Annotated in this window: 101 protein-coding genes and 2 pseudogenes (1 of these 103 running past the window's edge); 43 read left to right on the top strand and 60 right to left on the bottom strand. The window is 71.3% G+C overall.

The genetic code is table 11. From position 1 onward, the window contains the following. The 4 genes from ACZ4S3_RS33110 to ACZ4S3_RS33095 all read right to left on the bottom strand — a co-directional run. Nucleotides 1–1,180 carry the 5' portion of an N-acyl-D-amino-acid deacylase family protein gene (locus tag ACZ4S3_RS33110; protein WP_467940971.1) on the bottom strand. 560 nt of this gene lie to the left of the window's left edge, so only the first 1,180 of its 1,740 coding nucleotides appear in the window; it begins with the start codon at nt 1,178–1,180; its stop codon lies off the left edge, out of view. A 218-nt stretch (nt 1,181–1,398) separates the two neighbouring features. Further along, nucleotides 1,399–2,526 carry an LLM class flavin-dependent oxidoreductase gene (locus ACZ4S3_RS33105; protein ID WP_467940969.1) on the bottom strand — a complete coding sequence of 376 codons (1,128 nt, stop codon included), beginning with the start codon at nt 2,524–2,526 and terminating at the stop codon, nt 1,399–1,401. Between the two features lie 414 nt (nt 2,527–2,940). Then, complete coding sequence (locus ACZ4S3_RS33100; RefSeq protein WP_467940967.1) at nt 2,941–3,738, bottom strand: SDR family NAD(P)-dependent oxidoreductase; 798 nt, start codon at nt 3,736–3,738, stop codon at nt 2,941–2,943. 64 nt (nt 3,739–3,802) lie between these two features. Then, a complete protein-coding gene (locus tag ACZ4S3_RS33095) occupies nt 3,803–4,753 on the bottom strand; it encodes a TIGR03619 family F420-dependent LLM class oxidoreductase (RefSeq protein ID WP_467940965.1) in 951 nt (316 codons plus the stop codon). Between the two features lie 242 nt (nt 4,754–4,995). Here ACZ4S3_RS33095 and ACZ4S3_RS33090 point away from each other — a divergent pair, with 242 nt between their 5' ends. From ACZ4S3_RS33090 to ACZ4S3_RS33080, 3 genes are all read left to right on the top strand, one after another. After that, nucleotides 4,996–5,163, top strand: a complete 168-nt coding sequence (locus ACZ4S3_RS33090) for a hypothetical protein (RefSeq protein ID WP_467940963.1) — start codon at nt 4,996–4,998, stop codon at nt 5,161–5,163. Continuing rightward, a complete protein-coding gene (locus ACZ4S3_RS33085; RefSeq protein ID WP_467940962.1) occupies nt 5,160–5,690 on the top strand; it encodes a TetR/AcrR family transcriptional regulator in 531 nt (176 codons plus the stop codon). The genes ACZ4S3_RS33090 and ACZ4S3_RS33085 overlap by 4 nt, the downstream gene beginning before the upstream one ends. Before the next feature lie 106 nt (nt 5,691–5,796). After that, nucleotides 5,797–6,420 (top strand): hypothetical protein, encoded by a 624-nt coding sequence (locus tag ACZ4S3_RS33080; RefSeq protein ID WP_467940960.1) that lies wholly within the window; start codon nt 5,797–5,799, stop codon nt 6,418–6,420. A 150-nt stretch (nt 6,421–6,570) separates the two neighbouring features. Here the strand turns inward: ACZ4S3_RS33080 and ACZ4S3_RS33075 are convergent, their stop codons facing one another. Next, on the bottom strand, nt 6,571–7,791 hold the full coding sequence (locus ACZ4S3_RS33075) for an amidohydrolase family protein (RefSeq protein ID WP_467941172.1): 1,221 nt from the start codon (nt 7,789–7,791) through the stop codon (nt 6,571–6,573). A gap of 287 nt (nt 7,792–8,078) precedes the next feature. On the opposite strand from ACZ4S3_RS33075, the gene afsR reads away from it, so the two are divergent. From afsR to ACZ4S3_RS33050, 5 genes are all read left to right on the top strand, one after another. After that, nucleotides 8,079–11,057: an SARP-family global regulator AfsR gene (gene afsR, locus ACZ4S3_RS33070; RefSeq protein ID WP_467941167.1), complete on the top strand. Its 2,979-nt coding sequence runs from the start codon at nt 8,079–8,081 to the stop codon at nt 11,055–11,057. 213 nt (nt 11,058–11,270) lie between these two features. After that, nucleotides 11,271–11,459: a hypothetical protein gene (locus tag ACZ4S3_RS33065; RefSeq protein WP_467940958.1), complete on the top strand. Its 189-nt coding sequence runs from the start codon at nt 11,271–11,273 to the stop codon at nt 11,457–11,459. A 222-nt stretch (nt 11,460–11,681) separates the two neighbouring features. Continuing rightward, nucleotides 11,682–11,858: a hypothetical protein gene (locus ACZ4S3_RS33060; protein ID WP_467940956.1), complete on the top strand. Its 177-nt coding sequence runs from the start codon at nt 11,682–11,684 to the stop codon at nt 11,856–11,858. 112 nt (nt 11,859–11,970) lie between these two features. After that, a complete protein-coding gene (locus ACZ4S3_RS33055; protein WP_467940954.1) occupies nt 11,971–13,587 on the top strand; it encodes a class I adenylate-forming enzyme family protein in 1,617 nt (538 codons plus the stop codon). A gap of 227 nt (nt 13,588–13,814) precedes the next feature. Further along, nucleotides 13,815–14,411, top strand: coding sequence for a TIGR03086 family metal-binding protein (locus ACZ4S3_RS33050; protein ID WP_467940952.1), 597 nt, complete (start codon nt 13,815–13,817; stop codon nt 14,409–14,411). A 188-nt stretch (nt 14,412–14,599) separates the two neighbouring features. Here ACZ4S3_RS33050 and ACZ4S3_RS33045 read toward each other — a convergent pair whose 3' ends face one another. Beyond that, the gene (locus ACZ4S3_RS33045; RefSeq protein ID WP_467940950.1) at nt 14,600–16,222 is read right to left on the bottom strand and encodes a FadD3 family acyl-CoA ligase; all 1,623 of its coding nucleotides are present in this window, start codon (nt 16,220–16,222) and stop codon (nt 14,600–14,602) included. A 136-nt stretch (nt 16,223–16,358) separates the two neighbouring features. On the opposite strand from ACZ4S3_RS33045, the gene ACZ4S3_RS33040 reads away from it, so the two are divergent. From ACZ4S3_RS33040 to ACZ4S3_RS33030, 3 genes are read left to right on the top strand one after another with little or no spacing between them, the layout of a single operon-like run. Then, entirely contained in the window at nt 16,359–17,510 is a 1,152-nt protein-coding gene (locus ACZ4S3_RS33040; RefSeq protein ID WP_467940948.1) for a lipid-transfer protein, read from the top strand. Nucleotides 17,511–17,528: 18 nt separating this feature from the next. Next, on the top strand, nt 17,529–18,011 hold the full coding sequence (locus tag ACZ4S3_RS33035; RefSeq protein WP_467941165.1) for a Zn-ribbon domain-containing OB-fold protein: 483 nt from the start codon (nt 17,529–17,531) through the stop codon (nt 18,009–18,011). Continuing rightward, nucleotides 18,008–18,778, top strand: a complete 771-nt coding sequence (locus ACZ4S3_RS33030; RefSeq protein WP_467940946.1) for an enoyl-CoA hydratase/isomerase family protein — start codon at nt 18,008–18,010, stop codon at nt 18,776–18,778. Before ACZ4S3_RS33035 ends, ACZ4S3_RS33030 begins: the two co-directional genes overlap by 4 nt. A gap of 21 nt (nt 18,779–18,799) precedes the next feature. Here ACZ4S3_RS33030 and ACZ4S3_RS33025 read toward each other — a convergent pair whose 3' ends face one another. Next, nucleotides 18,800–19,351: a hypothetical protein gene (locus ACZ4S3_RS33025; protein WP_467940945.1), complete on the bottom strand. Its 552-nt coding sequence runs from the start codon at nt 19,349–19,351 to the stop codon at nt 18,800–18,802. A 190-nt stretch (nt 19,352–19,541) separates the two neighbouring features. On the opposite strand from ACZ4S3_RS33025, the gene ACZ4S3_RS33020 reads away from it, so the two are divergent. Beyond that, the gene (locus ACZ4S3_RS33020; RefSeq protein ID WP_467940944.1) at nt 19,542–20,450 is read left to right on the top strand and encodes a hypothetical protein; all 909 of its coding nucleotides are present in this window, start codon (nt 19,542–19,544) and stop codon (nt 20,448–20,450) included. A 27-nt stretch (nt 20,451–20,477) separates the two neighbouring features. Here ACZ4S3_RS33020 and afsK read toward each other — a convergent pair whose 3' ends face one another. Beyond that, complete coding sequence (gene afsK, locus ACZ4S3_RS33015; protein ID WP_467940942.1) at nt 20,478–23,045, bottom strand: protein serine/threonine kinase AfsK; 2,568 nt, start codon at nt 23,043–23,045, stop codon at nt 20,478–20,480. Between the two features lie 1,092 nt (nt 23,046–24,137). Here afsK and ACZ4S3_RS33010 point away from each other — a divergent pair. Beyond that, nucleotides 24,138–24,785 (top strand): TetR family transcriptional regulator, encoded by a 648-nt coding sequence (locus ACZ4S3_RS33010; RefSeq protein WP_467940940.1) that lies wholly within the window; start codon nt 24,138–24,140, stop codon nt 24,783–24,785. 248 nt (nt 24,786–25,033) lie between these two features. On the opposite strand, the gene ACZ4S3_RS33005 is transcribed toward ACZ4S3_RS33010, so the two are convergent. Together ACZ4S3_RS33005 and ACZ4S3_RS33000 are read right to left on the bottom strand one after the other, a co-directional pair. Then, nucleotides 25,034–25,501, bottom strand: coding sequence for a nitroreductase family deazaflavin-dependent oxidoreductase (locus tag ACZ4S3_RS33005; protein WP_467940938.1), 468 nt, complete (start codon nt 25,499–25,501; stop codon nt 25,034–25,036). Further along, complete coding sequence (locus tag ACZ4S3_RS33000) at nt 25,501–26,766, bottom strand: acyl-CoA dehydrogenase family protein (protein WP_467940936.1); 1,266 nt, start codon at nt 26,764–26,766, stop codon at nt 25,501–25,503. Before ACZ4S3_RS33000 ends, ACZ4S3_RS33005 begins: the two co-directional genes overlap by 1 nt. Nucleotides 26,767–27,054: 288 nt before the next feature. Between ACZ4S3_RS33000 and ACZ4S3_RS32995 the strand changes: the two genes are divergently transcribed. Then, nucleotides 27,055–28,263, top strand: coding sequence for a thiolase C-terminal domain-containing protein (locus tag ACZ4S3_RS32995; protein ID WP_467940934.1), 1,209 nt, complete (start codon nt 27,055–27,057; stop codon nt 28,261–28,263). A gap of 226 nt (nt 28,264–28,489) precedes the next feature. Here the strand turns inward: ACZ4S3_RS32995 and ACZ4S3_RS32990 are convergent. The 3 genes and pseudogenes from ACZ4S3_RS32990 to ACZ4S3_RS32980 form a co-directional block, all read right to left on the bottom strand. Further along, nucleotides 28,490–28,699: pseudogene (locus ACZ4S3_RS32990) on the bottom strand (glycosyl transferase); the annotation flags it as partial. A gap of 155 nt (nt 28,700–28,854) precedes the next feature. After that, nucleotides 28,855–29,748: a VOC family protein gene (locus ACZ4S3_RS32985; RefSeq protein WP_467940932.1), complete on the bottom strand. Its 894-nt coding sequence runs from the start codon at nt 29,746–29,748 to the stop codon at nt 28,855–28,857. A gap of 82 nt (nt 29,749–29,830) precedes the next feature. Beyond that, nucleotides 29,831–30,439: a TetR/AcrR family transcriptional regulator gene (locus ACZ4S3_RS32980; RefSeq protein WP_467940930.1), complete on the bottom strand. Its 609-nt coding sequence runs from the start codon at nt 30,437–30,439 to the stop codon at nt 29,831–29,833. Between the two features lie 125 nt (nt 30,440–30,564). Between ACZ4S3_RS32980 and ACZ4S3_RS32975 the strand changes: the two genes are divergently transcribed. Then, nucleotides 30,565–31,029 carry a DUF4267 domain-containing protein gene (locus tag ACZ4S3_RS32975; protein WP_467940928.1) on the top strand — a complete coding sequence of 155 codons (465 nt, stop codon included), beginning with the start codon at nt 30,565–30,567 and terminating at the stop codon, nt 31,027–31,029. Between the two features lie 70 nt (nt 31,030–31,099). Then, nucleotides 31,100–31,843 carry a pyridoxine/pyridoxamine 5'-phosphate oxidase gene (locus tag ACZ4S3_RS32970; RefSeq protein ID WP_467940926.1) on the top strand — a complete coding sequence of 248 codons (744 nt, stop codon included), beginning with the start codon at nt 31,100–31,102 and terminating at the stop codon, nt 31,841–31,843. A gap of 20 nt (nt 31,844–31,863) precedes the next feature. Here ACZ4S3_RS32970 and ACZ4S3_RS32965 read toward each other — a convergent pair whose 3' ends face one another. After that, a complete protein-coding gene (locus ACZ4S3_RS32965; protein WP_467940924.1) occupies nt 31,864–32,352 on the bottom strand; it encodes a GNAT family N-acetyltransferase in 489 nt (162 codons plus the stop codon). Between the two features lie 314 nt (nt 32,353–32,666). Next, nucleotides 32,667–33,071 (bottom strand): annotated as a pseudogene (locus ACZ4S3_RS32960) (Zn-ribbon domain-containing OB-fold protein); the annotation flags it as partial. A 362-nt stretch (nt 33,072–33,433) separates the two neighbouring features. On the opposite strand from ACZ4S3_RS32960, the gene ACZ4S3_RS32955 reads away from it, so the two are divergent. Then, a complete protein-coding gene (locus ACZ4S3_RS32955; RefSeq protein ID WP_467940922.1) occupies nt 33,434–35,716 on the top strand; it encodes an acetate--CoA ligase family protein in 2,283 nt (760 codons plus the stop codon). A 169-nt stretch (nt 35,717–35,885) separates the two neighbouring features. Further along, nucleotides 35,886–36,743, top strand: coding sequence for an enoyl-CoA hydratase/isomerase family protein (locus tag ACZ4S3_RS32950; RefSeq protein WP_467940920.1), 858 nt, complete (start codon nt 35,886–35,888; stop codon nt 36,741–36,743). Nucleotides 36,744–37,062: 319 nt separating this feature from the next. Here the strand turns inward: ACZ4S3_RS32950 and ACZ4S3_RS32945 are convergent, their stop codons facing one another. After that, complete coding sequence (locus ACZ4S3_RS32945; protein WP_467940916.1) at nt 37,063–37,827, bottom strand: hypothetical protein; 765 nt, start codon at nt 37,825–37,827, stop codon at nt 37,063–37,065. Further along, nucleotides 37,824–38,423, bottom strand: a complete 600-nt coding sequence (locus tag ACZ4S3_RS32940; RefSeq protein ID WP_467940914.1) for an RNA polymerase sigma factor — start codon at nt 38,421–38,423, stop codon at nt 37,824–37,826. The genes ACZ4S3_RS32945 and ACZ4S3_RS32940 overlap by 4 nt, the downstream gene beginning before the upstream one ends. A 331-nt stretch (nt 38,424–38,754) precedes the next feature. Between ACZ4S3_RS32940 and ACZ4S3_RS32935 the strand changes: the two genes are divergently transcribed. After that, the gene (locus ACZ4S3_RS32935; protein WP_467941162.1) at nt 38,755–39,381 is read left to right on the top strand and encodes a flavin reductase family protein; all 627 of its coding nucleotides are present in this window, start codon (nt 38,755–38,757) and stop codon (nt 39,379–39,381) included. A gap of 15 nt (nt 39,382–39,396) precedes the next feature. On the opposite strand, the gene ACZ4S3_RS32930 is transcribed toward ACZ4S3_RS32935, so the two are convergent. The 5 genes from ACZ4S3_RS32930 to ACZ4S3_RS32910 form a co-directional block, all read right to left on the bottom strand. Next, nucleotides 39,397–40,302: a hypothetical protein gene (locus ACZ4S3_RS32930; protein ID WP_467940912.1), complete on the bottom strand. Its 906-nt coding sequence runs from the start codon at nt 40,300–40,302 to the stop codon at nt 39,397–39,399. 66 nt (nt 40,303–40,368) lie between these two features. Then, entirely contained in the window at nt 40,369–41,664 is a 1,296-nt protein-coding gene (locus tag ACZ4S3_RS32925) for an MFS transporter (protein WP_467940910.1), read from the bottom strand. 97 nt (nt 41,665–41,761) lie between these two features. Next, nucleotides 41,762–42,832 carry a Zn-dependent alcohol dehydrogenase gene (locus ACZ4S3_RS32920; RefSeq protein WP_467940908.1) on the bottom strand — a complete coding sequence of 357 codons (1,071 nt, stop codon included), beginning with the start codon at nt 42,830–42,832 and terminating at the stop codon, nt 41,762–41,764. Continuing rightward, on the bottom strand, nt 42,832–44,019 hold the full coding sequence (locus tag ACZ4S3_RS32915; protein ID WP_467940906.1) for an acyl-CoA dehydrogenase family protein: 1,188 nt from the start codon (nt 44,017–44,019) through the stop codon (nt 42,832–42,834). Before ACZ4S3_RS32915 ends, ACZ4S3_RS32920 begins: the two co-directional genes overlap by 1 nt. 28 nt (nt 44,020–44,047) lie before the next feature. Beyond that, nucleotides 44,048–44,962 carry an SDR family oxidoreductase gene (locus tag ACZ4S3_RS32910; RefSeq protein WP_467940904.1) on the bottom strand — a complete coding sequence of 305 codons (915 nt, stop codon included), beginning with the start codon at nt 44,960–44,962 and terminating at the stop codon, nt 44,048–44,050. Between the two features lie 93 nt (nt 44,963–45,055). Here ACZ4S3_RS32910 and ACZ4S3_RS32905 point away from each other — a divergent pair, with 93 nt between their 5' ends. Then, nucleotides 45,056–45,982 carry a cyclase family protein gene (locus ACZ4S3_RS32905; RefSeq protein ID WP_467940902.1) on the top strand — a complete coding sequence of 309 codons (927 nt, stop codon included), beginning with the start codon at nt 45,056–45,058 and terminating at the stop codon, nt 45,980–45,982. Between the two features lie 526 nt (nt 45,983–46,508). On the opposite strand, the gene ACZ4S3_RS32900 is transcribed toward ACZ4S3_RS32905, so the two are convergent. From ACZ4S3_RS32900 to ACZ4S3_RS32885, 4 genes are all read right to left on the bottom strand, one after another. Next, entirely contained in the window at nt 46,509–46,982 is a 474-nt protein-coding gene (locus ACZ4S3_RS32900; protein WP_467940900.1) for an ATP-binding protein, read from the bottom strand. A 464-nt stretch (nt 46,983–47,446) separates the two neighbouring features. Beyond that, nucleotides 47,447–48,421 carry an acyl-CoA dehydrogenase family protein gene (locus ACZ4S3_RS32895; protein WP_467940898.1) on the bottom strand — a complete coding sequence of 325 codons (975 nt, stop codon included), beginning with the start codon at nt 48,419–48,421 and terminating at the stop codon, nt 47,447–47,449. Between the two features lie 7 nt (nt 48,422–48,428). Then, nucleotides 48,429–49,583: an acyl-CoA dehydrogenase gene (locus ACZ4S3_RS32890; protein WP_467940896.1), complete on the bottom strand. Its 1,155-nt coding sequence runs from the start codon at nt 49,581–49,583 to the stop codon at nt 48,429–48,431. A 10-nt stretch (nt 49,584–49,593) separates the two neighbouring features. Then, on the bottom strand, nt 49,594–49,731 hold the full coding sequence (locus ACZ4S3_RS32885) for a hypothetical protein (protein WP_467940895.1): 138 nt from the start codon (nt 49,729–49,731) through the stop codon (nt 49,594–49,596). Between the two features lie 202 nt (nt 49,732–49,933). On the opposite strand from ACZ4S3_RS32885, the gene ACZ4S3_RS32880 reads away from it, so the two are divergent. The 3 genes from ACZ4S3_RS32880 to ACZ4S3_RS32870 all read left to right on the top strand — a co-directional run bounded on the left by ACZ4S3_RS32880 (nt 49,934) and on the right by ACZ4S3_RS32870 (nt 54,298). Then, complete coding sequence (locus ACZ4S3_RS32880; protein WP_467940894.1) at nt 49,934–51,472, top strand: AMP-binding protein; 1,539 nt, start codon at nt 49,934–49,936, stop codon at nt 51,470–51,472. A gap of 69 nt (nt 51,473–51,541) precedes the next feature. Next, on the top strand, nt 51,542–52,729 hold the full coding sequence (locus tag ACZ4S3_RS32875; protein ID WP_467940892.1) for a winged helix DNA-binding domain-containing protein: 1,188 nt from the start codon (nt 51,542–51,544) through the stop codon (nt 52,727–52,729). Between the two features lie 261 nt (nt 52,730–52,990). Beyond that, a complete protein-coding gene (locus ACZ4S3_RS32870) occupies nt 52,991–54,298 on the top strand; it encodes a glycosyltransferase (protein WP_467940890.1) in 1,308 nt (435 codons plus the stop codon). A gap of 207 nt (nt 54,299–54,505) precedes the next feature. On the opposite strand, the gene ACZ4S3_RS32865 is transcribed toward ACZ4S3_RS32870, so the two are convergent. Further along, nucleotides 54,506–55,072 carry a TetR/AcrR family transcriptional regulator gene (locus tag ACZ4S3_RS32865; RefSeq protein WP_467940888.1) on the bottom strand — a complete coding sequence of 189 codons (567 nt, stop codon included), beginning with the start codon at nt 55,070–55,072 and terminating at the stop codon, nt 54,506–54,508. A gap of 146 nt (nt 55,073–55,218) precedes the next feature. On the opposite strand from ACZ4S3_RS32865, the gene ACZ4S3_RS32860 reads away from it, so the two are divergent. The 3 genes from ACZ4S3_RS32860 to ACZ4S3_RS32850 are packed head-to-tail and all read left to right on the top strand — an operon-like array spanning nt 55,219 to nt 57,757. Beyond that, nucleotides 55,219–56,688, top strand: a complete 1,470-nt coding sequence (locus tag ACZ4S3_RS32860) for an MFS transporter (RefSeq protein WP_467940886.1) — start codon at nt 55,219–55,221, stop codon at nt 56,686–56,688. Nucleotides 56,689–56,747: 59 nt separating this feature from the next. Then, nucleotides 56,748–56,882 (top strand): hypothetical protein, encoded by a 135-nt coding sequence (locus tag ACZ4S3_RS32855; RefSeq protein ID WP_467940884.1) that lies wholly within the window; start codon nt 56,748–56,750, stop codon nt 56,880–56,882. 26 nt (nt 56,883–56,908) lie between these two features. Next, nucleotides 56,909–57,757, top strand: a complete 849-nt coding sequence (locus tag ACZ4S3_RS32850; protein WP_467940882.1) for an oxidoreductase — start codon at nt 56,909–56,911, stop codon at nt 57,755–57,757. A gap of 242 nt (nt 57,758–57,999) precedes the next feature. Here ACZ4S3_RS32850 and ACZ4S3_RS32845 read toward each other — a convergent pair whose 3' ends face one another. After that, entirely contained in the window at nt 58,000–60,357 is a 2,358-nt protein-coding gene (locus ACZ4S3_RS32845) for a protein kinase (RefSeq protein WP_467940880.1), read from the bottom strand. A 253-nt stretch (nt 60,358–60,610) separates the two neighbouring features. Between ACZ4S3_RS32845 and ACZ4S3_RS32840 the strand changes: the two genes are divergently transcribed. Then, nucleotides 60,611–61,060, top strand: a complete 450-nt coding sequence (locus ACZ4S3_RS32840) for a hypothetical protein (RefSeq protein ID WP_467940878.1) — start codon at nt 60,611–60,613, stop codon at nt 61,058–61,060. A gap of 112 nt (nt 61,061–61,172) precedes the next feature. Here the strand turns inward: ACZ4S3_RS32840 and ACZ4S3_RS32835 are convergent, their stop codons facing one another. Both ACZ4S3_RS32835 and ACZ4S3_RS32830 read right to left on the bottom strand, forming a co-directional pair. Continuing rightward, nucleotides 61,173–62,141, bottom strand: coding sequence for a hypothetical protein (locus ACZ4S3_RS32835; protein WP_467940876.1), 969 nt, complete (start codon nt 62,139–62,141; stop codon nt 61,173–61,175). Between the two features lie 18 nt (nt 62,142–62,159). Beyond that, nucleotides 62,160–64,241 (bottom strand): serine/threonine-protein kinase, encoded by a 2,082-nt coding sequence (locus ACZ4S3_RS32830; RefSeq protein ID WP_467940874.1) that lies wholly within the window; start codon nt 64,239–64,241, stop codon nt 62,160–62,162. Nucleotides 64,242–64,452: 211 nt separating this feature from the next. On the opposite strand from ACZ4S3_RS32830, the gene ACZ4S3_RS32825 reads away from it, so the two are divergent. Continuing rightward, entirely contained in the window at nt 64,453–65,634 is a 1,182-nt protein-coding gene (locus ACZ4S3_RS32825) for a serine hydrolase domain-containing protein (RefSeq protein ID WP_467940872.1), read from the top strand. A gap of 57 nt (nt 65,635–65,691) precedes the next feature. Here ACZ4S3_RS32825 and ACZ4S3_RS32820 read toward each other — a convergent pair whose 3' ends face one another. Further along, nucleotides 65,692–67,398 carry a glycerol-3-phosphate dehydrogenase/oxidase gene (locus ACZ4S3_RS32820; protein ID WP_467940870.1) on the bottom strand — a complete coding sequence of 569 codons (1,707 nt, stop codon included), beginning with the start codon at nt 67,396–67,398 and terminating at the stop codon, nt 65,692–65,694. Between the two features lie 192 nt (nt 67,399–67,590). Between ACZ4S3_RS32820 and ACZ4S3_RS32815 the strand changes: the two genes are divergently transcribed. Together ACZ4S3_RS32815 and ACZ4S3_RS32810 are read left to right on the top strand one after the other, a co-directional pair. Continuing rightward, nucleotides 67,591–68,838: a nucleotide sugar dehydrogenase gene (locus tag ACZ4S3_RS32815; RefSeq protein ID WP_467940868.1), complete on the top strand. Its 1,248-nt coding sequence runs from the start codon at nt 67,591–67,593 to the stop codon at nt 68,836–68,838. 125 nt (nt 68,839–68,963) lie between these two features. After that, nucleotides 68,964–69,479 carry a hypothetical protein gene (locus ACZ4S3_RS32810; RefSeq protein WP_467940866.1) on the top strand — a complete coding sequence of 172 codons (516 nt, stop codon included), beginning with the start codon at nt 68,964–68,966 and terminating at the stop codon, nt 69,477–69,479. Nucleotides 69,480–69,572: 93 nt separating this feature from the next. On the opposite strand, the gene ACZ4S3_RS32805 is transcribed toward ACZ4S3_RS32810, so the two are convergent. The 4 genes from ACZ4S3_RS32805 to ACZ4S3_RS32790 form a co-directional block, all read right to left on the bottom strand. Then, nucleotides 69,573–70,700, bottom strand: a complete 1,128-nt coding sequence (locus ACZ4S3_RS32805) for a GuaB3 family IMP dehydrogenase-related protein (RefSeq protein ID WP_467940864.1) — start codon at nt 70,698–70,700, stop codon at nt 69,573–69,575. Between the two features lie 102 nt (nt 70,701–70,802). Further along, nucleotides 70,803–72,305 carry an IMP dehydrogenase gene (guaB, locus tag ACZ4S3_RS32800; RefSeq protein WP_467940862.1) on the bottom strand — a complete coding sequence of 501 codons (1,503 nt, stop codon included), beginning with the start codon at nt 72,303–72,305 and terminating at the stop codon, nt 70,803–70,805. A 138-nt stretch (nt 72,306–72,443) separates the two neighbouring features. Further along, the gene (locus ACZ4S3_RS32795) at nt 72,444–73,019 is read right to left on the bottom strand and encodes a sigma-70 family RNA polymerase sigma factor (RefSeq protein ID WP_393545966.1); all 576 of its coding nucleotides are present in this window, start codon (nt 73,017–73,019) and stop codon (nt 72,444–72,446) included. 359 nt (nt 73,020–73,378) lie between these two features. Further along, entirely contained in the window at nt 73,379–73,990 is a 612-nt protein-coding gene (locus tag ACZ4S3_RS32790) for a response regulator transcription factor (protein WP_003948568.1), read from the bottom strand. A gap of 381 nt (nt 73,991–74,371) precedes the next feature. On the opposite strand from ACZ4S3_RS32790, the gene ACZ4S3_RS32785 reads away from it, so the two are divergent. Then, complete coding sequence (locus ACZ4S3_RS32785; RefSeq protein WP_467940859.1) at nt 74,372–74,704, top strand: WhiB family transcriptional regulator; 333 nt, start codon at nt 74,372–74,374, stop codon at nt 74,702–74,704. A gap of 132 nt (nt 74,705–74,836) precedes the next feature. Here the strand turns inward: ACZ4S3_RS32785 and ACZ4S3_RS32780 are convergent, their stop codons facing one another. Continuing rightward, complete coding sequence (locus ACZ4S3_RS32780) at nt 74,837–75,754, bottom strand: LysR family transcriptional regulator (RefSeq protein ID WP_467940857.1); 918 nt, start codon at nt 75,752–75,754, stop codon at nt 74,837–74,839. A gap of 172 nt (nt 75,755–75,926) precedes the next feature. Here ACZ4S3_RS32780 and ACZ4S3_RS32775 point away from each other — a divergent pair, with 172 nt between their 5' ends. Next, nucleotides 75,927–76,589, top strand: coding sequence for an MOSC domain-containing protein (locus ACZ4S3_RS32775; protein ID WP_467940855.1), 663 nt, complete (start codon nt 75,927–75,929; stop codon nt 76,587–76,589). Nucleotides 76,590–76,639: 50 nt separating this feature from the next. Beyond that, on the top strand, nt 76,640–77,413 hold the full coding sequence (locus ACZ4S3_RS32770) for an SDR family NAD(P)-dependent oxidoreductase (RefSeq protein WP_467940853.1): 774 nt from the start codon (nt 76,640–76,642) through the stop codon (nt 77,411–77,413). Nucleotides 77,414–77,490: 77 nt separating this feature from the next. Here ACZ4S3_RS32770 and ACZ4S3_RS32765 read toward each other — a convergent pair whose 3' ends face one another. Beyond that, nucleotides 77,491–79,434: a DUF2264 domain-containing protein gene (locus ACZ4S3_RS32765; protein WP_467940851.1), complete on the bottom strand. Its 1,944-nt coding sequence runs from the start codon at nt 79,432–79,434 to the stop codon at nt 77,491–77,493. A gap of 243 nt (nt 79,435–79,677) precedes the next feature. On the opposite strand from ACZ4S3_RS32765, the gene ACZ4S3_RS32760 reads away from it, so the two are divergent. The 5 genes from ACZ4S3_RS32760 to ACZ4S3_RS32740 all read left to right on the top strand — a co-directional run bounded on the left by ACZ4S3_RS32760 (nt 79,678) and on the right by ACZ4S3_RS32740 (nt 85,172). Next, nucleotides 79,678–80,826 (top strand): substrate-binding domain-containing protein, encoded by a 1,149-nt coding sequence (locus ACZ4S3_RS32760; RefSeq protein ID WP_467940849.1) that lies wholly within the window; start codon nt 79,678–79,680, stop codon nt 80,824–80,826. 123 nt (nt 80,827–80,949) lie between these two features. Beyond that, nucleotides 80,950–82,266, top strand: a complete 1,317-nt coding sequence (locus ACZ4S3_RS32755) for an ABC transporter substrate-binding protein (protein WP_467940847.1) — start codon at nt 80,950–80,952, stop codon at nt 82,264–82,266. Beyond that, a complete protein-coding gene (locus ACZ4S3_RS32750) occupies nt 82,263–83,147 on the top strand; it encodes a carbohydrate ABC transporter permease (RefSeq protein WP_467940845.1) in 885 nt (294 codons plus the stop codon). The genes ACZ4S3_RS32755 and ACZ4S3_RS32750 overlap by 4 nt, the downstream gene beginning before the upstream one ends. After that, nucleotides 83,147–84,061, top strand: a complete 915-nt coding sequence (locus ACZ4S3_RS32745) for a carbohydrate ABC transporter permease (RefSeq protein WP_467940843.1) — start codon at nt 83,147–83,149, stop codon at nt 84,059–84,061. Before ACZ4S3_RS32750 ends, ACZ4S3_RS32745 begins: the two co-directional genes overlap by 1 nt. Nucleotides 84,062–84,113: 52 nt before the next feature. Further along, nucleotides 84,114–85,172, top strand: coding sequence for a hydroxyacid dehydrogenase (locus ACZ4S3_RS32740; protein WP_467940841.1), 1,059 nt, complete (start codon nt 84,114–84,116; stop codon nt 85,170–85,172). A gap of 120 nt (nt 85,173–85,292) precedes the next feature. On the opposite strand, the gene groL is transcribed toward ACZ4S3_RS32740, so the two are convergent. Continuing rightward, complete coding sequence (gene groL / locus ACZ4S3_RS32735) at nt 85,293–86,915, bottom strand: chaperonin GroEL (protein WP_467941159.1); 1,623 nt, start codon at nt 86,913–86,915, stop codon at nt 85,293–85,295. Nucleotides 86,916–87,051: 136 nt separating this feature from the next. Continuing rightward, on the bottom strand, nt 87,052–87,360 hold the full coding sequence (gene groES / locus ACZ4S3_RS32730) for a co-chaperone GroES (protein ID WP_010986397.1): 309 nt from the start codon (nt 87,358–87,360) through the stop codon (nt 87,052–87,054). A 470-nt stretch (nt 87,361–87,830) separates the two neighbouring features. Between groES and ACZ4S3_RS32725 the strand changes: the two genes are divergently transcribed. Further along, complete coding sequence (locus tag ACZ4S3_RS32725; RefSeq protein ID WP_467941157.1) at nt 87,831–89,201, top strand: FtsW/RodA/SpoVE family cell cycle protein; 1,371 nt, start codon at nt 87,831–87,833, stop codon at nt 89,199–89,201. Nucleotides 89,202–89,237: 36 nt separating this feature from the next. Here ACZ4S3_RS32725 and ACZ4S3_RS32720 read toward each other — a convergent pair whose 3' ends face one another. Continuing rightward, entirely contained in the window at nt 89,238–90,110 is an 873-nt protein-coding gene (locus ACZ4S3_RS32720) for a polysaccharide deacetylase family protein (RefSeq protein WP_467940838.1), read from the bottom strand. A gap of 82 nt (nt 90,111–90,192) precedes the next feature. On the opposite strand from ACZ4S3_RS32720, the gene ACZ4S3_RS32715 reads away from it, so the two are divergent. Further along, nucleotides 90,193–91,392, top strand: a complete 1,200-nt coding sequence (locus ACZ4S3_RS32715; RefSeq protein ID WP_467941155.1) for a THUMP-like domain-containing protein — start codon at nt 90,193–90,195, stop codon at nt 91,390–91,392. A gap of 10 nt (nt 91,393–91,402) precedes the next feature. On the opposite strand, the gene ACZ4S3_RS32710 is transcribed toward ACZ4S3_RS32715, so the two are convergent. The 4 genes from ACZ4S3_RS32710 to tsaB all read right to left on the bottom strand — a co-directional run bounded on the left by ACZ4S3_RS32710 (nt 91,403) and on the right by tsaB (nt 94,219). After that, a complete protein-coding gene (locus tag ACZ4S3_RS32710) occupies nt 91,403–91,768 on the bottom strand; it encodes a hypothetical protein (protein WP_467940836.1) in 366 nt (121 codons plus the stop codon). Nucleotides 91,769–91,927: 159 nt separating this feature from the next. Further along, on the bottom strand, nt 91,928–93,055 hold the full coding sequence (tsaD, locus tag ACZ4S3_RS32705) for a tRNA (adenosine(37)-N6)-threonylcarbamoyltransferase complex transferase subunit TsaD (protein ID WP_467940834.1): 1,128 nt from the start codon (nt 93,053–93,055) through the stop codon (nt 91,928–91,930). Further along, nucleotides 93,048–93,533, bottom strand: a complete 486-nt coding sequence (gene rimI / locus ACZ4S3_RS32700; protein WP_467941152.1) for a ribosomal protein S18-alanine N-acetyltransferase — start codon at nt 93,531–93,533, stop codon at nt 93,048–93,050. Before rimI ends, tsaD begins: the two co-directional genes overlap by 8 nt. Before the next feature lie 26 nt (nt 93,534–93,559). Then, on the bottom strand, nt 93,560–94,219 hold the full coding sequence (gene tsaB / locus ACZ4S3_RS32695; protein ID WP_467940832.1) for a tRNA (adenosine(37)-N6)-threonylcarbamoyltransferase complex dimerization subunit type 1 TsaB: 660 nt from the start codon (nt 94,217–94,219) through the stop codon (nt 93,560–93,562). 107 nt (nt 94,220–94,326) lie between these two features. On the opposite strand from tsaB, the gene ACZ4S3_RS32690 reads away from it, so the two are divergent. Further along, on the top strand, nt 94,327–94,896 hold the full coding sequence (locus ACZ4S3_RS32690; RefSeq protein ID WP_467940830.1) for a hypothetical protein: 570 nt from the start codon (nt 94,327–94,329) through the stop codon (nt 94,894–94,896). Nucleotides 94,897–94,932: 36 nt separating this feature from the next. Here the strand turns inward: ACZ4S3_RS32690 and ACZ4S3_RS32685 are convergent, their stop codons facing one another. The 9 genes from ACZ4S3_RS32685 to ACZ4S3_RS32645 form a co-directional block, all read right to left on the bottom strand. Then, nucleotides 94,933–95,169 carry a hypothetical protein gene (locus ACZ4S3_RS32685; RefSeq protein WP_467940828.1) on the bottom strand — a complete coding sequence of 79 codons (237 nt, stop codon included), beginning with the start codon at nt 95,167–95,169 and terminating at the stop codon, nt 94,933–94,935. A gap of 187 nt (nt 95,170–95,356) precedes the next feature. Further along, the gene (gene tsaE, locus ACZ4S3_RS32680; protein ID WP_467940826.1) at nt 95,357–95,896 is read right to left on the bottom strand and encodes a tRNA (adenosine(37)-N6)-threonylcarbamoyltransferase complex ATPase subunit type 1 TsaE; all 540 of its coding nucleotides are present in this window, start codon (nt 95,894–95,896) and stop codon (nt 95,357–95,359) included. A 47-nt stretch (nt 95,897–95,943) separates the two neighbouring features. Then, nucleotides 95,944–97,269, bottom strand: a complete 1,326-nt coding sequence (locus tag ACZ4S3_RS32675) for an alpha/beta fold hydrolase (protein WP_467940824.1) — start codon at nt 97,267–97,269, stop codon at nt 95,944–95,946. Then, complete coding sequence (gene alr, locus ACZ4S3_RS32670) at nt 97,266–98,444, bottom strand: alanine racemase (RefSeq protein ID WP_467940822.1); 1,179 nt, start codon at nt 98,442–98,444, stop codon at nt 97,266–97,268. The genes ACZ4S3_RS32675 and alr overlap by 4 nt, the downstream gene beginning before the upstream one ends. A gap of 59 nt (nt 98,445–98,503) precedes the next feature. After that, nucleotides 98,504–99,499: a L,D-transpeptidase family protein gene (locus tag ACZ4S3_RS32665; protein WP_467940820.1), complete on the bottom strand. Its 996-nt coding sequence runs from the start codon at nt 99,497–99,499 to the stop codon at nt 98,504–98,506. Nucleotides 99,500–99,611: 112 nt separating this feature from the next. Beyond that, a complete protein-coding gene (locus tag ACZ4S3_RS32660; RefSeq protein ID WP_467940818.1) occupies nt 99,612–101,036 on the bottom strand; it encodes an NAD(P)H-hydrate dehydratase in 1,425 nt (474 codons plus the stop codon). An 84-nt stretch (nt 101,037–101,120) separates the two neighbouring features. Then, the gene (locus tag ACZ4S3_RS32655) at nt 101,121–101,489 is read right to left on the bottom strand and encodes a holo-ACP synthase (RefSeq protein WP_467940816.1); all 369 of its coding nucleotides are present in this window, start codon (nt 101,487–101,489) and stop codon (nt 101,121–101,123) included. 4 nt (nt 101,490–101,493) lie between these two features. Then, entirely contained in the window at nt 101,494–103,341 is a 1,848-nt protein-coding gene (gene glmS / locus ACZ4S3_RS32650; protein WP_467940814.1) for a glutamine--fructose-6-phosphate transaminase (isomerizing), read from the bottom strand. Between the two features lie 120 nt (nt 103,342–103,461). Then, the gene (locus ACZ4S3_RS32645; RefSeq protein WP_467940812.1) at nt 103,462–103,749 is read right to left on the bottom strand and encodes a hypothetical protein; all 288 of its coding nucleotides are present in this window, start codon (nt 103,747–103,749) and stop codon (nt 103,462–103,464) included. Between the two features lie 148 nt (nt 103,750–103,897). On the opposite strand from ACZ4S3_RS32645, the gene coaA reads away from it, so the two are divergent. Next, nucleotides 103,898–104,884, top strand: coding sequence for a type I pantothenate kinase (gene coaA, locus ACZ4S3_RS32640; RefSeq protein WP_467940810.1), 987 nt, complete (start codon nt 103,898–103,900; stop codon nt 104,882–104,884). A 111-nt stretch (nt 104,885–104,995) separates the two neighbouring features. Here coaA and glmM read toward each other — a convergent pair whose 3' ends face one another. The 4 genes from glmM to ACZ4S3_RS32620 all read right to left on the bottom strand — a co-directional run bounded on the left by glmM (nt 104,996) and on the right by ACZ4S3_RS32620 (nt 109,438). Further along, nucleotides 104,996–106,354 carry a phosphoglucosamine mutase gene (gene glmM / locus ACZ4S3_RS32635; RefSeq protein WP_467940808.1) on the bottom strand — a complete coding sequence of 453 codons (1,359 nt, stop codon included), beginning with the start codon at nt 106,352–106,354 and terminating at the stop codon, nt 104,996–104,998. Nucleotides 106,355–106,539: 185 nt separating this feature from the next. Beyond that, on the bottom strand, nt 106,540–107,055 hold the full coding sequence (gene rpsI / locus ACZ4S3_RS32630) for a 30S ribosomal protein S9 (RefSeq protein WP_467940806.1): 516 nt from the start codon (nt 107,053–107,055) through the stop codon (nt 106,540–106,542). 42 nt (nt 107,056–107,097) lie between these two features. Continuing rightward, nucleotides 107,098–107,541, bottom strand: a complete 444-nt coding sequence (gene rplM, locus ACZ4S3_RS32625; RefSeq protein ID WP_467940804.1) for a 50S ribosomal protein L13 — start codon at nt 107,539–107,541, stop codon at nt 107,098–107,100. A gap of 274 nt (nt 107,542–107,815) precedes the next feature. Further along, on the bottom strand, nt 107,816–109,438 hold the full coding sequence (locus ACZ4S3_RS32620) for an ABC-F family ATP-binding cassette domain-containing protein (protein WP_467940802.1): 1,623 nt from the start codon (nt 109,436–109,438) through the stop codon (nt 107,816–107,818). Between the two features lie 103 nt (nt 109,439–109,541). Between ACZ4S3_RS32620 and ACZ4S3_RS32615 the strand changes: the two genes are divergently transcribed. After that, nucleotides 109,542–110,414, top strand: a complete 873-nt coding sequence (locus tag ACZ4S3_RS32615; protein WP_467940800.1) for a hypothetical protein — start codon at nt 109,542–109,544, stop codon at nt 110,412–110,414. A gap of 48 nt (nt 110,415–110,462) precedes the next feature. Here the strand turns inward: ACZ4S3_RS32615 and truA are convergent, their stop codons facing one another. The 3 genes from truA to ACZ4S3_RS32600 form a co-directional block, all read right to left on the bottom strand. Beyond that, complete coding sequence (gene truA, locus ACZ4S3_RS32610; protein WP_467940798.1) at nt 110,463–111,317, bottom strand: tRNA pseudouridine(38-40) synthase TruA; 855 nt, start codon at nt 111,315–111,317, stop codon at nt 110,463–110,465. A gap of 84 nt (nt 111,318–111,401) precedes the next feature. Continuing rightward, the gene (gene rplQ / locus ACZ4S3_RS32605) at nt 111,402–111,878 is read right to left on the bottom strand and encodes a 50S ribosomal protein L17 (RefSeq protein WP_467940796.1); all 477 of its coding nucleotides are present in this window, start codon (nt 111,876–111,878) and stop codon (nt 111,402–111,404) included. 129 nt (nt 111,879–112,007) lie between these two features. Beyond that, nucleotides 112,008–112,397 (bottom strand): DNA-directed RNA polymerase subunit alpha C-terminal domain-containing protein (locus tag ACZ4S3_RS32600; RefSeq protein ID WP_302832661.1); only part of this gene is annotated, 390 nt, incomplete at its 5' end.

Here is a 112,397-nt window from a genome sequence, read left to right as displayed (position 1 = left end):
CGATGTCCCGCACCACGCGGCCGCCGAGGCCCTCATTCGCCGCGGAGTAGGTATCCCCGATCACGTACCGCTCGAAGTTGGCCAGCCGGCGGAAGACCCCGGCCTCCTTGCTGTCCGCGCGGCGCAGCATCTCGGCCCGTACGTCCGCGTCGCGCAGCCGCGCGATCCGCTCGGGCACCGGCAGGCCGAGGATCTCGCCCCAGCCGGGGATGAGGTTGAGGGCGCAGAAGGTGCCCAGCGACATGTTCATGGGCGTGAGGATGGGCATCGTCAGTGCCACGATCCGGCCGCCGGCCTTACGGGCCCGTTCGCTGGGGATCAGCTGGCGGGGCACCCGCTCGGGCACGGCCGCGTCGATGGTGAGCACATTCCAGTTCAGCGGGCGTCCGGCGGCCGCCGACATCTCCACGAACAGATCGATCTCGTCGTCGTCGAACTGGTCGAGGCAGCCCGCGACGATGGCTTCCAGCTGGGTGCCCTCGTGGTCGGCCACCGCGCGGGAGAGGGCGAGCAGCTCGTCGGGGCGGGCGTGCCGCGAGGCGACCGGTTTGCCGTCGCCGTCCGTGTGGGTGGACGACTGGGTCGTGGACAGCCCCCAGGCACCGGCGTCCATCGCGTCGTGGAACAGCCGCAGCATGTCGGCCAGTTGCGCGGGAGTGGGCTGCCCGCCCACCGCGTCCGCGCCCATGACATGCCGCCGCAGCGCGCAATGGCCCACCATGAAGCCGGCGTTGACCGCGATGCGTCCCTCCAGCGCGTCCAGGTACTGCCCGAACGTGTGCCAGCTCCAGGGCGCGCCCTCCTCCAGCGCGACCAGCGACATGCCTTCGACCTTGCTCATCATCCGCCGGGTGTAGTCGGCGTCCTCGGGGCGGTCGGGGTGCAGCGGGGCGAGGGTGAATCCGCAGTTGCCGCCCGCGACGGTGGTCACGCCGTGGTTGAGCGAGGGTGTGGCGTACGGGTCCCAGAACAGCTGGGCGTCGTAGTGCGTATGCGGATCGACGAAACCGGGCGCGAGGACGAGCCCCTGGGCGTCCTCGCTCGTACGGGCCTCCTCGGTGACCGTCCCGCTTTCCGCGACGATCGCGATCCGGCCGTCCCGGATGCCGAGGTCGGCGACGCGTGAGGGCGCGCCGGTCCCGTCCACGACGGTCGCGCCCTTGATCAGGTGGTCGAGCATGGCGGGGATCCCTTTCTCGGTGCCGTCTCGGTGCGGTGCGGTGCGGTGCGGTGCGGTGCGGGCACGGTCCGGGGCGGGCTCGGAGCGGTCCGGCTGCGGCCCCGCTGCGGTCCGAGCCGCGTCCGGCTGTGCTCCGGCTGTGCTCCGGCTGTATTGGGGGCGAGCGGCGTCCGGCCGGGGAACGCCGCTCTCTCTCCAGGGCGGGTGGGCCCGGCTGCCTAGCTGCCCGCCGCCTGACGGAAACGCGTGGTCCGGTGTACCGGGTCGGTGTCGATCTTCGGGATGACGTGCTCGCCGATCAGCTTGATCGTGTTGAGCGTGTCCTCGGAGCTCACCCCGATCGGCAGCCCGAAGGAGAGCTGGTCGGCGCCCGCCTGCTCCCACCTCTTGCACTGCCGCAGCACCTCGTCCGGATCGCCGCAGATCATCAGCTCCTCGGCGATCAGCAGCTCGATGATCTCCTCGGTGTACTCGGGGAGGAGCTCGGGCCACTGCGGTATGCCTTCGGGCCGCGGGAAGGTGTCGTGGTAGCGGAAGAGCAGCGACTGCAGGTAGTTGAGCCCGCCGCCGACCGCGATCTCCACCGCCTTCTTGTGCGTCTCCGCGCAGATGGCCGTCGACGTCACCATGACGTTGTCGTTGACGAAGTCCCCGACCGCCTGCGCCTCCTTGACGGCCGTCTTGTACGACTCGACGACCCACTCCATGTCGGAGACCTTCTGCACGCTGAAGCCGAGCACGCCCAGCCCCTTCTTGCCCGCCATCTCGTACGAGGACGGCGACCCGGCGGCGTACCACATCGCCGGATGCGACTTCCCGTACGGCTTGGGCAGGATCTTGCGCGGCGGCAGCTCCCAGTGCTTGCCCTTGAAGCCGACGTACTCGTCCTGGAGCCACATCTTGGGGAATTCCGCGATGGTCTCTTCCCAGATTTCCTTGGTGTGGTTCATATCCGTCACGCCCGGCATGAACCCGAGTATTTCGTGGCTCCCGGCGCCCCGCCCGGAGCCGAACTCGAAGCGCCCGCTGGAGAGGTGGTCGAGCATGGCAACCTTCTCGGCGACCTTCACCGGGTGGTTGACCGGGGCGAGCGGGTTGAAGATGCCGGAGCCGAGGTGGATGCGCTCGGTGGCGTGCGCGAGGTAGCCCAGGAACACATCGTTCGCGGAGATGTGGGAGTACTCCTCCAGGAAGTGGTGCTCGGAGGCCCAGGCGTATTTGAAGCCGGACTTGTCCGCCTGGATGACGTACTCGGTCTCCTCCATCAGCGCGTGGTGCTCGGCCTCGGGGTCGACCTTTGCCCGCGCGGCGGGCACATATCCCTGCACAAAGAGCCCGAATTCCAAGGGAGTTCACTCCTTCGGGGTGCGGGGGTCGCCCCCCGGAAGATCACCGTCCGTCGATTACTTTTCCGTCGATTACGTTTTTCGTCGATCGCAGCCCGTCGATCGCAGCCCTCGATCGCAGCCCTCGATCGCAGTCCGTCGATCGCGCCCCACTGGCCACCCTCCGTCGACACGTCCATCACTTTCCGTGACGTCTTCGACGGTACTCCGCCCCTCTGACAATCACCCCGCCGAGCCGGCCGAGGCGACCAAGGCGGACGAGGCGGTCGAGGCGGCCAACCCGGCGAATGCGGGGCGACGCGCCGACCCCCAGACCAAATCTGACGGATCGTCAGTTCACGATCCCGACCGACTCTGGCACCGCCCGCACCCACCGTCAATACCTGACGCCACGTCAGCAAACACTCCCGGCCCTCAGAAGACCGAAACCCCCGCCAGCCATCCCCCGTCGATGACAAACGGCTGCCCGGTGATGTACGACGAGTCCTCGCACGACAGGAAAAGCGCCAGCCTGGCCACCTCTTCCGGCTGCCCGATCCGCCCCATCGGGACGACCTTCCCGTAGAACTCGTCCAGCGCCGCACTGCCGGCCGCATCGGCCGCCTTGGGCCCGCCGTCCGCCGCCACCCGGTCCGGGTTGGTCATCGGCGTATCGACCGCCCCCGGGCACATGGCATTGACCCGGATCCCCTTGCCCGCCAGCTCCATCGCCGCCACCCGCGTCATCCCGACGATGGCGGCCTTGGTCGCGGCGTACGACGTCAGGAACGCCATTCCGGTCAGCGCCGTGTACGAGGCGGTGTTCACGATCGTCCCGCCGCCGGCCGCCGCCAGCTCGGGCGTCACCGCCTTCATCCCCAGGAACGCCCCGACCTGGTTGACCTGCACCACCTGCTGGAACTCCGCCAGCGGCGTAGTGACCAGCTCGTTGAAGCGCAGGATCCCGGCGTTGTTGACCAGGCCGTCGACCTTCCCGTACGCCCCCTTCGCGACAGCGACCGCCGCCTCCCAGTCCGCCTCCTGGCCCACATCCAGATGGACGTACCGGGCCCGCTCCTCCCCCAGCTCCTTGGCCAGCGCCTCACCCGGCCCGTCCAGCACATCGCCGAGGACCACCCGCGCCCCTTCCGCCACAAAGAGCCGCGCCTCCTGCTCACCCTGCCCGCGCGCCGCGCCCGTGATGAGGACGACCCGGCCTGCCAGCTTTCCCATGCCCGCCTCCCAGCGTTCCCGTCCGGTGCGGCCATCCGTGCCGCACCGCCTCGGCCCTGCTCGCTCAGTCATCGAGATGCGTCGCGATCTCACTCGCGAACGCGGCCATCTGATCGGTCAGTTCGCTCCTGCTTCGGCTGCGGAACCGCACCTGTATCTGGGCCACACCCATCGCGCGGTACTCCCGCAGCGACTCCGCGAGCCGCTCCGGCGCCCCCGACAGGGTCCGCCGCCCGACGTCCCAGCCCGGCTCCCCCACGTACAACGGCTCGGCGATGGTCCCGATCGTGATCGGCTCCTCGATCCCGGCCGCTTCCCTGAGCGCGAGCAGCTTGGCTATCTGGCCGGGCAGTTGGTCCCGCCGGTCCCCCTGCGGCAGCCACCCGTCACCGCGGACCGCGGCCCGGCGCACGGCGGCCGGCGAGGAGCCCCCCACCCAGACCGGCGGCCGCGGTGTCTGGGCCGGCCGCGGCGCCTGCCCCAGCCCCGAGAACGCGAACCGCGCCCCCTTGAACTCGGCGAACTCCTCCGGTCCGAGCGCCACCTTGAGCGCGTCGATGGCCTCGTCCAGCACCGCACCCCGCTGCCCGAACTCCACCCCGAGCGCCTCGAACTCCTCCTGCACGTGCCCGGCGCCGACGCCGAGAATCAGTCGCCCGCCGGAGAGGTGGTCCAGCGTCGCGTACTGCTTTGCGCTGATCAGCGGGTGTTTGAGGCCGACCACCGCGACATGGCTGAGCAGCCGGACCCGCTCGGTGACGGCGGCGAGGTGCGCGAGGGTGGCCACCGGGTCGTACCAGATCGTGCCCATCGCGCCGGCCAGCCGCCGGGGAATCGCGATGTGCTCGCAGCAGGCGATATAGGCAAAGCCGTGCCGGTCGGCGGCTTGCGCGATCTCCACCAGGTCGGCGGGCCCGGCCGCCGCCTCCCAGCCTTCCGCGTAGAGGGTGCTCTGCGACTGCACCGGCAGCTGCATCCCGTACGCCAGTCGCCCCTCGGGCAGTATCCGCACCATCTGGACAGCTCCTTCCGGATGCCCGGTGTCCGGTGTCCGGCATGCATCCGACCCCTGGGTTTCCGACCCCTGGGTTTCCGACCCCTGAATTTCCGAGTCCTGAGATTCCGAGTCCTGAGTTTCCGAATGCCAAATCTGACGACCCGTCAATTCACGTCAGGCGCACATCGTCGTGGCTGACGCCTCATCAGACAAGAGGGCCGACGGCAGCCGGTCAGGCGCATCTCACGGCGGTCGGGGCGATGTTGGCGCTGCGCCGCGTCCTGGGCGCGGACGGTGCCGGCGCCCCGCACGGCGTCGTCTTCCCCGAGATGACGCCGGTCCCGGCGCAGGTCCCGGAGCTGCTCGCCGAGTACGGGGTGGCACTGGAGACCTCCGACGCCGACGCCCACACGACGAGAGCCGCATGACCGACACCCCCACCGGCGGGACCACCGCCGCCGGCGTGCGCCTGGGCCATCTCCAGTACTACTTCCCCGCCCGCGCCGACCTGGTGGCCGCCGTCCTGGACCGGGCCCTGTCGCGCTCCCTGGAACGCCTGCGTCCGCTCCTGTCCTCCCGGGAACAGGCCGCGAGCCATGAACAGGTCGTCCGCACGCTCCTGGCCGAGCAGGACGACCCGCGCCTGGTCCGCCTGTTCACCGAACTCTGGGCCCTGGCCGCCGTCGACGACTCCGTAGCCGCCGCCGTACGCGCCTTCTACCGTGACTACCAGGACCAGGTCGCCGCCTACCTCCAGGAACGGCAGCCCGGTCTGCCCGCCGCGTCGTGCCGGGCACGCGCGGGGGTCTTCACGATGCTGATCGAGGGGGCGGCCCTGTTCCGCTCCGGCATCGCGGACCACCGCACGGAGGAGACGGATGCGGAATTGGTGGCGACGGCGGTCGCGCTGCTGGACGGGGGCACGGGACGGCCGACGCCTCGCCGCACGGTGTGACCATCCGCCTGCGCGGCCTCCGGCGCGGCCGTAGCGTTGGCCACATCACCGGACGCCACCGCGTCATCCCCTCACCTCCTCCTCGATATCCCCGTCGGAGCACCTCATGAGCGGCGCCTACTCCCCCGTCCCGGAACTGAACCTGCTCCGGCAACTGCAAGAACGCATCGGCGGGGACAACATCTCGCCGGGGTTCGCCCTGGCGGAATTCGCGGCCCCCACCGGAATCGACATCTGGTCGAAAGACCCCGAATTCCTGGACCGCCTCCCGTCCTTCGCGTACGCCAACGACACCGGCTCCACATACGCCCTCTGGCGCATCGACGACCGCGCCGACCTGGCCACCTTGCCGATCGTGGTCTTCGGCGACGAAGGAGGGATCGGCGTCATCGCCCGCAACCTCCGGGAGTTTTTCCAGCAGCTCGCGTGCAACAGAGCGCTGTATGTCGGGGACTACGAGGCCGAATTCGACGACGAGGACGAAGAGCTGACGGACCTGTGCGAACGCCACCCGGAGTACCTCGCCTGGCTGCACCAGCACTTCGGCCTCGCTCCGGTCGCAGACCCCAACGACCTGGTCATAGCCGCGGAGAAGGAAGTGTCCGTGCCTTTCGCCCACTGGGTCGGGCGCTTCGTGGACGATGAGGATTTCGTGACGGAATTCCTCGACGCATACAGGGAGGCGCACGGCCGCGGAGAGTCATCCGACCAGGGCGGTGCGACGGCGTAAGCGCCGCTCCCCGTCCGGACCCGGGCGCCCGCCGGGCCTCAGTCAGCTCCGGTACCGGCGCCGTCGTCGCCGTAGGGCGCTCGCTCCGATCCGGGCCGACAGCACGAGTTCACGCCGGAGTGAAATCCGCCCTCCGGGAGACGTGAGCCGCTACCCCGCCGCCCAGAGCCCCTCCCCCGTCAGCCCCAGCAGTTCGATCGCATTCCCCCGCACGATCCGCTCCACCACGTCCGGCGCCAGATGGCCCATCTGCGACTCGCCGACCTCCTTCGACTTGGGCCAGGTCGAGTCCGAGTGCGGGTAGTCGGTCTCGTACAGGACGTTGCCCACCCCGATGGCGTCGAGGTTCTTCAGCCCGAAGGCGTCGTCGAAGAAGCACCCGTACACATGGTCCGCGAAGAGTTCGGACGGGGGGCGCAAGACCTTGTCGGCGACGCCGCCCCAGCCCCGGTTCTCCTCCCAGACGACATTCGCGCGCTCCAGGATGTACGGGATCCACCCGATCTGGCCCTCGGCATACATGATCCTGAGGTTCGGGAAGCGGTCGAACTTGCCGCTCATCAGCCAGTCGACCATCGAGAAGCAGCAGTTGGCGAAGGTGATGGTCGAGCCTACGGCGGGCGGGGCGTCGGCGGAGGTGGACGGCATCTTCGACGAGGAGCCGATGTGCATGGCGATGACCGTGCCCGTCTCGTCGCAGGCGCGCAGGAACGGGTCCCAGTAGTCGGTGTGGATGCTGGGCAGCCCCAGGTGCGGCGGGATCTCGCTGAAGCAGACCGCCCGGACGCCGCGGGCGGCGTTGCGCTGTACCTCGGCTGCGGCCAGCTCCGCGTCCCAGAGAGGGATGAGGGTGAGCGGGATCAGCCGGCCCTTCGCCTGGGGGCCGCACCACTCCTCCACCATCCAGTCGTTGTACGCGCGCACCCCCAGCAGCCCCAGCTCACGGTCCTTGGCCTCGGTGAAGGTCTGGCCGCAGAAGCGGGGGAAGGTGGGGAAACAGAGGGCGGACTGGACATGATTGACGTCCATGTCGGCCAATCGGTCCGGCACACTGAAGGAGCCGGGACGCATCTGCTCGTAGGTGATGCCCTCGAGCTTGATGTCGTCGCGGGAGTAGCCGACGGCGGTGTCGAGGCGGGTCAGCGGCCGGTGCAGATCCTCATAGACCCACCAGTCGGCTATCGGGCCGTCATCCCCCGGGGCGCCCATCTTCGGGGCGAATTTGCCGCCCACGAACGTCATTTCCTTCAGGGGTGCCCGGACGATGCGCGGGCCGATGCCGTGGTATTTCGACGGGAGCCGGTCCCGCCAGACGTGGGGCGGTTCCACCGTGTGGTCGTCCACCGAGATGATCTTCGGGAAGGTCTCCATGGTCTCCATGTCCGTCACGGTAGCGTTGATCTGACGATCCGTCAGCAATGTGCGGGAAGGTGACCGGAGCGGGCCGGACGGCGACCGGGCGTAACAATCGTGGTACAGAGGGCGCACGGAACTCGGCTCTCCACGCCCCTTCATGCGCCCCTCCATGCACCTCCCCACCGGCGCCTACCGGCACCCGAGGAGGCTTTGTGCACGCTCCCGACCCCTACTGACGTAAGGGGCCTCGGCAAGGCAGACTGGCCGTTGCGCATGCGGAATGGTGCGAGCGGATGGTGCGGATGGCGCGTACGGACGGCACAGGGCAGGGGGAGACCATGGACGACGGTACGGGGCGGGGGCAGGGGCGGCTCCGCTTCACCGTGCTCGGTCCCGTACGGGCCTGGCGCGGCAGCACGCCGCTGGCAGCGGGCTCCCCGCAGCAGCGCGCGCTGCTCGCCGCACTGCTGCTGCGCGGCGGCCGCACCGCCACCGCCGCCGAGCTCGTCGACGACCTGTGGGGCGATGAGCCGCCGCACGCCGCGCTCGCCGCGCTGCGGACGTACGCCTCCCGGATCCGCAAGGCGCTGGGTGACGACGCCGCCGCCCTGGTCAGCGAGTCCGGCGGCTATGCGATCCGGTCGGTGGACGGCCTCCCTCTCGACCTGGACCACGACCACGCCGAGGAATTCGCCGCCGAGGCGGAGAAGGCCAAGGCCGCCGGCGAACGCGGCCGCGCCCGCGAACTCCTCGACAGCGCACTGGCCCTGTGGGCCGGCGAACCGCTGGCCCGCCTCGCCGGCCCCTACGCCGACAATCAGCGCACCCGCCTCAACGAGTGGCGGCTCTCCCTCCTGGAGACCCGCCTCGAACTCGAGCTGGAACTGGGCTGCCACGCCGAGACGGTCTCCGAACTGACCGCCCTCACCGCCGCCCACCCCCTGCGCGAGCGGCTGCGCGAACTGCTGATGCTGGCCCTGTACCGCAGCGGGCGGCAGGCCGAGGCGCTCGCGGTGTACACCGATACGCGCAAGCTGCTCGACGACGAACTGGGCGTCGCCCCCTGTGCCTCGCTCTCCGACCTCCAGCAGCGGATCCTGCGCGCCGACAGCGATCTGGACGCGCCGCCCGTCGTCCCCGACGGCCCGGACGCGGCCGACCACACCGTCGTACGGCCCCAGCAACTGCCCGCCAGCGTCGCCGACTTCACCGGCCGCGCCGCCTTCGTCGCCGAACTCGGCGACCAGCTCGCCACCGCCGAGGGCAGCGTGATGGCGGTCTCCGCGCTCACCGGGATCGGCGGCGTCGGCAAGACGACCCTGGCCGTGCATGTCGCCCACGCCGCCCGCGAGCACTTCCCCGACGGACAGCTCTACGTCGACCTTCAGGGCGCCGGTCACACCCCCGCCGAGCCCGAAGCGGTCCTCGGTGCCTTCCTCCGTTCCCTGGGCACCCCGGACTCCTCCATCCCCGACGGCCTCGAGGAACGCTCCGCCCTCTACCGCTCCACTCTTGCGGGCCGCCGCGTCCTGGCCCTCCTGGACAACGCCCGCGACGCCGCACAGATCCGGCCGCTGCTCCCCGGTACGGAGGGCTGCGCCGCCCTGATCACCAGCCGCGCCCGTATGATCGACCTGGCCGGCGCGCACCTGATCGACCTCGACGTCATGAGCCCCGAGGAGGCCCTCGCCCTCTTCACCCGGATCGTCGGCGAGGAACGCGTCACCTCCGAACGCCAGGCCGCCATGGCCGTCGTCGGCGCCTGCGGCTTCCTGCCCCTGGCCATCCGCATCGCCGCCTCCCGCCTGGCCGCCCGCCGTACGTGGACCGTCTCCATCCTGGCCCGCAAACTCGCCGACGAACGCCGCCGGCTGGACGAGCTGCGCGCCGGCGACCTGGCCGTCAAGGCCACGTTCGAGCTGGGCTACGGCCAGCTGGAGCCGCAGCAGGCTCGGGCGTTCCGGCTCCTGGGGCTGGCGGACGGTCCGGATATCTCGCTGGCGGCGGCCGCGGCGCTGCTCGGCATGGACATCGAGTCCGCCGAAGACCTCGTCGAGTCCCTCGTGGACGCCAGCCTGCTGGAATCCGCCGCACCCGGCCGCTACCGCTTCCACGACCTGGTGCGGCTGTATGCGCGGGCGTGCGCGGAGCGGGATGAGCATCCCCCGACGGAGCGGGCCGCCGCCTTGTCACGACTGCTGGACTTCTATCTGGCGACGGCCGCCCGGATGTACGCCCTGGAGCGGCCGGGCGACCGGCTGGTGGACCACATGGAGTCCACCGTCCATCCCGGCCTGCCCTTCGAGGACCGCACGACGGCGCTGGACTGGCTCTTCGGGGAAGCGGGCTGCCTGCTCGCCTGTGCCCAGCAGTCGACCGGCGAGGGGTCCTTGCGGCGCGCGGTCGACCTCCTCCTCCTGACGCGGGACCTGGCCGAATCGGGTGCCGCCGCGCGCCAGTACGAGCAGGTGAACATGACGATGCTCGCCGCCGCACGGGAGACCGGGGACCAGCACGCCGAGGCACGGGTGCACACCGCGCTCACCAATCTGCACACCCTCGCGGGGCGCCTCGACGTCGCGGACGAACACGCCAAGTCGGCCATGCTGCTCGGGCTCGCCACACGCGACCCGTTCTCGTCCTCCTACGCTCCCAACGACCGCGCCATCATCGCCGGGGAGCAGCAACGCCACGCCGACGCCGAGGCGTATCTGGGGCAGGCCCTCACCGCGTTCCGCGACGACGACAACAAGCAGGCGGAAGCCAGCGCGCTGTGCAATCTCTCCCGGGTACACCTGGACACGGGCCGCGTGGACAGCGCCATCGGACTCGCGGAACAGGGCATCGCCATATACCGCCAACTCGGTGCGACCCGGCGCTTGGCCAACGGCATGTACGCGCTCGGCCTGGCGTTCACACTCGCCGGGCGGCTCGACGATGCCGCGCAGCAGCTGACCGAGGCCCTGCTCATCTTCCAGGACAGCCGCCAGCGCTTCTGGGAGGGCATGACGTACTTCCGGCTGGCGGAGGTGGACCTCGCCGCCGATCGCCCCGCCAACGCCGCCAATCATGCGGAGCAGGCGCTCGCCGTGCTGCGCGGTATCGGCGGTGAGTGGTGGCGTGCCAATGCGCTGACGGCGCTGGGACGGGCCCTCCACAAGATCGGACACACCGGCAGGGCACGGGTGTGCTGGCAGGAAGCTCTGTCCACTTACGAGCGTCTGGGATCTGTGGAGAGCGTCAAGGTCCAGCGGCTCCTCGTGCCGGCCGGCGCGGCATAGCCGCAGGTCACGGGCGCCACGAGCGGACGTTTATCGATCGTTCATCACCACCCGGCACTGTCTTCCTTACACCGATCCGCCGCCTCGGGGGGCAAGCGGCTCGGTCACGAGGCCCCACCGTATGGTGTTCGGCCCCGGTCCACCCGTCCGGCGACCCACGGGGGAGTTGCCGGCCGGGCGGACCACCAAGCGCCTACATACAGGGAGTTGAACATGGCGAACATCGAGAACAAGCCCAAGCGCCTCGGTGAGAAGGACATTGTCAAGCCGCTGGACAACCACCGTCCCGTCATCGGCACCGAGGTGACGCCGCAGGACCACCAGCTGCCCGTCGCGCCGGCACAGCCGGAGCCCACGGTGGCGGCGCCGGACAACCACCGTCCGATCGCCGACCCGAAGTAAGGGGCGGATTCAACCCGTCGGGGGGCGGGAAACTCGGGGGATCGCAGGGGCCGGTCTCGATGGCATGGAGGGGAGCCATCGATACCGGCCCCTGCGGCATGTTCAGGGCGGGTTCGGCTTCCCGCCATCCCCCACCGCGTTCCGGCCACACAGTCGAACAGACGTCTTGTCGTCACTACCCTTTTTGGTCAGCAGCCCATTCACGTTCACCGAGGAGTCGCTATGTCCCGTAGCAAAAAAGCCCTGGCCCTCATCGCGCTCACGGTCGCGATCGCCGGCGCCGTGGCCGCACCGGCGTCGGCCGACCAGCACCGCCCCCTGTCCGGCAACGCCACCACCTCGGACCACCATGCGCCCGTCACCGAGGGCATCGCCGGCGGGGACAGCCATCGGCCCTGAACCGATCGCCACCACAGTACTGACGGTCCGTCAGATCGACTGCTAGAGTCGCGGTCCCGGCCCAGCCGAAGCCCTCTCACGCACCGCTCCCCGCACAGCCAGGAGGCGCGCCGTGTTCGAACTCTCCCGTATCCGCACGCTCTGGGAACTGGTCGAGTACCGGGCCAAGGTCTCGCGCGGGGCGCCGATGTTCTTTGACGGGGACGGGCGGACCGTCACCTTTGACGAGGTGCGGGACGAGGCGGTGCGGGTCGCCGCCGGGTTCCGGACGCTGGGGATCGGGGCCGGGACGCGGGTGGCATGGCAGTTGCCGACGCGGGTGGAGACGGTGGTGGCGTCGTTGGCGCTGGCACGGATCGGCGCCGTGCAGACGCCCGTCATTCCGTTGCACCGGGAGCGGGAAGTCGGGTTCATTCTCGCGGAGTCGGCGGCCGAGTTCGTGCTCGTACCGGGAGTGTGGCGGGGGTTCGACCACGGCGCGATGGTGCGGAATCTGGCCGGGGACGACGTGCGGGTGGTGTCGCTGGAGGGCGGCCTGCCGACGGGGGATCCCGCCGGCGAGCCGGAGCCGGCGGGCGGGGCGGGCGGCCGCACCACCTGGATCTACTACACCTCCGGGACGACCTCCGCCCCCAAGGGCGTCGAACACACCGATGCCTCGCTGATCGCCGGCGGGGTGGGGCTGGCGACCGCGCTGGGGATGTCGGGGGACGACATCGGGTCGATCGCGTTTCCGTACGCACATATCGCCGGGCCGGATTACGTCATCGCCATGCTGGTCAGCGGCTTTCCGGCGGTGGTGCTCGACACGTTCGAGGCGGGGCGGGCGGCGGCCGTCTACCGGCGGCTCGGGGTGACGATGGCCGGCGGGAGTACGGCGTTCTATCAGGCGTTTCTGGAGGAGTCGCGCCGGTACCGGAGCCAGTCCCCGACGGCCGGGCGGCTGATTCCCTCGCTGCGGCTGCTGTCCGGAGGCGGGGCGCCGATGCCGCCGGAACTGTACGCGGCGGCCGGGCCGGAGCTGGACTGCGCGATCGTGCACGGGTACGGGATGACGGAGTGCCCGATGATCGCGATGGGCACGCCGTATGACAGCGACGAACAGCTGGCACGGACGGTGGGCCGTCCGGTGACCGGGGCCCGGGTGCGGATTGTGCGGGCGGACGGGAGCGAGGCCGGGGCGGGGGAGCCGGGTGAGGTCACGCTCAAGGGAGCGATGCTGTTCCGGCGGTATACGGATGCGGCGCTGACGGCCGAGGTGTTCGACGACGACGGCTACTTCCACACCGGTGACCTGGGGCATCTGCGGGAGGACGGGCATCTCGTCCTGACCGGGCGGCTCAAGGACATCATCATCCGCAAGGGCGAGAACATCTCGGCCCAGGAGATCGAGGACCTGGTGCGGACGCATCCGGCGGTGGCGGACGTCGCGGTCATCGGGCTGCCGGACCGGGAGCGGGGGGAGCGGGTGTGTGCGGTGGTCACGCCCACCGGACCGGCCGCCCCTACCGACCCCGCCCCTGCCGATCCCGCCGCCGGCGATACCGCCGCCGCGCCGCTGACCCTGGCCGGGATCACCGCCCATCTGCGGGCCGCCGGGCTGATGACGCAGAAGCTGCCGGAGCAGCTGGAGGTCACCGATGTGCTGCCGCGTGGCGGGCCGCTGAACAAGGTGCTGAAGGCGGCGCTGCGGGAACGCTACGCCGGGCCGGGGAGCGAAGCGGTGTAGCGGGCAGCCGTAGAAGCGGTGTAGCGGGCAGCCGTAGAAGCGGTGTGGCGGCTAGCCGTACCGAGGGAAGTCGCAGGGACGGAAGCCGTACAGCGGTGTGGCGATGAGTTCCGGGGGCCGCAGGAGTCTTCACTGGGAGGAGCGCGGTGGTCGGGGCGGGCGGTGGCCCGCCCCGGGCGGACGCCGCGCGGGCAGTGCTTCCCCGGCAGGACGGAAGGAACCGGACCATGACCGAGACGATCGACTTCGGCGCGCAGACCCAGCTGGTGGCGCAGTTGGCAGAACACACCGCCGAGGAGCAGATGGACGCGCCCACGGCGTGCGAGGGATACGCCGTACGCCATCTCCTGGGTCATCTCGTCGGCCTGACCGGCGCGTTCCGGGACGCGGCGCGCAAGGACCTCGGGCCGACGACCAACACACCGCCGGACACCTCCGTACCGGACGTGACGCCCGGCTGGCGGGCCGACCTGGACCGGAATCTGGCCGAGATGGCGGCGGCCTGGCGCACGCCGGAGGCCTGGACCGGCGACACCCAGGCGGGCGGCGTCGCCCTCCCCGCCCCCGTCGCGGGCCGGGTCGCGCTCAATGAGCTGGTGCTGCACGGCTGGGACCTGGCGCGCGCCACGGGCCAGGCGTACGCGCCCGACCCGGCCGACCTCGGCGTCTCCTACGCGCTGCTCACGGCCTGGGCCGACGAATCGGGGGGCGCCTCCGGGCCCATGTTCGCCTCGCCCGTCGCGGTGGCGGAGGGCGCCTCGCTGCTCGACCGGGTGGTGGCGCTCAGCGGCCGCCGGCCGGACTGGACGCCCCCGAAGCCGTAGCTCCCGGCCGTTCGACGCCTGCCGAGGCTCGGCGACGCTTGACCCTGACACCCGTGTCAGGGCGTAGAAAGGGGACCGGAAGCGGGGCCAGAGGTGGGGCGTCGAGCTGGGGAGGGACCGTGGCGGGGATCGAGGGCGACGGGGCGCGGATGCGGCTGCATGTCGTGAAGGGGTGTCCGGCGGCCGGGTCACACAGGCGCGTCCCGCAGCCTCCTCTTGACCACCTTTCCGCTCGCGTTGCGCGGCAGTTCCGCGACGAACGCCACCTCCCTGGGCACCTTGTAATTGGCCATTTCGCGGCGTGACCAGGCGATCAGGTCGTCGGCGGTGAGGGCGGAGCCCGGGCGGCGGACCGCGTAGGCCTTGCCAACCTCGCCCAGCCGGGGGTCGGGGATGCCGATGACGGCGGCATCGGTGATGTCCGGGTGGCGGATGAGGAGTTGTTCTATTTCGGCGGGATAGGCGTTGAAGCCGCCCACGATGAACATGTCCTTGATGCGGTCGGTGATGCGGAGGTTGCCGTCGGCGTCGAGGATGCCGACGTCGCCGGTGCGCAGCCAGCCGTCGGGGGTGAGGGCGCGGTCCGTGCCGTCCGGGTCCTCGAAGTAGCCGGACATCACGTGATAGCCGCGGACCAGGACCTCGCCGGGGTCGCCGGGCGCCATCGGGCGGCCCGCGGCGTCGACGATACGGATCTCGGTGTCCGGTATGGCGCGGCCGGACGTCGAGGCGATGACCTCGGGCGGGTCGCCGCGGCGGCACATGGTGACGATGCCGGAGCTCTCCGAAAGGCCGTATGCCGTCAGGACGGTGGAGATCTTCAGCTCGGTGCGCAGCCGCTCGACCAGCTCCAGAGGGACGGCTGCCGCGCCGGTGACGACGAGGCGGAGCGCGGAGAGGTCGTGCTGGGCGCGGGCGGGGTGATCGAGGATCTGCTGATGGAGGGTGGGCGGGCCGGGGAGTACGGAGATCCGCTCGGCGGCGATATTGGCGAGCGCGGTCTCCACCCCGAAGACCGGCTGGGGGATCATCGTCGCGCCGCGCAGCAGGCAGGCGATGATGCCGGCCTTGTAGCCGAAGGTGTGGAAGAAGGGGTTGACGATCAGATAGCGGTCGCCTTGCCGGAGGCCGGCCAGTTCGCTCCAGACGGCGTAGGCGCGCAGGGTCTGGGCGTGGGTGATCACCGCGCCTTTGGGGTGGCCGGTGGTGCCCGAGGTGAAGACGATGTCGGAGGGGGCGTCCGGGCGGAGGCTGCCGGCGCGGGTGGTGACCTTCGCGGCGGGGACGTCGGCGCCGGCGGCGAGGAAGTCCTTCCAGGAGGTGAAGTCGGCGGGGGCGTCGCCGGAGAGGACCACGACCTTTTCCAGGTGCGGGAGTCCCGGCAGCGGGCCGGCGCCGTCGCCTTCCTGGGCGGCGCGGCGCAGTGAGGCGACATACGACGTGCCGAGAAAGGTGCCGGTGATGAAGAGGAGCCTGGCGCGGGTGCGGCGCAGGACATAGGCGGTCTCGGCGCCCTTGAAGCGGGTGTTGACGGGGACGAGGACGGCGCCGGCCGTGACGGCTCCGAGGGCGGAGACGATCCAGTCGAGGGTGTTGGGCGCCCAGACGGCGACGCGGTCGCCGGGCGCGACGCCGGAGGCGATACAGGCGGCCGCCGCCCGCTCGACCCGCTCGCCCAGCTCGGCGTACGAGAGCCGGGTGCGGCCCTCGACCACGGCCTCCTGGGGGCCGTACCGCTCGGCGGCCGCGCGCACCAGATGAGAGATGGAGCCGTATTGCAGGTCCGCCCGCAGTTCCAGGTCACCGTGCATCGCACTGCCTCCCGCGAAAGAGCCGGCCCAAGAGCCGACTTCTCCATAGCTGACGATGTTCCGATAGCTGACTGGTCGTCAGATTAGCGGTAGCCTCCTCGGCTGTCAGCACTGACGGCCGACCACGGAGGTGGCGATGGGGGCGACCCTCAAGGACGCTACGGCGATAGCCGGCATCGGACAGACTCCTTTTGCCAAACAACTCCCGGAATCCGAGAAGGCCTTGGCCTGCCGGGCGATCGTGGCGGCGCTGGACGACGCCGGGATCGCCGCCTCCGAGGTGGATGCGTTCGCCTCGTACACCATGGAGGAGACGGACGAGGTCGAGATCGCCAAGGCCATCGGCGCGGGCGATGTCACCCACTTCTCCAAGGTCGGCTACGGCGGCGGCGGATCGTGTGCGACGGTGGCCCATCTGGCCGCCGCCATCGCCACCGGCCAGGCGAGCGTCGGCGTCGCCTGGCGCTCGCGCAAACGCGGCTCGGGACCGCGGCCCTGGAAGAACACCCAGGTCCAGCTGCCGACCCCGGGGCAGTGGACCCGCCCCTTCGGACTGCTGCGCCCCGCCGACGAGATCGGCATGCTGGCCCGCCGGTACATGCACGAATACGGCGCCACCCGCGACCACCTCTTCAACGTCGCGCTCGCCTGCCGCAACCGGGCCAACCAGAACCCGGCCGCGGTCATGTACGACCGCCCGCTGACCCGCGAGATGTATATGACCGCACGCTGGATCAGCGAACCGCTCTGCCTCTTCGACAACTGCCTGGAAACGGACGGTGCGCTGGCCTGCGTCGTCGTCTCCGCCGAGCGCGCCCGCGACTGCCGGCAGCGGCCCGTCTACGTCCACTCCGCCGCCCAGGGCCTGCCCGCCCAGCACCACGGCATGGTCAACTACTGGAACGACGACCCGCTCACCGGGCCCGCCTGGACCGCCGCCCGCCATCTGTGGAAGGGCGCCGACCTCGGCCCGCAGGACGTCGACGTGGCCCAGATCTATGACGCCTTCACCCCCCTGATTCCCCTCTCCCTCGAGGGCTACGGCTTCTGCGGGCGCGGCGAGGGTGCGGCGTTCACCGAGGGCGGCGCGCTGGAGATCGGCGGCCGGCTCCCCCTCAACACCGGCGGCGGGGGCCTGTCCGAGGCGTACGTGCACGGTTTCAACCTCATCAACGAAGGCGTCAAGCAGCTGCGCGGCACCAGCACCGCACAGGTCCCCGACGCCGCCACCTGTCTGGTCACCGCGGGCGAGGGAGTCCCCACCTCGGCCCTGCTGCTGAGGAGTTGACGGCCCATGAGCACATCCATGTCCTCAAGCGTGGCACCCGCCACTGACAATCGCTCCGGCACCGACGACGACCTGCTGCTCCCCCTCCCCGACGACGACGGCGCACCTTTCTGGGAGTACACCGCCCGCGGCGAACTGCGCATCCAGGCCTGCTCCGACTGCGACGAGCTGCGCTTCCCGCCCCGCCCCTGCTGCCCGCACTGCCAGTCCTTCACCGCCCACTGGCAGAAGATGAGCGGCCGCGGCCGCATCTGGTCCTACGTCCTGCCGCACCCGCCGCTGCTGCCCGCGTACGCCGGCCGGCCCGGCTACAACGCGATCATCGTGGAGCTGGCCGAGGCCCCGCGCATCCGCCTCGTCGGCAACCTCGTCACCGCCGCCGACGCCCCCCTCAACTCCGTCGACCCGGCGCGGCTGCGCATCGGCGCCCCCGTGAAGGTCGCCTTCCACACCATGACCGGGGGCGTGACCGTACCCCGCTGGCTCCTGGAGCGGCCGTGAGCATCCGCATCGAGTTCCCCGGGGCCGACGGGGTCGCTCTGGTGACCATCGACCGGCCGGACCGGCACAACGCGATCGGCCTGGAGACGGCCGCGGAACTGGCGGCCACCTGGCGGGCGGTGCGCAGCGACGACGGGATCCGGGCCGTGGTCCTCACCGGGGCGGGCGACCGGGCCTTCTGCACCGGAATCGACCGGTCGGTCAGCGTGCCCCAGCCGTCGTCCCCGTACGCCATCGACGATCCGCTGCTGACCATCGGCCCGAAGGCCAACGACCTGTGGAAGCCGGTGATCGCCGCCGTCAACGGCATGGCCTGCGGCGGCGCGTTCTATCTGCTGGGCGAGTGCGAGTTCCTTGTTGCCACCGAGTCGGCCACCTTCTTCGATCCGCATACGACATACGGAATGGTCAGCGCGTACGAGGCGATCGGGATGGCGCAGCGGATGCCGTTCGGCGAGGTCGCGCGGATGTCGCTGATGGGGACGGCGGAGCGGCTCTCGGCCGCGCGGGCGTACGAGATCGGCCTGGTGTCGGAGGTCGTCCCGGACGGCGGCGCGGCACGGGCGGCGCTGCGGGCGGCCGCGGTCATCGCCGCCTACCCGACGGCGGCCGTCCAGGGGACCGTACGGGCGGTGTGGTCGGCGCGCGAGGCGGCGCGGACGCAGGCGATGGCGGGCGCGCCGCAGCTGATCACCCTGGGGAATGCGCCGCCGGAGCAGCAGGCGGAGCTGTTCGCGGCCCGGAAACGCGACCATCGGGTGCGGTGACCGGATACGGCGCAGCCGCGATCACGCCCGGGACTTGACGACCGAGTGGAAGTTGCACTTGAACCAGAACTGATTCCAGCTGGACATATTGATGGTGTACTCGGCGTCGTAGGTCTTTGTGTCGCCGGGCCCCACGGTGACGGAGCGCCGGTGCGAGCCGTAGTTGTTCCCGTCGGCCGGCTTGTCCTTCAGCCAAACGACGGTGATGTCGTAGGAGTACGTGTCCGTCAGCGACGGGTTGGTGACGCGGACCGTGTACGTGAGCGTGCGGCGCGACTCGGAGAAGTCGCAGCCGGTGCCATCGACATCGGCGCTGCCGTCCGGGTCGTAGGTCTCCTCGGTCGGCGAGGGCGAGGGCGAGTACGTGTCGTACGAGGAGTCCGAGGACGGGGTCGGGTCGTTCGGGTTGTAGCCGCTGTCCGTGGGGCTCGGGGGCGCGGTCGGCCCGGTGACGCGGGGGCCACCGAAGGCGCAGCCGCCTAGCGTCGCGATCGTGGCCAGTGCGAGCCCGGCCGCAGCGGCCGCTCGGGTGCCCTGGCGCCTGCCTATGCGTGTGCCCGTGCGCTGCTTCATGCCCTTTGTCCATCCCCCTGAAGGCGTCCTCGCCGCGCCATGCGTGAGCTGACGCGTGCACGGCAGACTAGCAAGCGTGGGTGACAACGCCGACGGGGCCCGGAAGCACCGGAGAAATCGCGGGTGACAGCGGTCAGGCGTAGCGTCGGGGTCGGAGGACCTCAGGACGACTCGAAGCGAGGCGACGCCAGTGGTGCGCAACGTCATCGGATCCCTGATCGCCCTCATCGGAGCGACGGCCGCCGTCTGGAGCCCCTTCCGTCCCTGGTACGACGGCCGTCACGGAAGCGACTTCCGTATCGAGGACGTCTTCCGCAACATCACCGACAACGGTGCCTCGCTCTTCAGCTCCGTCTTCCTGCCCATGGCCGTCGCCGGCCTGCTGACCCTCTTCGGCATCGCGCTGCGCTCGCGGCTGCTCGTCGCGCTCGCCGGCCTGATCGTGCTGGGCTTCACCATCTTGTGGATGGTCCGCCAGGGACAGTCTGCGGGCGAACTCACGACGGGCGTCCACGGCCTCGGGGTGGGCGTGCCCAATGCCCTCGGTGGCGGGGCGCTGCTGCTGCTCGGCGCCCTGGTGATGAGAGGCCGGACCGGCCGGGTGCGCGGCCGCGAGGCGGAGCGGCGGTACGACGACGGACATCGGTACGACGACGCATATCGGTACGACGATGCATATCGGTACGACGACGGGTACGGGCGGGACGAAGAGCGCGCCCCCGCTCGCCCGGTGGCGCCCGCCCCGTGGGACCGGGGCCGCCCGGTGACCCACGATCCGGCGGCCCAGGAGTGGACTCCGGAGCAGTACGCCAATGAGGAGCCGTACAGCGGTGAGGAGCCGTACGGCGGTGCGAGCGGGCCGCCCGATGAAGGGCCCGCCACCCGTCCGCTGACCCGCCCCGGATTCGGCCCGGAGGGCGGTGGACAGGGGCCCCGGCAGCCGCCCACCGAACCGTGGCCGCACCCGACGGCACCGCCTCCGCCACCACCGCCGCCACCGACCCAGGCGGCGCGGCCGCAGCCGCCCACGCCTCCGGTGGAGTGGGGCAAGGAGCACCGGCCTCGGGGCCGCCAACAGCCCCCGGAGGACCAGGAGTAGGCGAGACCGGGAACAGACGGGCAGGCGTTACGGCCGCCGGGCCTGCCCCGTCCCCTTTGCCGCGTCCAGCGCGTAGACACAGCGGTCCTTGCTGCACGCGTAGACCACGCCGCCGACCGCGACCAGCGACCCGGTGATCTCGCCGCCGGTCTCCAGCTTCCAGCGCAGCTGACCGCCCATCGCATCCAGCGTGTACAGACAGTGGTCGGCGGAGCCGAAGTGCACCCGGCCCTCGGCGACGACCGGAGCACCGACCACGTCCGCGCCGGCCTGGAACCGCCAGCGCGGCGTGCCGGTCACGGCGTCCAGGGTGTAGAGCGCCTTGCCGCTGCCCAGATGGACGGCGCCGTGGGCAACCAGCACCGGCTCGGTGGACTGGCGTGCCTCGGTGGCGATCCGCCAGCGGTCGCGGCCGTCCGCCGCGTCCAGGGCGTAGACCGTACCGAGGTAGTCGGCCAGATAGACGCCGCCGCCGGTGACCGCCGGGCCGGGGGCGAAGGCGGGCGGGCTCAGGAACACCGCGGGCGCCTCGAAGTGCCAGCGCACCTCGCCACGCGCGATATCGATCGCCATCACTCGCGTACCGGCCACGACGTAGACCACGCCGTCGGGAGCCGGCAGCAGCCGCATGGGCACCCCGCCGCAGGACGCCGCGTCGCCCACCGGATACGACCAGCGCTCGGCGCCGGTACGCGCCTCCAGCGCCTTCAGCCGCGCCTCGTCCCAGACGAACACCGTGCCGTCGTGCACCACGGGCCCGGCCTCGGCCGTCTCGAAGTCGGTCTGGACGCGATCGATCCGCCACAGCAGCTCGCCGTTGGCGGCCTCCCATGCCTGGACGCCGCCACCGCGCGTACTGGTGATGACCGTGCCGCGGTCGACGGTGAGGGCGTAGACCCAGCCGTCGGTGTTCAGCCGCCAGAGCTCGGTGCCGTCGTCGGCGTCCAGGGCGTACAGGCTCGGGCCGTCCGAGGCGTGGATGCGGCCGTCGGCGACGGCCATCGCCCACGCCACATCGCGGGTTTTGAACTTCCGCCGCCCGCTGGCCACATCGAGGGCATGCACCTCGAAGGACGTGACGTAGAGCAGGTCGCCGGAGACGGCGGGGGTGCCCCACACATCGTTCGACATCCGGAACCGCCAGGGGCGCCAGCGGCCCGGCTCGGCGGGCGGCGCCTCGGGCGGCGGGGGCGGGGTGGCCTCCGCCGGGACGCCACCCGCGCCGCCCTGCTGCTGCGGCACACCGGCGGCCGGTCCGCCACCGGGCGGCCGTACCCAGTTCGTGCCGGCGCCGGCCTGCCCGCGCGGCTGGGGTTCGCGCGCGTCGGCGGCGCGCGGCCCCGGCCCTATGGGGGCGGGCGAGCCACCGAGGCGTACCGGACCGCCCTCCGGCGGCGCGGCGGGCGGCGGGGCCGCGGAGACCGGGGTCACCCGGGCCGTCGAGGCGTCCGGGCCCAGCGCGGCGGGCTGCGGCATCGGGCCGGGGCCGCCGGAGCGCGGGTCGCCGCCGCGGTGTGCGCCGGGGCCCGCACCGACCCGGCCGGGCCAGCCGGACTCGGGCGCGGCGCCGCCCACCGGTGCGCTCTCGGGCCGCGGCGGCTGTACGGGCGGGGCCGGCGGCGCGGCGGGCGCCTGACGGCCGGAGCTCCGGCCGGAGGAGGCGCGCTGGGAGCTCTTGGGGAGGGTGGCACGGCCACCGCGCCGCTGTTCGATGAGCGCCACCGCGCCGGGCGGCAGCCAGGCCGAGGCCGTACCGCTGTCGTCGCTGCCGGAGCCGAACAGATGGGGCGCCAGCTGGGACTGCAGATCGGCGGGGGACGGCCGGTGGGCCGCCTCCATCTGCATACAGGACTCCATCAGCGGCCGCAGCTCGTCGGGCAGTCCGGCCAGGTCGGGGCCTTCGCGCAGCAGCATGAAGACCGTCTCCACGGGGTTGGCGCCATGGAACGGCGCGTGCCCGGTGGCGGCGAAGACCAGCGTCGAGCCGAGGGAGAAGACGTCGCTGGCGCCCGTGACACTGCGGGAGTCGCGGGCCTGCTCGGGCGACATGTAGGCCGGGGTCCCCACGGCCACATTGGTCATCGTCAGCCGAGTGTTGGACACCCCGGAGGCGATACCGAAGTCGATGACCCGGGGGCCGTCCTCGACCACCAGGACGTTCGACGGCTTCAGGTCGCGGTGCACCAGGCCCGCGCCGTGGATGGACTGCAGCGCTTCGGCGATGCCGGCCGCCAGCCAGCGCACCGCCTGGGCCGGCAGCGGCCCGCACTCATTGACTATTTCCTCGAGGGAGGGAGCGGGCACGTAGGCCGTCGCCAGCCACGGCACCGCCGCCCGCGGGTCGGCGTCCACCACCGCCGCGGTGTAGAAGCCGCTGACCGCGCGGGCCGCCTCGACCTCGCGTGTGAAGCGGACCCGGAACAGCTGGTCCTCGGCGAGCTCGGTCCGCACGGTTTTGATCGCCACGCGCCGGCCGGACGCCGAACGCGCCAGATAGACCAGTCCCATGCCGCCGGCCCCGAGACGGCCGAGCACCTCGAACGGGCCGATCCGCCGGGGATCGTGCTGCGTCAGCTGCTTCAGCTGCTCCACCACTTGCCTGCCACCTCCCCGTGGGGCGTAAAAAAAGAGACTCTCAAGAGCCACGAGCCGCCGAGAGCCACTGCCCCGTGCAGCGTCTCACCGCCTGGCCGAAACGGCCGTACGCGTGGTGATTCTTCCTGGCCGGGCCGATCGTTGCGAACCCGGGGCCCATGCGTCGTGTCACGGATCACGCCTCGTCACGCACGGCGCGCCCGTTACCAGGCGTAACCCACGCCCGCCTGACGTGCTCCGATACGTCCGGCGAAGAGGGGTTGCCGTGGGGTTACCGGTCGGTTTCCCGCGCGCCCGTCCCCGGTATCGCACCCGTCCCGCGTATCCCGTGCCGCAGCGGACCGCCGGCCGTCCCCGCCCGTCGCTCCGCCGCCGTCGTGCCGCGCGCCCGTCCCCTACCCGTCATACCGTCCGCCCCGTCCCCGGTCCCCGGCCTCGCCGCCGCCCCGTGCACACCGTGCAGCACTGCGCCCACCCCGCGTATTCCCCCGCACTGCCACCCTGTCGACCTCCGTGAAAAGTCTCGTCGCCGGCCCAATTCTGTGGCCCCTCGGGCCATTTCAGCCCTATGACGCCGAAGGTGGCCCCTTGGTTGTCACGGAAGACCGCAAACGGACCGTCGGGGATCCACTTCGGGCCGGACAGTCGCCATGACCGCTCACCCCGGCCGGGAGGGGCGGTCAGCATGACGCCGTTCCGCCGGGTGGCGTGACGTCCGCCCGGCGGGAAGCACCGTCCGCGAATGCAGTCATACGGCAACGCTAGCGGCGGTACCGGCGCCCCGCCCGGCAGGCACTCGAACGTGTGGTCGATTCACTCTCGGGTTGACGCAGGTCATCCGGGGGCCGACGCGCAACAGGCCACACCTTGCGCGCACTTGCCATCGCCGTTCCGTGCACTTGTCCACGAAAGTTGTCCACAGCCTGTTGATAAGACCATTCACCGGTTCGGATCAAGCACTGCCCTGCGGATTCGGAGTCGGGTACGAGGCCGCATTCAAGGCGGCAACCCGGATCAGGCGCCCCTAACTCCCCCATCCCCATTTGCAGGCAGCCAAATCGCGCTCCGATCACCCGTCGGTAAGCTGACGGCATGACAGGACAAGTGCGAACCGTCGACGGCAGAGTTGCCGGCCGCCGCGGACAGGCGACGCGGCAGAAGCTGCTCGACTGCCTCAGCGAAATGCTCAGTTCGTCCCCCTACCGGGACGTCAAAGTCATCGATGTGGCCCGAAAAGCGGGGACTTCACCCGCAACGTTCTATCAGTACTTCCCGGACGTAGAGGGCGCCGTCCTCGAAATCGCCGAGGAGATGGCCAAAGAAGGCGCAAGTCTGACCGGTCTTGTCGCGGGACGCTCCTGGGTGGGCAAGTCCGGGTGGCAGACGGCGGAGGAGCTGGTCGACGGCTTTCTCTCCTTCTGGCGCAAGCACGACGCCATTCTGCGCGTCGTGGATCTTGGCGCGGCCGAGGGCGACAAGCGGTTCTACAAGATCCGCATGAAGATCCTCAACGCCGTCACCAACTCCCTTACGGACTCCATCCAGGAGCTCCAGAGCAAGAACAAGGTCGACAAGGACGTGAGCCCGGCGGCAATGGCCGGCTCCATCGTCGCGATGCTGGCCGCGGTCGCCGGGCACCAGAAGGGCTTCCAGAGCTGGGGCGTCAAACAGACCGAGCTCAAGCCCAATCTGTCGCTGCTGGTGCACCTCGGCGTCACCGGCAAGAAGCCGACGAAGTAACCGGCGAACGACCGGCGAAACGACCGGCGAAGAATCCGGCGAACGACCGGCGAAGAAACAACCGGTGAGGTAACTGGTGAAGTAACTGGAGGAGTAACCGGCGAACCCGCCGACGAAGCAGCCGTCGGTCCCGTTCGCGTCCGGTCCTGCATCCGTCCTGCATCCGTCCTGCCATAGCGGTAAAGCTGCACAGACAGCGGGTGCCGTAGGGCCCTCAGGGGTTCATACGGCACCCGCTGTCTGTGTACTCAGCGCCGCTCGAGCCGGAACAGCCGGATCTCCCGCTCCACCCGCGCCTGATAGGTCGCGTACGGCGGCCAGAAAGCCAGCACCGACTGCCACGCCCGCTCCCGTTCCGCCCCCGCGAGCAGCCGGGCCCGTACGGGAATGTCCGCGCCCCGCCAACTGACCTCCGCCTCCGGATGCTTGAGCAAATTCCCGGTCCAGGCCGGATGTCCCGGCCGTCCGAAGTTGCTACCGATCAGCAGCCAGCCGCCCTCCTCCGGCATGCACGCCAGCGGGGTACGCCGTGGCTGTCCGCTTCGCGCACCGGTCGCGGTCAGGATCACGCCGGGTAGCATCTGCGCGCTGAGCAGGACCTTTCCCCGGGTCAGCCGGTGTACCGCACGGTCCAGTGCGGGGATGAAATGCGGGGCGATCCGCGCGAACGTACGGGTCGAGGAGACCTTCTGCAGCAGCCGCTCACCAGGTGGCATCACGCATCGACCGCCTCTCGCGTGCCGAGCACCCCGGCGGGGCAGTTCCCGGCCGCATCGTTCCCGGCCGCGAACAGCCCGGCCACCTCGGCGGCCCGCGCCCGCAGCCGGTGCACGGGCCCCAGCAGCAGTTCGTCGCAGGCCGCGCGCTTGAAGTAGAGGTGCGCGTCGTGCTCCCAGGTGAAGCCGATGCCGCCGTGCAGCTGCACCGCCTCGGCGGCCACCTTGCGCAGCGCCTCCAGCGCCTGCGCGAGCGCCAGCGCAGCCGCCCCCGGCTCGGCCGTGTGGCGCCCCCCGGACCGGGCTCCGCCCGCCGACCAGGCCGCGTAGTACGCCGCCGAGCGGGCCGCCTGCACCGCCACGTACAGATCGGCGAGGCGGTGCTGCACCGCCTGGAAGGAGCCGATGGGCCGGCCGAACTGCTCGCGCGCTCCGACGTATTCGACGGTACGGGTCAGCGCGGCGTCGGCCGCGCCGACCGCCTCGGCGGCCAGCGCCGCGGCCGCCTCGGCCCCGGTGGCGGCGAGCGCGTCCATGACGGCCTCCTCCGCGCCCTCCTCCCCCAGCAACTCGGCCGCCACATCGCGCAGTTCGAGGCGCGCCTGGGGACGGGTCTCGTCCATGACGGTCTGCCGCGTCCGGAGCAGCCCGGAGGCGTCCGCCCGTACGAGAAAGATCAGGGTGCGGCTGTGCGCGAAGCCGCCGGTGTGCGCGGCCACCAGGAGGACGTCCGCGGTGTGCCCGTCCAGGACCTGCGCGGCCTCCCCGTACAGCCGCCACTGCCCGGCCTGCAGCCGCGCCTGAACGCCGCCCGCGCGGCCACCGCCCGCCCAGTCCCCGTCGTTCGGCCCGGTCAGCGCCAGCGCGGTGGCCAGCCGGCCGCCCGGTACGGCGAGGGTCGCGGTCAGCTCCCCGGCGGCGAGGGCCGGCAGCAGTTCGGCCCGCTGCGGCTCGGTGCCCAGCGCCAGGATCAGCGGTACGGCGAGCGCGGCGGTGGCGATCAACGGCGAGGGGAGCAGCACACGGCCGGTCTCCTCGCAGGCCAGGGCGAGTTCGGTGGGCCCGCAGTCCGCGCCGCCGTACGCCGCGGGCAGGGCGAGCCCCGGCAGCCCGAGCTGCCGGGCGAGCTGCCGCCACAGCGCCTCGTCGTATCCGGGCGGGGTGAGTACCGCCGACTTGACCTCGTCCGGGCCGCAGCGCTTGTGCAGCAGCTCGCGCAGAGTACGGCGGATCTCGTCCTGCTCCTCGGTGAACGCGGCATCCATCGGCGGGCTCCTCCCGGCCGTGCGACAGCGCCCATCGGGTCCGACGGGCCCCGGCATGCGATCTGACGGGCCGTCATAGTAGGGACGGGGGCACGACTTTCCTAGGGTCGCGCCCCACCGCTGCCCCAGCACTCGAACCTCCAGCCCCGGCCCCGACCTCGGTCCGCCGCGTCCTTGACCGCACCATGCCCACTTCCAAATATCTGATGTACCGTCAGATTCATGCCCTCGCCCTCGCCCTCGCCCATACCCTCGCCCGGACCGGCCCCCAGCCCCACGCCCCTCCCCATGACGTCCGGGACCCCTTCCGGACATGGACCCGGATATCGATATCGCCCTCGCAAGGTCGCCGTCGCCGGGGTTGCGCTGTCCGACTGCGGCCGCGTGGACGAGGCCACCCCCTACGCCCTGCACGCCCAGGCCGCGCGCCGGGCGCTCGCCGACAGCGGCCTGGACCGGTCGGCGATCGACGGCTTCGCCTCGGCCGGCCTGGGCACCCTGGCGCCCGTGGAGGTCGCGGAATACCTGGGCCTGCGCCCCACCTGGGTCGACTCCACCTCCGTCGGCGGCTCCACCTGGGAAGTCATGGCCGCCCACGCCGCCGACGCCATCGCCGCGGGTCACGCCAACGCCGTACTCCTCGTCTACGGCTCCACCGCCCGCGCCGACATCAAGGCCGGGCGCCGCACCGCCAACCTCTCCTTCGGCGCCCGCGGCCCGCTCCAGTTCGAGGTCCCCTACGGGCACACCCTGATAGCCAAATACGCCATGGCGGCCCGTCGCCATATGCACGAATACGGCACGACCCTGGAGCAGTTGGCCGAGATCGCCGTCCAGGCTCGGGCCAACGCGGTGACCAACCCGGACGCCATGTACCGCACCCCGATCACCGTCGACGAGGTGCTCTCCGGCCCGATGATCGCCGACCCGTTCACCAAACTGCACTGCTGCATCCGCTCCGACGGCGGCTGTGCGGTGCTGCTGGTCGCCGAGGACTATGCGCCCGACCTCACCAAACCCCCGGTGTGGGTGCTCGGTTCGGGCACCGCGGTCTCGCACACCACCATGTCCCAGTGGGACGACTTCACCGTCTCACCCGCCGCGGTCTCCGGCCGCCTCGCCTTCGAACGCGCCGGCGTCCGGCCGTCGGAGATCGACCTCGCCGAGATCTACGACGCCTTCACCTACATGACCCTGGTGACGCTGGAGGACCTGGGATTCTGCGCCAAGGGCGAGGGCGGCGCGTTCGTGGAAAAGGGGCGGCTGCTGCGGGACGGCGAGCTCCCGGTCAACACCGACGGCGGCGGTCTGGCCGCCTGCCATCCGGGGATGCGGGGCCTGTTCCTGCTGGTCGAGGCCGTACGGCAACTCCGCGGCGAGGCCGGGCCGGGCCGTCAGGTCCGCAAACCCGACGGCCGGCTCCCGCAGCTCGCCGTCGCCTCCGGCACGGGCGGCTGGTTCTGCTCGTCTGGGACGGTGGTGCTGGGGAGGGGGTAGGGCCTGCCCCGGCGGCACCGGCGGTCTCAGCCCCGCAGGGGATTCACCCCAGCCGCTCCTCGATGAGGTCCGCGGCCCGGTGGGTGCCGCCTTCGGCGCGCGCCGCGGCGCGGAGTTCGGCCGAGCGGGCGGCGACCCGCGCATCGGTGGTGAGTTCGCCCAGCGCCGTACGCAACACCTCCGCCGTGGCATCCGCCGCCGAACAGCGCGTGGAAGTCCTCCTGGCCCCCTCCCGGCCCACATACGTCGGTGACAGCTGGACGATGTCGCGGGCCTGCGCCTCGGCCGGCGCGCGGGCGGCGTAGGAGCCGAAGTCGTAGAGATGAACATCGGCGGGATCGTGGTCGTACGCGGCGTGCAGCTGGGGCAGCACCGCCATGGCGTCGTCGAGGAAGAGCGAGGACGCGGCGACCGGGTCCTGCGGCCAGGCGTTGTCGTGAGGCCCTCGTCGGTCGTGTCAGCCGTAGATCTGGTGGAAGTGCATGGGAAGACCGTAACGACGGGCCCGCGGGCCGATCGAAGGGTTTTTGGCGTCGCCGATCCTGAGGAATGCGCCCCTGACGAATGCGCCCCTGAGGAAGAGGAAGGCGATCACGGAGACGGCCTGCGGGTGGCGGCGGGGCGCGTGATGACGCTGAAGGTGGTGCCGAAGGGGTCGTTGATCTGTGCCAAGCGGCCGTACGGGGCGTCGACGGGCGTGGCCGCCGTACCGCCCGCGGCGACCGCGCGCGCCGCCAGGTCGTCGGTGTCCGCCACCTCGAACAGGGTCTGCCAACGGGATGCCGGGGCACCCGGGTCGCCCAAGATGCCGCCGATCTCATGGCCGTCCGGGCGGCGCAGGAAGGTGAAGTCGGCGTCCGGGAGGTCCTCGTTGCCGTCGAGCGTGAAGCCGAAGACGTCCGCGTAGAAGCGGCGGGCCGGGGCGGGGGACGGGCCGACGAGGTCGTTACGGACCAGGGTGCCGGGCTCGTTGACGAGCTCGCAGCCGGGGAAGGTGCGCCCCTGCCAGAGGCTGAAGCGGGCGCCTACGGCGTCCTCGACGATGACCTTCCGGCCCAGTCCGGCGACGTCCACGGTCGGTGAGAGCAGCCTTCCGCCGCCGTCGGCGATCCGCTTGGCCGTCGCGTCACAGTCGTCCGTCGCGAGGTAGACGTGCCACCAGGACTCGCCCTCTCGGTCCGCGGCGGAGCGGGGGCGCAGTGCCGCCACCCGCCGCCCGCCCAGCAGACAGAAGATGTAGCGGCCGGTCGCCGCCGACGACCGTTCCTCGTACTCCCAGCCGAACAGTGCGCGGTAGAACGCCTTCGCACGGTCGAGGTTGAGGTCGAGGTTGGGGTCGAGGTTGGGGTCGAGGTTGGGGTCGAATTCGAGGTCGGAGTTGGCGTCTCGGCCGCGGTCACTGCCGCGGTCGCTGCCGCAGGCCGGGATCCCGAGGTCGATCCAAGTGGGTGTGCCGATCGGCTGGTTGGTGGTGACGGCGCTCATCGCGTATCCCCTGCGCTTCCCTGTGTCATTGATGGGCCTGCGCGGGTGACGTTAGGGGCGATGAAGGACGGCTCGCGTCCTATTACGTCGCAGCGAGACGGTCCACAAGGAGGGCGAGGCGCTGCTCCTGGTGGCCGCCGCGGAGGCGGCCGTCGCGGGCGAGCGTGACCAGGCCGTGCAACGCGCTCCAGCCCACCTCGGTGAAGGTCTCCGGGTCGCCTTTCTTGCCCGCCAACGGTCCGAATACCGCGAGGAGTTCGACGAAGGCGGCCTTGAGCGGCTCGGGGGCTTCGGCGCTGCCGAAGGGCAGGTCGGTGGCGAGCGAGAACATTGCGTCGTAGAGGGCCGGGTTGGCCGTGGCGAATGCGGTGTACGCGCGGGCCACGGCGAGCAGCGCCTCCGTGCTGCCGGGGGCCGGCGCTTCGGTGCTGCCGCCGGTCGCTTCTTCTCGCGCGGCGCGGGTCGCCACCACGAGTTCGGCGAAGCCTTCCAGCGCTACGGCGTTGACGATCGCCCCCTTGCCCGCGAAGTGGCTGTAGAGGACGGGCTGGCTGTACTCGATCCGCTCGGCCAGCCGGCGGGTGGTGACCGCACTCCATCCCTCGGCCTCGGCGAGCTCGCGCGCCACCTCGACGATCCGCTGATGCCGCTGCGCCCGTTCGCGCTCACGTCGCTTCTGAGTGGAAGTCATGCTCGAAATTCTAGCGCTGCTAGCCAATCAAGCACTGACAATGCTAGCGTCGCTCAAAGAGCTAGCAGCGCTAGCTTTCTCGCTAACTGCGCTACCACCCAACGCACTTGAGGAGTGACTCCGTCATGTCGTCGAACAGCCCGCTGAAGAAATCCGCATCCGGCCCCTTGGGGCACGTCGCCACCGCGCTCACCGTGCTCGTCGCCGTCGGCATCGCCTACGTCGGCGTGAGATTCCTCGTCGACCCGGCCGGCGCGGCCCCCACCTTCGGCCTCCCCGCCTGGCCACACGGCGACGCCACGGCGTTCCTCAACATCAAGGGCGTACGCGACCTCGTCACCGGCATCGTCTGCCTCGCCCTGCTGCTCACCCGACAGCGACGAGCACTCGGCACGGTCATGCTCACCTTCGCCCTCATCCCGCTCGGCGACGCGACCGTGATACTGAGCCACGGCGGCTCGGCCGCCCTTGCCTACTCGGTGCACGGCACCACGGCCGTGGTCGTCGCAGCGACCGGGTTCACCCTGCTCCGCACCAGCGCACACCCCGACCGCGCCGGAGCGGGGTCCGAATCCGGGGCCGGGGCCTGAGCCGGGGCCCGAACCGGGAAGCGGGGCCCGCCCCCGGCGGCCGCGGTTCGCCCCCCGTACGCTGCCTGACATGGCCGAACACGCTGCCCACCAGGACACCCCCGATGCCCCGGAAGACGCCCCGGACGCCCCGGATGCCCCGGACGAGCCCACCGCCGACGCCCGCGCCTTCCGGGAACTACTGCGCGGGCTGCGCGTCTGGGAAAACGAACTTCCCTCGTTCGACCCGACGCAGGCGCCGACCGAGCCGCTGCCGCTCTTCCGGCAGTGGCTGCGGGAGGCCGCCGAGGCCGGAGTGCCTGAGCCGCACACCATGACGCTCGCCACGGCGGATGCGGCCGGCGACCCCTCCGTACGGACCCTGATGCTGCACGACGCCGACGAGCACGGCTGGCATTTCGCCTCGCACCGCGGCAGCCGTAAGGGCCGCGAGCTGGCCGCCCGGCCCCGGGCCGCACTCGGCTTCTACTGGGCGGCGGTCGGGCGCCAGATCCGTATCCGGGGATCGGTGACCACAGCGGGCCCCGAGGAGAGCGCGGCCGATCTGCACCGCCGTTCGCCGGGGGCGCTGGCCGCGGCGCTGGTCGGGCGGCAGAGCGAGGTTCTCGGCTCCACCGAGGAGCTGGCCCGCGCGTCGGAGGCCGCCTGGGAACGGGCCGAGCGCGAGCCGGACGCCCCGGTCCCCAGCTGGACGCTGTACGTACTGCGGGCCGAGGAGGTCGAGTTCTTCCAGGGGGATGCGCGACGCCGCCACGTACGCCTCAATTACCGTTGTACGGAGGGACGTTGGGAGAGGGAACTGCTCTGGCCGTAACGGCGTTACAGGCGCCCGGCTCACAACTGCTGATACATGATGTGGAACCCCACATAGCCCTTGGTGGGGTGCCGGAATCCCTCGGGAATGGTGGTCATGATCGTGAATCCGAGGGACTTCCAGAGCGCGACGGCGGCGGTGTTGGTCTCGACGACGGAGTTGAACTGGATCCCGCGGTACCCCTCGGCGCGGGCCCAGGCCAGCACATATTCACCCAGCGCCCGTCCGGCGCCGCGCCGGCTGTGCCGCGGATCGACCATGAAACTGGCGCTGGCGATATGCGAGCCGCCGCCCATCTGGTTGGGGTTCATCTTGGCCGAGCCCAGCACCGTACCGTCCTCATCGACGGCGACGACCGTATGGCCCGGCGGCCGGAGCAGCCACATCTCCCGGCCGGCCGACGCGTCGAGGTCGGCCGGGTAGGGGTAGGTCTCCCCGGCCGCGACGATGTCATGGAAGAACGGCCAGATAGCGGGCCAGTCGGCCGCGGTCGCTTCTCGAATCAGCACCAGGTCAGGATGGCGCGCGGAGGTGCGGCGTGCCACCGGATTCCGTACGGGTGTGGCCCGGATTCCGTACGGATGTGGTCCGGATGCCGTACGAGTGTGGTCCGGATTCCGTGTCGGTGTGGTCCGGATTCCGTGTGGGTGTGGTGGGTTCACGCGGGCCGGAAGACAGGTATGGCGACCATGCCCCCGCCGTTCCCGCCCCCGCCGTTTCCGACACCCCCGCCGTTTCCGACACCCCCGCCGTTTCCGACACCCCCGCCGTTTCCGACACCCCCGCCGTTGCCGTCACCGTCACCGTCACCGTCCGCGAGGGTTCCCTCCTCCCGGAAGTGCACCATCAGCGGCATCCCGATCCGCAGATCCCGCTCCGCGCACTCGACGACCTCGGTCATCATCCGGGGCCCCTCCGCGAGGTCCACCACGGCCGCGACATACGGCACCCGGCCACCGAAGGGCGGAAGGTCGTTACGGTGCACCACGGACCAGGTGTAGAGGGTGGCATGGCCACTGGCCGGCTCCCACCCGACGCTCTCGCCCCAGCAGTACGGGCAGAACTCGCGCGGGTAGTGATGCACCGCCCCGCACCCGCCGTCCTCCGCGCGGCAGCGGCGCAGCAGCAGCCGCCCTTCCGCGGCCGCGTCCCAGTACGGCCGGGTGAAGGCATCCACCTCCGGCAGATCATCACGCGGCGCAGCACGGCCCGCTCCGAACCCCGCCATCACGCCGGCCACTCGGCCCCGCCGAGCCAGATCGTCCGCATCCGTATGCCCCTCCTGCCGATGATTTGCAGCACCACACACTTCTGACGGTACGTCAGTTGAACGGATGGGGGGAGGGGTACGCAAGGGGCCGTACGGCATCGACCGGCGGAGCGCACGAGCGGTACCGGAGGCGGGGCAGGAGGCGAGGCAGGGCGGGCCGGGGTCGTCCCCACGGTCCGCCACCCGCCACCCGCACACCCGCCGCGCCGAAGCTTTACCATGCAGCCCCATTCCTGACATGCCGTCAGTTCAGTAATCTGACTACGCGTCAGGTAATGCGTCAGGCAATGAGAGCCGTCACACAGGAGCGGGCGTCTGCGATGCTTGGATCGACTCACGGCACCCTCACCACTCACTCCCGCCCGGCCCGCGTCGTGGCCTGTGGGGAGCAACCACCACACACCGTCCACGGCGTGCCCGAAGCGCGCGGTGGCAGCGGCGGGCAGCGTGCCGGCGGCTCGGTCGACCGGGATGTCAGCGGGCGGCCGCTGCACGCTCCGGTGCCCGACCTGGACCGCTTCTTCCGGCCCGAGTCCGTGGCCGTGATCGGTGCCTCGGACAGCGAGGGCCGTCCGAACACCGGCATCACCCGACAGCTGATCGCCTGGGCGGAGCGGGTCGGCGCGCGGCTCCATCCCGTCAACCCGGGGCGTAAGCAGGTCTTCGGACGCCCCTGTCACGCCACCGTCGCCGACCTCCCCGAGCCGGTGGACCTCGCCGTTCTGCTGGTCGGCGACCCCGTCCCGGTTATCGAGCAACTGGGCGACGCCAAGGTGAAGTTCGCCGTGGCCTTCGCTTCCGGGTTCGCCGAGACAGGGGCGGATGGTGCGGCGGCGCAGGCGCGGCTGGCCGAAGTCGTCGAGCGTTCCGGGCTGCGGCTGCTCGGGCCGAACACCAACCTCAACGCCTTCGAGAAGTTCCGCGAGGACCTGGACGGGCCGGCCATCGCCCTCATCACACAGTCAGGCCACCAGGGCCGCCCCGTCTTCACCCTTCAGGAACTGGGTATCCGCCTCTCTCACTGGGCCCCCACCGGCAACGAGGCCGATCTGGAAACCGCCGACTTCATCTCCTACTTCGCCTCCCGCCCCGAGGTCGGCGCCATCGCCGCCTATGTGGAGGGCCTCAAGGACGGCCGCAGCTTCCTGCTTGCCGCCGACCGCGCCGCCCGTAACAAGGTGCCGGTCGTCGCCGTCAAGGTCGGCCGTACCGAGACCGGCGCCCGGATGGCCGCCTCGCACACCGGCAAGCTCACCGGCGCGGACGAGGTCGTGGATGCCGCGATGCGGCAGTTCGGCGTGATCCGGGTGGACGGGCTCGACGAGCTGCAGGACACCGCTGCGTTGCTGGCCCGCGCCAAGCGGCCCACGTCCGAGGGCGTCGCTGTGTATTCGATCTCCGGCGGCACCGGGGCGCACTTCTCGGATCTGGCAACCGCGGCGGGACTGCGGCTGCCCACCCTCGACGACACCAAGCAGGCCGAGCTGCACCAGTGGATACCGGACTACCTCAATGTCGCCAACCCCATCGACAACGGCGGGCACCCGGTCGGTGACTGGCGTGGCCGCAAGATCATCGATGCCCTCCTCGCCGACCCGTCGATAGGGGTACTCATCTGCCCGATCACCGGCCCCTTCCCGCCGATGAGCGACAAGCTCGCGCAGGATCTGGTGGACGCGGCGGAGCGCACGGACAAGCTGGTGTGTGTGGTGTGGGGGTCGCCGGTCGGCACCGAGGACGCCTACCGGCACACCCTCCTGGGCTCCTCGCGCGTGGCGACCTTCCGCACCTTCGCCAACTGCATCACCGCCGTCCGCGCCTATCTCGACCACCACCGGTTTGCCGCCGGCTACCGCTCGCCGTTCGACGATGCCCCGCGCGTCCTCTCCCCCTCCGCCCGCAAGGCGCAGGCCCTGATGCGTCCGGGCCAGCAGCTCAGCGAGCACGCGGCCAAGCAGCTGCTGCGCGCCTACGGCATCCGCGTACCGCGCGAACAGCTGGTGACCAGCGCGGCGGCGGCCGTACGGGCGGCGAGTCAGGTCGGCTATCCGGTGGTCATGAAGGCCTCCGGGCCGCAACTGGCCCACAAGAGCGAACTCGGTCTGGTCCAGGTCGGCTTGACCTCCGCCAGCCAGGTGCGGGACGCCTACCGTGAACTCACCGACATCGCCCGCTACGAGGACATCCCGCTGGACGGTGTGCTGGTCTGCCAGATGATCGAGCGGGGCGTGGAGATGGTCGTCGGGGTCACCCACGACAGTCTCTTCGGGCCGACGGTGACGGTCGGGCTGGGCGGGGTCCTCGTGGAGGTGCTGCGGGATGTCGCGGTGGGCGTGCCGCCCTTCGGGGAGGACCAGGCGCGCACGATGCTCGGCGAACTGCGCGGCCGCGCTCTCCTGGAAGGTGTGCGGGGCGCGCCGCCCGCGGATGTGGACGCGCTGGTCGAGGTCGTCCTGCGGGTGCAGCGGATGGCGCTCGAACTGGGTGAGGACCTGGCCGAGTTGGATATCAATCCGCTGGTGGTCCTGCCGCGCGGGGAGGGCGCCGTGGCCCTCGACGCGCTCGCCGTATGCCATGGCCCCGGCGGGGTCCGCGCTCCGTAGCCGACGGCGCAGGCACCGCGGGCCCCTCAGGCCGGGCAAGCGGGGCAGCCGACACCGCAGACCGGGTAAACGGAGCAGCCGACCCCGCACCGAGCGCCCCCGCAGCAGCACCGCCACCACCCGCACGCACACCCACCGCACCCACCGCACCCACTGGAGCCACTCCCCCATGACGCCCTCCCCCACGACACCCTCGCCCGGACCCGCCAACGCCTCCGAAGCCTCATCACCTTCCGTTGATTCATTGATACTCCACGCCACTGACAACGGCGTCTCGTGGATCACCCTCAACCGGCCCGCGGCAAGGAACGCCCTCACCTGGGACCAGCGCGAACGCATCATCGAGCGGCTCGCGGAGGCCTCGGCCGACCCGGAGGTACGGGCCGTGGTGATCACCGCGACCGGCAAGGGTTTCTGCGCCGGCGCCGATCTGCGCGGATCGCCGGCGGCGGACGGTGAGCGGGTCGCGGGCGATGTCGCCCGGATGATCCGACGTGGCGCGCAGCGCTTCATCGGCGCCGTACTGGACTGTGAGAAGCCGGTGATCGCCGCCGTCAACGGCACCGCGGCGGGGATCGGCGCCCATCTCGCGCTCGCCTGTGATCTCGTACTGGCCGCCGAATCGGCCCGCTTCATCGAGGTGTTCGTACGCCGCGGGCTGGTCCCGGACGGCGGCGGCGCCTACCTCCTGCCGCGGCTGATCGGCCCGCAGCGTGCAAAGGAGCTGATGTTCTTCGGCGACGCCGTACCGGCCGCCGAGGCCGAGCGGCTGGGCCTGGTCAACCGGGTGGTCCCGGATAGCGAGTTGGCCAAGACGGCACGGGAGTGGGCCGAACGGCTGGCGGCCGGCCCGACCCGGGCCCTGGCGCTGACCAAACAGCTGGTCAACGCCTCGCTCGACACCGACCGGGCCGCGGCCTTCGCCGCCGAGGCCGCCGCCCAGGAGATCAACATGACCACGGCGGACGCCCAGGAAGGGGTCGCCTCCTTCGTGGAGCGCCGCAGCCCGACGTACCGGGGCCGGTAGCGGGGCCGCGGGTCATACGGGGCGCCACCCGCCCCACGGGCCAGGGGCGGCGGTCGGCCGCGCTGACGTCCGGGTCGCGCCCCGCCGCGACACCCTCGGCGCCCCCGTCCTTCTTCGCCCCGGCCTGGCACCCCGTGACCGCACCCGCCGCCCACAGCAGCCCGGCCGCGAGCAGCCCGGCCCACACGGCACCGCCGAGCCTGTTGCCTACCGTCGTCATCGCCGACTCCCTGCGCGCCCGTACGGCCGGCCCCTCAGCCAACCCTTCACTCGGCACACGGGCGGCGCCCCCGCCCTCCATGACACCGCATGGCGTGATCTAGATCACGCCATGCGGGCAGTCCGGCACCTCGCGCGTATTACGGGTGCGCACCCCCGGCAGCCAGCCCGGCACGCCGTTCTTACCGGTCACCAGATACCAGCGGCTGGACGTCACACCCGCCTCGTCACGCACCAACCGCCCGTCGATGACCACACAGTGCGCGGCCAGTACGTCGCCGTGCCAGACCCGGCCCGCGGAATTGCCCCGCGTGGCATACCTGGCGTACGGATTCCTGGCCAGTCGCAGCGCGCACTCCAGCGTATGGATCCGACGGCAGGCCGACTCGCTGTTGTAGACCGTGAGCGGCACCGCGCGGACACCGGCGGCAGGCTGCGACCCGCCGGCGTCCGGACCCACCAGCCACCACACCCCGAGCGCCACCGCGGCCACCGCGGCCGCGACCGTGAGCGCGAGGGCGTAGGCCTTCCGGCGCGAGGCCGCAAGCCCTACGGAGACCACAGGCGCCACGGACGCCACGGGCACCCCGGACACCGCAGGAACCTCAGACGCGACGGGCTCCGATTCAGGGCCGGACCGCTGGACACGGATGCGGGCCCACAGCCCGGCCGGCAGCTCGATCCGCTCGTCCGCGCACCGCAGCCGCTCACGCAGCAGCGCCTCGGCATCGTCGCCCGCACCGCCACCCGCACCGCCGCCCCCGGTGTCGAACCCCCGGCCGGCGCCGCCCCCCGAGCCGCTCGGGGAGCCGCCGCCGTCCGCTCCGTCCTCGTATCCGGGCCCCGCGCCCACGGTGCCGCTCACCGCCCGGCCCGCCCGCGTTCCGAGGCAACGAGGTAGGCGCGGAGCCTGTCCAGCGCGCGTGCACGGTGCCGGGCCGCGGTGCCGCGGTGCACCTTCATGATCTTCGCGGCCTGGTCGATGGTGTAGCCGTCGAGGTCGACGAGGATGACGATCCCGGCCTGGCGGCGCGACAACCGCCCCAGCAGGCGGACCGCTTCGAGCTCCGCATGCCGCCGCTCCACCCCGCCGTCCCAGCCACCGCCGGCCCCGCCGAGGCCCGCCCCGCAGCCCCCGCCGCCGTCAACCCCGCCCGCACCGGCTTCCCCGACGCCCTCGATCGCCTCGACCAGCACCTGGCGCCGGTCCTTGCGGTACACGTCGCGGACGACGTTGAGCACCGCGGTGAAGGCATAGGCGTACGGCTCCGGATGCGCGAGGAAGCGCTGCGGGCGGGCGGCGAGCTTGAGGTACGCCTCATGCACCACGTCCTCCGCGGACTGTCTCGGTCCGGCCAGCATCACCGCCCGCCGGTAGAGCCGGGGCAACAGCCCGCAGAAGACCTCATCGAAGGTGGGTGACGCGGCAGGCAACGGTGACGACGGCATCGCATCGGCCATGTACTGGAACTCCCCGCGCTGGGCTACGGGCGGCGGCCGAGAAGGAAGCTACCCGTGCAGCCGGTAGCCAATCAGGTGCCACCCCCCGATCTCCCCTGATTCCCCACTACATCGCCCCCGAGTTGGAGCAAACCACCCCTAAGGGTGGCCTCCCCGGCGCCCCTTGGTGTCCCCCGGCACCCCCTGGCACCCCCTGGCACCCCCTGGCACCCCCTCCCCCTGGCACCCCGGCGGCGCCTGAAGGCCCGTGGACTCCGCCGGATCCCTCTTCCGGGGGCTTTCCATCTGACGCAGCATCAGATTCAATGAAGACATGATGGGACACGCGGGAATGGCGGCCACGGCGGTGCGATATCTGCGCTCGGTCGGCGCACCGACCACTGCTTCCCCACCCGCCACAGCCACCGCAGGCACCCCGGCCGCCGCCCTCCCCCGCCCCACGCTGCGCGCCGTACGGGAGGACGAACGCGCCCCTCTGGACCCGGCCGAATTCCGCTCCGTCCTGGGGCACTTCGCCAGTGGCGTCACGATCATCACGGCACCGGGGGAAGAGGGCCCGGCCGGCTTCGCCTGTCAGTCGTTCGCGTCGCTCTCCCTCGACCCGCCGCTGGTCACGTTCATGGTGGCGCGTACGTCGACCACCTGGCCGCGGATCGCCCGCGCCGGAGTCTTCTGCGTCAACATCCTCGGTGCCGAACAGGGCGAACTGTGCCGAGGGTTCGCGGTCAGCGGGGGCGACAAGTTCGCGGGGGTCTCCTACGTGGCGGCTCCGGCGACCGGTTCGCCGCGGCTGGCGGACGTCCCCGCCTGGATCGACTGCACGATCCAGGCCGTGCACACCGGTGGCGACCATCTGATCGTGGTCGGCCGGGTGGAGGCCCTCGCCGCGGACCCGTCCGCCGCCGGGGGCGGCCCGTTGCTCTTCCACCGGGGCGCCTTCGGCAGCTTCAGCGGCTGACGGCGGCCGTCCGCCTCACCGCCGGGCCGCGGCCTGCCGGGTCAGCACCTGCCGCTCCCCCTCGTCCGGATCGCCCACGTAGACGTAGAGGGTGGGCTTCCGCTGCGTACCGCCGACGCTCCAGTCCGACGCGCAGATGTCGCCGTACAGCCGCAACGTCTGCTCGCCGTCCGTCTCCAGCGACCACGTGCCGGTCCCCTCACAGCGTTCCCCGTCCTCGGACAGCCGGGACGCGCGCGCGACCCCGTCGGAGCGCAGCCGCAGCGTGCCACCGGAGCCGTCCTCCCAGACGCCGGTGAGCGCGGCGCGGTCCAGGTGCGGTGGCCGGTATTCGTGCATCAGCCCGGTGGCGAAGGCGCCCACGAACAGCGCAACCACCGTGAGTGCGGCTCCGATTCCGCCGCACACGACGGTGACGGTCAGCCGTACGGCACGCCGCGCATCGCGGTCCCGGGCGGCGTACGCGGCCAGCAGGGCGGCGGGTACGGCGGCCGCCGTGAGCGCCAGCCAGAGCACCAGATACGCCATCGGCGGCCCCACGGCACGGTCGAGCAGCGCGGCGATCACCCCGTGCGCCAGGAGCGCGCCGAACGCCGAGAAGGGCGCCGCGGCCGCCGTCCACCACCAGGCCGGCCGCCCCGGCAGCCCGGCCCGCCGCGCCGCCCAACCCGCCAGCCAAAGGGTCGGCAGGATCAGAGTGACCGTCACCACGAAGCCGGGGACGCTACCGACGACAATCGCGAAGGGCAGCAGGAACAGTGCCAGGAACACATTGCCGACGTCCCCCTCCTGGGTGAAGCCGTACATCCCCAGCCCGGCCCCCGCGACCAGCACCTCGCCCAGCAGCGCGGCCATCGAAACCGCCACGGCCGGCCAGCTCCAGAACACCGCGCCGGAAGTCCCACCCCTGGTCATGCTCATCCCGCATCACCCCTCTCATCGGGATGATGCACCCGCCGGCCGGCCACCCCGCCACCAGGGTGTCCTTCAAACGGCCCTCCGCCGCCGGATGACCAGCGCCATCAGTGCCGCGACCGCGCACAGCGCCCCGGAGGTGTACCAGACCGGGTTGTACGTACCGAAGGCGTCCCGCGCCAGGCCGCCCAGGAAGGCGATCAGGGCGGCGCCCACCTGATGGGCGGCCAGCACCCAGCCGAAGACGATCGCGCTGTCCTCGCCGTAGTGCTCGCGGCACAGGGCGATGGTCGGCGGGACGGTCGCGACCCAGTCCAGGCCGTAGAAGACGATGAAGAAGATCATGGGCGGGTGGACGGTGTCCGCGAGCAGCAGCGGCAGGAACATCAGCGACACACCGCGCAGGCCGTAGTACACGGAGAGCAGCCGACGGGTGTCGAAGCGGTCGGTGAACCAGCCCGAGGCGACGGTCCCGGCGATGTCGAAGACGCCGATCACCGCGAGGAGCGAGGCGGCGGCGGTCATCGGCATCCCGTGATCGTGTGCGGCGGGCACGAAGTGCGTCTTGACCAGGCCGTTCGTCGTGGCGCCGCAGATCGCGAAGGTGCCCGCCAGCAGCCAGAACGGGCCCGTTCGGGCCGCCGCGAGCAGCGCCCGCACCGCGCGCCGGGCCGCGCCGGGCTGTGGCGGCGGCTTGGGTACGAACTCCGTTGCCCCATAGGGCGCGAGGCCCACGTCCGCCGGATGGTCGCGCAGCAGCAGCCACACCAGGGGGACGACGGCGAGCGCGGCGAGCGCCACGGTGACGGCGGCGGGCCGCCAGCCGTGCCGGTCGACGATCCAGGACAGCAGTGGGAGAAAGACCAGCTGCCCCGAGGCGCCGGCCGCGGTGAGGATGCCGGTGACCAGCCCGCGCCGCTCGACGAACCAGCGGCCGGTGACCGTAGCGGCGAAGGCCAGCGCCATCGATCCGCTGCCCAGGCCGACCAGCACGCCCCACAGGAGGACGAGTTGCGTGCTGTTCGTCATGAAGACGGTCAGCCCGGCGCCGACCGCGATCAGCGTCAGGGCCACGGCGACCACTCGGCGGATACCGAAGCGGTCCATCAGGGCGGCGGCGAACGGCGCGGTCAGCCCGTACAGCGCGAGGTTCACGGACACCGCGAAGCCGATGGTGCCGCGCGACCAGTGGAACTCGGCGTGCAACGGATCGATGAGCAGTCCGGGCAGGGAGGCGAAGCCGGCCGCGCCGATGATGGTGAGGAAGGTGACGGCGGCGACGGACCAGGCCCGGTGGGGGCGGCGTCGGCGAGGAGGCGCGGGGGCGGGGTCCGTGGCAGGCGGGGGCGGTTCGGTTATCTGGCTCACCCGAGCAGCATCATCGTCGCGGCCGAACGGAACGAGTGGCCGGAGGGCCAGCCTTCACCAGGATCGGGCCACCGCCACCGTTTCCCGGCCCCTCCCGCTATCCGAACGTCAAAACCCCCCGGGCCACCCGCCCATGATGCGCATCGTCGGCGGCCTTCGCGAAGTCCTCCACCGGATACGTCTCGCTCACCAACTCGTCCAGCAGCAGCCGCCCTTGCCCGTACATCCGCGCGTACAGCGCAATATCCCGCTGCGGCCGCGACGACCCGTACCGGCATCCCAGGATCGACTTGTCCAGGTACATCGACGACACCAGGAACGACGCCTCCGCGCCGGCCGGCGGTACCCCGAGCAGCACCGCCTGGCCGTGCCGGTCCAGCAGATCGATCGCCTGCCGGATCAGCCGGGTACTGCCCACACACTCGAAGGCATGGTCGGCGCCGGCCGGCAGGATCTCCTTCACCGCCTTGACGCTGTCCGCCACCGCCGAGGCATCGAGGAAATGCGTCGCCCCGAACTGCCGCGCCACCGCCTCCTTGGCCGGATTGGCATCCACGGCCACGATGGTCGAGGCCCCCGCGATCCGCGCCCCCTGCAGCACGTTGAGCCCGATGCCGCCGGCGCCGATCACCACCACCGAATCCCCGCGATCCACCTTCGCCCGGTTGAGCGCGGCCCCGACACCCGTCAGCACCCCGCACCCGATCAGCGCGGCGGAGGTCATCGGAATCTCCTTGGGGATCTTCACGGCCTGTACCGCCTTGACGACCGTACGCTCCGCAAATGCCGAGTTCGACGCGAAGTTGAACAGCTCCGCGCCCCCTCGCCGGAACGGCTTCCCGGGCATCCCGATGGCCTTGCGGCACATCGTCGGCCGTCCCCGGTCGCACTCCGCGCACGCCCCGCAATTGGCCAGTGTCGACAGGGCAACGTGATCACCGGGCGCCACATGCTCAACACCCGCCCCCACGGCCTCGACCACCCCGGCCCCCTCGTGCCCCAGCACCACCGGCACCGGAAACGGAATGGTCCCGTCGATGACCGACAGATCGCTGTGACACAGCCCGGCGGCCCGGATCCCGACCAGCACCTCGCCCGGCCCCGGATCCCGTACCACCAGATCGTCCACGACCCGGGTCTGCTCGCCGTCGAAAATGACGCCTCTCATCACCGCTCCCTTCTGGGCAGGCCGAGCACACGCTCGGCGATGATGTTGCGCTGGATCTCGTCCGAACCGCCGTAGACGGTGTCGGCCCGGGTGAACAGGAACAGCCGCTGCAGCGCGTCCAGTTCGTACGGCGCCCGCGCGGACCAGTCGACGGGCCCCAGCCCGGCCGCTGCCCCGCGCACCCGCATCGCCAGCTCCCCCAGCCGCTGATGCCACCCGCCCCACAACAGCTTCGCCACACTGGGCGCGCCCGCGTCCCCAACGGCACCCAGGGTCCGCAGCGCATTCCACCGCATGACCTTCAACTCGGCCCACTGACCGACTAGTTGATCGCGCAGCACAGGATCACGCACCGCCCCGCGAGCGACCGCCTCCCCCACCACCGCACCCAGCTCACTCGCGAACCCGATCTGCTGGACCAGCGTCGACACGCCCCGCTCCCACGCCAGCAGCCCCATCGCCACCCGCCAGCCGGCTCCTTCCCCGCCCACCACATGCCCGGCCCGCGCCACCGCCCCGTCGAAGAACACCTCGTTGAATTCCGCGGTCCCCGACATCTGCCGGATCGGCCGCACCTCAATGCGGCCCGGCTGATCCATCGGCACCAGCAGAAAGGACAGCCCCCGATGCCGCCGCTCCCCGGGATCCGTCCTGGCCAGCACAAAGCACCAATCGGCCTCGCGCGCCAGTGAGGTCCAGACTTTCTGCCCGCTGATCCGGTATTCGTCCCCGTCCCGTACGGCCACCGTCCGCACCCCCGCCAGATCCGACCCCGCATCCGGCTCGCTGTATCCCTGGCACCACAATTCCTCCCCCCGCGCGATACCCGGCAAAAACCGCTCCCGCTGCGCCTCGTCCCCATAAGAGATCAGCGTCGGTGCCAGCAGATTTTCCCCGATATGCCCAACCCGCCCCGGTGCTCCGGCCCGCGCATATTCCTCGGCCCATACCACCTGCTGCGTCAGCGTCGCCGGACGATGCGCGTATCCCTCGCCCCAGCCAAGACCGATCCAGCCGCCGGCCCCGAGCTCCCGCTCCCACGCCCTGCGCACCGAGGCCCTTTCGTGCTCACTTCCGGGCCCGCCCCGCTCCGACAACTCGGCGTATTCCCCTACGAGATGCTCCGACAGCCAAGCCCGAGCCTCTCGCCGGAATTCCTCCTCCGCATTCCCGAACTCAAAGTCCATACCCACCTCCCACGGTACGGAGCAACACCTACTGGTTGGGCCCCGCCCCGCCCCGCGCCGCCTCGGCCATCGCCGACAGCTGCGCCAGCATCGGCATCGGATCGGTACCCACCGACCCCGCCACCACATCGGCGACTTTCTCCGGCGTCCACGCCCCGTCGACATAGGCGGAACGCAATTCCCTCGGCTGCGCCCACACCGCGACCTTCGGCCCGGCAACCGTATAAACCTGCCCCGTGATCTCCCGCGCCCGCTCGCTCAGCAGATACACCACGAACGCCGCGACGTCCTCCGGCTCCCCGATCTCCTTGAGCTCCATCGGCACATTCGCCGACATCCGCGTCCGCGCGACCGGCGCCACCGCATTGGCCGTCACCCCGTATTTGTGCAGCCCCAGCGCCGCACTCCGTACCAGCGAAATGATCCCGCCCTTGGCGGACGAGTAATTGGCCTGCGATACGGAGCCCTGGTGATTGCCGCTGGTAAAGCCGACAAGGGTCCCCGACCCCTGCCGCCGCATCACGGCTGCCGCCGCCCGGAACACCGTGAACGTCCCCTTGAGATGAGTGGCAACCACCGGATCCCACTCCTCCTCGGACATATTGAAGAGCATCCGCTCCCGCAGAATCCCGGCCACACACACCACGCCATCGATCCGCCCGTACTGCGCCAGCGCGGTGTCCACGATCCGCTGGCCACCGGCCATGGTGGACACATCGTCGGCGACCGCGGTGGCGACACCACCCCCGGCTTCGATCTCCTTCACCACCGACTCGGCGACCTCGCTGCTCGGCTCGCCGCCCGCGATGGAGACCCCGTAGTCGTTGACGACCACCTTCGCGCCCTGTTCCGCGCAGGCGAGCGCGACCGCCCGCCCGATACCGCGCCCGGCCCCGGTGACGGCGACCACCTTGCCGGCCAAGAAGTTCCCCGCGTTTCCCATGCCGCGCCCCTTCCCGCAGTTTCTGACGGACCGTTAGATTTTTGAGCACACGCGGTACGAACACAACCCCCCGGCCGAACCCAAGGAGGCCCCATGTCCCTGCCGCAGGAGTTCCACGACATCGCCAAACGCGTGAACAACTGGGGCCGCTGGGGGGCCGACGACGAGATCGGCACCCTCAACCTGATCACCGACCGGGTCGTACGCGAGGCCGCCGCCGCCCTCCGCACCGGCCTGCGCATCCCTCTCGCGCTGCCGCTCCGGCAGGACGGCGTACAGACCGGCATGATCCCCGGCCGGGTCAACCCGCTGCACACCATGGTCGCGATAAACCAGGAGATCTTCGGGCCCGGTACGGTCGCCACCTCGGACGACGCGGTCACCATGGGCCTCCAGGCCGCCACTCACTGGGACGGCCTGACCCACGTCTCGCACTCCGGGCGGCTCTACAACAACCGTCCCGCCGACTCCGTCACCGCCCACGCCGGCGCCACCAGCCTCGGCATCGAGAAAGCCACCCCGATCGTCTCCCGCGGCGTCCTCCTGGACGTGGCCCGCGCACACGGCACCGACCGGCTGCCGGGCGGACACGCCGTCACGCCCGAAGACCTGGACGCCGCCGAGGAGTTGGCGGGCACCAAGGTCCGGTCCGGCGACATCGTCCTGATCCGGACCGGGCAGATGCAGCACTACCTGGCCGGCGACCGGCAGGCGTACGCCTTCCCGTCACCGGGGCTCTCGCTGCGCACCCCCGAGTGGTTTCACGCCCGCGACGTCGCCGCGGTCGCCAACGACACCCTGACCTTCGAGATCTTCCCGCCGGAGATCGAGGACCTGTGGCTTCCGGTGCACGCCCTCGACCTGGTGGAGATGGGCATGCTGCAGGGCCAGAACTGGAATCTGGAGGAGCTGAGCGCGGCCTGCGCGGCGGCGGGGCGTCATACGTTCCTGCTGTCGGCGATGGCCGAGCCGTTCGTCGGCGGGACCGGGACGCCAGTGGCACCCGTGGCGATCCTCTGAAGGTCCGGCCCGGTCCCCGGCCGGCCCGGCCAGGTGGCGGTGCGCCCATGCGCGCCCCGAGCGCGGCACCGCGGACCGCCACCTTCCCCGGCTTCCACCGGGGGACCCCCAACCAGGCCGCGACCCGCACTCGTCAAGGCCCCGGACCGGAATCCCGGCTCCCCCCACGACCTCGGCGTCCCCTCGCGGCGAATCGCTCCACCCAAGAGTGATCAACACGGCACGCCACGTCAACACCTGGTCTGGACTAATTCCGCTGCGCCCGATTGACCCCGGCCCGCTTCCCCCACACGGGATTCACTCGCACAGGATTCACTTGCGCGGGACTTACTCGCGCAGGACCCACTCGCGCAGGACTCACTTGCGCAGGACTCACTTGCGCGCAATGCGGATACACGGGATTCGGTGACGCGGGATTCGGTTGCGCAGGATTCGGTTGCGCGGGACTCACTTGCGCGCGATGCGCTGATGCAGGATCCAGTTGCGCGGGATGCGGTTGCGCCGGACGCGGTTGCGCCGGATCCGCTTACGCCCGATGGGGTACGGCGCAGTGGGGTTCGTACGCCCCCAGTTCGCCACCCGCCGCCATCAACAGCGACTGGCAGCGGTCCACCTCGCACCAGATCCGCTTGCCGGCGCCTTCCTGCTGCCAGCCCCAGCGGTCCGCGAGGCCGTCGACCAGTTCCAGGCCGCGACCGTTGGTGTCCTCGCCGTCTGCGTGCCGCTGGCGCGGCGGGCGGGCGCTGGCATCCACCACTTCGACCCGTACGGTCCCCACCACCGCGCCCGATCCCGAGAAGCACATCCGCAGTTTGGCCGCCGAGCCGGTATGCACCACGGCATTGGTGACGAGCTCGGAGATCAACAAGATCAACGTCTCGGCCAGCGGCTCATCGACCCCTATGCCGGACCCCATCAGCCGCGATCGGGCCCATTGCCTGGCCCGCCCCACCTCTGCAGGGTCGGGCCGTACCTCCAACTGAACCTGAAGCACCTGCACCGCTCACACCATCCGAACCGGCGGAAACATCGCCTCGCGCCTCCACAGGATCACGGTGCGTGACCCCGGTGAAGCACAGCATGGTTGACGTTCAGTCACCCCAACAAGCGCTTCGGGCATATTCCAGCGCAAGGGAGTATGCGTGCTGCATACTGTGCGACGCACTTTGCGGGGAGTCGAACAAGGGGGGTTCTCGGGCCCCCGCCCGAGGCGAGCGGCGCGCAGTCCGTACCCCGGAGCCGCCATTTCGACGGCACCGCGACCGTTGCGCCACAGAACCACTCGCACCCAAGGGAGCGTACCCGAGCGGAACGCCGACTCCCGCCTGTGACGAGTCACGCCTAGGACACAACCCGATATCGACCCTCCGTGACCACTTATGCATGCGGTTTCCGACATTTCGCACACGGGATGCCAGAGTCTGACATTACGGCCCACGGGACACCCCATCACCTCAACTCCCGTCAGGCGATCAAGCCCTCCGCCAGCGCTTCTTCCGCCGCGCCGGCCCGGCCCCAGCACTCGGCGCGCAACCAGGCCCGCTTGAGATGCAGATGCACATCCGCCTCCCATGTGAACCCCATGCCGCCGTGAACCTGCAGGCAGTCCCGGGCGTTACGCACAGCAGCCTCGTCGGCGAGCAGTTTCGCGCTCGTCACGTCGAGAACACCCTCTGTGACCGACGCCGCATACACCGCACTTCGGGCCATTTCGGCTCGTACGAGCATCTGCGCGCACAGATGCTTGACCGCTTGGAAGGATCCGATCGGGGCGCCGAATTGCTCCCGTTCGCCCGCATGCGCGACCGCCATTTCCATCGTGCGGGCCGCGCTGCCCAGTTGTTGGGCGGCGGTGAGCAGGGCCGCCTCGCGGCGCAGGCGGGAGGCGTCGAGGGGCAAGGGGGTCTTGCGCGGGATATCCGTCAGACGGGCGAGCGGGGTGAGGGGGTCAACTGAGGCGAACGGGGCGCAGGCGACATGGGTGGCCGCGCTTCCGTACGCCCCTGCTTCGCGCCCCTGGTGCACCTGATCCGCCCCCTGCGCGCCCCCCAGCAAGATCAACGCGTCGCAGTCGGCCGGGTGTTCCCACAGCACCGGGTCGGCCGTCGCGTCGGCCAGCGCGACGATCCGCTCGCCGGTCGCGACACCGTCCACCACGCCGGCCAGCAGCTGGCAGGCGGCCAGCGGTCCCGGCAGCAGCGCCCGCCCGGCCTCCTCGAAGACCAGCACCGCCTCGGGCAGTCCGAGCCCCACCCCGCCGTCCGACTCCGGCAGCCGCAGCGCAAAGAACCCGGCCTCGGCCAGTTCCCGCCACAGCGCACGGTCCAGTGCGGGATCGTCCAGCGCCGCCCGCAGCCGCTCCCGCCCGAACCGCCCCGCCAGCAGCTGCCGCGTACCGTCCTTCAACGCCCGCTGTTCGTCGCCGAGTTGGAAGTCCACCGGCCGGTCACCGCCCCTTCGGCAGGCCGAGGATGCGCTCGGCGACGATGTTCTGCTGGATCTGGGAGGTGCCCGCGGCGATCGTGTACGAGAGGGCGGACAGCCGGTCCGCGACCCATTCCTGGCCGGCGTCCAGCGCACCCGCGCCCAGCACCTCCGCCGCCGCGTCGTACAGCTCCTGGCGGGCGTGCGAATAGCGCAACTTGAAGACCGAGCCGCCGGCCCCCGGGACGCCCCCGCTCCTTTGTGCCTCGCTGACATTCCACTGGGTCAGCCGCCACAGCGCCGCGAACTCCGCGCTCAGCCGGCCGAGCCTGCGCCGCAGTACGGCATCGTCCCAGCGGCCGTTGGCCCGCGCCGTACGGGCGAGCGCGCCGAGCACCCGGCGGCAGGCCACCACCTCGCCGACGAAGGCGGTGCCGCGCTCGAAGGAGAGGGTCACCATGGTCACCCGCCAGCCGTCGTTCTCCGCCCCGACGCGGTTGCCGACCGGCACCCGTACCTCGTCGAGAAACATCTCGGCGAACTCCGTCGACCCGGCAAGGGTGCGCAGCGGCCGTACCGTGACGCCCGGCGCGTCCATGGGCATGGCGAGCCAGCTGATCCCGCGGTGCCGGGGCGCCTGCGTGTCGGTGCGGACCAGCAGCTCGCACCAGTCGGCGACCTCGGCGTGCGAGGTCCAGATCTTGGAGCCGGTCACGACATACGCGTCGCCGTCCCGTACCGCCTTCGTCCGCAGCGCGGCGAGGTCCGACCCGGCGTCCGGTTCACTGAAGCCCTGGCACCAGATCTCCTCGCCGCGCAGGATCGGCGGCAGCCAGCGGGCCCGCTGTCCGGCGGTGCCCTCGGCGGCGATGGTCGGCCCGGCGTGCAGCAGCCCGACGAAGCCCGCGCCGACGTAGGGCGCGCCGGCCAGCTCCGTCTCCTCCAGGAAGATCAGGTGCTGGGTGGGGGTGGCGCCCTGCCCGCCGGCGTCCCGCGGCCAGTGCAGGCCCGCGTATCCGGCGTCGTACAGCATCCGCTGCCAGGCCACGTCGTAGGCCCGGCGGCCCGGCCAGTCGGTCGCGGCGGGCTTGGCGGGGAGCTTCGGCAGCACCTCGCCGAGCCAGGTGCGCAGCCGCGCCCGGAACTCTTCCTCTTCCTCGGTGTACGTGAGGTCCATGGCGCGGCGACTACTTGTCGCGGCCGAGGACGCGGCCGGGACCGGGACCGAGGCCGAGGCCGAGCATGCGGATCGGGTTGCGCCGCATGAGCTGGTGGCCGGTCTCGTCGTCCAGGCCCCGCACATGGAGCTCTCTCGGGTTCCCCATCGTTTCCCCTCGCCCTGTGTCCGGTCGTGCCGGTCTCTCGTGTCGGTCTCTCGTACTCGATCTCCGTACTCGGCCTCTCACGTACCTGATGGGCCGTCAGAAAAGGCTAACCTCCGATCCTCTGGACCGACAAGGCGCCGACCTCTACCCTCGCCAGGAAATCTGACGCTGCGTCAGTCAGGGTGGGTATCTGGAGGTACCGATGGCCGGCGAGACGTTCTGGGACCTTCTCGCATGGCGCGCCGCCCGTACCCCCGATGCGCCCGCGCTCATCCAGGGCACCCGGTCCGCCCGGCACGAGCGGCGGAGCACCTTCGGGGCGCTGCGCCGGCGGGCGGAACGGGTCGCCGCCGGCCTGTACGAGCTGGGCGTACGGCCCGGCAGCCGGGTCGTCTGGCAGCTGCCGACCCGCATCGAGACCGTGCTGTTCAGCCTCGCGCTGGCCCGGATCGGCGCCGTCCAGAGCCCGGTCATCCCGCTCTACCGCGACCACGAGGCCGGCCAGGTGCTGCGCCGCACCCGCGCCGCCTTCTTCGCCGTGCCCGGCACCTGGCGCGGCTTCGACCACACCGCGATGGCCCACCGCCTGGCCGCCGCGCTGCCCGGCCCGCTCACCGTCATCGAGGTGTACGACGAGGCGTCCGGCACCCTCCCGGACGGCGACCCGGCCGTGCTGCCGCCACCCCCCGCCGACCCCGACGAGACGCGCTGGATCTACTGGACGTCGGGGACCACCGCCGGCCCCAAGGGCGTCCTGCACACCGACCGCAGCCTGCTGGCGGCGGGCCGCTGCCTGGCCGCCGCGCTGCGCCTCGGCCCGTCCGACATCGGCTCGATGGCCTTCCCGTACGCCCATGTCGCCGGGCCCGACTACACCGTCATGCTCCTGCGGCTCGGCATCCCCGCCGTCCTGGTGGAGCACTTCGCGCTACCGGAAAGCCTGGCCGCCTACCGCCGCCACCACGTGACCCTCGCGGGCGGCTCCACCGCCTTCTACGCCGCCTTCCTCGCCGAACAGCGCAAACTGCCGCCCGGCCGCCAACTGCTTCCCTCTCTGCGCCTGTTGGCGGGCGGCGGCGCCCCCAAACCTCCCTCGCTCCACCACGAGGTCACCGCCGAACTGGGCTGTCAGCTCACCCACGGCTACGCCATGACAGAGGCCCCGATGGTCACCATGGGCGATCCGTACGACACCCCCGAGCACCTCGCCACGACCGACGGCCGGCCGCCCACCGAGATGGAGATCCGTATCGCCCCCGGGAGCGGGGAGATACTGCTCCGCGGCCCGGCCGTCTGCCGTGGCTACCTCGGCGAGCCGTCCCCCTTCGACGCCGACGGCTTCCTCCCCACCGGCGACCTCGGCCACCTCACCCCCACCGGCCACCTCGTCATCACCGGCCGCCTCAAGGACATCATCATCCGCAAGGGCGAGAACATCTCCGCCCAGGAGATCGAGGGGCTGCTCTACCGGCACCCGGACGTGGCCGATGCGGCGGTCATCGGGCTGCCGGACCGGGAGCGGGGCGAGCGGGTCTGTGCCGTCGTGGAACAGCCGCCGAACGCACGGGAGCTGACGCTCGCCGACGCCGTCGCCTATCTCCGGTCGCAGGGACTGGCGCCGCACAAGCTGCCCGAGCAGCTGGAGGTGCTGGCCGCGCTGCCGCGCGGGGCGACGCTCCGGAAAGTGCTGAAGGGAGAGCTGAGGGAACGGTTCGGGCGCGCGGAGGGGCTCAGCGTGTAGGACACCGGCCGTCCTACCCACCCCGTACGGTCACCGCATGAGCCACCCCCGCCCCCGTACGGTCGCCCCATGAGCGCCACCCGCCCCCGTATCGACACCGCCGGACGCCGGGCCCGCCTCGGACGGCGCCATCTGCTGGCGCCGGCGTACCGGTCGGCCCGTACCGAAGAGGTCGCCGATGCGCTCGTAGCGCTGCATGCCTCCGACGCGGCCACCGTGCACCTGGCCGCCTGCGCCCGGCTGGCCGCACCCGGCCCCGCGGATGTGGAACGCGCGCTCTACGACGAGCATGCGCTGGTCCGGCTGCTGTGCATGCGCCGTACCCTCTTCGCGGTCGGTGCCGCGCTCGCGCCGGTGGTGAGTGCGTCGACGGGGCAAGCCATCGCCGCCAAGGAACGGCGCGACATGACCCGATGGCTGATCGGCGGCGCCCCGGGGTGGGACGAGCGGCGGCTGGCGGAGGTGGAGGCGAGGACGCTCACCGCGCTGGCCGGACGCGGCGAGGCGACGGCCGCCGATCTGGCCGCCGAGGTGCCCGACCTGCGCGACACCATCGTGAACTCCCCCGGCAAGCCGTACGAGGCCAAGGTCGCCGTCTCCAGCCGGATTCTGCGGGTACTGGCCGCCGAGGGGCGGATCCGGCGCGGGCGGCCGCGCGGCGGCTGGACCAGCAGCTCCTTCCGGTGGACGCCCGGCACCGCGTTCGCCGACCTGTCCGCGCCCCCGGCCGCCGAGGCACGCACCGACCTCGCCCGCCGCTGGCTCGCCGCGTACGGCCCGGCGACCGTCGAGGACCTCAAGTGGTGGACGGGCTGGACGCTGACCGACACCCGGCGCGCGGTGGCCGCGACGGATGCGGTCGAGGTGGTCCTGGACGGCGGCGTGGACGGCCTGGCCCTGCCGGAGGACCTCGGGCCGGTCGCCGCACCCGAACCCTGGGCGGCCCTGCTGCCCGGCCTCGACCCCACCTCCATGGGCTGGAAAGCCCGCGACTGGTACCTCGACCCGGACCACGTACCGCACCTCTTCGACCGCAGCGGCAACATCGGGCCGACGGTGTGGTGGAACGGCAAGATCATCGGCGGCTGGGCCCAGCGCGCGGACGGCGAGATCGTGTGGCGGCTGCTGACGGACGAGGGCGGGAGCGAGGCCGGCAAGGCCGTGACGGCGGAGGCGGCGCGGCTCGCGGGATGGGTGGGCGCGGTCCGGATCACACCGCGCTTCCGGACGCCGCTGGAGCGGGAGTTGAGCGCCTAGGAACTCCGCAGTGGCGGAGCGCGCGGGCACGGGCCGGGTCGGCCGGGCCTATGCTCCGCGCTTGCCCCGGTCCCCTCAAGGGGCGAGGTACCTGCGGAGAAACGGCCGGAGACCAGCCGCCATTGCCGGGCGCGCCGGCAAGCGCGACACGGGATCGCACCTTGGCCCCAATATCTCTCTGCAGGGTCCCTGGGCAGTGGAGGGTGGGGAGGACGGGGCGCCGATGAGGTGTGGAGACGCCTGTTCTGTCCGAGATTCTGCATGGAGTGTTCACCGTTGAAAGCACTGCTTCTGACGCATGGTTCCCGGGGCGATGTGCAACCGTTTGTTGCGCTGGCCCGTGGTTTGGCGTCCGCCGGCCATGAGGTGTCGCTGGTCGGTCCGCGGTCGGTCTCCGAGGTGGCGCGGACCGCCGGTGTGCCCTACGTTCCGATCGCTGACGGGCCGCTGAAACTGCTGCGGGATCCTGCCGTCGTCAAGGCGAACCAGTCGCGGGGGCGGGGACTGCAGGGGCCTGCGCTGGCCGTGCAGTGGCTGCTGCGGAACCGGCCGCTTTACGTGGAAGTCCTGGAGGACCTGGTCACCACGGTCCGGGCTCAGGAGCGTCCCGATGTCGTGGTCTTCCAGTCGTGGCTGCCGGCGCATCACCTCGCCGAGAGCCTCGGCGTGCCGGCCGTGCCGGTGTGTCTCCAGCCCGGCTGGGTGCCCACGCCGGACTTGCCCAATCCACTCTTCCCCGGGCGCCTCCCAAGGATGGCGAACACCATGTCGTACACCGGCACGCCGGTGATCACCCGGTTGTTGTACGGGCGGGCGGTGGAGCGGATGCGCGACGACCTGCGGCTGCCGCGTCGGCGGGGACGGCACAACGTGCTGATGGGTCCCGACCGGCAACCGGCCACCGTCCTGCAGGCCTTCGGCGGCCATGTGCTCCCCGGCGCACCGCGCTACCCGGCGACCGCCCACACCACGGGCTTCTGGCACCTGGCGACGCGCTCCGACTGGCGGATGTCGCCGCCTCTCAGCGCGTTCCTCGATGCCGGCCCGCCACCGGTGTACGTCGGATTCGGGAGCCTGCCCGGAAGGGACCCCGCGCAGACGACCCGGACGGTGGTCGAGGCGATCCGAGCGGCAAAGGTCCGCGCCGTCGTAGCCACCGGCTGGGGCAGCATGACCGCGCACCAGCGCATGGCGAACGCCGACGACGTGTTCTTCGTGGAGGAGGCGCCCCACGACCGGCTGTTCCCGCGGATGTCCTCGATCGTCCACCACGGTGGTGCCGGGACCACTGCCGCCGCGCTGATGGCCGGACGGCCCCAGGTAGTCTGCCCGCTCGCCTTCGACCAGCCGTTCTGGGCCCAGCGTATGCACGCATGCGGCGTCGCGCCGCCGCCCCTGCCCCAACACCGGCTGACCGCCGAGCGGCTGGCAACCGCCATCCGGAGGTCCGTGCACACCCCCGCGCTGGTCCGGCGGGCGGCGCAGCTGGGCCGGCAGACCCGGGCCCAGGACGGAGTGGGCAACGCCGTCAAGGTCCTCGCGGCGCCGGCCGGAGCGGGCCCCGCTTAGATCGACTCCAAACGGGCCATGGAATGATCTTGGCAGGTCTCGCCGTACCTGACCGAGCGCATCCGCCGCTTCGGCGAATACTCCACCCACGAGCTCGCCGAGGGCCGGATGCCTGAGGTGGGATGGCACGTAGTAGAGCGCCTCACCCCTGGCACCGCGGAGCCCTGGCACCGCGTCCGAGGGCTGAACCCGGGGACCGGGTTGAGGTCACAGCAATCGGTCGACCAGCCCGTCGACGTAGTCCGGGGTGAGCGGGCCCATGCCGAACAAGACGCGGATATACATCGGGGCCAGGATGTGGTCCAGCACGCCGAACGCGTCGGGTGCGTGCTCGCCACGTTCGCGGGCGCGATCGAGCATGGACTGCAGTTGCCGGGTGCGTTCGTCGCGGAGGTCGTCACGCGCCTGCAGGCCCTGCTGACCGTTGCTCGACAGGGCGACGGCCAGGCGCACCACCGCCAGACCGTCGGGTCCGGTGATCTCGCGGGCCACGTTGGCCGCGTAAGTGCGCAGGTCGCCGGCCAGGCTCCCGGTGTCGGGCATCGGCGACCGCGCGTTGAGGCGGGTGAGCGCCACGTCGGTGAGCAGGGTTTCCAGGCTGCCCCACCGGCGGTAGATGCTGCTGTCGGCCACGCCCGCGCGGTCTGCGACCTCGCCGACGGTGAAGTTGCCGTAGCCGCGCTCGCTGATCAGGTCGGTGACGGCCTGGTGCACCTCCGCGCCGACGCGGGCGCTGCGCCCGCCGGGCCGCCGGGCTCGCTGTCGCTCGTTCATGCCCCCACCTTAACGCAGTCGTGACTTGCGTTTGCGAGGCAACCCTCCTTACAGTCGCCTAACGCAGCCACTGACTGCTTTAGAGCGCCCAGAGGCTGACCGCGTCGGCCGTGGAGAGGCGCAACCAACGATCGAGAGGAATCCCCATGGCTGCATCGCCTGCGGCCGTAGGCAGTCGACCAAACCAGGCCGTGCTGCTCACGGTGACCTGCCTAGGCCAATTCATGGTCCTGCTCGACAACACGATTGTTGGAGCAGCGCTGCCCGATATGCAGCACCGGCTGCACACTCAGCTGACCGGTCTGCAATGGATCGTCGACGCGTACGTACTGCTGGTCGCCATGCTGCTGCTGTCCGGCGGTGTCTTCGCCGACCGGTTCGGCCGCAAGCGGGTGTACCTGACCGGCGTGGCGGTGTTCACCGCCGCGTCGGTGCTGTGCAGCCTCGCGCCCTCGGTCGGCTGGCTGATCGCCGGCCGGGTGCTGCAGGGCATCGGGGCCGCGGCGCTGAGCCCTGCCTCGCTGGCCCTGCTCGCCGCCGCCTATCCCGTGCCGCAAGAACGAATCAAGGCGATCGGGCTGTGGGCCGGATTCAGCGGAATCGGTCTGGCCGCAGGCCCCGTGGCCGGCGGCGTGCTGACGGATGCCTTCGGCTGGCCCGCCATCTTCCTGGTCAATCTGCCCATCGGCGTGGTCCTTCTGCTGGTCGGTCTGCGCAGCCTTGAAGAGGCCCGCAATCCGAGCGCCCCCGCGATCGATATCCCGGGGACGGTGCTGTCCGTTCTGGGGGTGGGGGCGCTGACCTACGGGCTGATCGAGGGTGGTGCCCGCGGCTGGACGTCGCCGGTGATCCTGGGCAGCTTCACCGCCGCGGTGATCCTCCTCGCCGCCTTCGTCGCCGTCGAAGCGCGTCGTTCCGCTCCGCTGCTGCCGCTGCGGCTGTTCCGGCAGCGGCTGTTCACCGTGTCCAACACCGCCATGGTCGTGGTGGGGTTCGCGCTCATGGGTTCGTCGTTCTTCTTCTCCCAGTTCTTCGTGTACGTCCAGGGCAGCTCGATCCTGCGCGCCGGCCTGCAGACCCTGCCGGCATCCCTCGCCATGGTGATCGTCAGCCCGTACGCGGGCCGGCTCGCCGCCCGGTACGGCTTCCGCATCGTGGTTACCACCGGCCTGGCCCTGGCCGGCCTGGGACTGCTGGCGCTCGGCATGGTGCACGCCGACACCGGCTACGGGAACGTGTGGTGGCGGCTGGGAGTCGTCGGCATCGGCTTCGCCCTGACCATGTCCCCACTGACGGGAGCCGCCATCCAAGCAGTCAGCCCGCAGGAAGGCGGCCTCGCGTCAGGCATCAGCAGCACCACCCGACAGATCGGCGCGGTGCTCGGCGTGGCGGTACTCGGAGCCATCGTCCGCACCCGGCAATCCGGCGGCGCCTCCTTCGAGACCGGCCTCAACAGCGCCTTCCTCGCTGCCGGCACCGTCACTTTGGCCACCGCCGTGTTCACCGGCCTGTGGCTGGCGAGGTCCAAGCCCGCGGAAGGCTCCGCGGCGCCGCAACGTTCCACCGATCCAGATGCGGTCACCACCTCGAACGAGGTGTCCGCGAACAGCCGTTGACGGCGACACCGACCTTGGCCGGGAGACGTCCCGCCGGATGATCCTCGCCCGACACCGACGTGGACGACGTCATCGACATCCTCTTCGGGCCACTCATCTTCCGCAGGCTCACCGGCCACTACGACCTCACGGACGAGCACGTCGAGAAGCTCGCGCGCACTGCGCTCGACGGGCTTATGCGCTCCACCGTCTGACACTTCCGATTCCAACGGAGAGACACATGCCCCGCACGTTTCTCATCACCGGCGTGAGCAGCGGCCTCGGCCGCGCCTTCGCCACCGCCGCCCTCGAGGCCGGCCATACCGTCATCGGCACCGTTCGGAACCCGGACCAGATCGCCGCCTTCGAGCAGTTCGCTCCGGGCCGCGCTCACGCCCGCGTGCTGGACGTCACCGACACCGATGCCATCGCGTCGACCGTCGCAGCGGTCGAGGGCAAGGTGGGCCCCATCGACGTACTCGTCAACAACGCCGGCTACGGCGTCGAGGGCACCTTCGAGGAAACCCCGCCCGACACCTTCCGCCACCAGTTCGACGTCAACGTCTTCGGCGTCATCGCGGTCACTCAAGCCGTTCTGCCCCGCATGCGCGAGCGCCGTGCCGGGCACATCCTGTTCGTGACCTCCATGGGCGGTCTGCGCGCGTTCCCCGGCCTGGCCGCCTATCACGGCTCCAAGTTCGCCGTCGAGGGCATTGCGGCCACGCTCGCCGCAGAGGTCGCACCGTTCGGCATTCACGTCACGGCGATCGAGCCCGGCTCCTTCCGCACCGACTGGGCCGGCCGCTCCATGCACCGCGTGGAAAGCACCATCGCCGACTACGACCCGGTCTTCGCCCCGATCCGCGAACGCCGCCTCGACATGCGCGGTCAGCAGCTCGGCGATCCCGCCCGAGCCGGCCACGCCCTGCTCGCCATCGTGGAGGCCGAAAAGCCGCCGACCCACCTCATCCTCGGCAGCGACGCCCTCCGCCTCGTCGCCGACGCCCGCTCCGCCTTCGATGCGGAGACAGCCGCCTGGAACGAGCTGTCGAAGTCCACCGACCACCCCGACGGGGAACAGATCCCGTGAGAGCCACTGGGCGACTCTGACGCGTAAATAACTGCAGGTAGAGGCGGTTCCGGGCAAGACTGTTGGCCCGGTCGGGACCATGCCCGCCGGGTGAAGTAGTCGCCGCCCAGGTCGTGGTAGGGCAGGTGGTTTGTCCCGCCGAGGGGAACCGGGCCATGTCGCCCACGGTCTCGGCCACGATCACCTCGGCCACCGCCCGGTTGATCCCGGGGATGATGGCCGGCAGGCCCCAGCCGACCGGACTACCTGGGGCTGTAGGTGCTCGTCGCCTGCTCGTACAGCCGGTCCACCTCGCGGCGGCCGGTGTCGGGGCCGATGACCAGGACCAGGTGATAGCGGCCGTTGTGGATCATCGCGAGGTTGCGTACGTACACCTGGCGGCCGCTGTCGTCCTTCCAGGTGAACGTGCCCTCGGCCATCGCCGTCTTCCCGACGTCGATCCGGCGCAGGCCGGAGGACGAGGACCAGTCGGAGCCGCGGTACGGGGACAGCTCGCCCTCCTTGTCCTGCTGGTAGGCCATCGGGTCCGTGCCGAAGTGGGCGGTGGTGTCGCGGCCGGGGACGATCAGGAGCTCGTAGTCGCCGCCGAGGTAATGGACTTGGCCCTGGGCGTTCTTGCCGCGCCGCTGCCAGCCCTCATGGACCGCGACCTGGAAACCCTCGGGGTCATTGCGGAGCTGGTAGCCCTTGGCGAGGTTCGCGGGCGGGGTCGGCTGCGGCGCCCGGGTGCCCCCGGAACCGCCGTCCTGGCCCTCGCTCTGCCCCTGGCCCCGTCCGCCGTCCTGACCGTCGGTGGGTGCGGGGCTGCCGCCGGACACCGCGCCCGTCACGCCCGTACCCTCCGTGCCTCCCGGCCCGTCCTGGGCCTGCTCGCCGGACTTCGGCAGGAACATCACCGCGTAGACGACCGCGCCCACCAGCAGCAGCAGAATCGCGGCGAGCAGCAGGCGGCCGAGGTGGCGCGGGCCGCGGCCGCGCGGCGCCCGCTCGGCGTCGTGGTCCCATGCCGTCCGCGACCGCCGGGGCGCCGCGTCCAGACCGACCTCCACCAGCAGCTGCTGCTCGTCATGCCGCTCGGCGGCCGAGGGGCCCAAGCCGCGGGCGGGCTTGGCCGCTCGGGCCGTTCTGGGCTGCCGGAGCGGCTTGGGCTGCTTCGGGGGGCGGGGCGGGCGGGGCACGGGGACCACCGGCGGCGCCGGCTCGGCCCCCAGTGGCACCGTGGCGGCCGACGCCCGCTGCGGCTGCCGCTCCCCGCGGGCCCGGTCCTTCTTGTGCCGCCCCTTGCGGACGAGCTCGCCGCGGCGCCGCAGGATCGGCAGCCGCCGGGGATCCGTGCCCTGCTCCAGCGCCGGGACCGTGACCAGCCGACGGCCGATCTCCGGCTCCGGTGCCGTACGGATCAGCGCGCGCAGCCGACCGCGCAGCTCCTCGAAGTCCGGCCGCTGGGCGGGGTCCTGGCAGAGCAGGGATTCGACGAGGGGCCGCAGCTCTTCGCCGCATTCCCCGGCGGGTGCGGGCGGTTGCGAGCGGACCAGCTCGGCCAGTTCGGCAGCGTTCTCCTCGGGGAAGGGGGGATGGCCCTGCACCGTACGGAAGAGCAGCGCGCCGACGGCCCAGAGGTCGGTGGCCGGACCGAGCCGGGCCGTCAACTGCCCGTCTTCCAGGGGCGGTTCGGCCTGTTCCGGTGCCCAGCGCTCGGCGACCGGGCCGACGACCTGGAGCCGCGCCTGCCGGGCCCGCTCGGCGGCGAGCGCGGCGGAGGGGCGGCCGTATCCGGGCGACGAGGGGGACGAGGCCGGGACCGGGGCCGGGGGCGTCTTGGTGAGCCGGACCTTGGCGTCTTCGGCGGCCGGCTCGCGGCGCGGCGCGGGCAGCTCGCCCGAGTCGATGTGATCGCCATACGGGGTGAACCGCGCCCCGGCGGCCGCCTCTTGGCGGACCTCGGGAACCGCGACCGGCTCGGGGCGGGCCTCCATGGCCGCCTCTTCCGACACCCCCGCCTCCTCCGGCACCGCGTCATACCCGCACAGCGCCTCCTGGGCCGCGCCCACCGCCAGGCCCGTCAGAACGGCCCGGCCGTCGTCGCAGACCAGGACCGTGCGGGCGGTGATATTGCGGTGGAGCCGGCCGTGTGCGTGCAGGGCGCGCAGGGCGGTGAGGATGTCGGCGGCGATTTCCGCGGCGCGGTGCGGGGTGAGGGGGCGTTCGGCGAGGAGTGCGGACAGCGGGCGGGCGGGGATCAGCTCGCCGACGATCCACAGGCCGCCGTCCTGCGCGAAGACGTCGAAGACCTGGTCCAGGAGGGGGTGGTCGGGGACCTGCGCGGCCGCCGTCGCGGCGTCCAGTGCGCGTCGTACGGCCGGGTCCCGGGGGCTGCGCTCGGCCACTCCCGGAACCGCACCCGCGGGCCCGCCACCGACGGACCCGGGGACGCCGACGACCTCCGCCTCCACCACCTCCGGCAGCGGCACCTGACGGAGCAGCACCTCCTGCCCGCTGTAGGTGTCGAACGCCCGGGACTCGGTGAAGTCGTCATCACCCGCGGGCCGCAGCGGCAGGCGGTATCGCTCGGCGAGCACTCTCCCCGCGTACTCGTCCACGACGCCTCCCCGCAGCGCAGCTCACTGCCGTCCACGCTGATCTCCGCAGCACACCGGCCCGCTTGTGGCTCTTTACGGCCTGCGAACACTCACGATACGTGGCCGCACGTCCGTGCGCCGCGTCCCGGGCGCACATTCGTCCGGGCAGCCTTACCGCAATGATCATCAGCCCAATATGATGGTACTCGCCATGAATCGCTAACGATCAGATGAGTTTCCTGGGGGGACAGTGAACACACTCAAGAAGTCCGCGATGGCTCTTGGTGCCGCAGCCCTGGCGGTGGCCGGCACCACGCTGAGCGCCACGCCGGCCACCGCGGCCGACACCGGCACCTGCTACACCAGCAAGCCGTGCATGTATTTCTTCTACAACACCCACTTCAAGGGCGCCTACTTCATCGCGTCGAGCAATATCTCCAACCTCGGGGATTTCAACTTCAACTACGGCACCACGGGCAAGGGGAAGTCCGTCAAGAACCACGCCGCTTCGGCGAAGTTCCGGGCACACAACAGCTCGCAGCCCAGCAGCGGCGCCATCTTCGCCAACAGCGGTTACTCCGGTCCGTGCGATCTTTTCGGCTCGTCGGAGAACCACTGGGCGACGGCACCGAAGCTGGGCAAGACCTACAACAACAACGCCTCCGTACGCTTCTACCCGAAGGTGCTCGAACAGCTCCCTTCGGGCTGCAAGAAGTGGTACTGACGCACCCGGCGGTACCGGCAGGGCGCTGACCCCGCCCGCCACCTACCGACACAGCACATGCGGAGCCCTTGCGCCACACCGGCGCAAGGGCTCTACGCCGCGCGTCGGTATCTCAGGGCCGCGCCCCTTCCTTCTTGAGTACGGTGAGCGCATACCGGACCTCACGGCGCTGCCGTTCCTTCAATTTCCCCAGGTCTGCGGCATTTTGCTTGATCGCGGCGCGCTGCAGCCGGGATTCTCCGGCCACCCAGCGCTCGATCAGCCCCGTCCGTGCCTTGCAGGCGACATCCGCCTTCGCCGTCTCCCGCTCCGCCTCGGACGCCGACTCGCCGCCGAAGCGCCGGTCACCGACCGACTCCAACGGACTGGCGTACTCATCACCACGGTCCGCCATGCACTGTGACCATTCCCCGAGCGCCGCCTTGACCTTCGGTTCGTCCATCGAAGCGCGGAAGCTCTGCACGTCGATTCCGCCGGCGATTCCACTGAGCTCTTTGGAGGCGAAGTCTTCCCGGGCCTTTTGCCGTGCCTCACCCAGGCATCCCCCTGCAGGCAGCCGCACGCCCCGGAAGCGTTCAACCCGAGCGCCATCGACCGACTGGCCGGAAAGCACCACCTGCTGGCTGTGGGACAGATGCGACTCGGAGTCCTTCGGGTCCGGCGGCAGGTGGTACCCATACGCGGCCGCGAGCTTCGCATCGACCACCCCGTAGCGCCGGTCCTCGTCCCGGGCCACGGCGCCCTTGCCCTCCGGGCCGGGCGGCTCGTATGCCACGGAGAACCTCTTCGCGCAGGCCCGTGTCAGCCGCTGTTCCGCCTTGGCTACCAGAGCGTCTTCTTCCGCGCTCAAGGCGTACGCGGTGATGGGCAGCGCCTTGCTCGGCTGTTGCGTACGGGGCGCCTGCACGGACCCGGTGCCACCGTCCACGGAATTCCCGCCGCCGTCAGCCTGCTGCGCGCAACCGCTCAACAACACCAATGCGAGCGCGTATCCCTGGGCACGCCGCGAAGAAGAAACGCGCCGGTAGGACGACGCCTCCCGTGCATCAGCCGGCGGCTTCCTGCTCTTCGTGCTGTTCATCGACTCGGGATACCGCCGTCAGGAAGCGGGATTGAAGCTGTCGGTGAACATCTTCCAGGCGTCCCGACTCTGCTTCCCGTCCCATTCGTCGGCCTGCGCGGTGTACATCAGCCCATAACCGAGGTGATCATTCACCACGGTTCCCCGGTCTGTGGAGCGCAGTCGCTTTCCGCCGTCGGAATAGGTGAATTCCCAGTCCGCGGTGGGCCAGCCCCGGAACTCAACGTCCTTTATGGCGATGCGATGGTAAGAGGCCCGGACCATGGAACCTTCTTGCTTCTTCCAGTCCGCGACGGGATCGCCCTTCGGCGTCTTCGTCCACCCCACGAGGAGCTTCTGGCCCTCAGGGCCCTTGAAGCGGGCACCCGCCTCATCGGTGGAGAGATACTTCCAGCCGTCAGGGAGATTGATGGAGAAGCCCTGATCGTGCTTGTACGGGGTTCCTGCGGAGGGCTTCGGGGAAGATTTCGGCGGCTGCTGGGCCGGCTTTTGAGCTTTCTCCTTCGCCTGCTCCTCGCCCGTAGCGGCTGATTCCTTGGCGCCGGCCGACTCCTTCGAGGGCTTGCCGTGGTTCGCGGACGCCTTGTTGTCCGTACCGGACGCCTTGCCGCCCTTGCCGTCCGAGGAGCCGTTCGTCGTGTCGCCGCCGCTGAGCGCGAAGCCCAGGATCGTGCCCAGCACCACCAGTGCCACGACCACGGCCGCGATGATCAGCGTGCGGCGCGGCACGACATCGGTCACCGAGGCGCGCGGGGCGGGCCGGCTCCCGTCGCCGGGTCTGGACTCGCTACGGGCCGCGGCGGCGGCGTTGCGTACGGACTGCAGGGCGCCGCGCATCCGCTCCTTGGCGGCCTCGGCGTCGAAGCCGGGGCGGGTCGCGGAGCGGGCGGCGGCCGGGGTGGCCGTATCCGCGGCGGCGGCTTCCGGGCGGGCCCTGTCCGCTTCCGTACGGACCGATCCGGCCGGTGTCGCGGCGCGGCCGGCCTTCTCCGGCGCGCTCGCCGAAGCCGAGACCGACGCTGCGGCGGAGGCGGCGGAGCTGGAGGCGGAGGTGGAGGCGGTACCCGCCGCCTTCCCGCCGACCGCGGCAGGCTCGGCCCCGGCCGCGGGCTTCGCCTTCGGCTTGCGCGACGCCTTCGGCCTGGGCGCGGCCTTGGGCTTCGGTTCCGCCTTGGACTTGGCCGACGTCCGCTCCTGCGGCACCGGGGGGAGCTGTATCGCCCGCGTCGCGTCCATGGGCGGCTCGGGCTCGGTGTCCTTGGGGCCGTTGACGATGTCCTGCAGCAGCGCCCGCGCGCCCGCGTCGTCCAGGCGGCCCGCCGGGTCCTTCACCAGCAGGCCGTAGATGACCTCTTCCAGCGCACCGGCGCTCTTCGGGGGCTCGACCGGCTCGGTCATCACCGCCGTCAGGGTGGCGATCGCCGAACCCTTGTCGTACGGCGGGTGGCCCTCGACGCAGGCGTACAGCAGGCCGCCCAGCGACCACATGTCGGCCGGCGGGCCCGGCTTCTGGCCGCGGGCCCGCTCCGGGGAGATGTAGGAGGGGGCGCCGACGAGCATGCCGGTCGAGGTCACGGAGGGGTCGCCCTCGACCTGGGCGATGCCGAAGTCGGTGAGCACGACGCGGCCGTCGTCGGACATCAGGACGTTGGACGGCTTCACATCGCGGTGCAGGATGCCCTCGCGGTGGGCGGCGCGCAGCACGTCCAGTACGGCGAGGCCGACCTCGGCGGCGCGGTGCGGGGTGAGCGCGCCGTCGTCCCGTACGACCTCGGCGAGCGAGCGGCCCTCGACCAGCTCCATCACGATCCACGGCCGGTCGTCCTCGTCGACCACGTCGAAGACCGTCACCGCGCCGTTGTTACGGATCCGGGCGATCGCCTTGGCCTCGCGCAGCGTACGGGTGATCAGACGGCGCTTCTCGTCCTCCTCGACCCCGCCGGGGAAGCGCAGTTCCTTGACTGCGACCGTACGGCCCAGCACCTCGTCGCGTGCCCGCCAGACGGTGCCCATGCCGCCCCGGCCGAGAACATCGGCGAGCCGGTACCGGCCGGCGAGCAGCCTGCCCTCCTTGCCGTCCATCTCGACCTTCTCGCCCACGGAAACCCCTCTGCAATCCAGCCGAGTTGGCACCGCGATCCCATGGCGACCTCGTGTCGAACCCATGTCGATCGCCAAACTGGCCCAACTCGGACAACCCACCCTGGCGGAGCCTTCATTCTCTCTCATCCGCGGCCATGGGGAAGGCCCAGGGTCGTTCCCCATGGACACCGCGTACCCGCCATGATGGCCCTGACGAACGGGAGTCCCGATGACGATGCGCTCGCCCCACCGAGCCGCGCTGGCCGCCCTGCTCGCCCTGACCGTGGCGGTCCTGACGGCGTGTACCGGTCAGACGCGTAGCGCACCGCTCCCACCTGCGAAAGTCAGCCAACCGCCCGCCACGACAGTGGGCGCGCTGCACCGCCTGGTGGCTGACGGGGCTCCCGGCGCCGCCTCCCTGATCACCCGCGACGGCCGTTTCTGGGGCTCGCGGTTCTCCACGGCCGGCGTCGGAGATCTGCGCACCGGCCACAGGATGGACCGGCTCGACCACTTCCGGGCCGGCGGTCTCACCAAGACTCTGGTCGCGACGGTGATCCTGCAACTCGTCGCCGAGCGGGAACTGACCCTGCACGACACCGCGGCCGCGCATCTGCCGGCGGGCGTGCCGGTCAAGGGGACGGGTGCGGGCAGTGATCTGCGAAAGGTGACCATCCACCAGCTGCTCGACCATACGAGTGGTTTGTTCAACTACACCCAGGACCCGAGGCTCGCGCGGCAGCTGTCCGGCAACGGCTTCGGCGCCCACCGCTACGACACCCACACCGCCGTCCAGCTGCTGAAGACCGCCCTGCGCCACCGCCCGGTGGCCGCGCCGGGCGCCCGGTATACGTACGCCGACACCAACTACCTGGTGCTGGGCCTGGTCATCCAGGGGGTGACCGGCCGCTCGTACGCCACGGAGATCCGCCGCCGCATCATCATCCCGGCCGGGCTCAACGACACCTCCTTTCCCGGCACCGCCCCGACGCTGCCGCGGCCGCACGGCCGTGCGTATACGCAGATCGGCGGCCGACGGGTGGACGCCACGTCCCTGGACCCCAGCCGGGCCGGCGCGTCGGGCGAGATGATCAGCACCCTCGGCGATCTCAACCGGTTCTTCTCCGCGCTGCTCAGCGGCGCGTTCCTGGCGCCGCGCCAGATGGCCCAGCTGCGCGGCGAGAAGGCCGCCGACGGCGCCCACGGCCTCGGCCTGTACGCGACCGAGCTGCCCTGTGGCGTCACGGTCTGGGGCCACAGCGGCGCCATCAACGGCTCGTTCGCCGAGACCGCGGGCACCGCCGACGGCAGGCATCTCGTCAGCTACCGGATGAACACCGACGCGCCGGGCCCGCGGGCGCACGGGGCGGCCGTGCCGGCGGCGGAATTCTGCCCCGGGCACCCGGCCTAGGGGCTGTCCCGTAGGCACGGGACAGCGCACCGGGCCGGACGCCGGGCCGGGCACCGGCTACAGCGGCACGATGTCCGGCGCCCCCAGGCGGGCCGCATCGGCCGTCAGATCGTCCGGCTGCCGCTGCGATTCGCGCTCCGCCTCGACCCGCTTCTCGTAGTGCGCGATCTCCTTCTCGATCTGGGCGCTGTCCCAGCCCAGCGCGGGCGCGATCAGTTCGGCGACCTCGCGGGCGCTGCGGGTGCCGCGGTCGAAGGTCTCGATGGAGATGCGGGTACGGCGGGTCAGGACGTCGTCGAGATGCCGGGCGCCCTCGTGGGTGCAGGCGTAGACGGCCTCGGCCCGCAGATAGTCGTCCGCGGCGGCGAGCGGTTCGCCCAGTGAGGGATCGGCGACCACCAGTTCCAGCAGCTCCTCGGTCAGCGAGCCGTAGCGGTTCAAGAGGTGCTCGATACGGGCCACATGGAGGCCGGTACGCGCCGCGATCCGGGCCCGCGCGTTCCACAGCGCCTTGTAGCCCTCGGCGCCGACCAGCGGCACATCCTCGGTGACACACTCCGCGACCCTCTGGTCCAGCCCGTGCACCGCCTCGTCCACGGCGTCCTTGGCCATCACCCGGTACGTCGTGTACTTGCCGCCGGCCACCACGACCAGCCCCGGCACCGGGTGCGCGACGGTGTGCTCGCGCGAGAGCTTGCTGGTCGCATCCGACTCCCCGGCCAGCAACGGCCGCAGGCCGGCGTACACGCCCTCCACATCGTCCCTGGTCAGCGGTATGGCGAGGACGGAGTTCACATGCTCGAGCAGATAGTCGATATCGGCGCTGGAGGCCGCGGGATGCGCCTTGTCCAGGTCCCAGTCGGTGTCCGTCGTCCCGATGATCCAGTGCCGTCCCCACGGGATGACGAAGAGCACGCTCTTCTCCGTCCGCAGGATCAGTCCCGTCGTCGAATGGATCCGGTCCTTCGGAACCACCAGGTGGATCCCCTTCGACGCGCGGACATGGAACTGCCCGCGCTCGCCGATGAGCGCCTGGGTGTCATCGGTCCACACCCCGGTGGCGTTGACGATCTGCCGCGCCCGGATCTCGTATTCGCGCCCGTCCTCGACGTCCTGCACCCGCGCGCCGACCACCCGCTCGCCCTCGCGGAGAAATCCCACCACCCGCGCCCGGTTGGCGACCTGCGCGCCGTATGCGGCGGCGGTGCGGACCATCGTCGCCACATAGCGCGCGTCGTCCATCTGCGCGTCGTAGTACTGCAGCGCGCCGACCAGCGCGTCCTTCTTCAGGCAGGGCGCCACCCGCAGGGCCCGCTGGTGGGAGAGGTGGCGGTGTACGGGCAGCCCGCGGCCGTGGCCCGAGGAGATGGACATGCCGTCATAGAGCGCGACGCCGGAGCCCGCGTACCAGCGCTCCCAGCCCTTGTGCTGCAGGGGGTAGAGGAACGGCACCGGCTTCACCAGATGCGGCGCGAGCCGCTGCAGCAGCAGCCCCCGCTCCTTCAGCGCTTCCCGCACCAGCGCGAAGTCCAGCATCTCCAGATACCGCAGACCGCCGTGGATGAGCTTGCTCGACCGGCTCGAGGTGCCCGAGGCCCAGTCGCGCGCCTCGACCAGCCCGGTGGCGAGCCCGCGCGTCGCCGCGTCCAGTGCCGTACCGGCGCCGACGACTCCGCCGCCGACCACCAGAATGTCCAACTCCCGCTCCGCCATTCGAGCGAGCGCCTCGGCACGCTGCGCCGGTCCCAGTGTCGCTGTCTTCACCAGTGCCTCCCGCTGTGATCGGTGCCACGCCAACGATCCGTCGTTTCTGGCCGCGCTACATGCCGGTATCCCCGCTCCGTCCTCTTGGGCAACACCCCGCCACCTTGATCCATCAATCCCTATTCTGGGTCAAATGTCGGCTTAGTCTACTTATGCGCCATCCGGAATCGCTCGGGAAGGACGGCAGCAGCCATGCCCGCAGACCTGGCCGTCATCGGACTCGGTCACCTCGGCCTCCCTCTCGCCCAAGCCGCCACCGCCGCCGGCATCAGCACCATCGGCTACGACCCCGACCCGCACGCCGCCGCCCCCTCCGGCGCCGACGGGCCGCTGTCCGCGACCGAGATCCGCCGCCTGCTCGCGGCCGGCTTCCGCACCACCGCCGACCCCGCCGCCCTCGGCAAGGTCCGTACGGCCGTGATCTGCGCGGCCACCCCGCTCGGCGAGGACCACGCCCTGGACCTGACCGGCATCGCCGACGCGGCCCGCGCGCTCGCCGCGCGGCTGCGCCCGCACACCACCGTCATCCTCGAATCGACCGCCTACCCGGGCACCACCGAGGAATTCCTGCGCCCCCTCCTCGAGGAGGGCTCCGGACTGACCGCAGGACGCGACTTCCACCTCGCCTGCTCCCCCAGCCGGCACGACCCCGGCAACCGCACCCACCGCTACCGCAACACCCCCAAGGTCATCGGCGGCCTCACCCCCGCCTGCACCGAGGCCGCCGCGGCGTTCTACGGCCGGATCACCGACAAGGTCGTACGGGCCCGCGGCCCCCGCGAGGCCGAGACGGCCAAACTGCTGGAGACCAACTACCGCCACATCAACATCGCCCTGATGAACGAGATGGCGGTCTTCTGCCACGACATCGGCGTCGACCTGTGGGACGTCATCCGCTGCGCCGAGACCAAACCGTTCGGCTTCCAGGCCTTCCGCCCCGGCCCGGGCGTCGGCGGCCACGCCACCCCCGTCGGCCCCAACTACCTTTCCTACAAAGGACGTTCACTGGGCTACCCGCTCCGCATGGTCGAACTCGCCCAAGAGGTCAACGGCCGGATGCCCCGTTACGTCATCCAGCGCTGCGCCACCCTCCTCAACGAACACGGCAAGTCCGCCCGCGGCGCGCGCATCCTGCTCCTCGGCGTCACCTACAAGCCGGACATCGGCGACCAGGAGGCGGCCCCCGCCCGCGAAATCGCCTCCCGCCTCATGGAACTGGGCGCGCATCTCACCTACCACGACCCCTACGTCCCCCAGTGGAACGTCCTCGACCGCCCCGTCCCCCGCGCCGACTCCCTCTACGAAGCCGCGGCCGCCGCCGACCTGACGGTCCTGCTCCAGCCGCACCGCACCTACGACCTCCAGGGCCTGTCGGTGAAGGCGCAGCTCCTGCTGGACACCCGGGGGGCCACGCCTACGGGGGCGGCGCACCGGCTGTAGTCCCGCGGCGTTCCGGCATCGAACAGGTCACGGTCCATAAAGCCGCTGTGAACATGCCAGATCACGCTGCTACTTTGGCCCCTCATTCACGCTTTCTTCCTCGGGGGACCACTATGAGCCAGTCCATGCCGCCATCACCTCAGCAGCCCCAGCAGCCCCAGCAGCCGTACGGCGCACCGCAGCCCCAGTACGGCGCGCCCGCTCCGGGCGGCTTCCCGCCGCCGGCGCCGGCCCGCACCGGAAACGCGGGGCTCGCCGTCATCGCGGGCATCGTCGTGGCGCTGATCGTGGCGGGCATCTACGGCGCGATCCTCAAAGCCACCGACGGTGCCACCATCGGCTACGCGGGCCTGATCGTCGGCGCGCTGATCGGCGCCACGGTCGGCAAGCTCGGCGGCCGCAGCGCGGCCCTGCCGGTGATCGCCGCCATCCTCGGCCTGCTGGGCTTCTACCTCGGCCAGATCTTCGGCATGGCCCTGGTGATCGGCAGCGTCTTGCACGCCTCCGTCTTCGAGGCCGTCTTCCAGCACTTCGACGCCGTCAACACGCTCTGGAAGGCATACCTCGAACCGATCGACGCGGTCTTCTACATCCTGGCCGCCGTCGGCGGCTTCAGCAGCGCCAAGAAGATGGCCGTCTGACGGGCCCCGTACGACCCGGTACACCCCGGCACAACCCGAAGGGCCCGGACCGCCTCCGCGATCCGGGCCCTTCGGCCTGTCTGCTGCCCCGCGTCAGCGGTTGTCGTGCTGCGACGGCGCGACCGTGACCTCCACCCGCTGGAACTCCTTCAGTTCGGAGTACCCGGTGGTGGCCATCGCCCGGCGCAGCGCGCCAAAGAAGTTCATCGAACCGTCGGGCCTGGTCGAGGGGCCACAGAGGATCTCCTCCGTCGTGCCGACCGCACCCAGGTCCATCCGCTTGCCGCGCGGCACGTCCTCGTGGACGGCCTCCATGCCCCAGTGGTGACCGCGGCCCGGCGCGTCCGTCGCGCGGGCGAGCGGCGAGCCCATCATCACCGCATCCGCACCGCACGCGATCGCCTTGGGCAGGTCACCGGACCAGCCCACGCCACCGTCGGCGATGACGTGAACGTACCGGCCGCCGGACTCGTCCATGTAGTCCCGGCGCGCGGCCGCGACGTCGGCGACCGCGGTCGCCATCGGCACCTGGATGCCGAGCACGTTGCGGGTGGTGTGCGCGGCGCCGCCGCCGAAGCCGACCAGGACACCGGCCGCACCCGTACGCATCAGGTGCAGCGCCGCGGTGTAGGTGGCGCAGCCGCCGACGATGACCGGGACGTCCAGCTCGTAGATGAACTGCTTGAGGTTCAGCGGCTCGGCGGCCGACGAGACGTGCTCGGCGGAGACGGTCGTCCCGCGGATCACGAAGATGTCGACGCCGGCGTCCACGACCGCCTTGGAGAACTGGGCGGTGCGCTGCGGCGACAGCGCGGCGGCGGTGACGACACCCGAGTCGCGCACCTCCTTGATCCGCTGCCCGATCAGCTCTTCCTTGATCGGCGCGGCGTAGATCTCCTGCAGCCGCTTGGTGGCCGTCGCGCCGTCCAGCTCCGCGATCTCCGCGAGCAGCGGCTCCGGGTCCTCGTAACGGGTCCAGAGACCTTCCAGGTTGAGGACGCCCAGGCCGCCCAGTTCGCCGATGCGGATCGCGGTCTGCGGGGAGACCACCGAGTCCATGGGAGCCGCCAGGAACGGCAGCTCGAAGCGGTAGGCGTCGATCTGCCAGGCGATCGAGACCTCCTTCGGGTCGCGGGTGCGGCGACTCGGTACGACGGCAATGTCGTCGAAGGCATACGCCCGGCGGCCGCGCTTGCCGCGTCCGATCTCGATCTCAGTCACTGTGATTGACCCTTCCTACGGAATACGCCCCCCAGTATCCCTGACGCGACAGGACCCGCGACCGCCCGGTCGCGGGTCCCTGGAATCCCCCGGTCAGCGCTGTCAGCCGCGCGCGTAGTTCGGCGCCTCGGTGATCATCTGGACGTCGTGCGGGTGGCTCTCCTTCAGGCCCGCCGTCGTGATGCGCACGAAGCGGCCCTTCTCCTTGAGCTCGGGGATGTCGGCGGAGCCGACGTAGCCCATGGAGGCGCGCAGGCCGCCGACGAGCTGGTGGGCGACCGAGGCCAGCGGGCCGCGGTAGGGAACCTGGCCCTCGATGCCCTCGGGGACCAGCTTGTCCTCGGAGAGGACGTTGTCCTGGAAGTAGCGGTCCTTGGAGAAGGACCGCGCCTGGCCGCGGGACTGCATCGCGCCGAGCGAGCCCATGCCGCGGTAGGACTTGAACTGCTTGCCGTTGATGAAGACCATCTCGCCCGGCGACTCCTCGCAGCCGGCCAGCAGCGAGCCCAGCATCACGGTGTCCGCACCGGCCGCGATGGCCTTCGCGATGTCGCCGGAGTACTGCAGTCCGCCGTCGCCGATCAGCGGTACGCCCGCGGCGTGCGCGGCCTGCGCCGCCTCGTAGATCGCGGTGACCTGCGGCACGCCGACACCGGCGACGACGCGCGTGGTGCAGATGGAGCCGGGGCCGACGCCGACCTTGATGCCGTCCACGCCGGCGTCGATCAGCGCCTGCGCACCGTCCCGGGTGGCGACGTTGCCGCCCACCACATCCACCGTGATGTTGGACTTGACCTTCGCGATCATGTCGAGGATGCCGCGGCTGTGGCCGTGCGCGCTGTCGATGACGAGGAAGTCGGCACCGGCCTCGACCAGCGCCTGCGCCCGGTCGTACGCCGCGTCGCCGACGCCCACCGCGGCACCGACGACCAGCCGGCCCTCGGCGTCCTTGGCGGCGTTCGGGTACTTCTCCGCCTTGACGAAGTCCTTGACGGTGATCAGGCCCTTGAGCACGCCCGCGTCATCGACCAGCGGCAGCTTCTCGATCTTGTGGCGGCGCAGCAGCTCGATGGCGTCCTCACCGGAGATCCCCACCTTGCCGGTGACCAGCGGCATCGGCGTCATGACCTCACGGACCTGACGGGCGCGGTCCATCTCGAAGGCCATGTCGCGGTTGGTGACGATGCCCAGCAGCTTGCCGGCCGCATCGGTCACCGGGACACCGCTGATCCGGAACTTGGCGCACAGCGCGTCCGCCTCGGCGAGCGTGGCGTCCGGGCGGACCGTGATCGGGTCGGTGACCATGCCGGACTCGGAGCGCTTGACCAGGTCGACCTGGTTGGCCTGGTCCTCGATGGAGAGGTTGCGGTGCAGGACACCGGCGCCGCCCTGACGCGCCATGGCGATGGCCATCCGCGCCTCGGTGACCTTGTCCATCGCGGCGGACAGCAGCGGGATGTTGACCGTGACGTTCCGCGAGACCCGGGAGGCGGTGCTCACCGCGTTCGGGAGCACCTCCGACGCGCCGGGCAGCAGCAGGACATCGTCGTATGTCAGCCCGAGCATGGCGAATTTGGCGGGCATACCGTCGACGTTGTCACTCATGACACCTTCCCCAATGCTCTTGCCTCAGCGCGGACTCCCATGCTAACGGCCTGGAGGGGTGTCCCAATCCACAGCCGATGAGGGCCTCATCACTTGTGGGTTTCTACGGCGACATCCCGCCGCGGCGAGCCGGGAGCCTTACTGCTCGGCGAGGGCCCGCAGCCGGCTCAGCGCCCGATGCTGGGCAACGCGCACCGCACCGGGCGACATTCCCAGCATCTGACCGGTCTCCTCGGCGGTAAGCCCGACGGCGACCCGCAGCAGGACCAGCTCCCGCTGGTTCTCCGGCAGATTCGCCAGCAGCTTCTTGGCCCACTCGGCATCGCTGCTCAGCAGCGCCCGCTCCTCGGGGCCGAGGGAATTGTCCGGCTGCTCGGGCATCTCGTCGGACGGCACGGCCGTACTGCCCGGATGCCGCATCGCGGCCCGCTGCAGATCGGCGACCTTGTGGCCGGCGATGGCGAAGACGAACGCCTCGAAGGGCTTTCCGGTGTCGCGGTAGCGCGGCAGCGCGCAGAGCACCGCGACACAGACTTCCTGCGCCAGGTCCTCGACGAAGTGCCGGGCATCCCCCGGCAGCCTCGACAGCCGGGTGCGGCAGTAGCGCAGGGCGAGGGGGTGGACATGAGCCAGGAGGTCGTGGGTGGCCCGCTGGTCCCCCTCTACGGCGCGTGCGACGAGATCGCCGATCTCCTGATTCCCGTCATCGCGCATCGGTCCATGGTGCCTTGGTGCCGGACGATCTGTGGCACCACCCCCGTCGTTGTGCCCCGAACCGTTACGAGCGGTCGCGCTAGCACTCACGTTCCACGCCTCCCCCGATCGGGTTGTGCCCATGCCGACCGTGAGCCCTCGTCGGTAGCTTGTCTCCATGCCGTACGGCATCGGGCAGGGCTTATCCGTCATGAGGTCTCTTCTGGCCGAGTGAGAAGCCCCGGCCTCCGCCGGGGAGGAGTCACACCTCCAGGATGCGGTATCGCGGGAGGTTTCGGCGCCGGGCGTCGACGCGGCGGGGTTACGACGATCGCTACCCGGTCAGCGGGCGGGCGTCGTAACCCCGTTTGCACAGCAGGTCAGCGGACCAGTCCCCAGCGGAAACCCAGCGCCACCGCATGTGCGCGGTCCGAGGCGCCGAGCTTCTTGAAAAGCCGCCGGGCGTGGGTCTTGACCGTGTCCTCGGAGAGGAACAGCTCACGGCCGATCTCGGCGTTGGAGCGGCCGTGACTCATGCCTTCCAGCACCTGGATCTCGCGTGCGGTCAGCGTCGGGGCGGCGCCCATCTCGGCGGACCGCAGCCGGCGCGGGGCGAGCCGCCACGTCGGATCGGCCAGCGCCTGGGTCACCGTCGCCCGCAGCTCGGCGCGCGAGGCGTCCTTGTGCAGATAGCCGCGGGCACCGGCGGCGACCGCGAGCGCGACACCGTCGAGGTCCTCGGCCACCGTGAGCATGATGATCCGGGCGCCGGGGTCGGCGGACAGCAGCCGGCGCACGGTCTCGACACCGCCGAGTCCGGGCATCCGTACGTCCATCAAAATCAGGTCCGAGCGATCGGCGCCCCAGCGGCGGAGGACTTCCTCGCCGTTGGCCGCGGTCGTCACACGCTCGACGCCGGGCACGGTCGCAACCGCCCGTCGGAGCGCCTCTCGGGCAAGCGGGGAGTCGTCGCAGACGAGGACGGATGTCATGGCCGTCCTCCGCAGCTGATGCGCGTCACCTTGAGCCTCCAGGCTGGGTACGTATCGTCACCTGAGCGATTGACGGGCCTCGGACACCTGCCCGAGGACTACCTCTGTCAACCGCCTCCGCACACTCAACGACGGTCACTCGAAAGAGTTACGGGTTCGATGACCGTCTTCAGCACGCTCCGTAAGGAGCCGGATACGCAGACGGCACATCAGGCGACCGGCATCCGCGCGTGCACCCTATGCCCTATTTGGCTCTCTTGCTTCCATTTTTGTGGAGTCTGCGACTAGATTCGCAATGAGTCATATTTACATCTACTTCGACAGTAGATGTACGTTCTTGAGCACCGAGCCCGAATCAGCATCGCTTCGAGGGGACAAGCAATGGCAGATTTCTCCCGCCTCCCGGGCCCGAACGCAGACCTCTGGGACTGGCAGCTCCTCGCCGCCTGCCGCGGCGTGGACAGTTCGCTCTTCTTCCACCCCGAAGGTGAGCGCGGAGCGGCCCGCAGCGCGCGTGAGACATCGGCGAAGGAGGTATGCATGCGCTGCCCGGTGCGGGCCGAGTGCGCGGCGCATGCCCTGGCGGTCCGCGAGCCCTACGGGGTCTGGGGCGGACTGACCGAGGACGAACGCGAGGAACTCATGGGACGAGCGCGTCACCGACTGATCCCCGCGACCTCACTGACCAGCCAAGCAGGCATGAGCGGCGCCTGATCGTCCGGAGCGGATCACCTTCGAGGAAACGTTCCTGCAGAGACCCGGGACCACCGACTGAACCGACGGACCGTGCGCCGTCGGGTTGACCGCTGCGCACCTGCGGCCGCGCGGCCCGTCGGCGCCCGTCCGTCAGCGCCCGCCCGCCGCGGCGTCCACGAGCTGATCCAGCATCGCCCCGACCGCCGGGACCCGCGCCAGATCCGGCAGCGTGAGCGCCACGATCTCCCGGTGCACGGCCGGCTCCATCCGTACCCGCGTGGCCCCCTTGGGACGTACCGACGCCAGGGTGAGCTCGGGCAGCGCGGCGACCCCCAGCCCCGCGCCCACCAGACCGATCACCGCCGGATAGTCGTCCGTCGCGAAGTCGATACGGGGCGTGAAGCCCGCGCCCTCACAGACCTCGACGAGATGCCGGCGGCAGCGCGGGCAGCCCGCGATCCACGGCTCGCCGGCCAGCTCCGCGAACCCCGCCACCCCGGCCTTCGCCAGCCGGTGGCCGTCCGGGACCAGCCCGATCAGTCGGTCCTGGAGGATCGGCCGGACCACCAGGTCGTCCCACTCCGCCCCGGCCGCCGGGTCCGCGCCGCGCACTTCCGGGTAGCGGAAGGCCAGCGCGATCTCGCAGTCGCCGTTGCGCAGCATCTCGATGGAGCGCGGCGGCTCGGCCTCGACCAGCGAGACGCGGGTACCGGGGTGCGCGGCGCGCATCTTGGCCAGCGCGGTCGGCACCAGCGTCGAGCTGCCGGACGGGAACGACACCAGCCGCACCCGCCCCGCCCGCAGGCCCGCGATGGCCGCGACCTCCTCTTCCGCGGCGGTGAGCCCGGCCAGGATGCCGACGGCGTGCCGTACCAGTGCCTCACCCGCCTGCGTCAGCCGCGTCTCGCGGCCCGTACGGATCAGGAGGGGGGTGCCGGCGGCCTGTTCCAGGGCCTTCATCTGCTGGCTGACGGCGGGCTGGGTGCAGCCCAGTTCGCGCGCGGCGGCGGAGAAGGAGCCGGTCCTGGCGACGGCGCGCAGCACACGGAGATGACGGGCCTCGATCATGTTTCGAGCATAAGCGAATCTTGGATAGATCGTGAAAAATCGGAGCTACGGTTTGAGGGAGGTGCCGGGGCGCCGGACGGGCTCCGGTCGGTACTCGGGGAGGCGCGGTGGCTGTGGCGACGGCTTGGCGGCACGATGTTGACCATGGACGTGGCGTCGTAGGGAGCGCGATGTGCAGCTGCTGACCGTGAATCTGGGACGGGCCCTGCCGTCCGCGCACACTCACACCGGCGGAACGGGCATCGACAAACGGCCGGTGGACGGCCCGGTGGCGGTCGATGCCCCGGGGCCGAAGGGCATCGGTGCGAGCGGGCTCGCGGGCGATGCGGTGGTCAATGTCCGCCATCACGGCGGGAACGACCAGGCCGTGTACGCCTACGCCCGCGAGGACCTGGACGGCTGGGAGCGGCAGTTGGGCCGCACCCTGGCCAACGGCGCCTTCGGGGAGAACCTCACCACCTCCGGCGTCGAGATCACCGGGGCCCGCATCGGCGAACGCTGGCGGATCGGGCCGCGGCTGCTGCTGGAGGTGACCTCGCCGCGCATCCCGTGCCGGACGTTCCAGGAGTGGCTCGGCGAACACGGCTGGATCAAGCGGTTCACGCAGGCCGCGGTCCCCGGCGCGTATCTGCGGGTGCTCGAACCGGGCGAGATCCGCGCCGGGGACGCCGTCCAGGTGGCGCACCGCCCGGATCACGAGGTGACCGTCGCGCTGATGTTCCGGGCCCTGACCACGCGGCCGGAGCTGCTGCCGCGACTGCTGGACGCGGGCGGGGCGCTGCATCCGGAGGCGCACGCCAAGGCGTTGAAGCAGGTGGGCCGGGCAGCGAATTGAGCACCTGTTCGGGGTGGGGTCCGTGCGGTCCGGGCGGATAGCGTGCCCGTATGACGACTGCATTGATCACGGGAGCGACGGCGGGCATCGGGGCGGCGTTCGCCCGGCGGCTCGCGAGCGACGGCCACAACCTGGTGCTGGTGGCGCGCGACGAGAAGCGGCTGCGCGAGCACGCCACGGAGCTGCACGACCGGCACGGCATCGAGGCGGAGGTGCTGGTCGCCGACCTGGCGACCGAGGACGGCATCGCGGCCGTCGAGGCGCGCCTCGGGGAGTCCAAGCACCCGGTGGATGTCCTGGTGAACAACGCGGGCTTCGGCAACAAGGGCGAGTACCTCGAAGTGTCGATGGCCGACGAACTGACGATGCTGAAGGTGCACTGCGAGGCGGTGCTGCGGCTCACCTCGGCAGCGGTACGCGGGATGCGCGACCGGCGGCGGGGCGCGGTGGTCAATGTGGCCTCGGTGGCCGCGTTCGTGCCACGCGGGACGTACGGGGCGAGCAAGGCGTGGGTGGTGCAGTTCACGCAGGGCGCGGCGCGGGATCTGGCGGGGAGCGGGGTGCGGCTGATGGCGCTGTGCCCCGGGTTCGTACGGACCGAGTTCCATCAGCGGGCCGGGATGGGGACGGACAACATCCCCTCGTGGATGTGGCTGGATGCGGACAAGCTGGTGGACGCGGCGATGAAGGATCTGACGCGGGGGAAGTCGCTGTCGATTCCGGATCCGCGGTACAAGGCGCTCATGGGGGCCGTGAAGTTGGCGCCTCGGGGGGTGCTGGGGGGACTTACGTCGCGTACGGGACGGAAGTACGGGCCTCGGTAGGCCGGTTCGCTGCGCTTTGCACGGGCCGTGCGGGGTGTGGTGCGGCGCCAGGTCGCCTGCGGCGGGAGGTGCCGGGCCTACACGGCTTCGCCGCTACGGCCCGGCACCTCCCGTGGGTGGGTGGGGAAGGGGAGGTGGGTGGTGGTTCCGTCGTTGTGCCAGGTGATGTGGATGGTGTCGTCCGTGATGGTTGTTGTTGCCTGGGTGTGTACGGGCGCGGGGTCCGGGTCTCCTGTTAGTGAGGCCAGGGATACGAAGAGGGTGCCCTGAGGGGCTGATGTGGTGGTGCCGTCCAGGACGGTGGTGTGGGTGCGGGGGCCGAACGCGGTGCTTCCGGTGGTGGTTTCGCGGGGTGCGGTCTCGTAGCCGCGGACGGGGTGGAGTTGCGCGGTGGGGCCGGTGGGGGTGGTGGCCCAGCCGGTCTGGCGTACGGGGGTGCCGGGGGCGGCGCCGGTGACCAGGTGGGCACGGAGTTCGGTGCGGTCGTGGACGGCGGTGGCGGACAGGATCCGGATGCCGGGGAGTTCGGTGCCGTCCGCGGTGCGCGGGATGTGGGTGGAGGCGGCCCAGTTGGGGCCCGCGCTGTGGGGTGTGGCGGGGCCGCGGGTGGTGGGGTGCCCGTCGACGAGCAGGGCGAAGTGGTTGTCGGGGAGGGGCGGTTCGGCGGGGGTGGGCGGTCCGGCGGGGCCGGCCGGCTTGTCGGTCGTGGGGCCGGTGCGGGTGGAGTAGGCGAAGCGGGCGTAGTACGGGTCGGGGGTGGTGTGGGCGGGGTTGCTGCCGTGGTTGTGGAGGCGGACCAGGCCGTCGGATGCGGTGGACTGGAGGAGCAGGCCGGTGGAGCCCAGGGGCTTGGCGGCGTTTTCGGTCTCGGTGGGCAGGGGTTCCTCGGCGGCCGTCCACGCCGAGTGGTCGGGGGGTAGGAGCAGGCCGAGGAATCCCTTGGATGCCCAGTAGGGCGAGGCCGGGCCCGAGTAGCTCTGGAGCATGGGGGTGTACGGGCCGTACCAGCCGAGTGGCAGCAGGCCGTCCTTCGTTACGGCGCCGCGGTCGAGGAAGTGGCGCAGCGTGCCGGAGGCCAGGCGGCGGGTGGCGCCGGGGGTGAGCGGGGTGTGGCCGGTGAGGGCACCCAGCCAGGGGGCGGCGGTGGCGGCGAAGCGGTAGGTGAGGGAGCGGCCGAAGGGGAGCGGCGCGCCGTTGGCATCGAAGAGGTGGGTGTAATCGTCCAGTTGGGCGCGCAGGCGGTTGCCGTAGGTGGTCAGGAGGGTGGCGTCAGCACTGAGATGGGCGTGCAGGACGGGGTAGAAGTGCAGGGCCCAGGCGTTGTAGTGGTCGAAGGCGCGGTTGTCGCCGTCGGAGTACCAGCCGTCGCCCAGATACCAGTCCTCGATACGGGTCAGCGCACGGTCGATTGCCGCCTGGGCACGTACGGGCTCGATGCCCGCGTCGCTGAGGAAGCCGGCGACGGTGAGACCGAAGAGCCACCAGTTGTTGTCCACGGGGGACGGGGTGAGCGCGGGCAGCAGCCAGTCGGCGAGGCGGGTACGGACCCGCTCGTCGAGGGTGTCCCAGAGCCAGGGGCGGGTCAGGCGCAGGCCCAGGGCGAGGGAGGCGGCCTCGACGCGGGCCTGGCGGATGGTGTCGATGCGGGGCCAGGAATCGGGGTCGGTGGGCGTCAGCTCGCCGTTGGTGGTGGGGTTTTCGGTGCCTGCGGCGAGGCCTTCGGCGTAGTGGGCGAGGTGGGTTCGGGCGGCGCGGCCGTTGCTGCCGGCTGCGCGCAGGGCGGCGAGCAGGAAGGTGCGGGCGAAGCCTTCGAGGGCGTCCGAGCGGGGGCCGGAGGAGCTGGGGCGGGCGCCGGGGAGGGCGATCAGCGCGTGGCGCGGAGAGGCGTAGGGGGCGGTGGCGCGCAGCAGGGCATCGGCCGTGGCCTCCCAGTGCGCGCGGGTCCAGCCGGTGTACGGGCTGCGGTGGCGGTCCTCGGGCGGGAGGGGGAAGGGGGCGCGGCGGGTCGTCGGGTCGGGCATGGGCTTCCCCTGGGGCGGTGGGCGGCGGCCGGGCGACGCGGGAATCGTTCAACCGCGGGCGATCGATCGTCAAGAGATCGGGCGCGAAGAGGACGCGATCGGGCGATCGGATGATTGTTTGTTGTGCGAATGATCGGTTGGGGCTGGCTGGCTGCGGGCCGCTCCTCTAGGCTCGGCCGCCATCCGGCCACCGTCCGGGCCGCCGGGCCGCCTTGGCCGCCATACGCGAGGGGGAATGCCGCCGTGCGCGAGAGTGCAGCGCAACGCCACGACCGCCTGCTGACGTTGGTACGGGAAGGCGGCACGGCCCGGATCAGCGACCTCGCCGACCGGCTCGGGGTGTCCCCGGTGACCGTACGGCGGGATGTCGAGACGCTGACCCGCACGGGGCGCCTCGAGCGGGCGCACGGGTCGGTGTCCTGGCCCCGGCCGCGGAGCGGCGCGGGGCCGTCCGGTGGCGCGGCCCCGGTGCTGGGTCTGCTCGCGCCGTCGGCCACGTACTACTTCTCCGAGGTCATCCATGGCGCGCACGAAGCGGCGGCGCGGGCCGGGGCGCGGCTGGTGCTGCGGATCTCCGACTACCGGCCCGCGGAGGACCGGGCCCGCGCCGAGGGGCTGCTGGCGGCCGGCGCCGAGGGGCTGCTGATCGCGCCGGGCTGGCGCGGCCGCGCGGATCCGGCGGAGCACGGCGGCTGGATCGCCGAACTCCCGGTCCCCGTCGTCCTGTTGGAGCGCGAAGCGGATCCGGGCGGCCCGCTGGCGGGGCTGGACCGGGTGTCGTCCGACCATGCGCACGGGGTGCTGCTGGCGCTGCGGCATCTGGTCGGGCAGGGCCATCCGGCGCCGCTCCTGGTGGCGCGTACGGACAGTCCGACGGCGCTGGCGGTACGCGCCGGCTATGACCGGGCGCTGCGCGCCCTGGGCCTGGAGCGGCCGCATCCGGTGATCGACGCGCCGGCCAACCGTGACCCGGAAGGGTTCGAGCGCGGCGTCCAGGCGCTGTGGACGGCGGTGACGTCGGGGCGGGCGTCGGCGGCGCTGGTGCACAACGACGTGGACGCGATCCAGTTGGTGCAGCGGCTGGCCGAGCTGGGCGTACGGGTGCCCGGGGAGCTGGCCCTGATCGCGTACGACGACGAGGTGGCGGCGCTGGCGGACACCCCGCTGACGGCGGTGGCTCCGCCCAAGCGCGAAGTGGGTCGGCTGGCCGCCGAGTTGCTGCTGGAGCGGCTGGGTCGGGGGGCGGGCGCGGCGGCGGGCGACGGGGCTGAGCCCGCGCCGCGGCGGCATGTCACCCTGCTTCCCCGGTTGCGCGTGCGCGCCTCCTGCGGGGCGGCCGCAAGCGCCGAAGCCGTCGGCCACGGCCATGATCACGGTCACGATCGCTCTTAGTTTGTTCTTTTTTCGATCATTCAGTCAATCGCTCTTGACTTCGCTCATGACGGGCCCAAGGATCGCCGCCATCGCTTCGCGCTTCCCTTCCGCCTGTCAGGTCGTCCACCCAGGAGCCTTGCCATGAGCCTCAGTTGGAGCAGAACCACCGTCGCGACCGCCGCCGCCACCGCCGCCCTCGCCCTGCTGGTGGCCTGCGGCGGAGGGACCGGTGACGACGCGGGTGGCGGCGGGCCGGTCACGATCACGTACTGGGGCTGGACCAAGGGCACCCAGCAGACCGTGGACGCATTCAACGCCACCCATCACGACATCAAGGTGAAGTACGAGGAGATCCCCTCGGGCAACGCCGGCGGCTACGCGAAGATCTCCAACGCAGTCAAGGCGGGCAACGCCCCCGACCTGGTCAGCATCGAATACCCGTCGCTGCCCGAATTCGTCAGTCAGGGCGCGCTGCGGGACATCAGCGCGTATGTCACCGGCAGCCTGAAGAAGCAGCTGCTGCCGCAGGCCGTGGAGCTGACCACGCTCGGCGGCAAGAACTGGGCGGTGCCCTTCGACGCCGCACCGCAGACGTACTACTACCGCAAGGACTTCTTCGACCGGCACAAGATCAAGGTGCCGAAGACCTGGGGTGAGTTCCGGGCCGCGGCCGCGGCGGCCAAGAAGGCCGATCCGAAGGCCCGTATCGGCACGTTCTTCCCGGACGACCCGACCACCTTCGAGGCGATGGCCTGGCAGGCGGGCGGACGGTGGTTCGCCACCCGGGGCGACGCCTGGAAGGTCGATACCGCCGACCCCGCGACCAAGAAGGTCACCGCCTACTGGCAGGGCCTGCTGGACGACGGCCTGGTCAACAGCGCCACCTCCTTCAGCCCCGCCTGGACCGGCGCCCTCAAGAAAGGCGACACCGTCGGCTACCTCGGCGCCTCCTGGGGCGCGGGCGTACTGAAGGGACTCGTACCCGACCAGAGCGGGAAGTGGGCGGCCGCCCCGATGCCCACCTGGGACGGGAAGCCGGCCAGCGGCATGCTCGGCGGCTCCACCTGGGCGGTCACCAAGGACAGCCGGCATGCCGAGGCGGCGGTGAAGTTCGCGGCCTGGATGTCCACCTCGCCCCAGGCCATCAAGGCCCGGCTCTCCTCCGGTGAGTCCAGCGCGTACCCGGCCGCCGAGCCGCTCCGCCCGGTGGCCAAGAAGGCCTTCGACACCCGCTTCTACGGCGGGCAGGACGTCTACCAACTCTTCGACGGCGCCGCCGCGTCCATCAAGCAGCACTGGGCCTGGGGCCCGACCGGCGGCACCACCAACGCCACGCTCAAGGACGCGTTCGGCAAGGCCGCGGACGGCAGCGGCACCCTCGCCGAGGCCGTACGTGCCGCCCAGGACGCGACGGTGCAGGAGCTGCGCAAGCGCGGCCTGAAGGTCGCCGGACAGTGAGCGCCAAGACCCGCGCCGTCTCCGCTCTGCTGACGCCGTTCTTCGCGCTGTTCACCGTGGTGATGGTGCTGCCGATCGGCTACGCGCTCTGGCTCAGCCTCTTCACCGAACAGCAGTCGGGGCTCGGCTTCGGCGGTACGCAGACGGTCTTCACCGGCCTCGGCAACTACCTCTCCGCACTGGGCGACCACGCCTTCCGCGACGGATTCCTCGTCCTGGCCGGCTACTGCGCCTGCTATATCCCGCTGCTGCTGGCGGGCGGGCTGGCGCTGGCGCTGCTGCTGGACTCGGCGCTGGCGCGGGCCCGGCGCTTCTTCCAGCTGGCGCTCTTCCTGCCGCACGCCGTGCCCGGCATCATCGCCGCGCTCGTCTGGGTCTACCTCTACACCCCGCAACTCAGCCCGGTGGTCGATGCGCTGCGGTCCGGCGGTCTGGACTTCTCCTTCCTGACGCCCTCCGGCGCCCTGCCCGGCGTCGTCAATATCGCGCTGTGGGAGTGGCTCGGCTACAACATGGTGATCTTCTACGCCGCCCTTCAGGCCATCGACCGGTCCGTGATCGAGGCCGCGACGGTGGACGGTGCGGGCGCCTGGCGGATCGCGACCGGTATCAAGATCCCGCTGATCCGGCCCTCGGTCGTGATGGTCGCCCTCTTCACCATGATCGGCTCGCTCCAGCTCTTCACCGAACCGCTGATCATCAACCAGGCCTCCTCCGCCGCGCTCAGCTCCTCCTGGACCCCGAACATGTACGCCTACGCCGCGGCCTTCACCCGTAACGACTACGGCCTGGCGGCCGCCGCCTCGGTGCTCCTCGCCCTCGCCGCGGCGGCCCTGTCCTTCGCCGTCACCCGCTTCTCCCGGAAGGGCAGGACGACGTAATGGCCCCCACCCTGACGGACCGCACCCGGACTCGCCCGGCACCCCGCGGCATCGCCCGCGCCGCCGCCCGGCCACCCCGCAGCCGCTGGCTCTCCAAGGCCGCCGTCAACGGCACCCTCGTCCTCGCCGCCCTCTACACGCTCTTCCCCCTCGTCTGGCTGCTCACCGCCGCCACCAAGGACGCCGGCGGCCTGCTGGCCGGCGACGCGCTCTCCTTCGACGGCTTCGACCTGGACGGCAACCTCTCCCGGCTGGCGTCGTTCCACGACGGGATCTACTTCCGCTGGTACGCCAACAGCCTGCTCTACGCGGGCGGCGGCGCCCTGCTCTCCGCGCTGGTGTCCGTGGCCGCCGGTTACGCCTTCGCCACCTACGAATTCCGCGGCAAAGAGCGGCTGTTCGGCGTCGTCCTGCTGGGCGTACTCGTCCCCACCACGGCGCTCGCCCTGCCCCTCTATCTGCTCGCCGGCAAGACCGGCCTGGTCAACACCTACTGGGCGGTCCTGATACCCGTCCTCGCGCACCCCTTCGGGGTCTATCTCGCACGGGTCTTCAGCGCCGGCTACATACCGGGCGAGGCCATCGAGGCCGCCCGTATGGACGGCGCGGGCGAGCTCCGGATCTTCTGGTCCATCGGCCTGCGCATGGTCATGCCGGGCTTTGTGACCATCTTCCTCTTCCAGTTCACCGCCATCTGGAACAACTTCTTCCTCCCCCTGGTCATGCTTTCCGACCAGCACCTCTTCCCGCTGAGCCTCGGCCTGTACGCATGGAACAGCAACACCCGTGCCGAGCCGTCCTACTACCCCCTCGTCGTCACCGGCTCGCTCCTCGCCGTCATCCCGCTGATCGTCGCCTTCGTCGCCCTCCAGCGGCACTGGAAGGCCGGTCTCACCGCCGGCAGCGTCACATAACCAGCGATGACGAGCGACGACGGGCGACCGCGAAGGAGCACCGTTCCTCACTATGCATCCCACCACTGACAATCCCCCCGGACCTGCGGATATGCCGCCCACCCGGCCCGCGTTGCTGCTGTCGATGGGCCCCGGCATCGCCGGCCGGCTGCTCACCGCCCGCCATCACACCCGTCTCGCGGCCCTCGCCCGTACCGACCCCCGCCATATCGCGCACGACCTTGCCGACCCCCCGCCCGAGATCAGCGCCGCCCTCGCCCACGCCGAGGTGCTCCTCACCTGCTGGGGCGCCCCGCCGCTCACCGACCGGGTGCTGGCCGCGGCGCCCCGCCTGCGCGCCGTCATCCACGCCGCCGGCTCCGTCAAGCACCACATCACCGACGCCTGTTGGCAGCGTGGCATCGCCGTCACCTCGGCCGCCGCCGCCAACGCGCTGCCCGTCGCCGAATACACCCTCGCCGCGATCCTCTTCGCCAACAAGCGCGTCCTGCAGACCGCGCACCGCTACCGCACCCTGCGCGCCCCGCACGACTGGCAGCACGAGCTGACCGCCGCCGGCAACTACGGCCGCACCATCGGCGTCATCGGCGCCTCCCGCATCGGCCGCCGCCTCATCGAGCTCCTGCGCCCCTTCGACCTACGGGTCCTCCTCCACGACCCGTACGTGAACGCCACCGAGGCCGCCCGCCTGGGTGCGCACGCGGCGCCCCTCGACGCCCTGTGCGCCGAGAGCGACATCGTCACCGTCCACGCGCCCCAACTGCCCGCCACCCGCCATATGCTCGGCCCCCGCGAACTGGCCCTGATGCCGGACGGGGCGACCCTGATCAACACCGCCCGCGGCTCCCTCGTGGACGAGCGGGCCCTCCTCCCCGAGCTGCTGACCGGCCGACTGAACGCCGTCCTCGACGTCACCGACCCCGAACTCCCGCCCCCCTCCTCCCCGTTGTACGACCTGCCCAACGTCCTGCTGACCCCGCACATCGCCGGCTCCCTCGGCGACGAACTCCACCGGATGGCCGACCTGGCGCTGGACGAGCTGGAGCGCTACACCAAGGGGCTCCCCTTCCGCGACCCGGTGCGGCCGGAGGGGCTGGGGCGCTCCGCATAGGCCGCGGATTCCTCGGCGGCCACCGGCCGCCGGTGGCCGCCGGTGGCCGCACACGACCGAGGCCCGGCCCCCGCATCAGCGGGGACCGGGCCTCGAAGCCGTACCGGACTACTGCACAGGTCAGTGCGAGTGGCCGTGGCCGTGACCGGCCTCGGCCTCTTCCTCCGCCGGCTTCTCGACGACCAGGGTCTCGGTCGTCAGGAGCAGCGAAGCGATGGAGGCGGCGTTCTCCAGGGCGGAGCGGGTGACCTTGACCGGGTCGATGACGCCGGCCTTGACCAGGTCGCCGTACTCGCCGGTGGCGGCGTTGAAGCCGTTGCCCTTGTCCAGCTCGGCGACCTTGGAGGTGATCACGTAGCCCTCGAGGCCGGCGTTCTCGGCGATCCAGCGCAGCGGCTCGACGGCGGCGCGGCGGACGACGGCGACACCGGTGGCCTCGTCGCCCTCCTTGCCGAGGTTGCCCTCCAGCACCTTGACGGCGTGGACCAGAGCGGAGCCACCACCGGAGACGATGCCCTCCTCGACCGCGGCGCGGGTCGCGGAGATGGCGTCCTCCAGACGGTGCTTCTTCTCCTTGAGCTCGACCTCGGTGGCCGCACCCACGCGGATGACGCAGACGCCACCGGCGAGCTTGGCGAGGCGCTCCTGGAGCTTCTCGCGGTCCCAGTCCGAGTCGGTGGACTCGATCTCGGCCTTGATCTGGTTGACGCGGCCGACGACGTCCTCGTGGTTGCCGCCGCCGTCGACGATGGTGGTGTCGTCCTTGGTGACGGTCACGCGGCGGGCGGAGCCCAGCACGTCCAGACCGGCCTGGTCGAGCTTGAGGCCGACCTCCTCGGCGATGACGGTGGCACCGGTGAGGGTGGCCATGTCGCCGAGCATCGCCTTGCGGCGGTCACCGAAGCCGGGGGCCTTGACGGCCACTGCGTTGAAGGTGCCACGGATCTTGTTGACGACGAGGGTCGACAGGGCCTCGCCCTCGACGTCCTCGGCGATGATCAGCAGCGGCTTCGAGCCACCCGCCTGGATGACCTTCTCCAGCAGCGGCAGCAGGTCCTGGATGGAGGCGATCTTGCCCTGGTGGATGAGGATGTACGGGTCCTCGAGGACGGCCTCCATCCGCTCCTGGTCGGTGACCATGTACGGCGAGAGGTAGCCCTTGTCGAAGGCCATGCCCTCGGTGAAGTCCAGCTCCAGGCCGAAGGTGTTGGACTCCTCGACGGTGATCACACCGTCCTTGCCGACCTTGTCCATCGCCTCGGCGATGAGCTCGCCGACCTGCTTGTCCTGCGCGGACAGGCCGGCCACGGCGGCGATGTCGGACTTGTCCTCGATCGGACGGGCGGTGGCGAGGAGCTCCTCGGACACGGCCTTGACCGCGGCGTCGATGCCCTTCTTCAGGGCGGCCGGGGAAGCGCCCGCGGCAACGTTGCGCAGGCCCTCGCGGACCAGCGCCTGGGCCAGCACGGTGGCGGTGGTGGTGCCGTCACCCGCGATGTCGTTGGTCTTGGTCGCCACCTCCTTCACGAGCTGGGCGCCCAGGTTCTCGTACGGGTCCTCGACCTCGACCTCGCGGGCGATGGTGACGCCGTCGTTGGTGATGGTCGGGGCGCCGAACTTCTTGTCGATGACGACGTTGCGGCCCCTGGGGCCGATCGTCACCTTGACCGTGTCGGCAAGCTTGTTGACGCCGCGCTCGAGGGCGCGACGGGCGTCCTCGTCGAACTTCAGGATCTTCGCCATGAGTTGCTTCAAGTCCTCTCGTTGCGATCGTCGGCCTCGCCGCCGTGACCGCTGTCGCTCAAACGAACTGCGCCCCTGCCCCCGGGTTGTTTAGACGCGGGAACCAGGGGCGCAGATCAAGGCAAAACTGGGTGACTTACTTCTCGACGATCGCGAGAACGTCGCGAGCCGAGAGGACGAGGTACTCCTCGCCGTTGTACTTCACCTCGGTGCCGCCGTACTTGCTGTAGAGCACGACGTCGCCGACGGTGACGTCGAGCGGAAGACGGTTGCCGTCCTCGAAGCGGCCCGGACCCACGGCCAGGACGACGCCCTCCTGGGGCTTCTCCTTGGCAGTGTCCGGAATGACCAGGCCCGAAGCCGTGGTCTGCTCGGCGTCGAGCGGCTGGACCACAATGCGGTCCTCAAGCGGCTTGATGGCAACCTTGGAGCTGGCGGTCGTCACGATCCGACCTCCCCCTTCGGAGATCTCACGGGGTTAACTGTCTGAGGTGGCGACCAGGTGGATCCGTCGTCGCGGGTGCCGGACCTGCCCGTTCGCGCACAGTTGGCACTCGCCGGTGGAGAGTGCCAACGCCGAGACTATGACGCGGTTAGCACTCGGTCAAGCGGAGTGCCAATCGAGACTCCGGCCTGTCGCCGGTGATCCGCCGGATGCGCGGGAATTCGGACACACCTCTCGCATCGGCCGCAACCGTACCCCCCGCTCCCCCGTCTACTTCCCCGACTGCCGAACCGGCGGCCGGGCCCTGCCACCAGCCCCGCGGCCCGTGCCGGCCGATGGGCGAACCGATGGACGAACCTTCCCCGTGGTCGTGAGGACCAGGGGAGACCCCGAGGCGGAGGACTCACGTGCGTGGACCGACCAGCGCTTCCCGCGCGGCCCCGAAGCGGGAGAGCGACGCCGAACGCACGATGACGTTCGCCGCCCTCGCCCAGGCTCCGGACCGCCGCCGGACGGAGGCCTGGCTGCTCGCCCTCGCCGTCCTGATAGCCGTCTTCGGTTACGCCTGTACGGGCCTGTCGATGACCGGCCGGCTGCCGGACAGCCTCGCCGGATTCACCGCCGTCATGTTTTCCATGGCGTGGCTCCCGCATCTGGTGCTGCGCCGCTTCGCGGCCCGCGCCGATCCGCTGATCCTGCCGCTCACGACGCTGCTGACCGGGCTCGGGCTGGTGCTGCTGAGCCGCCTGGACATCACCTACGCCGCCCAGCCCCGCCTCAAGATGCCGCAGGCGGCTCCGGGGCAGCTGGTGTGGACCGGGATCGGGGTGGCGGTCTGCATCGGGGTGCTGATGCTGCTGCGCGACCACCGGCTGATGCAGCGCTACATCTATCTGACGATGGCGGTCGCGCTGGTGATGCTGATGGCACCGGCGTTCTTTCCCGGTGACACCTTCGGCGCCAAACGCTGGATCTACCTCGGGCCGCTGTCGCTCCAGCCCGGCGAGTTCGTCAAGATCGTGATCGCGGTCTTCTTCGCCGGCTATCTGACGGTCAACCGGCAGGTCCTGGCGCTGACCGGCCGGCGCGTCCTGGGATTCCAGCTGCCGCCGGGACGTCAGCTCGCACCGATCTTCACCATATGGGTCGTCAGCCTCCTGGTCCTCGTCTTCGAACGGGACCTCGGCACCTCGCTGATCTTCTTCGGCGTGTTCGTGATCATGCTGTACGTGGCGACCGAGCGCACCGGCTGGGTGCTCTGCGGGCTGCTGATGGCCGTGGTGGGCGCGGCGACCGTGGGCTCCATCGAGCCGCATGTCCACGGCCGGGTCACCGCCTGGCTCGACCCCATGGCCGCGTTCACCCGGGCGGGAAACGAGGCCGGTCTGTCCACCCAGCTCGGCGAGGCGCTCTTCAGCTTCGGCACCGGGGGGATCAGCGGCACGGGGCTGGGACAGGGCCATCCCGAGCTGGTCGGCTTCGCGGGCAACAGCGACTTCATCCTCACCACCGTCGGCGAGGAACTGGGCCTGGCCGGGGTGATGGCCGTGCTGCTGCTGTACGTACTGCTCGCGCAGCGCGGGCTGCGGGTGGGCCTGACCTCCCGCGATCCGTTCGGGAAACTGCTGGCGGTCGGGCTCTCCAGCGCGCTGCTCCTCCAGGTCTTCGTCGTCTCCGGCGGGGTCACCGGCCTGATCCCGCTCACCGGCAAGGCGCTGCCGTTCCTCGCCAAGGGCGGCTCGTCCCTCGTCGCGAACTGGGTGATGGTCGGGCTGCTGCTGCGGATCAGCGACACCGCACAGCGCCGCCGCGAGCCGGTGGGGCCTCGCCCCCGCCCGTAGCCTCCGCAGCCCGCCTCACACGTCATCCTCCGGCTCTCACACGTAATCCTCCAGCCACCCGATGGCGAAGCCCTGTTCGCGGGCGGTGCGCAGCGCCCCGCGCGCCGCTTCGGACAGCGCCCCGTGCCGGTCCCGGCGGGCGTCGAGGTGGATCAGGACGATGTCGCCGGGGTGCAGCCGGCGGTCCCGGGCGCGGTAGTCCATCCGGCCGGGCAACGCCTCCTCGCTCCACAGCGGTACGGCCTTGACGTCGCAGGCGGCCGCGATCCGCAGCGTGTCCAGGGTGTAGGCGCCGAGGGGCGGCCGGAAGAGCCGCGGCCGCTGTCCGGTCTCGCGCTGCAGTGCGTCCTGCTGACCGCAGATCTGCGCGCGCTGCCCGGCCGGGCCCAGCTGCGGCAGCGGGCGGTGATGCGGTGCGCGGAACGTGCTGTAGGGCACGTCGAGTTCGCGCATCATCCGCGCGAACTCCGGGTCCTTCGCCTCCCCGTCATCGAGCGTCAGGAACACGACCCTGGCACGGGTCGGCACCCGGGAGATCACGGCCGGCAGACCCGCGCCGGCGCCACGGGAGAGCTGCGGCTCGGTGGTCAGGAACGGTTTGAAGGCCGGCGGCTGCGGGGGGCTGAGCGGCACCCCGGCCAGCCCGTACCGCTTGGCCGCCGCCATCTGCCGCGCCTGCGCCCGCTGAAGCATCCGGGCCTGCGAGGCCAGCGCGCCGGCGTCGGGGGCGGCGACGGGGGGCCCGGCCGGCTCGTTGTCCAGCAGGTCCTCGGCACGCACCACGCCGCAGCCGGCGGCCAGCAGCCCGAGTACGGAGAGGGCTGCCAGGCCCCGAGCCCTGGCGGCGGGCCCCGAACCCGCACCCTCATCCCGTACTCGGCCAGATCGGAAAAATCTGACAATCTGCATAACTCGGATCTTGACAGCGATCCACCGCCTCGCCACGGCGACACAACCCACCACGCCGAAGCGGTCAGCCGTCTGGCCCACAATGGGGCAGGTGACCGACCTCGACACCTTCTCCGCGCTGCTCACCCCCGAGGGACAGGAGCTGCTGGCCGCACTGCGGGACCACGATCCGGCCGACGATCTGGCGGCCGCGACCCGGCTGCGCCGTACCCATCCCGCGCCACTGGTTTCCGCCGCGCTCGGGCAGGCGCAGCTGCGCCGGCGCGCGGCGGCGAAGTTCGGGGCGGACGCCCGGCGGATGTACTTCACGCCGAACGGGGTCGAGCAGTCCACCCGCGCCACGGTGGCCACCCATCGCGCCGTCCGGCTCGCCGCGCTGGGCGTCCGCACCCTGGCGGATCTCTGCTCCGGGATCGGCGGCGACGCCCTCGCGCTGGCCCGCGCCGGGATCTCGGTCCTCGCGGTCGACCGCGACCCGCTGGCCTGCGCCGCCGCGCGGGCGAACGCCGACGCGCTGGGGCTGACGGACCTGATCGAGGTGCGCTGCGCGGACGTGACGGAGGTGGACACGGCCGGGTATGACGCGGTGTTCGTGGACCCGGCGCGGCGGACCAAGGCCCGCGGGGGCCGGATTTTCGACCCGGAGGCCTATTCGCCGCCGCTGTCGTGGGCGGTCGAGGCGGCCCGTAAGGCACCCTGCGCGGCGCTGAAGATCGCGCCCGGTGTGCCGCACGACGCGCTGCCCGACGACGCCGAGACGGAGTGGATCTCCGACGGGGGCGACGTGAAGGAAGCCGTGGTGTGGTTCGGCGGCTCCGCGGCGCCTGGTGGCCGCCGGGCCACCCTCCTCCCCGGCGGCGCCTCGCTCCTCGGCGCCGGCCTGCCCGACCCCGAGCCGGGACCGGTCGGCGACTGGCTGTACGAGCCGGACGGCGCCGTCATCCGGGCGCATCTGGTGGCGGACGTCGCACAGCGGGTCGGCGGCCGGCTGATCGACCCGACGATCGCGTATGTGACGGCGGACGAGCTGGTCGAGACGCCGTACGCCACCGCCTACGAGATCACCGACGTCCTGCCCTTCAACGTCAAGAAGCTGCGGGCGCTGCTGCGCGAACGCGAGGTCGGCATCGCGGTGATCAAGAAGCGCGGCTCGGCGGTCTCGCCGGAGGAGCTGCGCAAGAAGCTGAAGCTGGGCGGCGGCTCACGGTCCTGCACGATCTTCCTCACCCGGGTCGCGGGCGCGCCCACCATGCTGCTGGGACGGCCGGCCGGCGCCCCCTGACGGCGGGCGTTCACGCCAGGTCGGTGAGGTCCTCCGCGTAGATCTGGGAGAGCGGCTGCGGGCCGACGTACTGCTGGCAGGTGCACTGCCCGGCTTCGTACTGCACCGGCCGGTGCTCCTCGTCCCAGACCACCGCCACCTCGACCCGCTCATGGCACTTGCCCTGCTTGTCATGCTTGGCGAGGTGGTGGGTGCAGCCGCACACCGGCTCCGGGGCCTTCTGCGCGGCGACCAGCTCCTGGCGCTCCTGGCGGGCGGTCTCCAGCCGCTCCATCTTGCGCTCGTGCCGGGTGCGCAGTGCTCTACGGGTGGCGTCGGCGACCTTCGCGAAGCCGCCCGCCATGAAGAAGATGAATACCCACCAGAACCAGTCCACAGCCTGCCGCCTCCCCACGCCCACGGGCACACTCCGCCGCTACGGGCACACTCCGCCGCTAAGAGTAAGACGTTCCGGCGGGCGGGGGTCAGGGCCCCTCAAGAGTTGCGCACCTCATGAGCACGCGCCGCACGCGCACGCGCCCGAGGAGTACCCGCCTCAGGAGTAGAGGTTCTGCTTGCTCAGCTCATGGACGTGGTCGTGATCATGGCCGTGACCGTGATCGTGGCCGTGGGCGGGCACCTCGCCGGGGACATGCGGCTCGGTGACCGGCAGGGACGAGTCCGCGGACAGGCCCCAGTCGGAAGCCGGCCGGTTGCGGGCCACCATCTCGGCGCCCAGCGCCGCCACCATCGCCCCGTTGTCGGTGCACAGCTTGGGCCGCGGCACCCGCAGCGTTATTCCGGCGTCCTCGCAGCGCCGCGCGGCCAGCGCCCGCAGCCGGGAGTTGGCCGCGACCCCGCCGCCGATCATCAGGTGGTCGACGCCGTTGTCCTTGCAGGCCCGCACGGCCTTACGGGTCAGCACATCCACCACGGCCTCCTGGAAGGACGCCGAGACATCGGCCACCGGGACGTCCTCGCCGGCCGCCCGCTTGGCTTCGATCCAGCGCGCGACCGCCGTCTTCAGCCCCGAGAAGGAGAAGTCGTAGGCCGGGTCGCGGGGACCGGTCAGCCCGCGCGGGAAGCGGATCGCGTCGGGGTTGCCCTCGCGTGCGTAGCGGTCGATGACCGGGCCGCCCGGGAAGCCGAGCTGCAGCACCCGCGCGATCTTGTCGAACGCCTCGCCCGCCGCATCGTCGATGGTCGAGCCCAGCGGCCGTACGTCCGAGGTGATGTCGGGCGCGAGCAGCAGGGAGGAGTGGCCGCCGGACACCAGCAGCGCCATCGTCGGCTCCGGCAGCGCACCGTGTTCCAGCTGGTCGACGCAGATGTGCGAGGCCAGGTGGTTGACGCCGTAGAGCGGCTTGCCGAGGGCGTAGGCGTACGCCTTCGCGGCCGAGACGCCGACCAGGAGGGCGCCCGCGAGGCCGGGTCCGGCGGTGACCGCGATGCCGTCGAGGTCGCTCGCCGCAACCCCGGCGTCCTTCAGGGCGCGCTGGATGGTGGGGACCATCGCCTCCAGGTGCGCGCGCGAGGCGACCTCCGGGACGACGCCGCCGAAGCGGGCGTGCTCATCGACGCTGGAGGCGACCGCGTCGGCCAGCAGCGTGTGGCCGCGGACGATGCCGACTCCGGTCTCGTCGCAGGAGGTCTCGATACCGAGGACGAGCGGTTCGTCAGCCATGGGTCCGGTTTCCTTGTACGGGAGATGCGGGTGAGGGGGATTCGGTGGTGAGGCGCATGACCAGCGCGTCGACGTTGCCGGGCTGGTAGTAGCCGCGCCGGAATCCGATCGGCTCGAAGCCGAAGCGCTCGTACAGGCGCTGGGCGCGGAGGTTGTCGACCCGCACCTCCAGCAGCACCTCGCGGCACTCGAAGGCGGTGGCGGCCGAGAGCAGTTCGGTCAGCAGGCGGGCGCCCAGGCCGGTGCCCCACTGGTCGCGGGCGGTGGCGATGGTCTGGATGTCGCCGGTGGCGTCGATGGCGCACAGGCCGCCGTAGCCGACGAGGCGGCCGTCGGCTTCGGCGACGAGATAGCGGCGGGTGGCGCCCGCGCCGCGCGCATGGGCCAGCTCGGACCAGAACATCCCCGCCGACCAGGCGTCCTCGGGGAACAGCTCGCGCTCCAGCACCAGCACCGGCTCTATGTCCCACCAGCGCATCTCGCGCAATGCAACGACGTGGGCCGTCACTTGGGGGTGACCACCTTGTAGTTGGCCGGGACCTGGGCGTCGGGGCGGCGCAGATACAGCGGCTGCGGAAGCAGGAACTCCTCCCCGGCCGCGAGCTTCTCGGCGGCCAGCGAGGCGAGCGCGCCCGCGGACTGGTGCTCGGGACCCTCGCGCCGTACGCCGGTGAACACCGCGTCGTACAGCAGCGCACCCGCGCCCACGGCCGGCACCCCGGCCACCTGGTCGGCGATGTCAGCGGGCCGGTCGACGGCGGGCTCGGTCAGCCGCGTCCGCGCGTTCGCGTAGCGGGCCCAGTAGACCTCCTTGCGGCGGGCGTCCGTCGCCACCACGAAGGGCTCCTCCAGGCCACTGGCGTAGGCGAGCCCGTCCAGCGAGCACAGGCCGTGCACCGGGACACCCAGCACGGAAGCGAAGGTCGCCGCCGTGACCAGTCCCACGCGCAGTCCGGTGTACGGGCCGGGGCCGACGCCGACCACGATGTCGCTGACCGCGTCGAGCTTGCGGCCGGCCTCGGTCAGCACCTGGTCGACGGCGGGCAGCAGCAGTTCGCCGTGCCTGCGGGCGTCCACCTGGCGGGACTCGGCGAGGACGCGGGAACCGTCGTGCAGGGCGACGGTGACGGCGGGGGTGGCGGTGTCAAGAGCTAGCAGCAGCACGCCTCAAGACTACGGCTCGGCCGGTGGTGCCCGGTGCGGTGCTACCGTCGGCCGTCAGCAGCCAGGAATCTCCACACAGCCCAGCACAGCGGAAAGGTGGCACAGCGGTGCCCGCTAAGAGCAGCACGATCGTCACCGCTCTGACCGCGGCCGCCCTGGTCGCGGTCGGCGTGCTCGGCTACCAGGCCTCGGCGTCCGCCCCGGATCACCTCGCGGCCCGCGGCGAGAGCCACCCCGCCAAGCACACCGCGCACCCCGGCCGGCCCGCGAAGAAGGACAAGGCGCCGAGCCCCACCGAGATCCCCGCGGCATCCGGCACCGGCAAGCGGGTGGTCTACTCCCTCGGCGCCAAGCGGGTCTGGCTGGTCGACGCGCAGGGCAAGGCGCTGCGTACGTACCAGGTCGCGCCGAGCGCGGTCAGCCCGGTGGCGGGCACCCATCAGGTCACCCAGCGGTGGGTGAGCGTGACCGGCTCCGACGGCATCGCGATCGAGCATGTCGTGCTGTTCAGCAGCGTCAACAGTGTCGTGGTCGGGTTCAGCGCGGCGGTCGACGGCTCCGCGCCGAAGCCGGGCCCGGTGAAGAAGAAGACCGGCGGCATCCGGGAGTCGCGGGAGAACGGCAAGGCGATGTGGGACTTCGCGCTGGTCGGCACGAAGGTCGTCGTCGTCAGCTGACGCCGGGCCCCGAAGGCCAGGATTCGCCCCTACGGGCTACGCCGCGTCGCACCCCTCGGTGGACGCGGCGCGCGCTTTCTCGGCCGGACGGTCTCCCCTGGCTTCCGCGGTGACGTCCGGGGGCGTGGAGACGGCGCTGGCCGCGGCGCACGCCGCCAGCAACTGGGTCATCGTCGGCGGCTGCTCGGGCGCATCGTGCCCGGCGCGCCGGGGCGCCGCTACGGGGGCGCCCTCGCGCTCTTCAGGCGTGGGGGAAGGCTGGTGGGCCGACATGGACGCCTCCCGGGCTCCTGGGACAAGCGGCTGAGGCCAGGCCGCATACTTAGGCTGACCTAACCGGGGCTCTCCCCACCCATGTGACCACGCGCGGCACCGCGGGCGCAACATCTTCCCGACGCCTTGTCGGAAACTACGGGGAGAGTGCGGCGCCGTAAGGAGCAGGCGGGGACCACCGGACCCGTCAGCCGTTCGCCAGCCGGTCGAGTCCCGCGTCCGCCCAGCGCGGGCCCAGCCCGGTGACCGTCACCTCGCGTACGTCGTCCGTATCGCCGTGCAGCGCGCCCTCCAGGACGGCGTCCGCGTCGCCCCCTCCCACGGCCCGGCCGATCACGACATGCAGCCGGTCCTCGGCGAGGTCCTCGACCTTGCCGTCGCCCCACTCCACGACCACCACCGACTCCGGCAGCGAGACGTCGAGGTCCAGGTCCTCCATCTCGTCGAGGCCGCCGCCCAGGCGGTAGGCGTCGACATGCACCAGGGCGGGACCGCCGGTCAGGGACGGGTGCACCCGGGCGATGACGAAGGTGGGGGAGGTCACGGCACCGCGTACGCCCAGTCCCTCGCCCAGGCCGCGGGTCAGCGTGGTCTTGCCGGCACCCAGCTCACCGGTGAGCAGCACCAGGTCGCCGGGGCGCAGCAGGCCGGACAGCCTGAGGCCCAACTCCTGCATCTGTTCGGGGGACTTGACGGTGACATGGGCGATCGCGCCGGTGGTGCTCATGCCGCAAATGGTACGGCCCGGACGGCCCCCGACGGCCGCCCGCCGCCTCAGGCCCTGGCCGAGCGCGAGCCGCGGGCCGCCGCGCTGGCCCGTTCCACCAGCGACACCAGCTGGTCATTGACCAGCTCGGGCCGCTCCAGCATCACCAGGTGCCCGGCGCCGGGGACGCACAGCAGATCGGCATGCGGCAGCAGCTCGGCGATCGTCCGGCTGTGGTCGGCGGGGGTGATCAGGTCCTTCTCCCCGGCGAGCACCAGCGCCGGCTTCGCGTCGTACGCCGCCACCGCCTCCGTCTTGTCGTGCACCGCGAAGGCCGGATAGAACTCGGCGACCACATCGATCGGGGTCGCCTCGATCAGCCGCTCCGCGAACCGCGCGATGCCCGAGTCGACGTCCTCCGGCGTGCCGAACGAATACCGCTTGATCAGTCCCGCGAACAGATCGGCGGTGGCCCGCCGCCCCCGCTCGACGATCTCGCTCTGCGAGCCCAGCGCCTTGAGCAGCCCCGGCGCGACGGCATGGAACGCCTTCACGCCCATCGACGGCAGCCCGAAGGCGACCTCGCTGAGCCTGCCCGCCGAGGTGCCGATCAGCGCCACCCCGACCACCCGCTCCGCGACGTACTCGGGGAACTGGTCGGCCAGCGCCATCACCGTCATCCCGCCCATCGAGTGCCCGACCAGCACGATCGGCCCCTCGGGCACGGCGGCGTCCAGCACCGCCTTCAGGTCCCGGCCCAGCAGGTCGATGGTGACCGGGTCCGTACCGTCGATCTGGCCGTGGCCGCGCGCCGAGCGGCCGTGGCTGCGCTGGTCCCAGTGGACGGTCCGCACGATGCCGCGCAGCGCGGCCCGCTGGAAGTGCCAGGAGTCCTGGCTGAGGCAGTAGCCGTGGCTGAAGACGACGGTGGGGGCCACGGAGCGGCGGCCCAGGGCCGCCAGCAGTCTTTTGCGGACGCCCTGCGGGACCTGCCCGTCCAGCGCGGCCCGGACGTCCTTGCTCTCCTTGGTGCCCTTGCCGTTCTTGGCCGCCTTGGCGCCCTTCGCCGCCTTGCCGCCATTGCTGCTCGCCGGCGGCTCCCCCGGCTCGTCCACCTCGTAATACAGCTCGGTGCCGTCCTCGGCGATCGCCGCGCCCGGAGTGCCGCGCAGCGTGCCATACGGGCCCTCGGCGTCCAGCGCCAGCCGGGCCCGGCGTCGCATACCGCGGCCGACCGTCATCCGCTCTATCGCCACGCCGGCCGCCGCGCCCGCCGCGATCACCCCGATCGCGGCGCCCGCGACCCCGGCATGCCGGCCGGCCCGCGCCCAGTTGTTGACCGAGTCGGCCGCCGTCTCGAGCGCCTTCGCGGCCACGTCCTGGCCCTCGCTCATACCGCACCCCCCGTGTGCGTCCGCTCCACGTCTGTGACCTCGCTGTCCACATAGACGCGCGGCACCCGCGTCCCGATCCGCGTGACGATTTCGTACCCGATGGTTCCGGCCGCCACCGCCCAGTCCTCCGCGGTCGGCTCGCCGTGGTCGCCGGGCCCGAACAGCACGGCCGGATCGCCCGGCTGTGCGCCGTCCCCGCCCAGGTCGACCACGAACTGGTCCATCGCGATCCGCCCGGCGACCGTCCGCCACTTGCCCGCCACCAGCACCGGGCCGCTGCCGGAGGCGTGCCGCGGGATGCCGTCGGCGTAGCCGAGCGGGACCAGCGCGAGGGTGGTGTCACCAGGTGTTGTGTAGTGATGCCCGTACGAGACGCCATGGCCGCCCGGGGCGTGCTTGACGGACGCCAGCGACGCCTCGAGGGTCATCGCCGGCCGCAGCCCGAAGTCCTGGGACGTGCCGACCTCGGGGGCGGGCGAGATGCCGTAGATGCCGATACCGGTACGCACCAGGTCGAAGTGCGCCTCGGGGAGGGTGAGCAGCGCCGGGGTGTTGGCGATATGCCGTACCTCGGGGCGCAGTCCGGCCGCTCCGGCGACCGCCAGCGCCTCGTCGAAGGCGGCCAGCTGCCGCGGGATCGAGGGGTGTCCGGGCTCGTCGGCGCAGGCGAGGTGTGACCACAGGCCGGTGACCTTGATGACGCCGTCGACCTCGGCCTTGCGGGCCGCGGCGGTCAGCTCCGGCCAGTCGGCGGGCTGGCAGCCGTTGCGGCCGAGACCGGTGTCGATCTTGAGCTGGACCCGGGCCGTACGGCCGCACGCCCGCGCCGCCTCGCTCACCTCACGCAGCGCCCACAGCCCGCTCACCGAGACGTCGATGTCCTGCTCGACGGCCTTGCGCCAGGGCCCGCCCGGCACCCACAGCCAGCACAGCAGCCGCCCGGTGTCACCGGCCGCGCGCAGCGCGAAGGCCTCCTCGGGCAGCGCCGTGCCCAGCCAGCTCGCGCCGGCCGCACGGGCGGCGCGGGCGCAGGGCACCGCGCCGTGTCCGTACCCGTCGGACTTGACCACGGCCATCAGTTCTGCCCGGGGTGCGCGGTCTCGCAGCGCGCGCACGTTCGACCGCACGGCGGCGACGTCGATCGTGGCGCGGGCGCGCTTCGCTGTCTCGTTCATCCCCCTCAGTGTCGCAGGCGGGGCCGCGCCACCCCGGGGCACCGGTGGGAAAAGCGTCCTCACACGCCGGTCTTACGGCCCCAGACGTACACGATGTCGTTCTTCTGCAGCACGTTCCACAGTCTCTGCGCGTCTTCCCAGGAGAGGTTGACGCAGCCGTGCGAGCCGGGCGGGTAGTAGAGGTCGTCGTAGACGCCGTGCAGCGCCTCGCCGCCGTCGAAGAACTGCGCGAACGGCATCGGCGAGTGGTAGAGGTTCGAGACGTGGTTCTTGTGCTTCCAGTAGACCCGGAACGAACCGGTACGGGTGTCCATCAGCGGCCGGCCGGAGCGCATCGCCACCGGGTGGAAGATCACTCTCCCGCCCTGCTGCACCCACACGATCTGCCGGGACAGATCCACACAGGCCACCCGCTCGGCACGGTCGGGGCACTGCCCTTCCCGGTTCGGGTCCTCCTGGGCCTGCAGCAGCCGCACCACGGCGCCGGTCACCGGCCCCGCGAACCCGGTCGCGGGCTCGATGCGGTGCTTCCGCTGGAAGGACTGGATCGCGCGGCAGTCCTCGGCCGACTGCCGGCCGTCCACCTCCCGCTCCAGGAACTCCTCGACCGCCTCCTGGGCGGGGCCGGTGGACTTGCTGCAGCGCAGCGGCGCGTGCGGGTCGCGCTGCACCTCGGACCGCGGCACATCCTCGATGTGCCGGACGGGCTCGGTGGGCCGCGCCGGCTCCGGCTCCGCGGCCGTGCGGCCGTGGTGCGGAATGTTCGGCGGCAGGATGAGGTCGGGCAGCTGCTGTTGCTCCTGCCGCCACCGGTCCGGGTCGTGGTGGGCGATGCCGGGGACCAGATCGATCGCCGCGCGCACATGGGGGCGGGGCTTGTGCTTGGCGGCGAGCCCGTCCGGGAGGGGCTGCGCCCAGGGGACGGGCCAGCGTGCCGCGGACAGCGTGGCGGCGGCCGGGTTCGTGACAGGGACCGGTCGGGCGGCGGCCGCGGGCACTCCGACGAAGGCGAACAGCGAGGCGCCGATCAGCAGCGCCGGGAGGGTGCGATTCATGCACTCACCCATGCCGTGACCGGGCCGCCGCACCGCCCGCCGCCCGGCAGGTTCGCCCTGCTGGCCCGAGGCGTTCCCTCGCGGGGCGTAACGGCGCGCCCCGCTTCTCGTGTCAGTCCACCACCTCGCGCCAGGCGTCGCCCAGGTGGTCGGCGACCTCCGTGGCCAGAATCGGCGCCCCGCGCGGCCCGGCCGCCCGACGCGCCGCCAGCCCGTGCAGATACGCCCCCACGGACCCGGCGTCGCGCGGTGACAGCCCGGCGGCCAGCAGCGACCCCGTCACCCCCGAGAGCACATCCCCGCTGCCCGCCGTGGCGAGCCAGCCGGTCCCGGTGGCGTTGACCCGCACCGGCCCGGTCGCGTCCGCGACCAGCGTCGTCGACCCCTTGAGCAGCACCGTCGCCCCGTACCGCCCGGCCAGCTCCCGTACGGACCGCAGCCGCGCCGCCTCGATCTCCTCCCGTCCCCGCCCCAGCAGCGCCGCGGCCTCCCCGGCGTGCGGCGTGAGCAGGGTCCCGGCAGTACGGGAGCGCACCCGCTCCGGCGTCAGAAACCGCAGACCGTCCGCATCCACCAGCACCGGCACCTCTGCCGCCAGCACCTCCTCCAGCGCGCCGGCCTCGTCCCCGATGCCCGGCCCGATCACCCACGACTGCACCCGCCCCGCCTTGTCCGGCGGCCCCGCGTGCACCAGCGTCTCCGGGAACCGCGCCAGCACCGCGTCCGCCGCCGGCCCGACGTACCGCACGGCGCCCGCCCCGCCCCGCAGGGCACCGGCCACCGCCAGCACCGCCGCCCCCGGATACCGCGCCGACCCGGCGACGACGCCCACCACCCCCCGCCGGTACTTGTCGCTCTCGGCCGCCGGACGCGGCAGCAGCTCCGCCACATCCGCATGCTGCAACGCCTCCACCTCGGCGTCCCGCGGCAGTTCGAGCCCGATCTCCACCAGCCGCAGCGCCCCCGCCCGCTCCCGCGCCGGATCGATCAACAACCCCGGCTTGTACGCCCCGAACGTCACCGTCGCATCGGCGTCCACGGCGTCCCCGCTCACCTCGCCGCTGTCGGCATCGACACCGCTGGGCAGATCGACCGCCACCACGATCGCCGACTCCCGTGCCTGGCCGATGAGTTGGGCGGCCGCCGGACGCAGCCCGCCGCGGCCCCCGATCCCCACGATCCCGTCCACCACCAGATCGGCCCATGCCACGTCCCGCCGCGCATCGTCCGAGACCCGGCCGCCGGCCGCCCGCAGCGCGGCCAGTCCCCCCGCATGCGCCCGCTCGGGCGACAGCAGTACGGCGACCACCCCCGCGCCGCGCCGCGCCAGCCGCGCCCCCGCGTACAACGCGTCCCCGCCGTTGTCGCCACTGCCCACCAGCAGCGTCACCCGGCTGCCGGACACCCGCCCCAACAACTCCGCGCAGGCCACGGCCAGTCCGGCCGCCGCCCGCCGCATCAGGGCCCCCTCCGGCAGCCGCGCCATCAACTCCCGCTCGGCGGCCCGTACGGTCTCCACGCTGTAGGCAGTCCTCATGGGGCCAGTCTCACACCGGAGCGGCGGCGGGGGCCCCGCCACACGCGAGACCCCGCCGCACGGCCGAGGCAGGGCCGACAGGCCCTAGCCCTCGGCGATCACCACCGCGGAGGCGACGCCCGCGTCATGACTGAGCGACACATGCCAGGCCCGCACCCCGAGTTCCGCCGCCCGCGCCGCGACCGTGCCGCGCACCCGCAGCCGCGGCCGCCCGCTGTCCTCGACGTACACCTCCGCGTCCGTCCAGTGCAGCCCGCCCGGCGCACCCAGCGCCTTGGCCACCGCCTCCTTGGCCGCGAACCGCGCCGCCAGGGAGGCGGTTCCCCGCCGCTCCCCGCTGGGCAGCGTCAGCTCCGTCTCGATGAACAGCCGGTGCGCCAGCTCCGGCGTACGCTCCAGCGCCGCCCCGAACCGCTCGATCTCGGCCACATCAATCCCAACCCCAATGATCACCGGATCACTCCACCGTCACCGACTTGGCGAGGTTACGAGGCTGATCGACCTCATTCCCGCGGGCCGTGGCCAGCTCGCACGCAAAAACCTGCAACGGCACGGCGGAAACCAGCGGCTGCAGCAGCACCGGTGTCTGCGGAATCCGTACGAGGTGATCGGCATACGGCACCACCGCCTCGTCACCCTCCTCCGCAATCACAATGGTCCGCGCCCCACGGGCCCGGATCTCCTGAATATTCGACACAATCTTGTCGTGCAGTACGGACCGCCCACGCGGCGACGGCACCACCACAACCACCGGCACATCGTTCTCGATCAACGCGATCGGGCCGTGCTTGAGCTCCCCCGCCGCGAATCCCTCCGCATGCATATACGCGAGCTCTTTGAGCTTCAGCGCGCCTTCCAGCGCCACCGGATACCCGACATGCCGCCCGAGGAACAGCACGGTGTTCTTGTCGGCCAGCCCACGCGCCAGCTCCCGCACCGGCTCCATCGTCCCCAGCACCCGCTGCACCTGGGTCCCCATGGCCGCCAGCTCGCGCACCACGTCCTGGATCTCATCCCCCCACTTGGTCCCCCGCACCTGCGCGAGATACAGCGCGACGAGATAGCACGCCACCAACTGCGTCAAAAACGCCTTCGTCGACGCCACCGCCACCTCGGGCCCGGCATGCGTATACAACACCGCATCCGATTCCCGTGGAATCGTCGACCCATTCGTATTGCAGATGGCGAGCACTTTGGCGCCCTGCTCCCGCGCATGCCGCAACGCCATCAGCGTATCCATCGTCTCGCCGGACTGGCTGATGGCGATAACCAGCGTCCGCCGGTCCAGAATCGGGTCCCGGTACCGGAATTCGCTCGCCAATTCCGTCTCGCAAGGAACGCGCGTCCAGTGCTCGATGGCGTACTTGGCGATCATCCCCGCGTGATAGGCCGTCCCGCACGCCACAATGACGACCTTGTCGACCTCGCGCAGCACTTCCTCGGGAATCCGCACCTCGTCGAGGGACAGCACCCCCGAACCGTCGATCCGCCCCAGCAACGTATCGGCGACGGCCTTGGGCTGCTCCGCGATCTCCTTCAGCATGAAGTAGTCGTAGCCGTCCTTCTCGGCGGCCGACACGTCCCAGTCGACGTGATACGCCCGCACCGGCGCCGGCGCCCCCTCGAAGTCCGTGACCGTGACACCGTCCCGGCGCAGCTCGACGACCTGGTCCTGGCCGAGCTCGATGGCCTCCCGGGTATGCGCGATGAACGCCGCCACATCCGACGCGAGGAACGCCTCGTCCTCGCCGATCCCCACCACCAACGGCGAATTACGACGCGCCCCCACCACCAGATCCGGCGCATCCGCATGCACCGCAACCAGCGTGAACGCCCCCTCGAGCCGCCGGCACACCTGCCGCATCGACTCCGGCAGTTCACCGCACGACGAATAGGCCTCGGCAATCAGATGCGCGACGACCTCGGTATCCGTCTCGGACACCAACTCATGTCCCCGGTCGGTGAGTTCGGCCCGCAGCGCGGCAAAGTTCTCGATGATCCCGTTGTGCACGACGGATACCCGCCCCGCGTTGTCCAGATGCGGATGCGCATTCTCATCCGTCGGCCCACCGTGCGTGGCCCACCGCGTATGCCCGATCCCCGTCGTCCCCGTGGGCAGCGGCCGGTCCGCCAGCTCCTTCTCCAGGTTGGCCAGCTTCCCCGCCTTCTTCGCCGCCGCCAGTCCCCCATCGGCCAGTACGGCAACCCCCGCGGAGTCATATCCGCGGTACTCCAGCCGCTTCAGGCCCGCCACCACAACATCAAGGGCGGACTGCCCGCCCACATAGCCCACGATTCCGCACATGAGGGCAGCCTACGACGCACGCCGCACCGAACCTCCGTATGGCCCGCAGAAAGGGCCACCGGCCGCCCTCGGGCTCGGGGCGCGGCCTGGTCAAGGCCCCCCGGGTCCCCCTGCCGCCCCTCAATACCCCCGCTCTATCCTCTCCAGCGCCTCCCGCACCGTCTCCAGGAACTCCTCGTCCTCATCCTCGTCCGTACCGGGCCTGCTGCCCCGTTCGTAGGTCGCCAGGATGTCGGCGAGGTCCTCGCTCAGATCGTCCTCGGGCAGGTCCTCGGCCAGCTCCGCGCGCACGCGGGCGGCGAAGTCCGGCGCGGGGATCTCGTCCGCCGCGCCCGCCTGGCGCTCCTCATCGGCTTGCCGGCGCAGCAGTCCCCACAGGCGCGCTCGCACGCCCACCCCCTGTCTCACCTGTCTCATCCTTCGGCCCGTCGCCGACCGTACCGGCCAATATCCACCAGGTACAGACGCTCAGGACGAACCACCCCCAACTCCGCCGCGACGCCCCGATGCGGCCCCCCGAGAGGAGCCGTCCGGCGCGGCTGCGCACAATGGGCGCGTGCCCCTCACGACGGATCCGCAGCAACGACGCCGCGACAGTTCCCCGTACGTCGATCTGACGCGCGCTCAGTGGAGTGCCCTGCGGGAGAAGACCCCGCTGCCCCTGACGGCCGATGAGGTCGAACGGCTGCGCGGCCTGGGCGATGTCATCGACCTGGACGAGGTCCGCGATGTCTACCTCCCGCTCTCCCGCCTCCTCAACCTCTACGTCGGCGCGACCAGCAACCTGCGCGGCGCCCTGAACACCTTTCTGGGCGATGCGGGCGGCGGCCAAGGCGCCCAGCCCGGAACCCCGTTCGTCATAGGGGTCGCGGGCAGTGTGGCGGTCGGCAAGTCCACCACCGCGCGGCTGCTGCAGGCCCTGCTGGCCCGCTGGCCCGAGCATCCACGGGTCGAGCTGGTGACCACCGACGGGTTCCTCTTCCCGAACGCGGAACTGCACCGGCGCGGCCTGATGTCCCGTAAGGGCTTCCCGGAGTCGTACGACCGCCGGGCGCTGACCCGCTTCGTGGCGGATGTGAAGTCGGGGAAGGCGGAGGTGACCGCACCGGTCTACTCCCACCTCATCTACGACATCGTGCCGGCCGAACGGCTGACCGTGCACCGCCCGGACATCCTCATCGTCGAGGGGCTGAACGTGCTGCAGCCGGCCCTCCCCGGCAAGGACGGCCGCACCCGGCTCGGACTCGCCGACTTCTTCGACTTCTCCGTCTACGTGGACGCACGCACGGAAGACATCGAGAAGTGGTACCTGGGCCGGTTCCGCAAGCTGCGCGAGACCGCCTTCCAGAACCCGTTCTCCTACTTCCGCAAGTACACCCAGGTCTCCGAGGACGAGGCGCTGGACTACGCCCGGATGATGTGGCGCACCATCAACAAGCCCAACCTCCAGCAGAACGTCGCCCCGACCCGCGGCCGCGCCAACCTGGTGCTGCGCAAGGGGCCCGACCACAAGGTGCAGCGCCTGTCGCTGCGCAAGCTCTAGGGCAACGAAGTACGGGCACCAGGCACCGTACGGCGCCGGCGTTGCCGCCGCGCGGTACGGGCCCTGGTGCCCGCCACTGAACCGGCCCGTCTGCCGGCTACGTCAACTCGCCTATCCCAGCGCGGACTTGACCACATCCGCGAGCCGTCCGGCCACGGCTCGCGCCTGCTCGATGTCGGCGGCCTCGACCATCACCCGTACGAGCGGCTCGGTGCCGGACGGACGGAGCAGTACGCGGCCGGTGACGCCCAGGTCGCGCTCCGCCTCGCCGACCGCGGCGGTCAGCTCGGGCGAGGTGGCGACGCGGGACTTGTCGACGTCGGGGACGTTGATGAGGATCTGCGGCAGGCGCTCCATGACGCCGGCCAGGTCGGCGAGCGAACGGCCGGTGGCGGCGACCCGCGCCGCCAGCATCAGGCCGGTCAGCGTGCCGTCACCGGTCGTGGCGTGGTCCAGCACGATGACGTGCCCGGACTGCTCACCGCCCAGCGCGAAGCCGTGCGCCTTCATCTCCTCCAGGACGTAACGGTCGCCGACCGCCGTCTGGACGAACTCGATGCCCTCGCGCTCCATGGCCAGCTTGAAGCCCAGGTTGGACATGACGGTGGCGACGACGGTGTTCTCGCGCAGCGCCCCCGCGTCGCGCATACCGAGCGCGAGGACGGCCAGGATCTGGTCGCCGTCGACCTCGTTGCCGTCGCCGTCCACGGCCAGGCAGCGGTCCGCGTCGCCGTCGTGCGCGACACCCAGGTCGGCACCGTGCTCGACGACCGCCGCGCGCAGCAGCGACAGGTGCGTGGAGCCGCAGCCGTCGTTGATGTTCAGGCCGTCGGGGTCGGTGCCGATGGTGATGATGTCTGCGCCGGCCCGCGCGAACGCCTCGGGCGAGACCCGTGCCGCCGCGCCGTGCGCGCCGTCGATGACGATCTTCAGCCCGTCCAGACGGTTGGGCAGGACGCCGACGAGATGCGCGACGTAGTTGTCGAAGCCCTCGTCGTAGACGGTGACCCGCCCCACGCCGTCACCGGTCGGCCGCTCCCACGGCTCGCCAGTGCGGTGTGCGCGGTAGGTCCGCTCGATACGGTCCTCCAGCTCGTCGGCGAGCTTGTGGCCGCCGCGGGCGAAGAACTTGATGCCGTTGTCGGGCATCGGGTTGTGGCTGGCGGAGAGCATCACGCCGAGATCCGCGCCGAGCGAGCCGGTCAGATACGCGACCGCCGGGGTCGGGAGCACGCCCACCCGCAGGACGTCCACACCGGCGCTGGCCAGCCCGGCGACGACCGCGGCCTCCAGGAACTCCCCGGACGCCCGTGGATCGCGTCCGACGACCGCCACGGGCCGATGCCCTTCGAAGGTGCCGGCTTCCGCAAGCACATGCGCCGCGGCGACCGACAGACCGAGCGCGAGCTCCGCCGTCAGGTCCGCATTGGCGACGCCGCGCACACCGTCCGTGCCGAAGAGTCGTCCCACTGGTGTCCTCCGAGTGTCTGAGCTTGGACCAGAGCCTTACGTCCAGGTATACGTACACATTTACAGATCAGGTACACGCCCCTGGCCTCAGGTATACGCGTCCGGTCCCGGATAGCCGAACGCCCCGGCAGCACGGAAGTGCCACCGGGGCGTTCGCCAAGTGCTGCATGATGCAGCGGGCGCGATTAGCGCTTGCTGTACTGCGGCGCCTTACGGGCCTTCTTCAGACCGGCCTTCTTGCGCTCGACCGCACGGTCGTCACGCTTGAGGAATCCGGCCTTCTTCAGCGGGGCGCGGTTGTTGTCCACGTCCGCCTCGTTCAGCGCACGGGCGACACCCAGACGCAGCGCACCGGCCTGGCCGGAGATGCCGCCGCCGGAGATGCGAGCGACAACGTCGTAGCGGTTGTCGAGCTCGAGCACCTTGAAGGGCTCGTTGACTTCCTGCTGGTGCACCTTGTTGGGGAAGTAGCCCTCAAGGGTGCGACCGTTGATCTTCCACTGGCCGGTGCCCGGAACGATCCGGACGCGGGCAATGGCGTTCTTGCGACGGCCCAGGCCGGCGGCCGGCTGCGGGTCGCCGAAGCGGGAGGCGAGGGACTCGGAGGTGTACTCCGACTCCACGACCTCGGTCTCGGTGGTGTACTCCTCGACGGCCGTCTCTTCTTCGATGACGGGGGTCTCGGCGGTGGTCTCGGCCACGATGCTCCTCAGATTCTCTGTCGTCTTAGGGGGTGGCCGGACTTACTGCGCGACCTGGGTGATCTCGAACGGGACCGGCTGCTGCGCAGCGTGCGGGTGCTCGGCGCCCGCGTAGACCTTCAGCTTCGAGAGCATCTGACGGCCGAGGGTGTTCTTGGGGAGCATGCCCTTGATGGCCTTCTCGACGGCCTTCTCGGGGTTCTTGTCCAGCAGCTCGTCGTAACGGACCGAGCGCAGACCACCCGGGAAACCGGAGTGGCGGTAGGCCAGCTTCTGGGTCCGCTTGTTGCCGGACAGGTGCACCTTGTCGGCGTTGATGATGATGACGAAGTCACCGGTGTCAACGTGAGGCGCGTAAACCGGCTTGTGCTTGCCCCGCAGGAGGGACGCGGCCTGAGAGGCCAGACGGCCCAGGACAACGTCCTGCGCGTCAATGATGTGCCACTGGCGCTGAACATCGCCGGGCTTGGGGCTGTACGTACGCACGTCTTAGCCTTCGCTTCGTGAGTTGGGTATCCCCTGGCCATGAAGACCCTGGGGAAGGGTCCTGTACTGGTCACCCGAACTGATCACACAGCAGGGCGGCACTACGGGTGACGCAACCCGATCGTCCGCCGCTGGTCATCGGTCCGGTGGACCGGCGTAAGGGCCCCTCACGTGAGATAGAGCAAGCCAATACGCATAACGAACTGGCAGAATACCGGCCCGGCACCGGTGGGGTCAAAACGCACCCCGAACCAGCGTACGACCGCGGTCCCCCTTACCGCTCGCGCTCCACCCGTCGCTCGTCCCACACCGGCTCCGCGGTCTCCCGCACCACACCGTCCGACCCGAAGACCAGGTACCGGTCGAAGGACTTCGCGAACCACCGGTCGTGCGTCACCGCCAGCACCGTCCCCTCGTATGCCTCCAGCCCCTCCTGCAGCGCCTCTGCCGACTCCAGGTCCAGGTTGTCGGTCGGCTCGTCCAGGAACAGCGCCGTCGTGCCGGACAGCTCCAGCAGCAGGATCTGGAAGCGGGCCTGCTGCCCGCCCGACAGCCGCTCGAAGCGCTGCTCGGCCTGCTTCTCCAGCTCGTAGCGGCGCAGCGCGGACATCGCCTGGCCCTTGTTCTTGGCGTGCTCGGTCCACAGGATGTCGAGCAGGGTGCGGCCCATCAGCTCGGGGTGGGCATGGGTCTGCGCGAAATGGCCGGGGACGACGCGGGCACCCAGCTTCCACTGCCCGGCATGCGCCACGGACTCCCCCGCCAGCAGCCGCAGGAAGTGCGACTTCCCGGAACCGTTCGATCCCAGTACGGCCACCCGCTCGCCGTAGAAGACCTCCAGGTCGAACGGGCGCATCAGCCCGGTCAGCTCCAGGCCCTCGCAGGTGATCGCCCGTACGCCGGTGCGCCCGCCGCGCAGCCGCATCGTGATCTCCTGCTCGCGCGGCGGCTCGGGCGGCGGCCCGGCCTCCTCGAACTTCCGCAACCGGGTCTGCGCGGCGGCGTAGCGCGAGGCCATCTCATGGCTGACCGACGCCGCCTGCCGCAGTGAGATCACCAGCTTCTTGAGCTGGGCGTGCTTCTCGTCCCAGCGCCGCCGCAGCTCCTCGAAGCGGGCGAAGCGTTCCTTGCGGGCCTCGTGGTACGTGCCGAAGCCGCCGCCGTGCACCCAGACGTCGGACCCCGCCGGCCCCGGCTCGACGCTGATGATCTTCTCCGCGGCGCAGGACAGCAGCTCCCGGTCGTGCGAGACGAACAGCACCGTCTTACGGGTCTCCCGCAGCTGCTCCTCCAGCCACCGTTTGCCCGGCACGTCCAGATAGTTGTCCGGCTCGTCCAGCAGCAGCACCTCGTCCGTGCCGCGCAGCAGCGACTCCAGCACCAGCCGCTTCTGCTCGCCCCCGGAGAGCGTGCGCACCTGCCGCCACTGCGCCTTCTCGTACGGCACCCCCAGCGCCGCCGTCGTGCACATGTCCCAGGCCGTCTCGGCCTCGTACCCGCGCGCCTCCGCCCAGTCGCTGAGCGCCTGCGCATAAGCCATCTGCGCGGCTTCGTCGTCATCGGCGGTCATCAGCGCGAGCTCGGCCGCGTCGACCGCCGCGGCCGCCTCCCGGATCCGCGGCTGCGCTACGGAGACCAGCAGGTCACGCACCGTACGGTCGTCCCGTACCGACCCGACGAACTGCGGCATCACGCCCAGCCCCCCGCTGACCGTCACCGCCCCGCCGTGCGGCTGCAGCTCCCCCGCGATCAGTCGCAGCAGCGTCGTCTTCCCGGCACCGTTGGCGCCCACCAGCGCGACCGAGGCCCCTTCCCCCACCCGGAAGGAGACATCCCCCAGCAGGGCCCTCCCGTCCGGCAGGTAGTACTCGAGATGCCCGGCTTCCAGATGTCCCATGGGCTGGATTGTCACGGCCCGCCGCGTATTCCACCAATCGGTTTATGAAAGGGCCACCGGAGCGCCGCCTTCCCGTGCCCTACGGGTCGTTAGGATGCGCGGCATGAGCTTTGGGCAAGGAGGGCCGTTCGACGGCCCCGGGGGATCGGGTACTCCGGACTGGGACGCGCTCGCCACAGAGAGCGAGGCGGCCGGCCGTCGTAAACGCTGGATGGTGATCGGCGGCGGCGCGCTCGCCGCGCTCGCGGTGGCCGGCATCGTCACCGCCGCCGTCGTCAACAGCGGCGGCGGCTCGGCGGACGGCAAGCCGACGGCCCAGCCCACGGCATCGGGCCAGGTCACCGAGCCGGACGACAAGCCGTCCTTCCCCGACGTCTCGCTGCCGCCGCCGCCGAATCCGCGGGACTACATCACCGACCCCAAGAAGGACAAGGCCCCGCTCACCCCCGCCACGCTCTTCCCCGACAAGACCATGGTCATCGGCGAGCACAGCTACCCGCGGACGAGCACCTCCACCACCGGTGACTGCACCTCCGCCACCCAGGGCGCGCTCGGCTCCCTGCTCGCCCACAACGGCTGCACCAAGCTGCTGCGCGCCACCTACTCCAAGGGCGGCGTCTCCACCACGGTCGGCGTCGCGGTCTTCGCCTCCCCGGCCAAGGCCACCAAGGTCATGAACCAGTGGAAGGGAGGCAACATCGCCCCGCTCGCCGGCGGCGGTGTCCCGTCCACGTTCTGCCAGGCCACCCGGTGCCGTACGACGGCCAACACCACCGGCCGCTACGCCTACTTCACCATCGCCGGCTACAACAACGGCAAGGCGACCGATACCGCCGAGACCAAGGCCCGGCAGATCGGCCGGGACGGCGGCTCGTACGCCTTCACCCGGATCACCCAGCGCGGCAAGGACCAGGCCCAGAAGGCCGCCGAGGAGCAGGCCAAGGAAGCCCGCCGCAAGGCGCAGCAGCAGTCCTGACGCCCACGGTGGCGCCGCCCGGCCCGGCGGCGCCACCGTCAAGCACCCTCAGCAGCAGCCGGCCCCGGGCAGCGACCGCTTGTTCCTGGCCTCCTTGTTACGGGCCATGAGCAGCTCGTCCGCCGGATAGCCGACCTCTTCCAGCGTCAGCCCGTGCGGCCGCACCACATGCACCGCGGAGTCCCGCACGCCCGCCGCCAGCACCTTTCCGGGCCACTCCACCGGCCGGTGCCCGTCACCGACGAACAGCATCGCGCCGACCAGCGACCGCACCATGTTGTGACAGAACGCATCGGCCCTGACGGTCGCGGTGATGATCCCGTCCGCCCCCCGCACCCAGCTCAGCTCCTGCAGCGTACGAATCGTCGTCGCGCCCTCGCGCCGCTTGCAGTACGCCGCGAAGTCGTGCTCCCCCAGCAGCGGCCGCGACGCGGCGTTCATCGCGTCGACGTCCAACTCCCAGTCGTGCCAGAGCACATGGCCCCGCAGCAGCGGGTCAACGCCACCATGGTGATCGGTCACCCGGTACGCGTACCGCCGCCAGATCGCCGAGAAGCGCGCGTTGAACCCGTACGCCGCCTCCGCCAGCCGCCACACCCGCACATCCTTCGGCAACCGCCCGGCCAGCCGCCGCAACAGCTTGTCCTGATGCTCGGCCCACACCTCCGCCGGCAGATCCACATGCGCCACCTGCCCCCGCGCATGCACCCCCGCATCCGTCCGCCCCGCGACGGTGAGCTCATATGTCTCACCCGACCGCGTCACCGTCCGCAGCGCATCCTCGATCTCCGCCTGAACGGTCCGCCGGCCGCCGGCCTGCTTGGCCCAGCCGGAGAATTCCCTGCCGTCGTACGACAGGTCCATCCGCACCCGTACGAAACCGGGCTCTACCTCATCACTCACGCCAGCAATCCTCCCTCACCCTGCGGCAACGCGAAGCGGGCCCGCCCCCGAAGGGAACGGACCCGCTCACAGTCGTCCGGCGCCTCAGGCGTCCTTCGACTCCTCGGCCGGAGCCTCGGTGGCCTCAGCGGCCTTCGCCTCGGCGTCCTTGGCGGCACGCTTCGTCGCCGCCTCGGCCTCACCGGTGGCCTGCTGGGCCACGGTCAGCGCCTCCACCAGCTCGATGACGGCCATGGGCGCGTTGTCGCCACGGCGGTTACCGATCTTGGTGATGCGGGTGTAGCCACCCGGACGGTTCTCGAACCGCGGGGCGATCTCGGTGAAGAGCGTGTGGACGACGCTCTTGTCCGAGATCAGCTGCATGACCTGGCGGCGGTTGTGCAGGTCCGCCTTCTTCGCCTTGGTCACCAGACGCTCGGCGTACGGACGCAGACGACGGGCCTTGGCCTCGGTCGTCGTGATGCGGCCGTGCTCGAACAGCGCGGTGGCCAGGTTGCGCAGCATCAGACGCTCGTGCGCAGCGCTGCCGCCCAGACGGGCACCCTTGGCGGGCTTCGGCATGGTGTATCTCCTTCATTGCTGCACCGGCCGTATCAGGTACCGGTGTCAGTTCCCACGAGGCGGCCGCCCCGCGGAAGTTTTCACACGGCTGGGGCCCGGGGCGTGGCCCCGGACCCCAGCCGGACGAACTCAGTACTGCTCGGTCTCCACGAACCCGGCGTCCGCGTCGTCGTCGGCGCCGAAGGCGTCGGCGGCGGCGGTCGGGTCGAATCCGGGCGGGCTGTCCTTGAGCGCCAGGCCCATGCCGGCCAGCTTCGCCTTGACCTCGTCGATCGACTTCGCACCGAAGTTACGGATGTCGAGCAGGTCGGCCTCGGAGCGCGCCACGAGCTCACCCACGGAGTGGATGCCCTCACGCTTGAGGCAGTTGTAGGAGCGGACCGTGAGCTCCAGCTCCTCGATCGGCAGCGCCAGGTCGGCGGCCAGGGCGGCGTCCGTCGGGGACGGGCCCATGTCGATGCCCTCGGCGTCGATGTTGAGCTCACGCGCCAGACCGAACAGCTCGACCAGGGTCTTACC

The sequence above is a fragment of the Streptomyces sp. NPDC028368 genome, assembly GCF_055565615.1.
This window is presented reverse-complemented; position numbering and strand designations above follow the sequence as displayed.

Bases quoted from the DNA above. Each gene is read 5' to 3' on its own strand.
- groL (WP_467941159.1), bottom strand. From the start codon at position 86,915: ATGGCGAAGATCCTGAAGTTCGACGAGGACGCCCGTCGCGCCCTCGAG.
- ACZ4S3_RS32810 (WP_467940866.1), top strand. From the start codon at position 68,964: ATGCCGCCATCACCTCAGCAGCCCCAGCAGCCCCAGCAGCCGTACGGC.
- ACZ4S3_RS32890 (WP_467940896.1), bottom strand. From the start codon at position 49,583: ATGGACCTCACGTACACCGAGGAAGAGGAAGAGTTCCGGGCGCGGCTG.
- ACZ4S3_RS33100 (WP_467940967.1), bottom strand. From the start codon at position 3,738: ATGGGAAAGCTGGCAGGCCGGGTCGTCCTCATCACGGGCGCGGCGCGC.
- ACZ4S3_RS32850 (WP_467940882.1), top strand. From the start codon at position 56,909: ATGCCCCGCACGTTTCTCATCACCGGCGTGAGCAGCGGCCTCGGCCGC.
- ACZ4S3_RS32935 (WP_467941162.1), top strand. From the start codon at position 38,755: ATGGCGGCCACGGCGGTGCGATATCTGCGCTCGGTCGGCGCACCGACC.
- ACZ4S3_RS33080 (WP_467940960.1), top strand. From the start codon at position 5,797: ATGAGCGGCGCCTACTCCCCCGTCCCGGAACTGAACCTGCTCCGGCAA.
- ACZ4S3_RS33045 (WP_467940950.1), bottom strand. From the start codon at position 16,222: ATGCACGGTGACCTGGAACTGCGGGCGGACCTGCAATACGGCTCCATC.
- ACZ4S3_RS32995 (WP_467940934.1), top strand. From the start codon at position 27,055: ATGACGTCCGGGACCCCTTCCGGACATGGACCCGGATATCGATATCGC.
- ACZ4S3_RS32865 (WP_467940888.1), bottom strand. From the start codon at position 55,072: ATGAACGAGCGACAGCGAGCCCGGCGGCCCGGCGGGCGCAGCGCCCGC.
- ACZ4S3_RS32755 (WP_467940847.1), top strand. From the start codon at position 80,950: ATGAGCCTCAGTTGGAGCAGAACCACCGTCGCGACCGCCGCCGCCACC.
- ACZ4S3_RS32825 (WP_467940872.1), top strand. From the start codon at position 64,453: ATGACGATGCGCTCGCCCCACCGAGCCGCGCTGGCCGCCCTGCTCGCC.
- ACZ4S3_RS32840 (WP_467940878.1), top strand. From the start codon at position 60,611: ATGGCTCTTGGTGCCGCAGCCCTGGCGGTGGCCGGCACCACGCTGAGC.
- ACZ4S3_RS32665 (WP_467940820.1), bottom strand. From the start codon at position 99,499: ATGAATCGCACCCTCCCGGCGCTGCTGATCGGCGCCTCGCTGTTCGCC.
- ACZ4S3_RS32685 (WP_467940828.1), bottom strand. From the start codon at position 95,169: ATGTCGGCCCACCAGCCTTCCCCCACGCCTGAAGAGCGCGAGGGCGCC.
- ACZ4S3_RS32620 (WP_467940802.1), bottom strand. From the start codon at position 109,438: ATGGGACATCTGGAAGCCGGGCATCTCGAGTACTACCTGCCGGACGGG.
- ACZ4S3_RS32770 (WP_467940853.1), top strand. From the start codon at position 76,640: ATGACGACTGCATTGATCACGGGAGCGACGGCGGGCATCGGGGCGGCG.
- ACZ4S3_RS32950 (WP_467940920.1), top strand. From the start codon at position 35,886: ATGACGCCCTCCCCCACGACACCCTCGCCCGGACCCGCCAACGCCTCC.
- ACZ4S3_RS32725 (WP_467941157.1), top strand. From the start codon at position 87,831: ATGACGTTCGCCGCCCTCGCCCAGGCTCCGGACCGCCGCCGGACGGAG.
- ACZ4S3_RS33010 (WP_467940940.1), top strand. From the start codon at position 24,138: ATGACAGGACAAGTGCGAACCGTCGACGGCAGAGTTGCCGGCCGCCGC.
- tsaE (WP_467940826.1), bottom strand. From the start codon at position 95,896: ATGAGCACCACCGGCGCGATCGCCCATGTCACCGTCAAGTCCCCCGAA.
- ACZ4S3_RS33065 (WP_467940958.1), top strand. From the start codon at position 11,271: ATGGCGAACATCGAGAACAAGCCCAAGCGCCTCGGTGAGAAGGACATT.
- ACZ4S3_RS32860 (WP_467940886.1), top strand. From the start codon at position 55,219: ATGGCTGCATCGCCTGCGGCCGTAGGCAGTCGACCAAACCAGGCCGTG.
- ACZ4S3_RS33040 (WP_467940948.1), top strand. From the start codon at position 16,359: ATGGGGGCGACCCTCAAGGACGCTACGGCGATAGCCGGCATCGGACAG.
- tsaD (WP_467940834.1), bottom strand. From the start codon at position 93,055: ATGGCTGACGAACCGCTCGTCCTCGGTATCGAGACCTCCTGCGACGAG.
- ACZ4S3_RS33000 (WP_467940936.1), bottom strand. From the start codon at position 26,766: ATGGATGCCGCGTTCACCGAGGAGCAGGACGAGATCCGCCGTACTCTG.
- ACZ4S3_RS32745 (WP_467940843.1), top strand. From the start codon at position 83,147: ATGGCCCCCACCCTGACGGACCGCACCCGGACTCGCCCGGCACCCCGC.
- ACZ4S3_RS32920 (WP_467940908.1), bottom strand. From the start codon at position 42,832: ATGAGAGGCGTCATTTTCGACGGCGAGCAGACCCGGGTCGTGGACGAT.
- ACZ4S3_RS33035 (WP_467941165.1), top strand. From the start codon at position 17,529: ATGTCCTCAAGCGTGGCACCCGCCACTGACAATCGCTCCGGCACCGAC.
- rimI (WP_467941152.1), bottom strand. From the start codon at position 93,533: ATGCGCTGGTGGGACATAGAGCCGGTGCTGGTGCTGGAGCGCGAGCTG.
- afsR (WP_467941167.1), top strand. From the start codon at position 8,079: ATGGCGCGTACGGACGGCACAGGGCAGGGGGAGACCATGGACGACGGT.
- ACZ4S3_RS33005 (WP_467940938.1), bottom strand. From the start codon at position 25,501: ATGCCACCTGGTGAGCGGCTGCTGCAGAAGGTCTCCTCGACCCGTACG.
- ACZ4S3_RS32715 (WP_467941155.1), top strand. From the start codon at position 90,193: ATGGGGCAGGTGACCGACCTCGACACCTTCTCCGCGCTGCTCACCCCC.
- ACZ4S3_RS33085 (WP_467940962.1), top strand. From the start codon at position 5,160: ATGACCGACACCCCCACCGGCGGGACCACCGCCGCCGGCGTGCGCCTG.
- ACZ4S3_RS32785 (WP_467940859.1), top strand. From the start codon at position 74,372: ATGGCAGATTTCTCCCGCCTCCCGGGCCCGAACGCAGACCTCTGGGAC.
- ACZ4S3_RS33060 (WP_467940956.1), top strand. From the start codon at position 11,682: ATGTCCCGTAGCAAAAAAGCCCTGGCCCTCATCGCGCTCACGGTCGCG.
- ACZ4S3_RS32870 (WP_467940890.1), top strand. From the start codon at position 52,991: ATGGAGTGTTCACCGTTGAAAGCACTGCTTCTGACGCATGGTTCCCGG.
- glmS (WP_467940814.1), bottom strand. From the start codon at position 103,341: ATGTGCGGAATCGTGGGCTATGTGGGCGGGCAGTCCGCCCTTGATGTT.
- ACZ4S3_RS32885 (WP_467940895.1), bottom strand. From the start codon at position 49,731: ATGGGGAACCCGAGAGAGCTCCATGTGCGGGGCCTGGACGACGAGACC.
- ACZ4S3_RS32765 (WP_467940851.1), bottom strand. From the start codon at position 79,434: ATGCCCGACCCGACGACCCGCCGCGCCCCCTTCCCCCTCCCGCCCGAG.
- ACZ4S3_RS32780 (WP_467940857.1), bottom strand. From the start codon at position 75,754: ATGATCGAGGCCCGTCATCTCCGTGTGCTGCGCGCCGTCGCCAGGACC.
- ACZ4S3_RS32875 (WP_467940892.1), top strand. From the start codon at position 51,542: ATGAGCGCCACCCGCCCCCGTATCGACACCGCCGGACGCCGGGCCCGC.
- guaB (WP_467940862.1), bottom strand. From the start codon at position 72,305: ATGAGTGACAACGTCGACGGTATGCCCGCCAAATTCGCCATGCTCGGG.
- ACZ4S3_RS33075 (WP_467941172.1), bottom strand. From the start codon at position 7,791: ATGGAGACCTTCCCGAAGATCATCTCGGTGGACGACCACACGGTGGAA.
- ACZ4S3_RS32660 (WP_467940818.1), bottom strand. From the start codon at position 101,036: ATGAGGACTGCCTACAGCGTGGAGACCGTACGGGCCGCCGAGCGGGAG.
- ACZ4S3_RS33095 (WP_467940965.1), bottom strand. From the start codon at position 4,753: ATGGTGCGGATACTGCCCGAGGGGCGACTGGCGTACGGGATGCAGCTG.
- ACZ4S3_RS33050 (WP_467940952.1), top strand. From the start codon at position 13,815: ATGACCGAGACGATCGACTTCGGCGCGCAGACCCAGCTGGTGGCGCAG.
- ACZ4S3_RS32790 (WP_003948568.1), bottom strand. From the start codon at position 73,990: ATGACATCCGTCCTCGTCTGCGACGACTCCCCGCTTGCCCGAGAGGCG.
- ACZ4S3_RS32720 (WP_467940838.1), bottom strand. From the start codon at position 90,110: ATGCAGATTGTCAGATTTTTCCGATCTGGCCGAGTACGGGATGAGGGT.
- ACZ4S3_RS32880 (WP_467940894.1), top strand. From the start codon at position 49,934: ATGGCCGGCGAGACGTTCTGGGACCTTCTCGCATGGCGCGCCGCCCGT.
- alr (WP_467940822.1), bottom strand. From the start codon at position 98,444: ATGAACGAGACAGCGAAGCGCGCCCGCGCCACGATCGACGTCGCCGCC.
- ACZ4S3_RS32615 (WP_467940800.1), top strand. From the start codon at position 109,542: ATGAGCTTTGGGCAAGGAGGGCCGTTCGACGGCCCCGGGGGATCGGGT.
- ACZ4S3_RS32930 (WP_467940912.1), bottom strand. From the start codon at position 40,302: ATGAGCATGACCAGGGGTGGGACTTCCGGCGCGGTGTTCTGGAGCTGG.
- ACZ4S3_RS32980 (WP_467940930.1), bottom strand. From the start codon at position 30,439: ATGACTTCCACTCAGAAGCGACGTGAGCGCGAACGGGCGCAGCGGCAT.
- ACZ4S3_RS33025 (WP_467940945.1), bottom strand. From the start codon at position 19,351: ATGAAGCAGCGCACGGGCACACGCATAGGCAGGCGCCAGGGCACCCGA.
- ACZ4S3_RS32975 (WP_467940928.1), top strand. From the start codon at position 30,565: ATGTCGTCGAACAGCCCGCTGAAGAAATCCGCATCCGGCCCCTTGGGG.
- ACZ4S3_RS32815 (WP_467940868.1), top strand. From the start codon at position 67,591: ATGCCCGCAGACCTGGCCGTCATCGGACTCGGTCACCTCGGCCTCCCT.
- ACZ4S3_RS32795 (WP_393545966.1), bottom strand. From the start codon at position 73,019: ATGCGCGATGACGGGAATCAGGAGATCGGCGATCTCGTCGCACGCGCC.
- ACZ4S3_RS32910 (WP_467940904.1), bottom strand. From the start codon at position 44,962: ATGGGAAACGCGGGGAACTTCTTGGCCGGCAAGGTGGTCGCCGTCACC.
- ACZ4S3_RS32835 (WP_467940876.1), bottom strand. From the start codon at position 62,141: ATGAACAGCACGAAGAGCAGGAAGCCGCCGGCTGATGCACGGGAGGCG.
- ACZ4S3_RS32905 (WP_467940902.1), top strand. From the start codon at position 45,056: ATGTCCCTGCCGCAGGAGTTCCACGACATCGCCAAACGCGTGAACAAC.
- ACZ4S3_RS33090 (WP_467940963.1), top strand. From the start codon at position 4,996: ATGTTGGCGCTGCGCCGCGTCCTGGGCGCGGACGGTGCCGGCGCCCCG.
- ACZ4S3_RS32940 (WP_467940914.1), bottom strand. From the start codon at position 38,423: ATGGCCGATGCGATGCCGTCGTCACCGTTGCCTGCCGCGTCACCCACC.
- ACZ4S3_RS32740 (WP_467940841.1), top strand. From the start codon at position 84,114: ATGCATCCCACCACTGACAATCCCCCCGGACCTGCGGATATGCCGCCC.
- rplQ (WP_467940796.1), bottom strand. From the start codon at position 111,878: ATGCCGAAGCCCGCCAAGGGTGCCCGTCTGGGCGGCAGCGCTGCGCAC.
- ACZ4S3_RS32915 (WP_467940906.1), bottom strand. From the start codon at position 44,019: ATGGACTTTGAGTTCGGGAATGCGGAGGAGGAATTCCGGCGAGAGGCT.
- ACZ4S3_RS32955 (WP_467940922.1), top strand. From the start codon at position 33,434: ATGCTTGGATCGACTCACGGCACCCTCACCACTCACTCCCGCCCGGCC.
- ACZ4S3_RS32970 (WP_467940926.1), top strand. From the start codon at position 31,100: ATGGCCGAACACGCTGCCCACCAGGACACCCCCGATGCCCCGGAAGAC.
- ACZ4S3_RS32985 (WP_467940932.1), bottom strand. From the start codon at position 29,748: ATGAGCGCCGTCACCACCAACCAGCCGATCGGCACACCCACTTGGATC.
- ACZ4S3_RS32675 (WP_467940824.1), bottom strand. From the start codon at position 97,269: ATGAGCGAGGGCCAGGACGTGGCCGCGAAGGCGCTCGAGACGGCGGCC.